The sequence below is a fragment of the Atopobium sp. ICM42b genome (assembly GCA_000564995.1).
In the GTDB taxonomy this organism is placed as follows: domain Bacteria; phylum Actinomycetota; class Coriobacteriia; order Coriobacteriales; family Atopobiaceae; genus Lancefieldella.
In genome coordinates this window covers 1-115,343 of sequence record JDFH01000012.1, presented here as the reverse complement: position 1 = coordinate 115,343, position 115,343 = coordinate 1, and the positions used below count along the sequence as shown (strand labels likewise).

Here is a 115,343-nt window from a genome sequence, read left to right as displayed (position 1 = left end):
CTGCTCACCGAGAACGCAAAAGAGTTCACTCGTGCTGCTTCTATCCTGGGCGTCTTTGTTGTTGGCTGCCTGGTTGTCTGCTACGGTGGAACCAAGCTTGGCGCTGGCGCAAATATCCCTAACGGTGAGACACACAGCGTTGTTCTTTCTCAGGTAACTCTTTCTGACGAGCAGCTTGCTTCTGGTCAGTATGACAAGGCTCTCTTTGCTAAGGGTTCCTATGCTGACTACAAGAAGGATCCTAAGTCCGTTATGTTCATCGGCGGCAAGACTGCTGACGGCAAGGACGGCACCACTGCTATTGCTCCAGTCGGCAATGGTGTTAACCTGGTAACTGTTGGCGAGGAAGTTACTTCTCCTGTCTCTATTGACATCCAGAAGATCCTCGACGGCGTTTGTCCAAAGCTTATCCCACTGGCTCTTACCCTTTGCCTGTATTACCTCATGGCAAAGCGTAACTGGACTCCAATCATGTGCATCTGCCTGCTTCTGGTAATTGCACTTCTTGGTTCTGGCTTTGGCGTTCTCCCATATATTTGGGGTTAAGTAAGTGTGACGGGTGTCCACTTAGTGGGCACCCGTCTTTTATAGGAGAGTTTTGATGACAACGTTTATGGGAAGACAGCCACTCTACGAGCAGCTAGCAAATATGCTGCGCTATCGTATTGAGAACGAGATGGATCCAGACGATCCACTTCCTTCTGAGCGTGAACTCTCTGATTCCTACGGACTTTCTCGCACCACGGTAAGACTTGCCCTGCAAGAGCTTGAACACATGGGGCTCATTTATCGTCAGCGTGGCCGCGGTACCTTTGTTGCAGACGTCTCTGAACGTGCAACAGACCTTATGGGAGGCTATAGCTTTACTGACCAGCAGCGTCAGTTAGGTCGCGTTCCTAAGACAACTATTCTGGAGTTTGACACTATTGAGGCTAATAAGTTCTTAGCCCAGCATATGCACGTTATTCTTGGCGAGAAACTCTTCCGCATCAAGCGTTTAAGAAGTGCCGATGACGTACCTATGATGCTGGAAGTAACGTATCTTCCAGTTTCACAGTTTTTCTCGCTCACTGCTCATGATGTTGAGCAAAAATCTCTCTACCAAATTTTTGAAGAAGACTACAACATAAAGATTGGCGTAGCAGAAGAGGAGTTCAAGGCTTCAATTGCTCGCTCAGATGACGCCACTTTATTGCAAATTTCTGAAGGTTCGCCTGTTTTGAGTCTCACACGCACCACGTACAATGACAGAAATATCATTGTTGAGTTCACACTAAGCGTGGCTCGTGCGGATCAGTTTAGATACAAAATTGTACATACACGCAGTTAAATAACTGTGAGAAGGGATATCAATGTTTAAGAAGAGCCAAGAAGAGCTAAAGGCATTAGGCGCTCATATTACAACTGCCGAAATTAAGCAGCAGCCTGAGCTTTGGGAATCTACCTTTGGCATTTATCAGGAGAACCTTTCTGCAATTAAAGAGTTTGTCGAGCGTGCTCTCAATCTTGGCGAGGGTCGTCGTACCCGCGTGGTCTTTACGGGTGCAGGTACCTCGGCATATGTAGGCGATACCATTACTCCGTATCTTCGTTCTCATGGCGAGAAGAGCTCTTTTGAGTTTGCGTCTGCTGCAACTACTGATATTGTTTCTGATCCTTATGGCAGTCTTGATCCAGATGATCCAACGGTCTTGGTTTCTTTTGCGCGCTCTGGTAATAGTCCAGAGAGTCTTGCTGCAGTAAATATTGCTCGCAAGATTGTTAAAAATCTTTTGCTTATCAATATTACCTGCGCTCCTGAAGGAAAACTTGCTGTTGAATCCGCAGGTAAAGACGATACATTGCTTCTTCTGATTCCTGGTGCAAATGACCAGGGCTTTGCTATGACCGGTTCTTATAGCTGTATGACACTTCTTGCAACTCTTGTATTTGATAGTGCTGATGACTCACAGAAGAAGGCTTGGATTTCTGATGCTGCTGAGCTGGGTAGGCAGGTAATTGAGCGCGAGGAAGAGATTGCTGAGTGGCTCAAGAGCGATTTCAACCGCATTACCTATCTGGGCTCTGGTCCTTTTGTGGGTCTTGCTCATGAGGCTCAGCTTAAGATTTTGGAGCTTGCAGCTGGTATTAATGCAACGTCGTGGGATTCCTCGATGGGATATCGTCACGGACCAAAGTCGTTTGTCGACGAACACACCCTAGTGTTTGATTTTGTTTCCAATAACCCTTATACGCGTCAATATGATCTGGATATTCTTGACGAGATTAAGGGAGACCAGATTGCTGCTCTGACCATTGGTATTGAGCAAGAGGGGGCAACAAACTTTACGGGAAGAACATTTAGTCTACCAGTATTTACAGAGCCTCTACCAGCACCTTATTTGGCTCTGCCTTTTGTAATGGTTGCTCAAGTCGTGGCACTCTTGAACTCAGTTCGTGTCAATAACAAACCAGACACACCTTCTCCAACTGGTCAGGTTAATCGAGTGGTTAAGGGTGTTACAATTCACTCACTATAGGAATTACTAAGAAGGACGTGCCTATGGCGCGTCCTTTTGAGAATGATTGAGGTACGTATGAGTACATTTGCAGTTAAAGCAGATAAGTTCTTTTTGCCAGGAGCAACTTCTGGTCCAGGATATTTGCTCGTAGAAGACGGTGTATTTGGTCATTTCACTAAAGAGAAGCCAGACTGCGAGATTATTGACCGCACTGGTTCTTGGGTGGCACCTGGCCTTGTTGATACACATATCCATGGCTTTCTGGACCACGATATTATGGACTGCGATCCTGATGGCGTCATTGAGATTGCCCAGGGTTTGCTCTCTAACGGTGTAACTTCTTGGCTTCCAACAACACTAACCGCAAGTGTTGAGCAAACTGGCGATGCTTGTGAGTCCGTTGCTGATGCAGCAGAGGGAATTGCGGCAAACGGTATTGACGCTGCTCGCATCCAGGGCATCTTCCTAGAGGGACCTTTCTTTACCGAGAAACACAAGGGTGCCCAGAATCCTGCGTACTTCCTTGATCCAGATGTAGAGGTCTTTGATGAGTGGCAGGAGCGCGCTGACGGCTGGATTGCCAAGATTGCTATTGCTCCAGAGCGCGATGGCGCTCCAGAGTTCTGTGCAGAGATGGCAGACCGCGGTGTTCATGTGGCACTTGGTCACTCCGATGCAACGTATGAGGAAGCTCTTGCCTGCGTAAACGCTGGCGCAGATATCTTTGTTCACACCTATAACGGCATGAGCGGTCTTCACCACCGTGAGCCAGGTATGGTTGGTGCTGCAATGACCACCCACGGTACTTATGCAGAGGCTATTTGCGACGGCCATCACCTTAATCCTATTGCAGTCCGTGCTCTGGTAAATGCAAAGGGATATGACCATACCGTTCTTATTACAGACTGCATGCGTGCAGGTGGTATGCCTAATGGACAGTACAAACTAGGCGATTTCCCTGTTGTTGTTGAAGGTGGAACTGCTCGTCTGATGGATGAGTCTCACAGCCTTGCAGGTTCAATCCTTCGTCTGTTTGAAGGCGTGAAGAACGTCTTTGACTGGGGTATTGTATCTGCTGAAGAAGCAGTTCGTATGGCTTCAGAAAACCCAGCTCGTTCCTGTGGTATTGATGATGTTTGTGGCTTCATTCGTCCTGGATATGATGCTGACTTTATTGTTGTTACAAAAGATCTTCAGCTTGAAGAGACGTTCCTTGGAGGAAAGAGCGTTTACAAGGCTTAAGCAGCAGATCTTGAGTAATGCAAACTAAAGGAAGCCTATGGAGTTCTATTCCCATAATTATTTAATTCACCATGCGACAGTATTTGACTGGACTCAGCTTGTTCTATTTGGCCTTGTTGCACTTCTAATGATCTTCTCGCTTGTGCATTACATGCGTGATAGAAAGAATTCTAAGTATCGTGAGCTGGCGCTTATTGCGCTGTTCTCATTAATCTTTCTTGGACTTCTACAGCTTGATCGTGTGCTAGAGGTCAATCAGACAAGTAAGCACTATGAGTCAATTGTTTCCTCACAAGAAAGCTTCGCTCGACGTCTTGAGGTTGATTTTGACCACGTGTACGTTGCCTTTGATAGCCAGGGAAATCCCTCGTATCTTGAGGTTGACGGTAAGTATTATCACGTTTTGAAAAATACCGAGAATGACTATGTCATTGAACAGATCAATCTCATTGGTAATGACATTAAGCATGTAGAGGAGTAGATCGATGAACTTTTATTTAGAAGTTGCCATTAAATTGTGCATCGGTCTTTTCTCGCTTGTTCTGGCAATTAACGTCAGCGGAAAAGGAAACCTAGCACCAACTGCAGCAATTGACCAGGTTCAAAACTTTGTACTTGGCGGCATTGTTGGCGGCATGATCTACAACAGTTCAATTACCATTTTGCAGTTCACCCTTGTCCTGCTTATTTGGCTCATTATTGTCATGGTTCTCAAATGGTTGAGAACAAACAATATGCTGGTCAAGCAGTTGATTGATGGACGTCCTGTTATTGTTATTGATAAGGGCAAGCTGCTTGTAGACAACTGTAGGTCTATGGGTCTCACTGCCTACGATGTGTCGCTGAAGCTTCGCCAGGCAGGAGTGAATTATATCTCAGACGTTAAGCGTGCCATTCTTGAGCAAAATGGACAGTTGATTATTGTTAAAAAAGGAGAAGAGAACGTTAGATTCCCGCTTATTACTGACGGACAAGTTCAGACGAACATTCTTGAGACGCTGGACCTGGAAGAGAATTGGCTTGAAAGAGAACTTGAGCATCAAGGTTATAAGTCTGCTTCAGAGGTTTATTTGGGTGAGTATAATAGTGGAGCTTTGATTATTACTCCGTATGCGGAGAAAGATCAGTAGCTTAGCAAGAGATAAAACAGTTAACCTGTTTATTCCAATTCCGTTTGCGGAAAAGATAAGAAATTTATCGTTGACTTGAATTGGAATATGTATACTAAGGCTAACTTTTAGAAAGCGGACTGTCGGATGACAGCCCGCTTTCGTGCTAAAGGGGAAGCATGAATGCATGTTCAGATGATGAGAAGTGAGTAGAAAGGCAAAGAAGTGAGGAGAAACATGGGTTTCTCGCCATGTTTTTATGCTTGGTAGCGAGGACAATCGCACGATTTTGTTTGAAGAATTTGGCACTACACCGTATTGGTTTTTATAGTTTTGGGAGATGTAACATGAATTTGAATCCAACCGTTTCTCGTCGTAGCGCACTTGTAGCTTCCGCTTTTGGCGTGAGTGCTATTCTTGCTGGCTGCAAGCCTGAGGCTCAAAAGCAAGAAGGAGCTTCTGATAACAAAGACCAGAAGAAGCTCAGCATTGTTGCAAGTTTTTATCCTATGTATGATTTTGCAAAGCGCATTGCTGGCGATCATGCTGAGGTAACATGCCTCGTTCCAGCAGGTACTGAGCCACATGATTGGGAGCCATCCAGCAAGGATATGAAGACTATCCAGGAAGCAGACTTCTTGATTTACAACGGTGCTGGTATGGAGCACTGGGTCAAGGACGTACTTGATGGACTTGGTTCTGGCACAAAACTTACAGCAGTTGAGACCAGCAAAGACGTTAAACTTCTTGAGCTTGAAGAGGACGATGATCACGATCATGAGGAGAAGAAAGACGACCATGATCACGATCACGATCATGGCGGAACTGACCCTCACGTTTGGCTGAGCCCTCTGAATGCAAAGATTCAGATGAAGAATATTTGTGATGCGCTTTCCGAGAAGGACTCTGAGCACAAGTCAGAGTATGCTGCCAATCTTGATAAAGCAAATGCAGACTTTGATACGCTTGATAGTGAGTTCCACAAGGGTCTGGATTCACTACCTAACAAGACCATTGTTGTTTCTCACCAGGCATTTGGTTATCTATGTGAGGCATATGGTCTTACACAGATGCCAATCGAGGGTGTTGAGGCAGATGCAGAGCCAAATGCTCAAGAAATGAAAGAGATTACTGAGTTCGTAAAAGAGCATAATGTAAAGGTTATTTTTACGGAGGAACTGGTAAGTCCTAAGGTTGCTCAAGCAATTGCTGAGGCAACAGGCGCTCGTGTTGAAGAGCTTAACCCACTTGAGGGACTTACTGATGACGAGCTCAAGGCGGGCGAGGATTACCTCTCTGTTATGCGCGAGAACCTCAAGGCTCTTGAGGGCGCTCTCGCATAGTGTGTTGCCAGCTTAGGCTGGATGTTTGGAGGACGTGTTGCAGGAAAGTCAGATAGCCGTTTCGCTTCAAGACGTGAGTTTTTCTTACAAGAAGACGCGTGTCTTAAGCGATGTAAATTTAGACGTTCATCAAGGTGAGATTTGTGCGCTTATTGGTGATAACGGAGCTGGTAAATCTACGCTCTCTCGTATTGTGGTGGGTGAGCTTGAGCCAACTAGCGGTAAGTCACTTCTTTTTGGAACGTCCTCGACTCGGTTTAAAGACTGGGAGCGTGTAGGCTATGTCCCACAGCTGCCTTCAGAATCGGTTAATCGCTTTCCTGCAAGCGTCGTCGAGCTAGTAGATGCAAGTCAGTATGCTCGTGCCAAAAAGGTAAAGATGAGCGCAAAAGAGCGTCGCGAGCGCACGCTTGAGGCACTTGACCTTGTAGGTATGACTGACTTTTCCACGCGTATTATTAGGGAACTCTCTGGAGGACAGCTCCAGAGAGTTCGCCTTGCCTGCGCGCTGGTAGGAAACCCATCACTACTTATCCTGGACGAGCCTACAACTGGTCTTGATAAAGAGAGTCGCAATCATTTCTATAGCCTAGTGCGAGAAGCCCATGCAGCTAGAGATCTTGCGGTACTTATTGTTACGCATGATCTTGCAGCTCTTGATGCGCTGGCTTGTCGAGTTGTTGAAGTTGCTGACCACAAAGCTACAGAAATTGCAGGTAGGGGTCACGGTCATGATCACTGTGCAGTTCATGGAGCTCACTGTGACCTTGACTCTCATCATGTCCACGACCACAATCGCGGAAAATTAGATGATTTTGCTTTAACGGAGTCCCTTGGTCCTGCGTCCGACGTTGTTCAAGATGCCCAAGACTCGTACGAGAGGAGGGCATAAATGTTTGAATACGTATTTATGCAGCGAGGAATTCTTGTGGGAATTCTTCTGGGAGCAATTATTCCGCTGGTAGGCGTTACGGTTGTATTGAAGCGCCTTTCTATGATTGGCGACGCTCTCTCACATACCTCTCTTGCAGGTGTTGCAGGAGGCATGATTGCGGGCATTAATCCTGTTGCCGGAGCAATTGCCGCTTGTTTGGGTGGTGCTCTTTGTGTTGAGGGAGTACGTCGTCACTTCAAAGACCAGTCAGAGCTTGCCGTTGCCATTGTGATGGCAGCTGGTATTGGTCTAGCAGGTGTTTTGTCAGGTTTTGTTCCTAACTCATCAAGCTTCAACAGCTTTATGTTTGGCTCTATCCTGACGGTAAGCGAGCAAGAAGTTCAGATGATTGTGGTCATTAGCGTACTTGCAGTCGCATTCTGCTTCTTCCTTAGAAAAGAACTTTTCTTGATGTCTTTTGATGAGCGTCATGCCCGTTGTGTTGGTGTACCCGTAAGTCTTATTAACTTTGGTTTTGTTATTGCAGTAGCTTTGGTGGTTGCCGTAGCAGCAAGAACGGTTGGCTCACTTATTGTTTCATCTATGATGGTAGTTCCTGTTGCCTGCGCTCTGCAGATTTCCCGCAGTTGGAAGCAATGTTGTCTGTATGCAAGCACGGTGGGTATGCTGACCTCACTTGGTGGACTTGTTGTCTCCTATGAGCTTGGCCTTAAACCTGGAGGAACCATCGTTCTTCTCGCGGTTGTTACGCTTTTGTTTATCTTTCTGGTAAAAAGGGTTGTGCTGCTGCTCAAAACTCGCACAGTGTGATACTCTGAACAAAGTGCGTTGACGGAGAGGTCTGCCGGAGCACGTTGTGAACAGAGAGGGTGTTCGTGGTTGAGAAACACCTGCACAGCGCTGGTAGAGTTCACTCCCGAGCTACAACTTGAACGGCGTCATTGCTTAGTAGGGAAGTCGTCCGCCTAACGAGACTAGGCTTTCAAGTGGATTGCACAGAGAGAAAACTGCGCAATCAACCGAGGTGGTACCGCGGAAATTTTCCGTCCTTGGGCATATGCTCAGGGACGGTTTTCTATTGAAAGGGTAATTACATGGGAATGTCTGAGGAACTCTCGGCAATTCGCGAGCAAGTACTTCAAGGAATTGCTAAGGCAACAAACCTTGAAGCACTTGAGAAGGTGCGCGTTGCATCAATGGGAAAGAAGGGCTCTCTTACGGCAATTATGCGTATGATGGGTCAGGTTCCCGCAGATCAGCGCCCTCAAATGGGTCAGCTTGCAAATACCGTTCGTGCTAACGTTGAGACCGCTATTCGCGAGCGTCAGCTTGCCTTAAAGCGAGAAGCCCTTGAAGCCCAGCTTAATGCTGAGGCAACTGATATTACCCTTCCAGGTCGTCGTCTGAGTCCTGGTACTCAGCACCTCATTGAGCAGGTACGTGAGGAGATGGAAGACATCTTTGTCAGCATGGGCTACACCATTGAGACAGGCCCTTATGTTGAGACTACCTACTACAACTTCACAGCTCTGAATGCTCCAGAGGACCATCCAAGCCGTTCTGGTAAGGATACGTTCTACGTGGTGGATAATGCACCAGAAGGAAAAGAGTCGCACGTACTGGGCGAGTCTGACGTGCTTCTTCGTACACAGACTTCTGGCGTTCAGGTACACACCATGGAGACAAAAGAGCCTCCTATTTACATGATTTGTCCTGGCACGGTATTCCGTCCTGACACCGCAGATGCCAACCACCTGCCTCAATTTACGCAGATGGAAGGCCTTGTTGTTGATGAGGGAATTACCTTTGGTGATCTCAAAGGTACCCTTGATCACTTTACTCGTGAGATTTTTGGTAAGGACCGCGCTACCCGCTATCGTCCTCACTTCTTCCCATTCACCGAGCCAAGCTGCGAGGTAGACGTTTCTTGTGGTGTTTGCCACGGTGAGGGCTGCCGTTTCTGCAAGAACACGGGCTGGCTTGAGATTCTTGGTTGCGGCATGGTTGATCCTAATGTCTTCAAGTACTGCGGTATTGATTCCGAGAAGTACACAGGCTTTGCCTTTGGCATTGGTGTTGAGCGTGTTGCAGCGCTCCGTTATGACCTTCCTGACCTGCGCATGCTCATCTCTGGTGACCAGAGAGTCCTGCGTCAGTTCTAATCATCGGCGTCTTATTAGAAAGGCAATCACATGCGTGTATCTTATGAATGGCTGAAGACGCTCGTTGATCTTCCTCAGGACCCAAAAGACCTTGAGCGTGAGTTTGTGCGCACCGGTACTGAGGTTGAAGCGGCAGAGCGTGTTGGCGCAAATCTTGACCATGTTGTTACTGCTCAGGTTGTAAGCAAAGAGCCTCATCCTGATTCTGATCACATGTACGTTACCCTGGTTGACGTGGGCAATAACAATGTAGATAAGGACGGAAATCCTGTTCCTCTACAGATTGTTTGCGGTGCTCAGAACTTTAATCAGGGAGACCACATTGTTACCGCAATGATCGGTGCGGTACTTCCTGGAGACTTTAAGATTAAAAAGTCCAAGCTGCGTGGTGTTGAGTCTTGCGGCATGAACTGCTCTTCTCGCGAGCTTGGTCTTGGCGATGACCAGAGCGGCATTATGATTCTTCCCGAGGATGCTCCAATTGGTGTACCTCTTACGGATTACCTGGGCATGTCTGATGTAGTTCTTGATTGCGAGATTACCCCTAACCGCCCCGACTGCCTTTCTATGACTGGTATGGCTGTTGAGGTTTCTGCAATGTATGACACTGACGCCCATATTGAGCTTCCACGTGTTACGTCTGAGTCTGGCGCAGATGCATCTGAGCAGGTTGATGTTACCATTGCTGATCCTGAGCTCTGCTCAAGGTACACTGCTCGCGTGGTTCGAAACGTCAAGATTGGCCCAAGCCCTGAGTGGCTTGCTCGTCGCGTTACGGCTTGTGGTGGCCGCTCAATCAACAACGTTGTTGATGTTACTAACTACGTGATGTACCTGACCGGCCAGCCTCTGCATGCTTTTGACCTCGGAAAACTTACCAAGGAAGATGGCAAGTACCACATTGTGGTTCGTGCTGCAGAAGACGGTGAGCACATTGTGACGCTTGACGGAGAAGACCGCGAGCTCACGTCCGATATGACGGTCATCACAGATAACGGTAAAACTCCTATTGCACTTGCAGGTGTTATGGGTGGCCTGGATTCTGAAATTACCGAGAATACCGTTGATGTCCTTTTGGAATCCGCTGTCTTTGATAACGGCCACATTAGCCGTACCAGCAGAAACCTTGATCTGATGAGCGAGGCTTCTATTCGCTACGAGCGTCTTGTGGATCCAAACGGTTGCGCATCTGTTGCAGATATTGCAGCAGCACTCTTTGAGGAGTGCTGTGGTGCTGAGGTTTGCCCTGGTATTGTTGATGTATATCCAAAGGTAAAAGAGGCAGTAACTATTACGCTTCGCCCAGAGCGCGTTTGCTCTCTTGCAGGTGCTCAAATTCCAGAAGAGTTTATGGTTTCTCGCCTTACGCGCCTTGGCTGCAAGGTTGCTCCAGCAGACAACGGAGAGCTGAGCGTTATTGCTCCTACAAACCGCCCAGATCTTACGCGCGAGGTTGACCTTATTGAGGAGATTGTTCGCCTGTGGGGTGAAGGTGATATTGAGGCTACGCTTCCTGCTGCTCGAAACCATGCAGGCGGTTTGACTTCAGATCAGCGTCAGATTAGAAAGATTGGCCGTACGCTGCGCTCCCTTGGCCTCAACGAGACAAAGTCATATTTGTTTGCAAGTCCAGATGACCTCTCTAAGCTTGGTATGAGCGAAGAGGGAAGAGGCGTCCCTGTAAAGGTTATGAGCCCACTTGTTGCTGACCAGTCTGAGATGCGTCGCTCCATTGTTCCAGGTCTTCTGCGCTCTATTGCATACAACCTTGCTCATGGTGTCTCTAATATTGCCATGTATGAGCTGGGTCGTGTGCTCTTTGGACATAAGGATAAGAGCCAGCCAGATGAGCCAAGCTATGTCTGTGGCGTATTGGTTGGTCGTCCAGCAGATGACGCTTGGAATGCTAAGTATCCAGCCTACGATTTCTTTGACGCCAAGGGTATTGTTGAGGGCCTGCTTGAGGCACTTCGCATCCCTAAGGTTCGTTTCCGTGTAGCTGAGCCAGAGCAATACGGTTGGCTGCAGCCTGGTCGCGCTGCTGAGATTCTTGCAGGTAGCGAGACAATCGGTTGGGTTGGAAACATTCATCCTTTGTCGCTCCAGAACTTTGACATTGAGGTTCCCGTCATCGCCTTTGAGATTTCTGTTGCGTCGCTTTTGCGTCTTTCTCAGAAAGACCTTCCTATTGTGGAGCCTCCAACCTACCCAGGTATCTCCATTGACCTGGCAATTGTTGTTGACGAGAGCGTCACTGCAGAGCAGCTAGTTCAGCGTTTGAAGTCTGCTGGTGGCAAGCTCCTATGCGACATCAGACTCTTTGACGTGTACCGCGATTCGCTGCGTGTTGGTGAGGGCAAGAAGTCCATGGCCTTCTCGCTTACGTATCGCGCAGACGACAGAACGCTTACTTCAGAAGAGGTCGAGAAGACCCACACAAAGCTTGTGGAGAAGGTTCTTCGTTCTACCGGCGGAGAAATTCGCGGATAAGCAGGTAATTGTAGTGCCAAGTTGGAACGTACATATTGCTCATGCTGACCGGCTCCTTGAGAAAGGAGCCGGTTGCTTGGGTGTAGATATTCACTACCCTGATGCATTTCTGCTTGGAAATGTTGCTCCTGATGTGCACGTTGGCTTTATGGTTCCAGACTATTCTCACAAGGTGAGATATGGCCGAAGCCATCAATCGTATCCAGGTAGCTTGCCTATTCCAAGTTATAAGCGGTATCAGCGAAATTTTATGGGTGGTCTTAACCCAGCCAAGTATCTGCTACAGACTGACTTTATCCAGCCAAATGTGAGTTATTGCTCAGATGAGCAGCGCAGCTTAGTAGATCAGCGCCAGCTCAGAGAGCTTATCGTGGGCATTTGGTGCCACCTTGTTTGCGACCACGTGTATAACGCTCATACACGGGCATTTTTGCGTGCTCATCATATTCCGACAGGAGAAGATGCACGTATTCGTAAGCAAGCAGATTTTGATATTTACGGGCGCTCGCTTGATATGAATTGTCTGCCAGAAGCATCTGATGAGCTCTTTGCAGTTGCCGCGGCTCATCCACAGTATGGGTTTACACATTCAGATGTTGAGCAAACACTTCAGGTTATACAGCGCATTGCAGAGGAGAATCGCCAGAATAGTGTGAGCTCCCCGCAGTATCAAATGCTTAATACAGAGTTTTTCTCGTCAGCCTATAAAGAGGCAGAGGAAACGATAGTTCAAGGATTTATGCTGCAAAAACATAACTAATTCAGTTAAAGTTATATTCTCGCTTTTCTGAGATAGGTTTTGGAGGACGCTATGGAAAAGATGGAATCTCGCGGAACATTTACGGAGTATCTGCCTTCATACACCATTGGTGTTGATGCTTATAAGTCGGTACTGCACATTGTTAAGCGATTTGGTAAAAATGCCGTAGTCATTGGTGGACCAACTGCAATGGAGAAGGCACGTCCAAAGCTTGAGGCCGCACTTGCGGGTTCTGAGGTTTCTATCTCTTCTTGGATTTCTTACGGCACTAACTCTACGCACGCAAATGCCAAGAGAATTGCAGCAATGCCTGAGGTTATTGCTGCTGATATGCTCTTCCTTGTTGGCGGCGGTCGCGCAATTGATGAGGGTAAAGAGATTGCAACTATCCTGGACAAGCCATACTTTACCTTCCCAACACTTGCTTCTAACTGCGCTCCTGTAACAAGAATTGCTGTTTTCTATAAAGAAGACGGTTCTGCAGATACGTACTTCATTCCTGCTGAGCTGCCCGTTCATACCTTTATTGATACGCAGATTATTGCAGAGAGCCCGGATGAGTACTTCTGGGCAGGAATTGGCGATGCCTTCTCTAAGGGTCCTGAGGTTGAACTTTCTTCCAGAGAAGTTGAGCTGCTCCACAGCCCTCTTATGGGACGAGCTCTTGCCGCAGGTGCCTGCATTGAGCCTCTGTTTGATAATGCAGAGCAGGCACTGGCAGATAAGCGCGCTGGTATTGTTTCTGAAGCATTTGAAAACGTTGTTCTGAACATCATTGTGACTGCTGGTATTGTTTCTAATATGACCACCAATCTTTGCGCAGAGCGCGGCGCGTATTACTTTAATTCCTCAACCGCTCACGCCTTCTACAATGCCTTTACTGCTCTGGGCGAGCGTGGCGAGAAACACCTTCATGGTGAGGTTGTTTCCTTTGGTACCTGCGTCCTTTATGCCTTTGACGGCAACCTTAAAGCACTTGAGGAGCAGGTGGCGCTTAATAGAAAGCTTGGTCTCCCAACCACCTTGGCCAATCTGGACATTACTCCAGAATCAGTTGACGCTGATCTGGACATCATTGTTGAGCGAGCTCAGAAGACCAACGAGTGGGGTCGCGCTCCTTATGGCTTTACAACTGATCGTTTCCGCCAGGCAATTCTTGATACCGATGCATACGGTAGGGTAGTTGCTTCTGGCGAGAAGGACCAAGAGACAGCAGCTCTTGATGTAATTGCTGCACATGCTCCTTCAGCTGAGACGGCTGTACCACGCAAGATGTAGTTGCAAGTAACCTGAAGAATCACTGTAGGAAGAGGACTTGTAGGAGCCAGCTTTCTTAAGTCGCTTCACGGTTATATAAAAAGTTTATGTATCAAATGGCAGTTTATTTGGATAAGCTGCCATTTCTTTTAGTTGCAATTTTTATTCACTATAATTAACAAAATTTAGCACAAACAAAAAATAACGTGTACGGTCGTTTTTTATCGGTGAAAGACATATTGAGTGTTTGTTACCGTGTTTTACCTTGCAATGGTTTATCTTAGTAACTATCAACTACGAGTCTTTATGGATAACAAATCTATAAAATGTGTAGATTTCATTGGTAAGCGCGGAGGTGAGCATGGCAGAGTTAAATGCATCGTTAGCTGTAAGTGACCAGGATGCATACTTGTTTGCACAAGGAAAATGGTTCCAGAGCCACAAGAAATTAGGTGCACACCCTGCGGTTCAAGAAGATGGAGTTGAAGGCTATCATTTTGCGGTTTGGGCACCCAATGCGGCCTCTGTCTCTGTTGTTGGAGATTTTAATAATTGGGATGATACCGTCAACGTTCTTTCTCGTTCAAAATACGGCGGAATCTGGGAAGGCTTTATTCCAGGAATCACCTCGGAAGTATTGTATAAATTCCTGATTGTATCCGCTTCTGGACAGAAGATTTTTAAGGCTGACCCCTATGGTACATATGCAGAGGTCAGGCCACATACGGCATCTATTACGTTTGACCCAGACGTGTATGTTTGGGAAGACGATGCATGGATGAAAAGGCGTGCATCGCTTAAGTTCCTGCATAGTCCTCTTAACATCTTTGAAGTTCATCTTGGAAGCTGGAAGCAGCATACTGACCTGACTGCCCAAGAGGAAGATTCTGCTGATGCAGAAGCTGCAGAGCAGGCTGAAGAACCTAAAGATTACTTTGATACCAACGTAGATGCTTTCTACACCTATGATGAATTGTCAGAAGAGCTGGTAGCTTACGTTAAAGAGATGGGCTACACCCACATCGAACTTCTCCCCGTTATGGAGCACCCTTTTGATGGATCTTGGGGTTATCAGGTAACGGGTTATTTTGCTCCCACCTCAAGGTATGGCAATCCTGCCCAGTTCAAACACTTTATTGATTGCTGCCATCAGGCTGGCATCGGTGTCATTTTAGACTGGGTCCCAGGAGGCTTCTGCAAAGACGCTCATGGTCTTGCAGAGTTTGATGGCACTAGGCTCTTTGAAGAAAAAGAGCATCCTAACTGGGGAACTCTTAAGTTTAATCTTACTCGTGGTGAGGTTAGAAGCTTCCTTGTTTCCAACCTACTCATGTGGCTGAATGAGTATCACGCTGATGGCATTCGTGTCGATGGCGTCAGTAGCATGTTGTATATGAATTTTGGTATCGACGATCCTTCTCAGAAGCGTTTTAACCATAAGGGAACTGAAGAAGATTTGGATGCAAGTGCTTTTCTGCGTCTTTGTAATGAGACTGCTCAGAAAGAGCATCCTGACGTTCTTATGATTGCAGAAGAGTCCACAGCATGGCCGCTGGTTACCTATCCTCCAGAGGTTGGAGGACTTGGCTTTAACCTTAAATGGGATATGGGCTGGATGAATGATACTCTGCACTATTGTCAGACTGATTTCCCTTATAGACCAGGCAACCACCGTCTTCTGACCTTCTCTAGCATGTACCAGTTCAACGAGAACTTTGTGCTGCCATTCAGCCATGATGAGGTTGTTCATGGTAAGTGTAGCCTTATTCAGCGTATGCCAGGGGATTGGTGGAGACAGTTTGCTGGCATGAGGGCTTTGGCACTTCATCAGATGACTCATCCGGGCGCTAAGCTCAACTTTATGGGCAACGAGATTGCGCAGTTTATTGAATGGCGCTACTACGAGGGTATTGAGTATTACTTGACTGAGGAGTATCCAACTCACGCTCATCAGCAGGCATTTATTAAGGCTCTTAATCATTTCTATAAGAATCATCCAGGACTTTGGCAGTATGCCTACGACAACCGTGGATTTGATTGGATTGACGCAGACAATAATGAACAATCAATCATCTCGTTTGTTCGTCACGGAAGAAAGCCTTCCGAGGACCTGGTTATTCTCATCAATTTTGACGTTGCAACCCATCAGAACTTCCGTTTAGGCATGCCTTCTGCAGGTGTGTGGAAAGAAGTGTTTAATTCCGACGCAAAAGAATTTGGCGGTTCGGGTATTGTGAATACTAAGAAACTTTCCACCAAGCCAGTGGCATGGAATGGAAGAGATTATTCGGTAGAGCTGTCTGTTCCTCCGCTTGGTGGCATTGTTTTAGCGTTTGAGAAAGAACTTCCAAAGAGGGGGAAGCATGGCCGTAAATAACGGACAAAACATTTTTACCGATAAACAAGACTTTGAAGAGCAGTATCGCGATAAGTTCATCAAGATTCTTGGTAAATACTATGGAGAATGCACTGATCAGGAGCGCTATAACGTTCTTGCCCACCTCATTGCAGAAAAGGCGCGAGAAATTCAGTCAACCTCCTATATTCATGCTGACAAGCAGGTCTATTACTTCTCTCTTGAGTTCCTTCTAGGACCACTACTTGAGAATTATCTACTCAATCTTGGTATCACCGACGTTGTTGCAGAGGGCCTTAAAGAGATGGGCACCTCTCTTCATGAGCTTGCCGCTCAAGAGGTAGACCCTGGCCTTGGCAATGGTGGTCTGGGTAGGCTCGCCGCGTGCTTCCTGGACTCCATGGCACACGAGGGAATGGCTGGCTTTGGTAATGGTATGAGATACCGCTACGGCCTCTTCCGCCAGGAGATTAAGGATGGACGTCAGGTAGAGCGTACCGATAACTGGCTGGCAAATGGATATCCTTGGGAAGTCAGAAAAGACGATTCTAGCGTACTGGTGCGCTTTGGTGGCACAGTTGTAAGGCATGAGGACGAGAATGGCAACTTCTGGTTCTCGCAAGAGGGTGGCCAGGTAGTAAGGGCTGTTCCATACGATGTGCCTATTGTTGGTTATGGCGCAAAAACCGTAAATAAGCTGCGTCTTTGGTCTGCAGAACCAGCAGAGGAAGACTTTGATCTTGATGCTTTTAACGCCGGCGATTATGCACGTGCTAATAAGTTCCGCTCTGACGTTGAGGCAATTTCAACCATTCTGTATCCAAATGACTCTGGTGAGCACGGACGCATTCTTCGCTTAAAGCAGGAGTACCTGTTTGTCTCCGCTGGTCTTCAGTCCATCCTCCGTGCGTATAAAGACAAGTATGGTGAGGATTGGGATCACTTTGCTGACCACGTCTGCATCCACACTAACGATACGCATCCAGCAATGTGTGGACCAGAGCTTATGCGTCTGCTTGTTGATGACCACGGCGTTGACTTTAACGAGGCATTTGATATCGCGAGAAACGCAATTTCTTATACCAACCACACCGTTATGCCTGAGGCTCTTGAGAAGTGGCCTATTAACACCTTCCGTGAGCTGCTTCCTCGCTTGTATATGTTTATCGACGAGGTTGATCGTTGCTATAAGGAGCAGCTGCTTGTTGACTCTAACGGCAACACCGAACTTCTCGCCTCAACAGCTGTGTTGTGGGATAACACCGTTCGTATGGCTAACCTCTCTATTTTGTTTAGCCACTCGGTTAACGGTGTATCTGATCTGCACACTAACATTTTGAAGCAGAGTGTTTTGAAGGACTTCTACAAGCTTCGTCCAGAAATCTTTAATAACAAGACTAACGGCATCTGCCACCGTCGCTTCTTGGCACAGGCAAATACCGCTTACGCAAAGCTTATTACTGAGGCTATTGGTACCGGCTGGCTTGATGATGCCAATGAGCTTCAGAAGCTTTCTGCTTTTGAGAACAATGCTGAGTTCTTGGACAAGATGGACGCTGCAAAGAAAGAAGAAAAAGAGCGTCTTGCTGCATACGTCAAGAAGACAACTGGTGTTGAGATGGATACCAATACCATCTTTGATACGCAGGTAAAACGCTTCCATGCATATAAGCGTCAGCTGCTTAATGTCTTTAAGATTTTGTATCTCTACAACCGTATGCTTGATGATCCAAGCTATAAGCCAGCTCCAACAACCTTTATTTTCTCGGGCAAAGCTGCTCAGAGCTATACCTTTGCAAAGGAAGTCATTCGACTTATTCACTCCGTTGCAGACGTGGTTAACAACGACGAGCGCATTGAGGGTCGTCTGAAGATTGTCTTTATTCCAAACTTTGCTGTTTCAAATGCACAGCTTATCTATGCTGCATCTGATATTTCAGAGCAGATTTCGGTTGCTGGTGCAGAGGCTTCTGGTACCTCAAACATGAAGCTTATGATGAATGCGGCTCTGACCCTTGGAACATATGACGGTTCGAATATTGAGATCTCTGAGCTTGCAGGACCAGAGAACATCAAGATTTTTGGTCTTCGTGCAGACGAGGTCCAAGAGGTATATGCTTCCGGCACCTACTTTGCACAAAACCTGCTTAACCAGAACCCAACACTGGCTCGCATTGTAAATATGCTGACCGATGGCTCGTTGAGCCGACTCTCTGGCAACTTTGAGTCAATTCGTGACTATCTGCTGATTAACAATGATCCTGACCTGGTGCTTATTGACTTTGACGCCTACGTGAAGGCATGGGAAGAACTTACTCAGTCCTATGCAGATCGTCGTAGCTGGAATGCTCGCGCACTTCACAATACTGCAAACTCTGGTTTCTTCTCGGCTGATAGAACTATCAGGGAGTACATGGAAGATATTTGGCACGTGTAAGGATCTGCATTTAGGTTCAATCGTCGTAAGACGTTGAGAATAAAGACCTCTGTTGGGGAGAGAGGAGATTTGGATATGAGCAAAAGGGAATGTCTTGCAATGCTACTTGCAGGAGGACAGGGAAGCCGCTTAGGTGCTCTGACCTCAAAAGTAGCTAAACCTGCTGTCTCGTTTGGTGGCAAGTTCCGCATTATTGACTTTGCATTATCCAACTGCGCAAATTCAGGAATTTCTACGGTAGGTGTTTTGACACAGTATCGTCCGTATTTGCTTCACTCTTACGTGGGATCAGGTAGTGCTTGGGACCTTGATGAGCGCGGTGGTGGAATTTCAATTCTGCCTCCCTTCGCAACACAGTCTGGTGGTGCATGGTATGCGGGAACCGCAGATGCCGTCACCCAGAATATTGGTTACATTGAGCAGAATAACCCTGATTACGTACTAATTCTCTCTGGCGATCAGCTTTACCGTATGGACTACGGCGAGATGCTCGCCTGCCATAAGAAGAACAACGCAGACCTTACGATTGCCGTCATGCCTGTTCCTTGGGAAGAGACCTCTCGCTTCGGCATCATGTCCATTGATGATGAGGATAGGATCACCAAGTTTTCCGAGAAACCCAAAGAGCCAGAGTCCAACCTGGCGTCCATGGGAATCTATATCTTTAGCACAGACCTGCTTCTTGAGACTTTGCGTGAGGACGCAAAGAACCCTGAATCTTCTCATGACTTTGGCGGCGATATTATTCCGACGTTGCTTGATGATGGTAAACGTCTTTTTGCTTATCGCTTTGAGGGCTTCTGGCGTGATGTAGGTACTATTGCAAGCTATCATGAGACCAGCATGGATCTGCTTGGCTCTGAGCCTAAGTTTGACATCTTCTCGGACAAGTTCCCTATCTTGTCTAATGCTTCCACCCGTCCACCAGCGTACATTGGCGCTTTTGGAGAGGTAGACGACTGTCTGGTAAGCAACGGATGCCAGATCTTTGGTTATTCTCGCCATTCAATTTTGTCTACCGATGCCGTTATTGGTGAGGGAGCACGCGTTATTGACTCCGTACTTCTTCCTGGCGCAGAAGTTAAACCTGGTGCGGTGGTTATTCGTGCAATTCTTGGCGAGAACGCTGTGGTCGAGAAGAACGTCCATATTGGCAGCTCTGATTTGAACAAGGAGATTGCTGTTGTTGGAAATGATGTAGTAGTCGAAAGAGGTGAGCAATAATGAATAGAGTAATTGGTCTTATTACCTGCAATTATGCGTCTACTAACATGGAAATCGCCAATGATGTACGCCCAATTGCATCCATGCCTTTCTTGGGAAGATATCGCCTGGTGGATTTTCCTCTTTCAAATATGGTTAATTCGGACATTAGTACCGTTGGTGTCATCATGCCATTTAACTATCGCTCACTCATTGATCACCTTGGCTCTGGTAAAGACTGGAACTTGGACCGCAAGAGCGGTGGCATGTTTATCTTGCCAGGATCCGCTTTTGGTACCTCTCACACAGGTGCTCGTTTCCTGCTCAGAGATCTGATTTCCAACAGACCTTATCTTGAGAGAACTGACGCAGAGTATGTTCTGTTGTCCACTTCAAACTTTGTTTACAACGCTGATCTTACCGAGCTGCTTGATCAGCATCTAGAGTCTGACGCGGACATTACCATGATGACCTACACCACTCGTTATAACGATAGAGATGTTGTTGGTGTTGAGCTTGAAGGTGACCGCGTAGTCAAGACACATAATGGTGTCCAGCGCGGAGATGAAGCTTCCCTTGACTGCTTTATTATCAAGCGTGACCTGCTTATTGATATGCTTGATTGGTATAGAGCTACTGATTATCTTGACCTCTTTGAGGCGCTTCATGCTGACTACAACCGTGTTAAGGTCCGTACCTTCCACTTTGAGGGCCATGTAGCATCTATCTTCTCAAAGAACTCTTATTATCAGGCTAACATGGAGCTTTTGAACCCCATGCCAGCAAATGAGCTCTTTACCCCAGAGCGTTCCATTAAGACAAAGGCTCACGATACCGCTCCTGCAAAATTTGAGATTGGCTCAAAGGTAAGTAACTCTACTATTTCTGCAGGCTGCCGTATCCGTGGATCTGTTACCGGTTCCATCCTTGGTCGTAACGTCATCATTGAGCGTGGCGCAGTAGTACGCGATTCTATTGTGATGGAAGGTTGCATTGTTAAGGAAGGTTCTGTAGTCGAGCACGCTATTGTAGACCGTTCTAACATTATTCCTGCAGGTACTGAGCTTCGTGGTACCAGCGAAGAAATTCTTCTTCAGCGTAAAAACAATAAGAGGGTGGCGTAACAATGTCCCAAGTCTCCAAGCGTCGCAAACTTCGCGTTGTCTATGCAAGTTCAGAGGTGGCGCCTTTTTCCAAGTCGGGCGGTCTTGGAGATGTCTCGGGTTCATTGCCACAAGCACTTAAAAAAGTAGGAGCTCGAGTGGCGGTTATCTCGCCACTCTACAGCTCCATTAAGCCCGAGTGGAAACAAAAGATGAAGAAGGTCTACGAGCTTCAGGTGCCTCTTTCGTGGCGCTTTGAGTATTGTGGGCTTTGGCATCTGGTTCATGAAGGCGTTGATTTTTACTTTGTAGATAACGAGTCTTACTTTGCTCGTGATGGCCTCTATGGCTACTTCGATGATGGAGAGCGCTATGCGTTCTTCTCCAAGGCTCTGTGTGAGCTGATTGCACACGTCCCAGAGCTCTCCTGCGACGTTCTACACTGCAATGACTGGCAAACGGCACCAGCACCCGTATTTTTGCGTGAGCAGTATCAGGGCGTCCCTGAGGTCCACAACGTTAAGACGGTCTTCTCCATTCATAACGTTAAGTTCCAGGGCCAGTATACTGACAAGATGCTGAGTGACGTACTTGGTCTTGCTGATATCCCTGCTGCAGTTGATCAACTGAGGTGTGACGCAAGCTCTATCAACTTTATGAAGGGTGCACTTTGCTACTCCGATTATCTGCTCACTGTTAGCCCAACGTATGCCCGTGAGCTGCAGACAGAGCACTTCGGAGAGGGAATGGATGATATCTTCCGTCGCCGTCAAAGTGTACTGCGCGGCATCCTGAATGGTATTGATATTGGTGCGTGGTCACCTGCAAGCGATCCTTATATTCCACAGAACTTCTCGGCACGTCATGTGGAGGGCAAGGCTGAGTGTAAGCGTCAATTGCAAGAAGAGCTGGGTCTTGAGGTAGATCCCGACGCACCACTTGCGGTAATGGTTACGCGCTTGACTAACCAGAAAGGCTTGGGCCTGATTCGCTATGCGATGGACCGTCTTATTTGTGCAGGTATTGAGGTTGCTGTTCTAGGAACTGGTGACGCTGAACAAGAAGATGCTATGCGCTTCTTTGATGAGCACTATGGCAACCGTATGGCTGCACGTATTGAGTTTGATATTGCGCTTTCTCACCGCATGTATGCAGGTGCGGATATGTTCTTGATGCCATCAGAGTTTGAGCCTTGCGGTCTTTCTCAGATGATTTCTATGCGTTATGGCACGCTTCCTGTTGTTCGCGAGACGGGCGGTCTGGCAGATTCTGTCAAACCGTACAACCAGTTTACGGGAGAAGGAACCGGCTTTAGTTTTGCCAATCAAAACGCAGATGAAATGGCAGATATTATTCTGTACGCCGCCGATGTTTATAGAAACGATAAACAAGCGTGGACAAATCTTGTAAAACAGGCGATGGCAGAGGACTTTAGTTGGCATAACGCTGCAAATGAATATCTTGACGTGTATCATTTACTACACCCTGAGATTATTAGGTATGTACGTCGTCGAGATTGGTAAGAATGCAGGCTTTTCACAACACCTCAAACATTGTTTGTAGAGATCCAAAAGGCGCGGTAGAACTAGGTACTTCAGCAACAATCAGAATATTTGCTTGGGACGATGATGTTCAATCAGTAACACTTCGTCTCTGGCAAGAGTATGGCCCTGAATCGTCTTCAGAGGCCCAAGTTCTGTCTGGCGAGAAACGCGTGGTGATGCAAAAGAGTGATTTTGCTGGCGCGCTTCCGACTGGTGTACCTGACTATGCGCAGTGCTTTGAGGCAATTGTTAAACCAGCTGCTACGGGCCTTATTTGGTATCGTTTTGAGCTTCAGGCTTCTGACGGAGCAGTTTGGTCATATGGTGCTCAAGAAAATAGGTGTACCGGTGTTGGTAGCTTTGCTTATGGCGAGCCTCCTTCATTTCAGATTACTTGCTATGAGCCTCGTGGTAGCTTCGCAGGTGTAGAGGATCCTAGCTGGTACAAAGTGGGAGTTGTCTACCAGATTTTCCCTGACAGGTTTGCACGAGATGCAAACTGGCAAGAACGCACCAAGCAGGCGCTGGCTGTTCCAAGAAATGGGGTTTCTCGCCAGCTGGTTGAAGACTGGGAGAAGACTCCTGAGTATCGGCGAGATGCTAACGGCCGCATAACTGAGTGGGATTTCTACGGCGGTTCTTTGGCTGGCATTGAAGAGAAGCTTCCGTATTTGGAAAACCTCGGAATAACTGCGCTTTATTTGAATCCCATTTATGCTGCTTCTAGTAATCATCGCTACGATATTGCGGATTATTTGGAAGTAGATCCCGTTTTGGGCACCGTAGAGGATTTTGAACACCTCTGCGTTAAAGCGGCTGAGCACGGTATTTCCATTATTTTGGATGGCGTTTTTAATCACTGTGGTGCTGATTCAAAATACTTTAATAAATTCTCTAACTACTCTGAACCAGGAGCAGTTCAGCAGGCTGGCTCGCCCTATGATGAGTGGTTTACGTTCCGTGAGGATGGAACGTATGAGAGCTGGTGGGGTGTAGACGCACTTCCAACTATTGTCTCCGATAACCCCGATTATCAGGAGTTTATTTGTGGCAAGGATGGCGTTATTAGAACGTGGCTGCGTCGTGGTGCCCGTGGTTGGCGCTTAGACGTTGCAGATGAGATTTCTGATTCGTTCATTCAGAAGATTCGTGCAGCAGCGCTTGCCGAACGCAGTGATGCAGTCATTATTGGAGAGGTCTGGGAGGACGCAAGCAATAAGCGTGCGTACGGAAAACTCAGGCATTATCTGGAAGGCTCTGAGCTCGACGGACCTATGAATTATCCTCTACGCAAGTCCATTCTTTCATTTTTGATGAATGAGGCTGGTGCTGAGTCAACTGCTTTAGCTCTTGAGGAGCTGTGGGAAAACTATCCTCACGAGGCGTTTTATTCTTGCCTGAATGTGTTTGGAACACATGACAAAGAGCGACTGATTAACGTAGTTGCTGGAGCTCCTGCTCCAGATTCTCTTTCTGCTCATGAACAGGTAACGTACAGACTTTCTGCTGATCAGCGCGGTCTTTCTAAGGCTCGTATGTGGCAGACAGCTGTGCTGCAGATGACACTTCCCGGCGTTCCATCAATTTACTACGGCGATGAGATGGGCGTTGAGGGATTTGTTGACCCAACAAATCGCGCAACTATGCCATGGCCAGGAAGCAGTCCTCGTGCTGACTTGGACTACTTGCACATATATCGTAATGCTATTGCGTTAAGAAAGACCCTCCCACTACTGGTAGATGGCTCGTTTGAACCATTTGTCCCAGAATGTGGATCTGATGACGTTCTGGCATTTTGGCGTAAGCCTCTTCAAAAAGATAAGCAGCAAGAGCAGCAGGGCAAAGCCGCTTCTGGCATTTGTGTTCTAGTAAACAAGAGTCGCTCAGATGCTAAAACAGTATATGTTTCTGTACCTCAAAACATGCAGGTTATTGATGTTATTAGTGGCCAAGCAGTCCCCGTTAAGGACGGCAAAGCAGAGGTCTTTTTGTGGCAGCTCGGATGCACTGTCCTAAACGTGCAGCCAGCTCACAGGCTGCAAAAGCCCCTTGAGCCCGGCATGGGAGTGCTTGCTCATATAACTTCTCTACCTGCCGATGAGGACTCCGCAATTACGCCAGGACAGAAGCCTGGTGTCATTGGTCGCGAGACTTCCGAGTTCATCGATTTTCTCGCCAAATCTGGCCAGAAGTATTGGCAGATTTTGCCTGTCAGTCCAACCGATGAATACGGTTCTCCTTACGCGGGAATTTCCGCTTTTGCAGGAAACATCAATCTGCTTGATCCAGCGGCAATGGAGAGAGTCATTTCTGAGTGCGATGATCCTCAGAGCACGCGAGCCGCTGAATACCAGGAATTCTGCGCGAGAAACTCGTATTGGCTTGATTCGTATGCAGCATTCCGCGCTATTAAAGACCTGCTGGGAGAGGAAGTATGGCAGGATTGGCCTAAGCAGTATCACAGCTGGTCGCAAGAGCTTCTTGAGCGTCCTGAGCTTGCTCAGGCAATCGAACTTCACCGAAAGCAGCAATTTGCTTTTGACGTAATTTGGAGTCAGACATTAGCGGAGGCTCGTGTTAAAGGCATTCAGATTATTGGCGATATGCCTATGTTTGTTTCAGAGGATTCCGCTGATGTTTGGGCACATCCAGAACTTTTTGCTTTAGATGATACAGGTCATACAGAGCTTCAGGCTGGAGCTCCTGCCGACGCGTTTTCTCAAGATGGTCAGCTGTGGGGTAATCCAACGTATAACTGGCAGGCTCATAAAGACGAAGGATATCGTTGGTGGATTGAACGTTTCCGCAGGTCTTTCTATCTGTATGACTATACAAGGCTAGACCATTTTATTGGCTTTACGTCTTACTATGCTATTGAGCAGGGAAAGACTGCTGCTGAGGGTTCATTCAAGTTTGGTCCTGGCAATGAGCTGTTTGATGTTGCTTATAAGCAGCTTGGCCCACTTCCTTTTATTGCAGAGGATTTAGGAGCGGTTACTCCTGCGGTCCGAGCGCTGCTTTCTCAGACGGGATTTCCGGGCATGAGCGTCATTCAGTTTGCTGATGGAGACTGTAGATATTCTTTTGCGCCAGCTCAGGAGTCTATTGTGTACAGCGGCACGCATGACACCCAAACGCTTATGGGTTTTGTGGAAACTCGCTTTACAGGCGGTCAGGCAACTGATGAATCTCAGCAGATTTTTGACCACCTTATGGAGCAGGTAGTTAGCACTTCTAATGCAGTGGTTATTTTGCCGCTACAGGACGTCTTAGGTCTTTCTGATGATGCTCGTATGAACATTCCTGGTAAAGCTGAAGGCAATTGGTCTTGGCAGGTTAAAAAGGACATGCTCACACCACAGGCTATTCAAAAGCTGCAGAGGTTTGTTGAACTGCATCAGAGCAAGCTCGACGCTTAGAAGTTAGGCCCCTTTCATACTTCAGTTACAACAAAAAGGTCCTTCTCGACTGGCGAGAAGGACCTTTTACTTTTGGATGTGCCTTTGGGTTCACTATGACATCTCTCGAGGTAAAACAATGGTAAAACGTGTGCCTACACCTTCGCGTGAAAGTACCTCAATAGAGCCGTCATGATTATCGACAATCCATTTTGCGATGGATAGTCCAAGTCCAGAACCTTCGTTGCTTTCAATTCGTGCGTTATCAGCTCTCCAGAATCTCTCAAAAATATGAGCGGCTGTTGTCTCGGACATGCCCATACCTTCATCTTCGATTGAAACTTGAACGGTTTTCTCGTCATATGAGACGTTAAAGGAAATGGTGGTTTGAGCAGCAGAATATCGAGCGGCATTTTGTACGATGATACGGATAGACTGCTTAATCATTGCGGTGTCAGCAAGCACCTGATAGCGGTCATCCTTCAATACACTTTGATCAAATTTCAGCGCATAGTGGTGAGTAGGATCAATCATTTCCGACTCTTCACAGACCTCAGAAGTTATCCGTGCAAGATTGAGCTTAGTCTTTGTGAGGGTATTTCTTCCTGCGTCTCCGCGTGCTAAGAAGAGAAGCTGCTCAACAAGGTCATGCATGTGTTCGCTCTCGGATTTGAGTGCAGCGATAGACTCATCTAGTACAGCCTCGTCTGTCTTACCCCAGCGATCCAGCATGTCAGTATAACCTCGGATAACAGCTATAGGAGTTCGAAGCTCGTGGCTGGCATCATTAACAAAGCGCATCTGTTGCAATTTTGCTTCTTGCATACGTTGAAGCAGTTTATTCAAGGCAATCTCAATACTTGCCAGGTCTTGGTCACCCGTTTGAATCTTTGGAGCGTTGATATTGGCTTCTTCAATTGCCTGTTCAAGACTCCTAATTTTCTCACTTTTGACCAGGACGTCATTTGTTGTAGCTTCGGTAGAAAGAACATCACTATTTACTAGTTGATCTGCTTTAAGTGCAAGTGTATTGAGGGGCTGAAGAGCTCTTCTGACACGGCGCATATCACCGAAGAATGACAACAGATCAATGATTTCCCAGATAAGAATTGCAATATACATGGGCCAGAAACGAGCTAAGTCTACGCCTAAATCAAATATTTTGGCGCCAAAAGTAGGGCCATGAACAATGTATTTTAGGCTTGAGAGTCCGTGTAAGAAAGTGAATCCAGTAAGAGAAATAGAGTGAGACTCAGTAGGGAAAAATCCTAGGTAAAAAGTACCTTGTGGAACATGCTGGTTATACGTATAAATAAAAATCAGAGCAATATTTACCAGTAAAAAGAGATTAAAGCCGACGTAATTCATCATCTTACGCCACCAAAATCCCCAGGTAATTACTCCAGCTGTCGACGAATCAGAGGGAGTAAAGAAAGGCTTTTTATGCTCTTGTATGGTGGACTGGTTATGCTTCTCTGATGACATATCCGACTCCACGAACAGTAGTAATTAGCTTGATGTTATAGCGGTCGTCAATTTTTGCACGTAGATGGGCAATATGTACATCCACGTTATTAGTTTCTCCGGCAAACTCATAACCCAAGGCTTCAGAAGCAATACGCTCACGGCTCATAACAACACCAGCGTGTTCCATGAGCGTACGGAGGACTTCAAATTCCTTAGTAGTAAGTTCGATTGAATCGTTCTTGACACAGACTTCTCTACGATCAACATCAAGCGAGACATCTTTAATTGTAAAGGTGCTTGTAGCAGCTGTTTGAGGAATTGTCGGGGAGTTCAAACTGTCTGCCTCATGGTGCTTGAGTGCCACGCGAATACGGGCGAGTAGTTCCTCTATCGCAAAAGGTTTGGTGAGGTAGTCGTCTGCACCCGCATCGAGACCAGCTACTTTATCCATAACCGAATCACGAGCAGTAAGCATGATGGTAGGCGTGTTTTTCTCGCGACGAATCCTTCTAAGAACTTCTAGACCGTTCAGCTGGGGGAGAAGTACATCAAGCAAGATAAGGTCGTAGTCATTTGATAGTGCTTTTTCAGCTCCGGTTCTTCCGTCAAGAGCTTTGTCTACTTCATAGCCCTCATGTTTAAGCTCGAGTTCTATAAAGCGTGCAATTTTTTCTTCATCTTCAACGATAAGAACCTTAATCATTTTCTCGCCTAAATATCGAAGTTTTCTATTTTAGGTTTGGAACTAATTGCATTTTATTTTTTGTCGATAACATCTTTTTTGATGGAACCCGCTGCATCTGCAGCCTTATCCATCGCCTCATTTACATCAACAACAATAGGATAAGCTCCCTGGATGTGATAACGCATTTCAAAGAACAGACCAATGATAAGTAGCCAGAATGTAGCACCCCAGAGGAATAGTCCAACAATTGGAATAATTACTGGCATGGCCATGAACTGCTCACCGCGACGAGTAACAATAAATTTTGTCTCTACGCTTTTATGGAACAGCTCTTTGCACTTCTCCCAGAGAGAAGACATGTTCTCTGAGAAATCTGACTTCTTGCTTGATTCTTGGTAGGCAATTTGAGCTGCTTCCATTTCTGGAGAAACGTCTGACTGTGCAGCTGACTCAGTAGTATAGTTTGCAGTCTGCTTAGTGGACTTGCCCTGCTTCTCGAGCCAAATAATTGCATCAAGAACATTATCATCACAAGCGTCAAGTGCTGCCTTTGCGTCCTCGTAGCTTACGCCGCACTTCTCGCGAATTACCTCAACCTTATCTAGCTTTTCCATGATCAGTTTCCTTTCGAGATGTTAAAGACGCCTCTCGTCTTCGTGATACATGGTCTCTTATAAAGATTAACCAATTATTGAGGTTAGATTAAGCTTTCATAAGTATTTTAATGAGATTGTTTACACGTCTCAATTACAGGTAGCGCGCTTACCACTTACCGATTACTTATAAAACTAGCTTGTTTTAGCTATTCAGCAGTTTGAAACTATTAAATAGTTATATATAGCTAACTTATGGCAGTTGAAGTCTTGCTTTCTCTGTCAAAGCCAGCCAGAATAACAGACACTACATTGTGAGTTTGTGGCAGGAGGCGGTGTGGGTATGGCAAATCGTCAGAACCAAAGTGTTCAAGCTACTGAGTGCAACCAAAATACAAAACAGGATCCTCAGCAATCTGAAGTAAATCCTGTTGCAGTATTGCTCGAGTGGTCAGACAGAAAAAGTATGTACGCGCTCTCTGTCATCCTTGCCATTATTGGTGTTTTGGGAGGAATGGTTCCCTATGTTGCCGCGGGTAACATGGTGGTTGGTATCTTTAATGGGATTCATGAATGGCCGTTTTACCTGCATTGGGGACTTATAGCAGGTTTCAGCTACTTGATAAAGATTATCTTCCACCACCTTTCAACTATCGTTTCTCATAAGGCAACGTTTGCAACAATTGCAAACATGCGCACCCGAGTGGCAAAGAAGCTAACAACTATCCCCATGGGATATGTGCTTGATACGCCTTCCGGCTCTCTCAAACGCTTGTTAGTCGAGAAGATCGATAGTATTGAAACCACACTTGCTCATGCAGTTCCTGAGCTCACTTCAAACCTTACGGCTGCTTTTGCGGTTTTTGTGTACCTCATTGTTTTAGACTGGCGACTTGCTCTTGCTGCTTTGCTCACTATTATTGTGGGACTTGCCTGTTTATCAGGCATGATGAAAGACTACGAGTATTGGTATCAGAATACTATCGTAACTGGTAAAGAGATGAATAATGCTTCAGTTGAGTATGTGTCAGGAATTGAGGTAATTAAGGCTTTTGGGCAGTCCGCTAGCTCTTACGAGAAGTTCTCAAAAGCTGTTTATGCCTCTGCCCATGCTTTTATTGATTGGATGAGCCACTGCCAAATCTGGCAGGATGCCATGCTATCAATTGCTCCTGCAACGTTAGTAACGGTATTGCCTCTGGGATGCTTGTTTGTGCTTCAGGGAACTCTTTCTCCTTCTACGTTTGTTATGTGTGCCGTGCTTTCTTTAGGAATTTTTCAGCCGCTCTTTGAAGCAATGAGCTTTATGGATTCTCTTGCGCAGGTAGGCTCTGTTGTCAAAGAAATTACTGAGGTTTTGAATTACCCAGATCAGATGAGAGCCACGGCTCCCTGCACACTTGAAGGGACTGAAATTAAGTTAAGCGATGTTCGTTTCTCGTATGGAAGTAATGAAGTAATCCATGGGATTACTTTAGATATTGAGCCAGGACAAGTTACGGCACTTGTTGGTCCAAGTGGATCAGGTAAGTCTACTGTTGCGCGGCTTATCGCAGGTTTCTGGGATCCAAATGAAGGGTCTGTTTCTATTGGAGGACAAAATATTCGTTCCTGCACTCCAACTCAACTCGCAGACCTTGTAGCTTACGTTGATCAAGATAGTTACCTTTTTGATGAAACCATTATGGAAAACATCAGGATGGGCAAAAAAGACGCTACTGATGAAGAGGTAATTGCTTGTGCAAAAGCTTCTGGATGCCACAACTTTATTCAATCGCTTCCTCATGGTTATCAAACGGTTGTAGGAGGCTCGGGAGGTCACCTTTCTGGTGGCGAGCGTCAGCGCGTAGCAATTGCTCGAGCTATGCTCAAAAATGCACCTATTATCATGCTCGATGAGGCAACAGCTTATGCGGATCCAGAATCTGAAGCAGAGGTTGAATCTGCAGTTGCAAAGCTGGTAGCTGGTAAAACGCTAGTGGTTATCGCGCACCGTCTTTCTACCGTACAAAATGCCGACAAAATTGTTGTTGTAAACGATGGCTCTATTGAAGCTGAGGGTACGCATAATCAGCTTATGGAGACATGCCCGCTCTATGCAACCATGTACCGTGCTCACATTGGCGCACTCGACGAGGCTTAAGGGGGAGTAAAAATGCTGTCTGTTCTAAAAATGTACTTTCAATTTGGAAGTTCTTATCGCCAGAAACTCCACAAGGGCCTTTTCTTTACCGTTCTTGGTTGTCTCTTTGAAGGAGTGCAAATAACAGCGCTTTGGATAGTTTTTACTGCTCTTACTACGGATACACTTTCAACTCAGACGATAGTTTCTGCACTGGGAGTTATGCTTCTGAGCATTATAGGAACGTTTGTCTGCGCTCATTTTAAGAGTGAGAATTTCTGTGACGCTAATTTCAGTATGGCTGGCGCTAAGCGTGCGGAAATTGGAGATACACTGCGCCGCTTGCCCATGGGTTATTTTAACGAGAATAGCCTTGGAGAAGTAACAGCTGTTATGACCAACCAGCTAGATGTAATGCAAAATCTTGGTGGCTTGCTCTATATGATGGTTTTTGGTGGTTTGGCCTTAACAGCAATTATTGTTGCATTCCTGTTTGTATTTTGTTGGCAGTTAGGCCTTATAACTGCAGCTACGTTTGCACTTTTCTGCATAACAATGGAGGTCTTGCAGGCCTACGTGCGTAATACATCAGATGATTATGTGGCCGCAAATACTACTTTGATTAGCTCCGTCCTTGAGTATGTTCGCGGCATTAGCGTGGTAAGGGCATTTTCCCTTATTGATGATGCTGAGGGAAAGTACGCCAAAGCAGTTGATGATTGCCGTGTCCAAGCGCTCAAACTTGAGTTTAAGGCGCTTCGTTTCTCTGTTCTGCAGATGGTTATCTCCAAGGCTACAAGCATTATTATGTGCCTGGTATCAGTTGGACTATGGCTATCTGGAACACTTGATACAGCTACGTGCTTAACCGTAGTGGTTATGTCGTTTATGTTGTTTAGCCGTCTTGAATCCGCTGGTCGTTTCTCAACTATTCTGCGTAACATTGAAATTGCAATGGAGCAAACAAACGCTATTCTCGCCACTCCTGCAATGGAAGAGGGAGAAGGTTTGGAGAAAGCGGATTCTTGTGACATAGAGCTTTCTCATGTCTCGTTTGGCTACGACGACAGGCAAATTCTTGACGATGTGAGTCTCTCGATTCCTGCAGGTACTTCTTGTGCCATTGTAGGTCCAAGTGGTTCGGGCAAGACAACGCTTGTCCGTTTGATTGAACGCTTCTGGGATGTGAATACAGGCCAGGTTACGCTTGGTGGACGCGATGTACGTGACTATAAGGTTGACGCTCTGCTCCAAAACTTCTCTACTGTTTTCCAGGGAGTTTTCCTGTTTGATGACACCATTGAGAACAACATCAAGTTTGGCAATCCAGACGCAACTCATGAGCAAGTAGTTGACGCAGCTAAGCGTGCTTGCTGTGAAGAGTTTATCCAGGCACTACCTGACGGATACGAAACACGCTTAGGAGAAGGTGGCTCAATGCTTTCTGGCGGCGAGCGCCAGCGTCTTTCTATTGCGCGCGCTATCTTAAAAGATGCGCCAATCGTAGTACTTGATGAGGCAACGGCTAATGTTGATCCAGAAAACGAGCTTGAACTTCAGCGTGCAATCGCAGAGCTCACAAACTCTAAGACCGTTATTATGATTGCCCATCGCCTAAAGACGGTGCGTAAAGCAAATCAGATACTTGTCCTGGATAAGGGCCGTATTGTTCAAAGAGGCACTCACGAGTCACTGATGGCAGAAGGCGGCATCTACGCTGATTTTGTTAACATGCGCGAGAAAACCGTCGGCTGGAAAATTGCCTAACTGCTGGTAAGACGCTAAAAATATCCCACGTAAAAATATGCACCCAAGCTTGTGCTTGGGTGCATATAACGTTAAAGCTGAAATGCGGTTTACTGAACCTGGCAAATCATAGCAACATTAGTTGAAGTGGTGTAGTCACCAAGACGTGGGCTGGTATGAGGATCGCCAGCAGTCAGAACAACAATGTCGCCGGTCTCAACGACGCCAACTTCCTTAGCAACGTTCAGTGCGTTGTACATGGTGTTAGAAAGCGTGCCCTGCTCAGAGGTCTTGAATGCATAGACACCCCAATAGAAGCAGGTACGACGAACTGCCTCATCAGATGGAGACATTGCATACAGAGGACGCTTTGGACGGAAGTTAGAAACAAGGCGAGCAGTGCGGCCAGAGTGTGTTGGGCAGATGATGCACTTAGCGTCAACACGGATTGCCATATCAACTGCAGCAAAGCCTGTAGCGCCGTTGACGTTCTTAAGACCCTCACGCTGGTGATAGACATCCTTGACTGGCAGGTACTTCTCGGTTTCCTTGCAGATGGAAGCCATAGTCTTTACTGCCTCAACAGGGTACTTACCAGCTGCGGACTCACCAGAAAGCATGACGCAGTCAGTGCCGTCGTAGATTGCGTTAGCAACGTCCGTAACCTCTGCACGGGTTGGGCGAGGGTTGCGAATCATGGAGTCAAGCATCTGAGTTGCGGTGATGACAGGCTTGTAAGCGTCGTTGCACTTCTTGATAACAGTCTTCTGGATGTGAGGAACCTCAGCTGCAGGAACCTCAACGCCAAGGTCACCACGGGCAACCATGATGCCGTTAGAAGCTGCAAGAATCTCGTCAAAGTTCTTGACGCCAAGAGCAGACTCAATCTTAGGGAAGATCTGTACGTTAGGAGTACCCATCTCACGGCAGATGTTACGAATCTCCTCAACTGCAGCGCCATCACGGATGAAGGAAGCAGCAATTGCGTCAATACCAAGCTCGCAACCAAACATGATGTCTGCGCGGTCCTGCTCAGTGACGGAAGGAAGGCCAATGTTGACGTTAGGAACGTTTACGCCCTTCTTCTCGCCAAGCTCACCGCCGTTGATAATCTTGCAGTGCATGTCAGTGCCCTCAACGTGATCAACCTCGAGGCCAATGAGACCGTCATCAATAAGGATGATAGAACCCTTCTTGACCTCTTTTGGAAGATTCTTGTAGTCAAGTGAGAAGCGCTGAGCATTGCCGATGACGTCATCATCAGTGGTGACAATAACGGAATCACCAGTAGTAAGGGTGACCTTCTTGCCATCCTCGAGAAGACCGGTGCGAACCTCAGGACCCTTTGTATCAAGCATGATAGCAATAGGAATACCAAGCTCATCAGAGATAGAACGAACGCGACCAATCATAGTGCGGTGATACTCATGGCTACCGTGCGAGAAGTTAAAACGTGCGACGTTCATACCAGCAAGAATGAGCTCACGAAGGACCTCATCACTTTCTGTAGCAGGACCCATAGTACAAACAATCTTGGTCTTTTTGCGAGCCATATCTCTCCTTTTCATAGGAATTGAAATCACATTCGGTTATCAATAGTAACCGTTTTCAGAGTGTTTGTTTCTCTGGTACTTAGCAAACCACACTTTTATCAATGTAATCAGTACCCTCAGCAAAAGCAGTTGCGTTATCTAGCGTAACCTGAGCAATCTGAGAAAGTGCCTCATGAGTAAAGAACGCCTGGTGACTTGTCATGACAACGTTAGGGAAAGAGCAAAGCGTAGAGGTAACTGAATCAAAGACCTCAGCGCCGCGGTCCTTATAGACGTTTGGATTTTCTTCTTCATAAACGTCAAGACCACAAGCACCAATTTTGCCAGAAAGAATGCCGCGAATAAGAGCATTGGTATCAATAAGTCCACCGCGACCAGTATTAACGAGGATAACGCCATCTTTCATCTTTCCGATGGTCTTATCGTTAATCATGTGGTAGCTTTCGTCATTCAAGAAAGCGTGGAGTGAAATAAAGTCCGAACGCTCCCAAAGCTCATCGTAGCTGACATACTCATCAACAACATGCTCGTCATTGACAAGGCTCATGTTTGGATACAGGTCTGCACCAAGAACATGCATACCAAAGCCTTTACAAATGCGGCAGAGTGCAGCGCCAATGCGACCAGTGCCTACAATACCTGCAGTTTTGCCGTGAAGGGTATCGCCAACAAGACCAACAAGTGAGAAGTTATTCTCGCGAATTCTGATGTAGCCACGGTGAATACGACGGTTAGCAGCAAGCGCAAGACCCATTGCGTGCTCTGCGATTGCTTCAGGGGAGTAAGCAGGTACGCGCGTAACCGTAATACCAAGGTCTTTAGCAGCGTTAACATCAACAGCATCAAAACCAGCGCAGCGCATAAGTAGAAGCTTAACGTCAAAGCCGGCAAGAATCTCAAGAGTCAGGATTGAAGCATCTGCATTAACAAAAGCGCAGACAGCGTCATAACCCTTAGCAAAGCCTGCGGTCATAGGCGTAAGGTTTGACTCGATGTAGTCAATTGAAACATCTGGATACTTTGGAAGCTCAAGGTTGAAAGAATCCTTGTCATAACTTTGAGCACCATAAAACAGGATTTTCATAACTGCCTCCTTGCCAAAACTAACGTTTGGCTTATGTTGTTATATTCTGCACTTATTGTACCCCTTGGATAACAATTATTTGCCACATAACAGGAGTTTTAAGAAATATTTATGAGGTTTGAAAAAAGAAAGAATACGGTAAAATGATAGGGCATTGTAAGGTCCTATGATAGGACGTTGTAAGGTCCTGACACGGCAACTTTGGTGAGCCCTTGCCCCTCTCCTGGGGAATTATGATCGGGCATCAATCTGTCAGGTAGAAACCCAGGAGGAACTTTGAAAGAGTATCTTTCAAGTGCGGCTGATGTTATCAGTGCGCAAAAAACTGATGCTGAAGCTGGATTGTCTGATGTAGAAGCAGCTTCTCGTCTTGAGGCTCATGGCCTCAACAAGCTCAAAGAAGCGCCAAAAGAATCAATTATTAAAAGGTTCTTTGCACAGATGGCTGACCCTATGGTCATTATGCTTCTTGTTGCTGCTGCTATTTCTGCTGCTGAAGGAATTTATACCGGAGAAGGCGGAGTTGCAGACGTTGTCATTATTCTGTTTGTTGTTGTCATTAATTCCGTTCTTGGTGTTGTTCAGGAGGGCAAAGCTGAAGAGGCTCTTGCTGCTCTGCAAGAGATGAGCGCAGCTCAGAGCAAGGTTATCAGAGACGGTCGTCTTGAGACGGTTGCCTCAACCGAGCTTGTTGTGGGCGATATTATTCTGCTTGAGGCGGGTGACTCTGTCCCAGCTGATTGCCGCATTCTTGAGAGCGCTTCTATGAAGGTAGAGGAGTCTGCGCTCACGGGTGAATCAGTTCCTGTCGAGAAACACGCTGAGACCCTCAGTCTTGCTGAAGATACCGATGATATTCCTTTGGGTGACCGAAAGAATATGTGCTACTCCGGATCTATTGTGGTCTATGGACGCGGTCGTGCAGTTGTTGTTGCAACAGGCATGGACACCGAGATGGGCAAGATTGCAGATGCAATTTCTCAGGCAGAAGAGGGGCAGACTCCACTTCAGATTGCGCTTGATAAGCTTTCACACACACTTACCATTCTTGTTGTTGTCATCTCACTGCTTGTTTTTGCAACAGGCTTTATCAAGCATGGTGCCGAGATACTTGGTAACTTTGACCTTGTCCTAAGCACGTTTATGGTTGCAGTATCTCTTGCAGTAGCTGCAATTCCTGAGGGCCTTGTTGCTGTTGTTACCATCGTTCTTTCTATGGGCGTTACTAGAATGAGCGAACGCCACGCTATTGTCCGCCGTCTTACTGCAGTTGAGACCCTTGGTTGTACTCAGGTTATCTGCTCTGATAAGACCGGTACTCTGACCCAAAACAAGATGACTGTTGTTCGTCATGAGACAGAAAATCTTGATGCACATGTACGTACCATGGCACTGTGCTCAGACGCTACCTGGGACGATGCGGAGCAGGTTGCAAAGGGTGAGCCAACCGAAGCTGCTCTTGTTGCAGACGCTGCAAAACTTGGATATACCACAAGTGATTTAGCTTCTTCTCGCCCTCGTATTGGCGAGGCGCCCTTTGATTCTTCTCGTAAGATGATGTCTGTTGTGGTACGTACCCGCTCCGGCAAGGTTGTACAGCACACCAAGGGCGCACCTGATGAGGTACTTGCTCGCTGCACCAAGATTATGACAAGCGATGGCATTATTGACTTCACCGATGAGGCTCGCTCTGAGATTTTGGCTCAGAACAAGTCTATGGCTGACCAGGCACTTCGTGTTATGGCATCTGCTCGTCGCGATTGGGGAACAGAAGCTCCTTTGAGCTATGACCCAGCCAACCTTGAGCACGACATGGTCTTTGTTGGACTTTCCGGCATGATTGACCCAGTTCGTCCTGAGGTTAAGGGTGCTGTTGCAGAGGCGCATAGCGCTGGTATGCGTACCGTTATGATTACGGGTGACCACATTGATACAGCTGTTGCTATTGCAATTGAGCTGGGTATTATTACTGATCGCTCTCAGGCAATCACCGGCGCACAGCTTGATAAGATTTCTGACGAAGAGTTTGAGCAGCGTATTGAGACTCTTGGCGTTTATGCACGCGTTCAGCCTGAGCACAAGGTTCGCATTGTTGATACCTGGCGCAAGAAGGGCATGGTCACAGCCATGACGGGTGACGGCGTTAACGACGCTCCTTCCATCAAACGTGCTGATATTGGTATTGGTATGGGCATTACTGGTACCGACGTTACCAAGGGCGTTGCAGATATGGTTCTGGCTGACGATAACTTTGCCACCATCATTAGCGCCTGCGAAGAGGGAAGACGCATCTACGACAACATTCGTAAGTGCATCCAGTTCCTCTTGAGCTCCAACCTAGCTGAGGTCATTTCCGTCTTTATTGCGTCCCTGGTTGGCTTTACTATCCTTCAGCCTACCCACCTTCTGTGGATTAACCTAATCACCGACTCTCTGCCAGCTCTTGCTATGGCTACCGAGAAGGCTGAGCCAGGCATCATGAAGCGTAAGCCTCGTAACCCTAAGGACGGCATCTTTGCAGGTGGCGTTGGTTTTGACTGCCTTGTCCAGGGCTCTATCATTGCTCTTCTCACCCTTGCCAGCTATTTTATTGGCCATTACTTTGAGTATGGAACCTTTGATATCTCACAGGTTATTACTAACCCAGAGGCTGGCGTTGAGGGTATGACCATGGCATTCTTGACGCTTTCTATGGTTGAGATGTTCCACTCCTTTAATATGCGTTCTCTGCGTGGTTCTATCTTTAAGCTAACCAGCCAAAACATTTGGCTGTGGGGTTCTTTTGTTATGTCTTTGATTCTCACCTTTGTGGTAATTGAGACACCACTTTCTCAGGCATTTGGCTTTGCTGAGATTGGTTTTGAAGAGTACGCCATGGCAATGCTTTTAGCTGCATCGATTATTCCTCTGATGGAGCTTTATAAGGCTGTTATGCGTTCTGTTCAAAAGAACAAGGCATAAGGTAGAGGAGTACTCTTGTCCGCTAAGCGTACAAAAAGTTCCAAAAAACTAGGAGCCGGCAGGACTCAAGGGTCTCTGCCGGCCCTTTCTTCATTGCTGGACGTTCCGGCGTTTGAGCAGCTGACTCCATCGTCGGATCAGACGCAAGCTTATACAGACGTCGTATCTGAGCTTGAAGCTCAAGGGGTTTCTCGCCAGACGATGACCGTGGCCTGCGTGGTCCGCTTGGATAGGGGATTTCCTGCGGTTGTGTCAGAGCAGGGAGTGTTTCGCGCCGAGTTTGCTGCGCGCGTGACCAAGGGCCAGAACTCCACGGTAGCCGTTGGCGACTGGGTGTGTGCTCGCATTCCGGACTCGCACGATATGGGCATCATCGAGGCCATTCTGCCGCGAGAGACCGATATTGCTCGCTGGAAGGGCGGCGCTCGTGGTCAAAAACAGACTTTGGCCGCAAACGTTGATCTGGTGCTTGTAGTACAGGCCTTGGACGGCGAGGTTGTCTCGGTAGATCGTATTGTGCGCTCAGCAGTTATTTCTAAAGACTGCGGCGCTGCTTGCGCTGTGGTGCTTACTAAGTCAGATGTGGCAGGTCCGGAGCTTTTGGCTCAAGAGATTTCTTCTATCACCGCAGCTCTTGGCTCTACAGTAAAAATTGTTGCAACAGCCTCAAAGCTTGAGGGCGAGAAAACCGATGCACTTGTAGATCTTGCGCGGACCGCCCAAGATCTTGGAGCTGCGTGGGGAATTGATGCTGTTCGTAGCCTTGTTCCTTACGGTTCCATAGCCATCGTGCTTGGTGAATCAGGTGCTGGTAAATCTACGCTTCTTAACGCACTTTTGGGACATGAAGCACTTGAAACGGGAGAAGTTCGTGAGTCCGATAAGGCAGGACGTCATACAACGGTTGCTCGCCGTATGGTAGCGCTTCCTGACGCTGGCGTTATTGTGGACGAACCTGGACTTAGAAGCTTGCCTATTGTGGGCCATGAGAGGGGATTACAGAAGATATTCCCACACATCTCTGAAGCTGCTCAGACGTGTAAATTTAGGGATTGCACCCATACTCACGAGCCAAGATGTAGCGTTCAAGACGCCCTGCATGAGGGCAAGATTACAGAACCCCAGTTAAAGGCCTATTTATCTCTGGCAAAAGAAATGCGAGAAAGCCAGCAATTGCTTGACCCTGATGTTGTGCTTTAAGTTTTAACAGCATAAATCCTCTAAGTACTCTGGCTTGACTAGGGTGCTTTTTTTGTCGAACCAGCAGGAAATATGCTATATTGAGACTAACGAGGGTTGGTCCTGCCCAGTAATGGGGAGGGTCAACCCTCGTTCATGAGTAAGGTAAATCACTTAGAAAATCATTCATTACAATCCTTCTAAAAATGTAGCAGTTATGACGTTCTAAAAATTTTTATATTTCAAATTAGATAAAAATTTAAATTACCTATTTTTCATTGCGTCGCTGCAGCCTGTGGATACATTACTTTGTGTCAGATTTGCGTCAGCTATCTGACATATTTGTGCAGGTAAATCTTTTGTTTTTGTCCTCCTTCTCTCAACCCGAGCGCACAATCGGTATATCGCAAATGGAGGGAGGACAAAAAGTGACTAAGAAAACAAGAATTTTGATTTCTGTATTGAGTGCACTTCTCGCTAGTTTTTGTTTCTTTGCATATGTACAAAGTGTCCGTGCAGATGCAGAGAAATCACGAGCAGAGGCAATACAAAAATACGGCGGAGAACTTACTTCAATTTTGGTGGCCACAAAACAAATAGAGCCTGGAGAAACTCTCTCATCTTCTAATACCCAGGTAAAAAGCTGGATTTCTGATCTGATTCCCGAGGGTGCAATTACTAATCCAGAAAGTGTTATGGGTCGGACGGTTTCATCTGTTATTGGAGTTGGCATGCCTGTTGTTTCTCTTCATCTGCGATCAGTCGCCTCTCAGATTTCTATTCCAGAAAATCTTGTTGGTCTCACTATTTCTCATGGCGAGAAGTACGGATTAGCTGAGAGGCTTAGCGCTGGTACAAAGCTTGCGGCGTATGAGGTCACCGATTCTCTTATTACCTGTATTGCCTCGGATATTGCGGTATTGTCAGACGACACCGAGGGCACCCTTTACACATCTTCTTCTGTAACGCTTGGATTAACTCCTGAACAGGTTCCTGCTGTGCTTTCTGCATATGCTCGAGGAACACTCCGCTTTACTCTTCCGGGGTCAAAGATTAATGCTCAGGACTTACTACACAACAATTCTTACGTTGAAGAAGAAAACCCAAAAGATTTATCTGACACAACAAATCAATCAAGCCCATCATCTGCAAGTGAAGATGTGCAGCCAGAGAACCCTGTTTCTCCAACAGCCGACCAAAACAGCAACAGTGCATCACAAGCAGATTCGTCTACTAATCCAGGAGGTGAAGCGTGATGTTAGAAAAGTGGATCTCATACGTAGGTCTTGACGCACGCGTTGAGATTGGAGCCATTCTTACTTACTTGGGAATTAGCAATAGGTGTGAATTTGCCGATTCAGCAGCATCTCTTAGATCAATTGTAGCCTCTTCAACTCCTCAAGATTATTCAGTCTTAATTGGTAATACCGGCTCCGATGTTTCGGATATAAATCTAGCGGCTGCAATTGTTAAAGATGGAAATGCTCGCTGTGTAGTGCTTGTAAGATCTGGCGCTTCTGGATCACTTCGTTCTAGAGCAGCTAAAGCAGGAGTTGATTTAGTTATTGACCCTATGGAATTGGGGGATCTGGTAAAGGTTGGAAGAGGGTATCAATCATACGGGGCTGACAGGCTTTCTCAGCCTTTACCAGAAGCTTCAGATTATGTTGCCAGTATCCAAGAGCTAAATACCTATCTACAATCTCTTATTCCTCTTGATAAGACTTTAAAAGCTCCGATTCTGACGTTCACTTCAGGAAGAGGAGGAGTGGGAAAGACCACACTTGTTTCTTCAATGGCACTGCTTGCTTCTTCTTGGGGCTTGAAGGTTGCGTTGGTTGATTTTGATCTGTCTTATGGAAATGCTTTTGAGAAGCTTGGAATTAGGCAGCCAAAAGACTTCTCTGATCTTGTTGCTGATGTACCTTCAGAAAAAGAGAGCCTTCTTGAAAAGGCAACTTGTGTCCATAGAAATTTGTATCTTTTTGGCCCTTGTGTAAAACCTGAAATGGCAGAGCTTCTCTTTCCTTGCGTGAGTCATTTTCTTCAAGCTGTTTCTGGTTTGGTTGATTTGGTGCTCGTAGACACTACGACAGCATCAACGGATTGCTATGCTCAGGCAGCACAATGTGCAGATAGGCTGGTTATTGTTTCAGAGAACCCTCTTACGTGTATTAACTCTTTAGCAAAAGTAAGTGGACTTGCAGTGCGCCTTGGAGTGGCAAGGACTCGCATTATCCGACTTGAGAACAAAGCAAATCCAAGGGTTAAACAGGACTTCTCTGTTGGAAAAGCAGAGGTTGGTCTTGAAGCTGCAAAGATGTTTAGGATTTTTGAAGGCGGACCAGGGTTTCAAGAGCTTATTCAGCAAGGAAAGCTTTCTGTGCTGTTACAAGAGGAAACTTCATTTGCACAGTCGGTCTCTTTTGTACTTGCGCATTTTCTTAACGAGTTAGGCATTCTTCCACAACTGCGCGAGGCTCAAATTGCCCTGCAAGCAACTCCTGAGAAAAAGCCATTTAGCTTATTCAATAGGAGGAAGGAGGTGGGTTAATGCTTGTCTTTGAACGCGTTGCTAAGCAAATTGAGGCTCAAGATGAGAATGACTCACTACTCCAAAAAGAAGTATTTCAGAAGGCTAGAAAAAAGTTAAAAGAAAAACTTGTTTCTCGATTAGGACTTTCTACAGTTTCTTCTCTCATTACAGGCAGTGATATCGATCGTGTAAGAGACGAACTAAGAGTTACCTGTGAAGCAATTGTTAATGAAGAGAAGGACGAGCTTTTTAGGTCAGTTGACTATGAGGAAACAATCGAACAGGTAATCAATGAAGTATGTGGTCTTGGTCCAATTCAGCCACTACTGAATGATAAAGATGTTACGGAAATCATGATTAATGGCTGCAACAATTTGTTTTACGAGAAAAACGGCGAGCTATTTGAATCAAAAACAGTCTTTGACTCTGAAGAGCAGATTTTGATTGTTATGGATCGTATCTTATCTCCATTAGGAAGAAGGCTGGATAGGGTAAGTCCTATTGTTGACGCACGACTTGAGAATGGAGACCGTGTCAATGCAGTTGCAAGCCCTGTTGCAGTGAACGGCACTTCAGTAACTATCCGAAGATTCACTGGAAAAATTACTTCTTTGGACCGGTTAGTGGAAATGAAATCGCTGCCTCAATGGCTTGCAAGATTTTTGTCTTGGGCTGTGAAGTGCAGACAGGGAATCGCGGTTGTTGGAGGAACAGGATCCGGTAAGACTACGCTTTTAAATGCACTTTCATGTGAAATTTCAAAGTCAGAAAGAATTGTCACTATTGAGGATTCAGCGGAGCTTAAGTTCGATTCGCATCCAAATGTTGTCAGGCTAGAGGCTCGTCCTGCTTCGATAGAAGGAACAGGAGAAATAACCATTAGATCATTGGTGAGAAACGCGCTCCGAATGAGGCCAGATCGCATTGTAGTAGGAGAGGTAAGAGGTGAAGAGTGCATTGATATGCTGCAGGCTATGAATACAGGTCACGACGGTTCTTTAACTACATTGCATGCCGGAACCGCTCAAGAGGCAATATTGCGCCTAGTGTTGATGGCTCGTTTTGGAATGGACTTACCTGCAGAAATCATAGAAAAGCAGATTGCCACTGCACTTGATCTGATAGTTATGTCTCAAAGATTTCCTGATGGAAAACGATATGTGACCAGCGTTTCAGAAATCTCCTTGTCTTCGTCAGGATCAATTGAAGTGCAAGAGGTGGTGTCGTTTGACGCGCAGAAAAGAAGTTGGCTTTTTGTAAAAGTTCCTTCTTTTATCAATCGCGCCATAAAAGATGGATTACTCAATAAAAAGGAGGTTACTTCATGGATGTCTTTACTTCCTCAATCACAGGAGGTGTTTTTGGAGTAATTATTTATTTTCTTGTATGCAACGGTGAGGAAAAAACTGTTTCTCAAATAAATGCACGAGTAACAGGTTATGTAGTTCAGTTTTTTCAATTTGCACGCAATAGCACTTTTGTCCAGCGCTTGCTCAAATGGGAACCTTTTTCTTATACATCAATGCAGCTACGTAATCGTTTTCTTTACAAATATGGGATTACCTTAGTCACTGATGCTTTCGTACTGTTTTTTATTAGTGGCATAGCTGGATCCATCTTGCTTGGTGTTCTATTTGAGTCTGCAATAGGTACGCTTTGCGGTGTTTTCTCGTTATTTCTCGTTCCTTATTTTCTATATGAACATGCCAAGCATCAATCTGCTTTAGAAATCGCCCATATGATGCCTTCGATTTTTAGAACAATCGCCGTTGCTCTTGGATCAGGTCTCACACTTTCACAATCTATTGAATATGTCAGTAAACACACAGAAGGTGTCGTATCAGAAAATTTTTATATTGCTGACATGCAAATCAAGTGCGGTTTTCCTATCGAAGAAGCTATTGAGGACTTGGCAGAAAGGTTGGATGCTCCAGGTGTTAATTTGCTGGCTAGCGCCTTAGTAATTTCACATAGAACAGGGTCTCCGCTTAAGAGTCTTTTACAGAAAACTGCCGAGTTAGTTGAATTACAAGAGAAGAATCAAAGGCTCATAGCAACAAAGACTGCTCAAGTTAGATTATCTGCTCGAATTGTATGTCTTCTCCCAGTTGTTTTATTGATTGTCTTGTCGCTTCTATCGCCGGACTTTCAAAAGGGTTTATTTACGCCATCGGGCGTTATATGCACATCAATTGCAATGGTCATGGATTGCGTTGCTCTTTTGATTATTCGAAGCATTATGAAAGGAGTAATGAAGTGATGGATTTACTATGCTCCGTATTATTTGCAACATGCATAGGTATTCTCGCCCTAGTTGTTCCCGTCAATTTGAATCATTTTGATGTCCATAGCTATTATCAGCAAATTATAAGAGGCATAAAAAGTCACAAGAGAATGAGCCTCCGGGCAAAGTCTGAGTTTACAAGAAAATCATGCCTACGTGAGATGCCAGAAATGATTGACATTTTGATTCTTGGGCTGTCATCAGGGCTATCTTTTGATTCAGCGCTTGATCTGTATTGTTTGCGAGAATCTGGAGAATTATCGAGAGAGCTTTCAAATGCTCATATGACTTGGAAGCTTGGTGCTACTACTCGCGAAGAAGCACTCAATCAGATGGCGGCAAAAGTAGGAGTTCCATCGCTTAAAAGCTTTGCGACTGTTGTGAATGAAGCGCTTACTTTTGGAACTCCTCTTGCAGAAATATTAGATAGACAAGCTTCAGTTCTTCGCGATGAGCAGCGTTCGCTGTTAGAAACGGAAATTGAAAAGATCCCAATTAAAATGCTCATCCCTCTAGGAACGCTGATTGTTCCAGCAATGTTACTTGCAATTTTAGGTCCCTTGCTTGGACCTGCATTTTCTTCTTAAGAGAAAGGAAAGCCGATGATGTTCTTCTATCAATTTTTTAGGTATCTACAAGGCTTAAAAGAGGATGAATCTGGACAGGGAACTACAGAGTATGCAATTTTAGTTGGCGTACTTGTAGTTATTGCGATTGTCGCAATCATTGCTTTTAAAGGTAAAATTTCTGAGCTTTGGGAAGCAATTACATCGGGAATTAATTCTCTATGAGCAGAAAGAGCACTGCTGCTTATTCTGTGTTCATTATTGTCACTGTATGTTTGCTATTTGCTGCACTTCTCGTATTACCAAGAAAACAGGACCATTCATCAAATACGAGCTCAGACTATGTGCAGACTCATGAAAATAGAGACGACAAAAAAGCCAATGAACAGCCAATCTCATATGCAGCAGCAGAAGATTTGTTTAAACAGAATTCCGTGCAAAGAGATAGTAAAGAAACTATTCAAAACGAAGCCCAGAGTATTTTAGAGGGCTATCAGCAAAGAGCTGATTGTGTGCTTGTTTATTCCGGATATTTAGACATAGCCGGCAATGTATGGGGCTGTTTAGTTAATGGTGGAAATTGGTCAGAACTTGTGACTGTTTCTGATCAAGGAGAGATAAGGAGGGTCTCAACATGTCACATATCCACTCAAGATGCGAAGAATCTATTAGAGCAATCAAACTAGGTGTTAAGAATACACAAGGACAAGCAACGCTTGAATATGCTCTAGTTTTATTTTCGTGCTTAATTGTCATTACGTCTCTTGGTGTGATATATCACTTTGTGCAAAATGGAGCAGTTGTTCAACTGGCTACTCAAGCTGCTTCACATACTATGCATGACTCTCTTTTAGATTTAGCCAAAGATGTTCTCTCGTTTTAAACAGAATGCTGGTCAAGCGTCAGTAGAAGCAGCACTTTTATTTCCCGTTATTCTGATGATTATTGCATTGCTTGTAGAACCTGTTTGCATTCTCTATACAAAGACAGTTATGGATGGAGCCTGTGCAGAAGGATTAAGAGTAGCAACAACGTCTTCTGACGCTGAGTTAATAGAGTCCTATATCAAACGCAGACTTAAGGCTATACCAGAGATACCTCTATTTCATAAGGGTGGAGATGAGGACTGGAATATCTCTATTGATAAAAAAGAAAACGATGTCTTGATTGAAATTACGGGTCATGTGGCAGCGATGCCGCCAATAGGCTGGTGTTTATTCCTTGCAGGTCAGACGGATAACCAAGGGATTGTCTTGCATTCAAGTTTATCTGCTAGTACGTATCCAGATTGGATTGAGGGTTCTTATGCGGATTGGATTGCCTTTTGGAAAGGATAAACATAAGAAAATAAAGCTTGGACTTTCCATGTTTATAGACGATAAAGGCGGTATTACGTCAATCGCTTTTGCAAGTGCGATTTTAGTATGTCTAGCGCTTGTATTCGCACTGGTATCGGTCGCTTGGGTTTCATCGAGAGCATACAAAACTCAGTCAATAGCAGATGCGGCTTCTATGGCAGGAGAAAATGTCGTAGCTAAATACACAACTATTGCGCAGGTAATTGATGCAAGCATTTTGAGTCTTGGGTTATCAGGATTGTTATGTGTTGGAGCCGGATTGGTTGCTTCATGTGTTCCAGGTTTAGCTTCAGCGGGTTCTAAATTGTGTGATGCAGGTTTTAAGACACTTGAAGCGCGTAAAAAATTTGCTACTTCAGCTTGTGAAGGCTTAGAGGAAACTGAAAAAATGCTTCCAGTTTTTGCAGCAATGGCGGCGAGCTCTTGTATACAAAAGAACTCTACTGATGCGGGTAACTTCGTGGGATCAGCTCTTTTATTTCCCGCTCAGTCACAATCTGATTTTGGACATTTAAATAGCGACGTTTCGTCAGATGAATTAAAAGAACAGAGCGAGCTATTACAGCAGATAGCAAAACAGATTGAAGAGTTACAAAGTAAAGCAGAGACATCTAAAAAGAGGGCGTGGGAGGCAGACTGCGGTGGAGGTCCGTATTCTATGCGTGAAAGAGCAGAGCATCTCGCTGGTCTTTCTGGGGATATAAATCCATCTATCCCGTCGCCAACTTCTTGGACGTTCGGTATCGCTTTAAAGCGAGCTAGAGCATATTACAGAGCTCGATATGATCAAGAAATTGTCAATGGAAGCACTGCAGAAGAATTACGTGATTCTGCTATACGAAAAGCGTTTTACAACTTTGCGTTTACGGAACTTTCTAAAGGATTTTATAAAGAAACAGCTGATGGTGAGGTCGATATGAATTTACCTCGATTGCCACATAACTTAGAGGAGACAAAGAAAACAGACCTGTATCTAAAGCCTATTTGGCCTTGCACCTATGAAAATGGCGAGAAAACCATTCATGCTCATAGGTCTTGTCCAGGAGCAACAGGAGAAAACGCGGGATTTGCATCGCTACAAGATTTAGATTCTGGAGCGGTTCATGAGTGTCAACATTGTCATTTTACGAGCAGCGATGTGGGAAGAGTGGCTTCTGCTTCGACAAATATTGATAACGGGTTTGAGTATTACTGGAAAATCGTAGTCGAAGAGTCTGAAGTTTATGAATCATCACGTCAGCAAATAAAAGATTTGCGAAAAAAGTTGTCTGAAGCTGCAGATAAATCAACTGGAATATTTCAAAAAGCACTTGATGCCCTAAAGGTTGCTAGGCCCAGATTATGTCCTCCAGGAGCTTGGGGATGTATTTCATTTGTGAGAAGAGGAGGTTCATCTCCAGAATTTCAAGGAAGTTTAGGAACACTTGAGCAGTCAGTTTTTCTCCCAGAAGGATATGCAATATCCGGAGCAACGCTTGCTCCAGACAGCTCTTCTACAAACAACGTTCTTTCAAGCTTTTTTGATCAGGTTGAAAGGAGGGGAGGGTTTATTGGACAGACCATAGATAAGGTAATGAGCTTGTGGGGATCTCTTTTAATCTCATATGGGGATGGTGTAACTTCTTGGTCTTCTAAGCTGTCGGAATTTCTTGATAACGTTGACGGAATAACAGGTGGAAGTGTCGGCTCCAAATTACAGAGTGCTTTGAAACAAATAGTTATTGACGCTGGATTAGAGCCAAGTGATTTAAGACAAATGAAGCCTGTTCTTGTTAATACAGAAAGTGTTTTGAAACAAGCTGGCTTTGAGAAAGAATCAACGATTCGTGAACTAGTTCAGAAAATACCTAATACATCAGATCCAATTGCTTTAGCTCGTTCACTTGGTGCGTTTTCTCTCCAGTATTTGCCTGACAAAATCACAATTGCAAAGCTGACCATTCCTGTCATTGATATTGAGATTCCTTTAGAAATTGATGTTAAGAAAGTTTTTGGTGGCATATGAGAAAAATGAAATTTCTTTGTTGCCAAAAAGGGCAAATGTTTGTTGAGACTGCATTGGTTCTTCCGGTTGTATTAGTGGTTGCTCTAATTGCAATCAATTTATTTAAGTTTGCAGATATGTGCTCAAAGTTTGACCGTGTTGCGGCGGATCAAATTATTGCTCATGGAATTTCTTCTAGTCATTCCACAGATGGAGGAGCACTAGAAAACTTAACTCAGAAAATAAAAGCTGCTCTTAATTGCGATGACAATTGCGACATTGTTGTCTCATTGGAGGGAGAAAGCGAGGGGATTGGGAACATGGTCTCTATTTTTCCTAAATACCAAGTAACTCTTAAGTACAAGCCTTGGCCACATACCCTGCGTCTCCCTTTAGTGTCACTAGAGTCTCCTCTATGTCTTACCCATACAACCTCAATTGTTGTTAGTCCTTATAAGTCGGGAGTTGTGATTTGAAAATGAACGTACAAGTGTCGATAGAAGAAGCCCCTAATTCTGAACAGATTTTTGAATTGTTACAAGGGGGCTTCGAAAAGTTCGTTGGGCTTTTGGGTACCGAGATAACAGCTCCTCCAGTATTACTTCTGAGGTGTTCTTCAGTTCATACTTTTGGAATGACATATCCGATTGATATTGCATTTGCAGATGATCATGGAGAAATTCTAAAAATTCGGAGACGAGTACAGCCTAAACAAATTCATAGCTGCGCAGGCGCCTATTGCACATTTGAAAGACCATCAGTTGATGATTTCCCATGGTTTGAAGTGGGACAGAAAGTGCTCATTCAAGAAATAAGTACCGAGGAAAGCAATGTTGAAAGAAGGAGTCGCTATGGCTATAGAAAACTACTCCGTCAAAATTTGCCCCAGATGCGGAGAAAAGTTATTTCAGGACATGAGAATTTGTTACGGGTGCCTTCTAGACTTCAGCGGCCCAAGCTCGCTTGTATGCAATCTCGAAACATCAAGAAATAAAAGAATTGCTAACCTTCCTCTTATAGAAACTGATGAGTATTTGCTTTCTGAGGAAGTAGGAGAGGAGTGGGATAAAGGACTGCCACCTGCTTTGTTTGAACTGGATAACTCATATTCACCAGCAGATTAATTAGTACGTGGTATCCTTTTAGGAAGAGTTGCGAAAGTAACATAAAGGAGTTTTCATGTATAAAGTTTCGCTTCGCTCTTCTAAAAAGAGCCAGTTTGTAAGGATTGCGCTTTGCGTAATGCTTTTGGCTGTTGCGTTTCTAATTGCACCGGCAAAAGCATTTGCACGTGACCTTTCAATAGATACGGTAAATATTGATGCGACGGTTCAAAAGGACGGAACGTTGCATGTCGTAGAAACTCGTACATTCTATTTCAGAGGAAGCTTTCACGGTGTCTATTGGAATCTTCCAGTTGGAAAGAATAAATATAATGGGCAGAACGTTGAAGTAAACATTACTTCAGTTACCGTTCAGGATAAGCAGGGAACGCGTCAGCTTTACAGCAAAGACTCAAATGGAAATAGTGCCAGCTCAGACGAGTATTATGTTCCCACTCTATCAGGCAATATGTTGAACTTGAAGATTTATTCAGCACATGATGATGAGTATGCACATATAACTATCGAGTATGACATTACTAATGTTGTAACAAACTGGTCTGATACTGCAGAGTTGTACTGGAAATTTGTATCTGATGGCTGGGATTCAGAGTCTCGCAATGTAACGGCTACTATTCATCTTCCTGTTCCTTCAGGACAGTCAATTGTGGCTGGAGATACAGTTCGTGCTTGGGGACATGGTCCACTAGACGCGAATGTAGAAATTACCAATAATGCGGTCGTCTACAAAGTCCCTGGCGTGGGAACTGATGAGTTTGCGGAAGCTCGTATTACGTTCCCAACCGATTGGGTTTCTGGGCTAACTCCCATTCAGCAGAATAAACTGAGCAGCATTCTGTCTGAGGAACAAGCGTGGGCTGACGAGGCAAATCACAAGCGTGATGTTGCAAAAACTCAGGTAGCTCTTATTCTTTATGCACCATTAGTACTTGCAGCTATCACCGTTGTAGCAGCAATCTTGCTGCGTATTAAATACAAAAAGGTTATGACCCCTCAGTTTAATGACCTTTACTACAGAGATGTCCCATCTAATGATCACCCAGCAGTCCTTTCCATGCTTTACAACGGTGAGTTAATTAAGGGAGACGCTCTGACAGCAACCCTTATGCACCTTTCTGATTCAAAGTACATTAGCTTGAATAAGACGGTTAGTACAAACTTCCTTGGTATGGAGAAGTCTGATTATTGTCTTACAAAGGTTCAAGACCTTTCAGAAAGCCAGCAGCCTTTCTACCCTGGCAGTTCACAGTCAAATAAGATTGATATCATGGCAATGAAGCTAATCTTTGATAAGGCTGGAGAATCTGGAGCGGTAAATACTACTGTTACCATGAAACAAATTGGTAAGTATGCTTCATCACATCCAGAAGATTTTAATAAGGCATATGAGTCTTGGGAGAGCCCCATCAAGCTTAGCTATGCTGCTAAGTATGGAACAAATAAGATTCCATTCCACGGTAAGGGAATTCTTGGTGCTCTGATTGCTGTCGATGTTCTTGTTGCCGCTGCTGCATTCATGATGGGTGTTATGGCTGATGTTTCATTTGCCAATCTACTACTACATCTGTTTATTCTTGTCATTGCCGGCCTGGTTGCACTTGTAAACATTGGCTCTTTCGATTTAATGAACAGAGAAGGTGTTGAGACGCTCGCTAAGACTCGTGCGCTAAGAAAGTGGCTTACTGAGTTCACTAACCTGCACGAAGCAATTCCAACCGATGTCATTCTCTGGAATAGGCTTCTGGTTATGGCAGTTGCGCTTGGTGTTGCGGATAAGGTTATCGAGCAGCTGAAAGTTGCAATGCCAGAGATGCTCAAAGATCCTCAGTTTATGCCTGTTTATAGCTGGTATTACTATGGAAATGGCATGCGAACCAATGCAATTGAGAGCGTAACTAAGAGCGTTACAGCTGCTCATTCCGTCTCAACAGCGGCACTTGCTTCTTCTAACTCAAGCTCCGGCGGTGGTTTTGGTGGCGGCTTCTCCGGCGGAGGAGGCGGCGGCTTCGGCGGTGGCGGTGGCGGTGGCGGTTTCTAACGCCATAAACGCTTCAATAAACACTGCAAGAAGCAACGTTTAAAGGTCTTAATTCTCCCCGTGAACTAATCGGGGAGAATTTCTTTTTTTAGAAAATATGCGATTTTGGCATATTTGAGTTGATAGTTTTACGCTGCACTTATGGAGCAGATATCTAACAGATTAGTGGGCCAGTGCCTTCGCGATTTGCGAAAGAAGCAACGTCTTACCCAAGAGGCGGTTGCTGAGCATCTTGCTGGAGATCAAGCATTTATATCAAAGGTTGAATCAGGCGAGCGTGGCGTTAAGCTCGGAGAAGTTTTTTCTTTTGCCGAAGCCTTAGGTATAGAAGCTTCCGAACTTATCGAAGCGTTGCGTACGTATCGATAGTTTTTAGTCCAATTTTTTAATGCAAGATCCCTATGAAAGATGTGCTTGTTAAAGGACGTGCTTCTTAAAAGAGGCTCGTCCTTTACTGTTTATTACTTGCCGCGTCAACATCAAAAGATAAAAGAAAACGGCTCAGAGATTTCTCTCTGAGCCGATTCAAGTCGTGGTGGCGGGGAAGGGAATCGAACCCCTGACACGGGGATTTTCAGTCCCCTGCTCTACCAACTGAGCTACCCAGCCATTGGTGCTTCGAAAAGCTTATTTACTATAACAGACTCAAGCGCTTCGTCAAGCGGGCAATTTATACAATCCAGAAATTTTTTCCGCCAGTGAGGTCAAATTCAACGGTCATGCCTTTTATTGCAAAAAACGCCTCAATTTGCTCCTTTGTTTTCTCAAGCTCTTGACCGTCGATTTTCTCGCGCTCATCGGTTTTCTCGTCAGAGGGGAGCTCTATCCAGAGAGTTTGCTTACCACATGTGTCACGCAGGTGGATTTTGCTTAAAAGTCCCTGTTGTTCGAGCCTTTCATTGAGATGAATGAGGTCAAAGAAGTTGACAACTTTTGGCATGCTAACTCGTTTCTCTAAACGCTTGCTCTTAAGCATACACGTTTGCAAATTGGTACAATAGATTGTCTAGCTTGAACTAGGTCAGCGGTCGTTGCTGCCTCCACTGAATAAACTATTCGAGGGGAAATTATGGCCTTTACGAGAAAAGAATTCTTGTCCCTTTCTGCTTTGGGAGCTGCAGGCACCTTGGCTGCATGTACTCCACAGGCAAGGACGTCTGAGGATACGAATCAGCCTGCATCTAACGTGGACCTTGAAGAGTTCAAGTCACTTAAGCTGGACATGACCCAGTGGAGTTATGACGAGGATAACGACTGCTACTATCAGCTGGGTATTCAGTACTGCACTAAGCCTGCAAGCAAGTCGGTGAATACCCTCTCGGTCTTTGTACCTGGAAAGTATTTCTCGGGAACTAAGAAGGGTTCTACCTACGAGTGCGAAGTAAGCGAGAAGGCCGTTGTGGGCAGCTTCACCGCACGTACCGCGCCAATTGTCATGCCTATTAACACGGCAACGCTGTTCCCTCAGAGCGCCCCTACAAGTTACTCATACGAAGGCCTTGCACCGTACCTTGAGGCTGGCTTTGTGTACGTATACGCAGGTTTCCGCGGTAGAAGCGCCGGCTACGATTCAACTACAGGCTCGGACGAGCTTTACGCGGGTGGATCTCCTTGGCCAGCAGTAGACTTCAAGGCAGCTATCAGGTATTTGCGCTACAACAACGAGCTGCTCCCATGCAATACATCAAAGATTTTTGTGTTTGGCTTTGCAGCTGGCGGCGGCCTCAGCGCAGTGCTTGGAACCTCGGGAGACTCTCCGCTCTATACGCCATATCTTAAGGCTGTTGGCGCTGCTACACATAGCGAGAAGGGCGAGCAGCTTTCAGACTCTATTTATGGCAGCGCTTCATGGTGTCCGGCAACCTCATATGATCTTGCAGACGCAGCGTATGAGTGGTCAGCTGGTCAGTATGCAGATGCAACAGACTCCCGTGCTGAGGGTGTATGGACCCAACCTCTCTCGCAAGATCTTGCTGGTGCATATGCTTCATTTGTCAACAACATGGATCTTCTCGACAGCAATGATTGTAAGGTCAGTCTTGATGAAACTAACTCTGGCGTCTATACCGCTGGATCATATGCAGACCTTCTTATCAACGAGCTCAAGACCTCTGCAAATAACTTTGTCAGAGACAACGCGTTCCCATATACCTCTACGCCTCAGCGACTGGAAGAGCCTACGTTCCCAGGTGATCCAAATCTCGCGACGGTTCGTGGTACAGATAATGCAGCTCCTGCTACTCAGCAGGTTCAATCTACTATCTACGATACTGCTGAGCACTATTTTGGCTCTCTGAACTCAGAATCTATTTGGGTTGTATATAACCTTCGTCGTCAGAGCGTTGAGCTTGAGAACTTGAGGGGTTTCTCGCGAGCCTTAAGAGGCGCGTCGCTTCCAGTTGGAGCTTTTGATGCTCCTGATAGAAGCACCCGCGCTAATCAGCTTTTTGGTGTTGGAGAGCAAAGTACACTGCATTTTGATGAGCAGACTGCTGACCTCATTAAAAAGAACCTTGATACGTACATGAAGCTTGCCGATTGGAAGTCCAGCTACGCTAATGATTGGACCTCTGATCTGAATAAGGCTGATACGCTGGAGAATGACATTCCAACTCGTGTTGATATGTTCAATCCACTGTACTTTACCAGCGCATCTTACAAAGGCTATCAGACAGCATCGGTTGCTCCTTATTGGCGTATTAATGAGGGCGCTCAGAATACTGATACTTCAATTTGCACCTCGTTCAATTTGGGCCTGTCTCTAAAGCATTTCTCGGGCGTGAGCAGTGTTGATTACACGCTTGTTTGGGATAAGGGCCACGTTCTTGCCGAGAGAACAGGCAATGCAACTGCCAACTTGGTGTCTTGGATTGTTTCGTGCGCGTCTGCTTAAAGAGGAGGGCATAGCGTGTTTCAAACAAAGAATCGCCGACTGTATGGTGTTGTTGTTATTGTTGTGCTTGCGCTGGGAGCAATATTCTTCTCTCTTATGAGGGGTGCTGATAAGTCTCAGCCTCAAGCAAACTCGCAATCACAGCAATCCCAACAGACGCAACAGACGCAGTCTCAGAGCTCGCAAAACAAGGGCTACATTGATTCCGTAGCAGCGGATGACCCGTATGCAAAGGGGATCCATCACGTTCGCATTGTGGTGAAGGATTACGGCACTATCGAGGCAACTCTTAACGCAAATGTTGCACCTATTACGGTCTCCAACTTTGCTCATCTTGCCGAATCAGGCTTCTATAACGGCCTTACGTTCCATCGTATTATTGACGGCTTCATGATTCAGGGCGGAGATCCTAAGGGCAACGGCTCGGGCGGATCCGAGAACAAAATCAAGGGTGAGTTCACCAAAAACGGTGTCGAGAATAACATCTCGCATACACGTGGAACTATTTCCATGGCACGCGCCCAAGATCCAAACTCTGCAAGCTCACAGTTCTTTATCATGCAGGCAGACAACTCAACTCTGAATGGAAATTACGCTGCATTTGGCACGGTAACAAGTGGAATGGACGTTGTCGATGCAATTTGTAAAGGCGTAACCCCAATCGATTCAAATGGAACTATCCCTGCTTCAGAGCAACCAGTCATTGAGTCCATCACAATGATTGATTAGATTCCTTATATAAAATATTGTTATGTTATTGAATGACCTGCGACAAGTTATAAAGTTGCAGGTCATTGGCTTAAAACACGCTTCTCATGGTATACTATTGTTATCCGAGAGGAGTGGTGTTATGCGAGCTGTTGGCGAGTTTTGCGTTCACCCAGGTCAGGGCGTATGTCTTGTTGAAAATGTAGTTTCGGAGCCTACTCCGGCCTACGTTTTGTCTCCTATTGGGCAAAAACATCCTGTTCAAATTGTATTTCCTCTTGATCAAGAGTTCAGGCTTCGTGATCTTATGACGCACGACGAGGCCATGAATCTTGTTGATACCTATCCTCAAATTGAGCTTATTACGTTCCATATTCATAATGCATCGCTTGAGGAATCTCATTTTAGACACGCTATTAGAGAAGGTTCTTGTAAAGACTCCTTTAGTATTGCTAAAACATTTAGAGCTCGTATTGATAAGGCGCGTTCGCTCAACAAAAAACCACCTGTTTCTCACGAGAGAATTTTTAAGATGGCCAGTAATCGCGGTCTTTACGAGCTTATTACGGCGCTTAATTGCACCGTTGATGAGATTCAAAAGGTGTTTAGCTCACGCTATGGCGTAGAAATTGGAAAGGCGTAGCTTATAATTAACCTATCCGTTCAAGAGATGGGAAATTATGGCTTCAGAAACATCTGCAAATCGCGCTGTTGTCACTGTTTTGGGCAGCGACGCTCCTGGAATTGTTGCAGCAATTTCTTCTACTTTGGCTGAGTCTAACGCAAATATTCTTGATATTGCTCAAACTATTTTATCTGGTATTTTTACCATGACCATGCTTGTTGAGCTGAAGGATGCTGAGTCTTTCTTGAGCCTCAAAGAGCGTCTTGATGCCGTCTCAGAAAAGCTTGGTGTACAAGTAAATATGCAGCGTGAAGAGGTCTTCACGTTTATGTATCGTCCATAAAGAGGTAGTGTTTTGTCAGAGCTTTCAACTGAAGAACTCATTGCTCAAAAGCAGTCTTGGCTCACTCAAGATGTATCAAATCTGAAAGTAGATATTGTCTTCTCCGATATGGATGAGACATTTCTCCATACCGATAAATCTCTTGATGATAACAACATGGCAATGCTGGACCGCCTGGCTGAGCTAGGTATTCCTTTTGTACCTTGTTCCGGACGCGCGTTTAACGTGCTGCCAAAAGAAGTTGTGAACCATCCTGCTTCTAAGTATGTGGTTTCTTGTGACGGTGCCGTTATCAGAGATCTTTCAACTCAGACCGTGCTTCACGAGTCCACAGTGACAAAAGAGCAGGCACTTGAGTTGTATCAAAAGCTTAAGGACTATCCTGTGACTTTTGACATCTTTGCGGACGGAGGTGTCTATCTGGAGCGCTCAAGGCACAATCTTATCTCTCAGCTGGGTATTCCTGCAGATCACGCAGCATTTATGCAGCGTTCTCGCACCCCCTTTGATCAAAGTGTTGAGGAGTTTATTGAAGGCGTTACTACCATTGAGCGTCTTGGTTCCTACTGGTCTGTTTCAGAAGGCGAGAAATACCAGGCACTTGTAGCAGATGCTGTAGCTTCGGTAAAGGGACTCAGCGGCACAGCTTCCATGAGTATGGGAATGGAAATCCTGGCCGACGGCACTTCAAAGGGTGCTGCACTTCAGTGGCTCTGCAATCATCTTGGCATTTCAACGGATAATGCTGCAGCTTTTGGCGATTCGCTTAATGACGTTGCTATGCTTTCCGCCGCAGGAATGGGTACGGCAGTTGCTAACGCTCGTCGTGAAGATTTTGAGGCAGCAACCTATATCACACTCACTAACGATGAGGCGGGTTTCTCGCGATTCCTTACGTGGGCACTGGGGGAGTAAGCACTTGGCGCTGAAGGAGTAGTGTCTCAGAGTTTTGCTTGAGACATATTGTTTAAAGAAAAAGCCGGCAGATACAATCTGTCGGCTTTTGTTATGAGAAGTAAAACTACTACGCGCTAGGTTAGTGATTACTGTCCTGCTGCTCTTCAAAGACATCTTCATCGGCCGCTTCCTCATCAAGCTTAAGAGGACGGAAGCTAGCGGTATCGCCACCAACGTAGTCTGCAACGGTAGCTGCGTTTTCAACGCGCTCCTTGTGCAGTGCCTCTGCAAAGATATCTTCATCTTCCTCAATCTCTGCAATGCGCTCTTTCATAGGAGCCTCAACAAGTGGCATAGAGCCTGTCTGAGCTGCATCGTCAAGCATGATACGGGTAAGCTTCTGCTCACGCTTGACCTTGGAGAACAAAGGAACGTACTCAAAGACAATGTTGGAGTTCTCAAGACCATACCAACGAGCAGGAGATCCGCAGATGCGACGAATAAAGTACTTAAGCTCAAGGCAGCGAGCGTCAAAACCGTTGATGTCAGTCTCTGGAGCTAGTACCTTACGCAGCAGACAGAATCTAAAGTCACCAATCTCGGAGTGCTCCTTGTAAATGGAATACTTGTGATTCTGTGGCGCAAGCTGATTGTTCTTAATCAGGTCACCAACAATCTGATACAGATAGGTGTTAATACGCTGGTTTACCCTAAAGCCAAGACGCAGAGTAATCTTGAACAGGAAGTCTGTACCAAAGTCATTGACGATAAACTCACGGGTATTTGGATCGTCTGTCAGCGAGATGTTAATAAAGTAGTAGGCCTTAGCACGCTTTGGACGCTTATCCAAGATGGAATAGAGGATGTCTCGATCCAGCTTGTCAAAGGATGAATCATTAGTAAGAAAAACCAGGTTATCGGCGAGGGTTGTATAATCTGCATCGTGACTCAAGCTACGGAGCTGGTCAATGTATTTATCTACGGGGAGATAAACGCTCTGCGTCCTCTCAACAGCGGTACCGCGGCGCCAGACAAACATGACAACAAAGATTGCGGTAGCCATAAGAACGGTAAAGTAGCCGCCGTGGAAGAACTTGGTAAGGCTTGAGAAGAAGAACATAGCCTCGATAGCACCAAAGAAAAGAATGAATGGAATGGCCGCCCATAGGCGCTTTCTGATAACGGCCAGGTAGGTGTAGAGCAAGATTGAGGTCATGAGCATGGTAACGGTAATTGCAAGACCGTACGCTGCTTCCATGTGCTCAGAGCTCTGGAAGAGAAGTACAACGCCAATGCAGCCAACCCACATGATGTTGTTTACAAGTGGAATGTAAATCTGGCCCTTAGTTGTGGAAGGGTAGCTAATCTTAATGTGAGGCATAAGATCAAGTTTAATTGCCTCAGAGACAATGGAATAAGAGCCAGTAATCAGTGCCTGAGAGGCAATAATTGCAGCAAGAGCAGAGAGAATAACGGCAAATGGTCTAAGCTGACCAGGAAGCATTTCAAAGAAAGGATTGAGGTCTTTGATAGCGTTGAAGCTCTCGTTGGTGTGGTTAGTGATGATCCATGCGCCTTGTCCAAGGTAGTTCAGAATCAAGCAGACCTTAACAAAAGGCCAGCTTACGTAAATGTTGCTCTTGCCAACGTGACCCATGTCAGAATAAAGTGCCTCTGCACCAGTGGTACAAAGGAAGACACTACCTAAAACCATGAGGCCAGCAGCATTGAGCTTGCCATCAAAGAGGAACAGAATGCCGCGGACTGGGTTAAGTGCTCGAACAATGCTAATGTCAGCAAGCATGTTCATAACACCCATGGCACCCAAGAACAAGAACCAAAGCGTCATGACAGGGCCAAAGGCCTTACCAATGGTAGAAGTACCTGCCTTCTGTAAGGCAAAGAGGGTACAGAGGATGATGATGGTAATCATGACAACAATGTGCTGATTATCACCAATAATAGCATGAGCTGCAGGAATAGTACGCAAACCCTCAATAGCGGTGGTTACTGTAACAGCTGGGGTCAAAATACCGTCAGCAAGAAGAGCTGCGCCACCAATCATGGCAGGAATAATCAGCCATTTGGCGCACTTTTTAACCAAACTGTAGAGCGCAAAGATTCCGCCCTCATTGTGGTTGTCTGCCTTCATTGCAACCATGACGTATTTAACGGTTGTAATGAGTGTCAGCGTCCAGATAATGAGGGACAGAGCACCCAAAACAACATCGGTGCTCATGGTAAGAAGTCCACCATTACCAGCGATAATTGCCTTCATGGTGTACATTGGAGAAGTGCCAATGTCACCGTAGACGATGCCAAGGGTAACAAGTACCATGCCAGCACTTAGAGGAATGCCAGTTGATTTCTTGGCTTTGTTCTTAGAGAAAAGCGCATGAAATGCAGCTTTACTTGTATTCATCTATTAATCCTCTCAACAGATGATTAGTACAGTTCGTCATCATATGTTAGTCCATATACCTAGTTATAACTAGACGAATGTACAAACGTACTTATTTTGTCTGCAAGCGGAAAAATTTACTCATTTTCCCGCGGTTTTCTCGAGATTTTATATGCATGATGGATCTTCTGATTTCTTGAGAAGTCCTCCGGAATAGTTTCACTTGTTATGTCTTCAATGATGACGCCAGCTCGCTGGATTTTCTCGACATCTGGCTTAAAGGTACGCAGGTTACATGAGAAAATGGCAACGCCGCCGCGAGTCAGAAGGCGAGAAATGCCAATGATGAGCTCAGCGTGGTCTCTCTGGACATCAAACGAGCTCTGCCTCATGCGCGATGAGTTGGAGAAGGTAGGGACATCGCAGAAGATGACATTCCAGCGGTTTTTGGTGTGTCGTGTCTCGGTAATCCAAGACAGGACGTCTGCCTGGACAAACTCGTGCTCCTCTCCGTCAAAACCGTTGCGCTTCATGTTGCGTTTGGCCCACTCAAGCGAAGGCTTGGAGAGGTCAACGGTTGTGGAGTGAAGCGCGCCACCATCTGCTGCGTAGCAGGTAGCGGTACCTGTATAGGCAAATAGGTTGAGGAAGCTCTTAGCAGGTCCGGCGCTTTTCATGAGCTCGCGAATCTCTGCGCGCGTATCGCGGTGGTCTAGGAAGATTCCACAGTCCAGTCTGGATGCAAAGTTGACCTCAAAGAGTAGGCCGCCCTCATCGATGAGCAGCATTTCTTTTCTTGAGTTGTCGGCTGCGCTGCCCTCGTCAGAGTACTGAGAGCCACCCTTTGCACGCGTTCTTGTTCGTAGATTTACGTTTGAGCTAGGTATGCCTAGAATGCGAGGAGCCAATGCTAGAACGTCTAGGAGACGGCGCTTTGCAAGGTCTGGATCAATCTCTTTAGATGCAGCGTACTCAGAGATTTGCAACCAAGTAGTTGGCTTTGTGGCACCCTTGTAGATGTCAATGCTGACGGCATAATCGGGCAGGTCAGCGTCGTATACACGGTAGCACGAGACGTCGTTTTTACGAGCCCACTTAGCGCGTTGCTTGGCCACCTTAGCAAGACGTGCGGCAAATTGATCTGATGCAGGAACCAGTACGCTTACTGGCTGGTTGTTAACCATGACAGTGGGACCTGCAGGAACCGAGGTTGACTCAGAGTTGCTTGCTGGTGCAGTGGCATCAGCTTCGCCGCCACCTGCTTCCTCTGCGATTGCAGCAGGGTAGGAGCGCATGGTGGCAATGGAGTTGCCCACGTAGACAGAAAGTGTTTGCGATGGAGTTGCTCTGAGTACCGTATCAGTATTTGTATCGCTGGTAAGAAGCGTGCTTGACTGTCCCGCAAAAAGTCCAAGCGTGGAGTAAGCAGAGCCCTGAAGTGTAGGCTCTTCTTTGGTCCACGAGAGATCGGCAACAATGCCCGTGAAGTGCTCTGCATGTTTTAGCAGCTCAGAAGCTGCCAAGAACTGCACGTCAGCCTTGAGACCGCCTGCACGAAGCGTATAAAGCACAGCCTCCTTGGCCTTTGGGCGAGGGTCCGCTGCATAGAGTGTGACCTGGCGCTCCTGGCCCTTCTCGGCACGTTCATCGGCCTCGGCAAGCAAATCCTGCCAGGCATCGTCGTTGTGGCCAGCCCAACCCGTCATGCCCCAGCGAGCGCGCAAGATGCCCGGCGCCACGTCCAGCGCCATGCCCGCTGCCTCCTGCGCAAGCGCGCCTGCTCCCGGGAACAGCAGCGCCGGCAGTGGCGCGTCTGGCGAGAAACCCGATGCACTCGCAGCAGTTTGCACCTGCAGATACAGAAGGGCAGCGGCGTAATCCAGCCTGAGCGGCGCAAACTCACGTGCCGGCCCTCGACCGCCAGTCAAACTGCGCTTAAAGAGAGCCTCACCAGCAAGGTCAATGCCAACCGTGGCACGGTTGCGTGATACGCGCACGACAATAGTTACGTCAGGCGCAAGCGTGTTGACCATAGGACGGCTTCCGCGCTTTGCTGCAAGTCGGTCTACAATAGCGTCTTTTGTTCTGACAGCAATGAAGTTGGTGTTTCTGAGCTGGTCATTTGTGCCGTGAGCGCTGACTGCAATGGTGGCATGCGGACCAATATGGTCTTCCCAAGCAATGTGGGAGAGGCCTTCGTAGAGAGCGTCTGAAGTTGCAGCGCCAACGCGATCAAGCACCAAAATGACGCGAGACGTGAGACGAGACCATAAACAGACGCGGTAAGCATCGGCAAGTGAGCCGTAAAACGCAACCTGTCCGCCAAGAGGGCGCACCTTTTTAATGCGCAGGCCGTCAAGCTCCTGTGCAAGAAGCTTCTCAAAGCCTTTTGGACACGTTGCAAAGAACTCAAGTTCTTGAGACATCGGGACACCTTTCGCCCGTAGGAATTGAATACATACTGGTGCAACATTTTCCCATGTTTTTCTCGATAAATGGTTGGGGAAAAGAAAATACATCAAGAACCCGTGGGTGCTCGGCCACGCGTGTTTCCCGGAGGCGCCTCTCGGCCTTGCGTGGCTGTGAGCAGCGCGTCTGCAGCCCGCACCACCCTCCACTCACCGAAGAGCGGAAGTTCATACATAATGTCCCAAATCATCTGTTATTTTTCGCTTAAAATACGCATAGTATCTTTTACTAAGAAATAGAGAGCTGTTTGAGGTTTGGGAGTCCTTATGGATGCAAAAGTTATGGAAACATTTGAGTCCTGGCGTGCAAACGTCACCGAAGAAGACCTGGTAAAAGAGCTCGGAGAGCTTGCAAAGCCAGAAGCAGAAGATAAGCTCTACGACGCATTTTATCGTTCGCTTGCTTTTGGTACCGCGGGCCTTCGTGGCACCATTGGTGTTGGCACTAATCGCATGAACGTCTATGTTGTTGCTCAGGCAACCCAGGGTCTTGCGGATTACCTCAACGCTCACTACCAAAATCCTACCGTGGCTCTTGCAAGGGATTCTCGCCTCAAGGGTGAGGATTTCCAGAAGGTTGCAGCTGGTGTTTTAGCAGCTAATGGCATCCGTGTGTACGTCTATCCACGCATTGAGCCTGTCCCAACGCTCTCGTTTGCCGTCCGCTACCTCAAGACTTCCGCAGGTATTGTGCTTACCGCAAGCCACAACCCTGCGCCTTATAACGGCTACAAGGTGTACAACGATAACGGCGGACAGATTACTGACGAGGCTGCAGCAGAGATTTCTGCAAACATCGCGCGCGTTAATCCTTTTGACGTCAAGCCTATGGATTTTGAAGAGGGCCTGGAGAAGGGTCTGATCATTTGGACTCCAGAAGAGGTTCTGGACAACTTTATTGAGGCTATCAAGCGTGTTTCTATTCCAGGATTTAAGGCTGCCGACGGCTACAAGGTTGTGTACACGCCGCTCAACGGTACAGGTATGGAGTGCGTCACGCGCATTCTCAAGGAGATTGGCGTCAATGACGTTGACGTTGTTCCAGAGCAGGCAGAGCCAGATGGAAACTTCCCCACATGCTCCTATCCAAATCCAGAGTTCCGTGAGGCACTTGAGCTGGGCCTCAAGCTTGCCGACAAGGTCAAGCCAAACCTTTTGGTGGCAACCGACCCAGATGCCGACCGTATGGGTACTGCAATCCCTCACAACGGCGATTACGTGCTGCTTTCCGGTAACGAGATGGGTGTCCTGCTTATGGACTGGCTCCTTACCATGGCTGAAGAGCGTGGCGAGAAACCCCAGGATAAGGTAGCCGTTTCTACTATCGTATCCTCTGCTATGCCCGACGTCTTGGCACGTGCTCGCGGCTTTGAGATGCGCCGCGTTCTCACTGGCTTCAAGTACATTGGCGACCAAATTGACCAGCTCAAGGATGCCGGTGAGGAGGATCGCTTCCTCATGGGCTTTGAGGAGTCCTACGGCTATCTTGTTGGCACACATGCTCGCGATAAGGACGCTATTGTCGCTACCATGCTTTGCGTTGAGATGGCTTCTTGGTACGCAGCTCGTAACATGGACCTCTACGAGGCAATGGATGCCCTGTACCAGCGCTATGGCTACTACCTCAATGGCGTTGTCAATGCTGCCTATCCAGGCGCTGAGGGCGCCGCTAAGATGGCTCAGATCATGAGCAGCCTGCGTAAGAATCCACTGGAAACGGTGGGCAACTACAAGGTTGTTGGCGTAACAGACTATGCTGAGTGTGCAGAAATGCCTCGCGTCTCGGGCCTGCAGAAAGAGGCTCCTCAGACGCTGCCAGCATCCAACGTTATTGAGTATAGGCTTGAGGGAGACAACAAGGTCATCTTCCGTCCATCAGGCACCGAGCCTAAGGTCAAGGCCTATCTCTTTGCCAACGGCAAAACTCGCGAAGAGGCTGAGGCTCGCGTTGCAGAGCTCAGCGAGGCCGCTCAGAAGGTGCTTTCATAGTTCGCCTTTACCTCTAAAACGTTTTCCACGCAATTTATTGGCGAGAAACCCGTCCAGCCCAGCATTCACCTTTTGTGGATGCTGGGTTTTTTACTCCGCGGCCTTTACCGTCACGGTATATAGGGTGTTTGCAGCGCTGGCAATAGTTTCTGCCGCCCATGGACGTGCGCTTACCTCAGGGGACAGAGGGTCGTGGACATTTACGGTGCCGTCATCGTTCTTGCTGGTTACCAAAATCCAGTGATCGCCATCAGAGCTCAGCTTATTGCCCTTAACCTCAACAAGCAGGAAGGTTTCGGCATCTAGAAGCGTGGTGATATTGTCGGCAGAAATGTTATAGCTATCAGCGGTAAGACCAAGGTTAGCTAAGTTCTTCTCGAGAAATGATCTGTTCATTCCAGAGTCGGTGTCCGTTGCCTTGGCGGTTTCAACAGCGCCCGCAATATCTGCTGGAGTCCAGTTGTTCTTTCCGGTGAGGCCCATGTATGCCATAGAGAGGGCAGTGGGACCTGAGCCCTTGGTAGCAATTACAGAACCAGCATATGAGACGCCACCCCACCTGGAGTCCCAGGTATAAAGCTGAGGAGCTGTGCCTTTGGTGATTGAATCGTCGTAGGTTTTGGCTTTGCCGTCAGAATCGGGATAGTTTGCAACAAAATCAATAGCCTCAGGGTGGGCAAGTGCCAGCTCAATGAGGCTTTTATCGCTGTATTTATCAGCGTGTTCTGCAATCCAGGCAAGGTTTTTGTTCTGATCTAGCTTGGCTGCCAGGGCTTTAGTCAGCTCCTCTGAAGTTCCCACAGCAACGCGAGAATCAACGGAGTTGACCTCTACCTCTGGAGTAGATTCTTTAGCGCAACCACGCACGCAGCTCGACACAATAAAGACCAGTAAGAGCGCCGCGATGACCGCTAGTCCAATGACAATATAGGTTCTCGTACGAGAATCAATGCGATGTAGTAGAGACTGTCTCTTAAAGAGAATGGCCTGCGAACCAAGGGTATTTCTCTTGCGACGTCTTGCCTGCCTATCAGAAATACCGCCATCACGAGGAGGACGGCCATTTTGTGGAGGACGGCGACGCATTGCAGGATCTCCGTAGGAGCCTTGTCTTCTATCAGGTGAATCATTCAGGGGCATGGTGGCCTCCAAGCCGTAAAAATAGTTTCACTCATGATGAATCATACGGCGAGAAGTGTATAAATACTTTTAGAAAACGGTGAATGCAATATTCCGACCGACGAGCGGGTTATTTGCACCGTTTAGCGGTTTGGCATGCGCATAAGGGTTGATTAAGTATATTCTTTTATTCACTATCATTTGTTTTCAAAGTTAGCGAGTCGTATAAGGAAAGAAGGCGTCGTGAAGCATAGAAATGCTCGACAGGACGTGATTCGTGAGCTTGTTCGCAGCGAGTCCATCCGCACACAGCGCGATCTTGTTGATATGCTCAAAAATCGTGGCTTTGCCTGTACTCAAGCAACCGTTTCTCGTGATACTGCAGAAATGGATTTGCAAAAGCTTCCTGAGGGCGCCTATGTGCTTTCTGAAGATATGCATTTGCAGAAAATGCTCTCTGAGTTTGTGGTTGGGGCTACGGCAGCAGAGAATCTTATTGTGATTCGATGCCATCCGGGCACTGCATCAGCCGTTGCGTTTGCCCTTGACGATGTTGAGCTTGACCACGTTGTTGGCACCGTTGCCGGCGACGATACCGTTTTGATGATTGTGGATAAGACTGAGCACGCTGCAGACGTGGTGCGCATCATTACGCAGCTTGGCAACGTATACAACATCTTCTAAACATAAAGCCTTTGGCGAGAAACCCGTCAAGGCACAAGTCTTACAAAAAAGGAGCCTGCATAGAGCAGACTCCTTTTTGCTGTAGATAAACCAGAGGTTTATGGAGTACCTGTTCCTGTTCCAGTACCTGTTCCAGTGCCCGTTCCTGTTCCGGTGCCCGTACCAGTACCAGTACCAGTACCAGGAGTGGCCGGAGTGGTAGGAGTGGTAGGAGTAGTAGGAGTAGTGGTTGAATCGTCCTCTTCCTCTTCCTCCTCTTCCTCTTCCTCTTCGTCGTCATCTTTCTTTTCTTGCTTGGCATTAGCAGAGCCACCAACAAACTTCCAGTAGCTATCAGGCTTGTAAGCGATAGTTTCAGTAGTTTTAGGGAACTCAGCACGAGCAACACCAGAGAGAGCTGCGTTCATGTAGTACGCCCAAACATACTGAGCAGTAACAAAGGTAGAGGACTCTCCACCGCCGATGATAACAGGGTCACGACTATCTGGATATCCGCACCAAGCTACTGTTGCAAGCTGTGGGGTATAAGCGCAGAACCAAAGGTCTTCAGAGTTATCGGAAGTACCAGTCTTACCAGCAACTGGTTGGTTGAAAGTCTTCAGGTTGTAGGCATAACGACCAGTACCAGAAGTAAGAACGCCACTCAGAACGTTTGTAGCAGCTGCAGCAACAGCTGGACTAATTGCCTGAACTGGGTTGTCTTTGTGCTCGTAGATAACGTTTCCGTTACGGTCTTCGATGCGCGTAATTGCTACAGCATCACGGCGAACACCGCCTGCAGCAAGGGTTGCAAAAGCTGTGCACTGTTCAATAGGGGTTACGCCCTGAGAACCAAGAGTGGTAGACAGGTATGGCTGTAGCTGGGTACGAATGCCCATAGCGTAGCAAGTCTGAAGGATTTTATCGATACCAATAGCTTCAGCAACCTGCGCATAAACAGTGTTGGAAGAATAAACCGTACCTTGACGCAGCGTAATTGCTCCGTAGCTGTAGTTACCAGCGTTTCTGACCAACCATGTTGGCGTAATTTGCATAGGAGAGTTGCCGTTAAGAACAATCTCTGGGTTCATGCCTTCAGAAAGGGCCGCTACCAGCGTATACATCTTAAAGCTGGAGCCCATCTGACGGTTACTACTGGTTGCGATGTTGTACTGGCTCTTAGAGTAATCCTGTCCGCCAACCATTGCCTTAATGTAGCCAGTTTGAGGATCAATAGAAACCAAAGCAGCACCAAGGCGAGGATTGCCAAGCTCAGCGATACGCCTTGTAGCAGCCTCATCAGCGTCTTTCTGAAGGTCAGGATCAAGCGTGGTGTAAACGCGCAATCCACCTTGAAGAATGGTATCGCTATCAAAGTCTTCCTGAAGCAGACTACGAATATAGTCAGTCCAGTAAGGGAACTGGCCAATGTTGTCGGTCAAAGTACCAGGATTAAGCACTAAGTCCTCAGCAACAGCCTCATCGTATTGCTCCTGCGTAATATCACCTGCGCGAAGCATACGCTCAAGAACAGTGTTGCGTCTTTCTCTTGCAGCCTCTGGATTGACGGTTGGGTCATAGGCAGAAGGTGCGTTTGGAAGACCAGCAAGTGTTGCAGCCTCAGCAAGAGTTAAGTCACTTGCATGCTTGTTGAAGTAGATAATACTTGCTGCTTCAATACCGTAAGCACCATTACCGTAGTAAATGGTGTTGAGGTACATATTAAGAATCTGGTCTTTAGTAAACTTCTTCTCCATTTGAATAGAGATGTAAGCCTCGCGGACCTTACGCTTCAAAGAACGCTCAAACTGCTCGTTGGAAAGAACAGTGTTACGAACAAGCTGCTGTGTAATAGTGGAAGCACCTTCGCCGCCACCAAACAGAGAGCCAACAGATGCTCGGACAATACCCCAGGGGTCAATACCACTGTGGGAATAAAAACGCTTGTCCTCAGTATCAATAGTGCCCTGAATAACATAAGGAGAAATCTGATCCAGGGTAACGGAACGGCGCTGCTGCAGATAGAAGTCAGCAATGTCGTTACCCTTGGAGTCATAAACGCGGGTAGGCTCTGCTACCAGGTAGGCATCAGCAGAGTTGTAATCAGGCAGGTCCTCGAGCCATGAAGAAACAGCTGCACCCAAAGAAAGAGCAAGTGCAAGCGCGAGAAGAGCCATAAAGCCAAAGAATCCAGCAACGCCAAAACCTACGGCATGTGTATTTGCGTGTGTACGTGCACGACGGGTTCTAATACCCATTGAGCCTCCTTGTCATAGCTCTCACTATTATAGTCTGATATTTATGTTTCAGTGAATAAAGAGTTACAACTCTGTTGTATTCTGATAGATAACATATTTGATTGATACTATTTGTAGCAGTAACTATATGGTTTAACAGGCTTGCGTTGAGAGGATACAGAGTGCTTTCAGTAGAAGAACAGCTCCGTGTTATTACTTCAGGAACTATGCAAATTGTTCCTTTGGACGGTCTAAAAGAGAAACTCAAGAAGGGCACTCCTCTTAACATCAAGCTTGGCGTAGATCCAACAAGTCCTGATTTGCACCTGGGCCACGCAGTTCCGCTGCGCAAGATGCGTCAGTTCCAGGACCTTGGCCATAATGTCACGTTGATTATTGGTAGTGGCACTGCGCTGATTGGTGACCCTTCTGGTCGAGATTCTACCCGTCCTCCGCTCACTGCAGAGCAGGTAGATGCTAACGCAGAGACCTATGTTAACCAGGCAATGAAGATTTTAGATCCAGAAAGAACTACCGTTGTTCATAACGGTGACTGGATTAAGCCTATGAACCTTGAGACCATGCTTGGTCTTATGAGCAAGTTCACCATTGCCCGTATTCTTGAGCGAGAAGACTTCTCTAATCGTTATTACAACCAACAGCCAATTGCCCTCCATGAGTTTATTTATCCAGTTCTTCAGGCATATGATTCTGTTGTTATCAAGGCAGACGTAGAGATGGGCGGAAACGACCAGATCTTCAACTTGCTTGCCGGCCGTGATCTTATGCGTGATATGGACATGGAGCCGCAGATTGCGCTTACCATGCCTCTACTTGTAGGTACTGATGGTACTAAGAAGATGAGTAAGTCTTATGGAAACTACATTGGACTGACCGATGAGCCAAACGATATGTTTGGCAAGGTCATGTCTATCACTGATGAGATTATTCCAATGTATTACCGTCTTTGCTCTACGCTTTCTATTGATGAGCTTGATGCTATTGATAGGAGCTTTGAGGACGGTACTGCTGATCCTTACCAGCTTAAGCGTGCTCTTGGTAGAAATATTGTTGACCTTTATCACGGTGAGGGAGAAGGTCTTAAGGCTCAGGCAGCTTTTGATGCTCAGTTTAAGAACAATGAGGTCCCTGACGATGTCAAAGAGTTTGCAATTTCCCTAGAAGCGGATGAAGACGGCCTCATTTACCTGCCAAAGATTTTGGTTGAAGTAGAGATTGCTTCAAGTAATGGTGAGGGTCGTCGTCTGATTGATGGCGGTGGTATCAAGATTAATCAGCAACCTCTTCCAGCAAAGACCTATAAGGTTGAACCATCAGTTCTTGAGAAGGCTCTTCTCCAGGCAGGTAAGAAGCGCTGGGCTAAGCTCGTCTAAAACAGAAGCACTAATTAAGGGCGCATACGCATGTGGAAACAATTTGTTCTTGTTCTTATAGTTACAACAGCAATTGTTTTTGTTCCAGGATATCTGGGCGCTCGTTTATCAGGTGGTAAACGAGCACTTTCGCTTGCCGTGGCTGGCCCGTTAAGCGTCGTTTTTTATATTGTTGCGGGCATTGCAATGTATCCTCTTGGTCTCAAGGGGCTTATCCCGCTTTTTGCTCTTACGGCATGTTTTCTCGCCCTTATTGCAGCAACTCGATTTGGCTCAGAGAGACTTTTACACAAAAAGATCTATTCTTCTTTGTCGCTTTCTTTGCCTGGAGTCTGCATTGTTATTTGTCTTGGCGCACTCGCAGCAAGTTATGTGTTTTATCGAGGTCTTGGAAATCCAAATAACTTCTTGCAATATGACGACAACTACACTCATATCTCTTACATCAATAGAATTATTCAAACAGGTGTTTTTTCGACTTTTAGAGCATCTGTTTTTGACGGTTTGCCGCTCTCTACACCACAGCCTTTCTCGGGCTCTTGGTATTATCCTTTGGCATTTCACAACTTTGCCTCAGTAGTTACATTACTTACACACTGTTCAATTGGAATGGCAGAAAATGCCGTTAATGTGGTGTGGACCGGCTTAGTGTACCCATTAGGACTTTTTGCGCTTGTTTCAAAGATTTTTGGAAAGAAAATCCAGGCGGCAGTACTTGCACCCTTTGCAGCATTTGCCAATATGGCATTTCCTGTCCGCATGCTCACAGTCCATGGCCCGTTTCCAAATATGCTTTCCTTCTGCTGTGTTCCTATAGCAGTGTATTTGTTTGTGCAACTCCTTGATTCGATTGCGCAATCGTCTTCTCATAAACATGGCGAGAAACCCCAGAAGGCTTCAGATATCTTCATGCTCATTTCGGTACTTTTGGGAATTGTTTTTTGCCATCCAAATGGTGCATTTTTCTGGGCAATTATGGTGTTCCCTTACGTGTTAGTTTCATTTATCCCACGCATGGTGACCAATAAATACGCAGATAAAAAGAATAAAGTTGCTATCTTAGTTGCTTTTGAGACGCTCTGTATTGTCCTTTGTATTGGTATGTGGACCATTGTTTTGAATAGCAGCTTTATGAAATCTGTTGTGCATTTTCTTTGGGGTTGGGATATAAACCCACTTGACTCAATTATGCATATTGCCACTCAGTCGTTCATCATGAATGTCCCAGAAGCAGTTTGTACGGTGCTTTTCTGGGTTGGCTTTATCCACGCTCTTCTCGTTAAAAAATCTCGTTGGTATGCTTGCAGCCTGCTCTTTGTTTCTATTTTCTTTGTTGTGGGACTTATGGGTAACGTAGATGTAAAGCGTTTTCTTATTGGCTTTTGGTACACAGACCCAGAGCGTATTGCTGCCATCATGTGTATCACCTCTACGCCATTAGTTTTACAAGGTGGTATTGATATTGTTTCTGCTGTTTTAGTTGTGCTTCAAAAAGTAAAACATGCAGTAAGACCTGCTCAGTTCACTACAAGCGATAAGCCACGTTTGTCGCGTAGTCGAATTTCTCTTCTTAAGAGTGCGTTTGCAGTTTTACTTTCTATTCCTGTCGTATATGCACTGTGGACCCCAGTTGATCCTTTGCAGTTTCAGACACATGAGCCAAGTCGTTTTCAGATGAGTCTACATTGGATGAGCGAGTCATATATTCCACAAGACTGGAAGACTTATTCCGCTTCTGAACAGGCGTTTGTTCAAAGAGTAAAAGAAATTGTTGGGGACTCAGTTGTACTCAATAATCCATTTGATGGATCATCTCTTGCTTATGCGATAGATGGTTTAAACGTGTACTACAAGTTTAAATACAATGATAATGAGTCACCTGAAAGCAGGTTGATTAGAGAAAAGCTAAATCGCGTGTTTTATGAAAAATCGGTTCAAGATGCCGTTCGTTCTGTTGGCGCGCAGTATTTTATTCGTTTGAATATGTATCCAGATGATCAGTACCCAACTATGCCTAAAGAAGAAGGAGTATGGTCTGGTCTCAATATTGATAATGGTGCTCCAGGATTTGAGTTGGTACTTGAAGAAGGACCGTATAAACTTTATAGAATCACAGCGATTGATGGGGAGTAATTTTGAAAGGCATTATTCTTGCAGGAGGTAGCGGTACCAGGCTTTATCCCCTGACAACCGTTACATCTAAACAGCTTCTGCCTGTGTATGACAAGCCAATGATTTACTATCCTCTATCTACGCTTATGCTGGCGGGGATTAGAGACATTCTTGTTATCTCTACTCCTCGTGACCTTCCAAATTTTGAAAAGCTTTTGGGTGACGGTTCTGATTTTGGCATCTCTATCAGCTATGCTGAACAGCCTTCACCTGATGGATTGGCTCAGGCATTTGTTATTGGTAAAGAGTTTATTGGTGATGACGCTGCAGCTCTGATTCTTGGAGACAATATCTTCTTTGGAAATGGTCTTTCAGGACTTGTCAGAAAAGCTGCCCAACAGGCACAAACGTCTGGTCGTGCTACCGTTTTTGGTTACCACGTGGATGATCCAGAGCGTTTTGGTGTTGTTGAATTTGATAAGAATTACAACGCCATTTCAATTGAAGAGAAGCCAACCCATCCAAAATCTAACTATGCCGTAACCGGTCTCTATTTCTATGATCAGCGTGTTACTGAGCTGGTAAAGCAAGTTCAGCCAAGTGCTCGTGGCGAGTACGAGATTACTGATCTTAACCGTCTGTATCTTGAGGATGGCACGCTTGACGTTGTCACACTTGGCCGCGGTTTTGCATGGCTTGATACGGGAACTATGGAGTCTCTCTTTGAGGCATCAACCTTTGTCCGTACCGTTGAAACAGCTCAGGGTCTGCCGGTAAGCGTTCCAGAAGAGATTGCTTTTGAGAATGGCTGGATTGATAGCTCAAAACTCATTGAATGTGCAGAACGCTACGGCAAATCTACGTATGGCGAGCACCTCAAGAGTGTTGCAGAAGGACGTATCCTTCCTTCTGGAAAGGGAGAGTAGTATGCACGTTCTTATTACCGGTGCGCATGGCCAGTTAGGCAACGAGCTCAAATGTCTTTTTGAGTCCGGTGTCTCTGAGATTGGCCCAATTCCAGAGGTTTTTGTTGAACCAGATGTTGATTATACTGACGCAGACGAGCTTGACATCACTAGCGCTGAGGCAGTTAATACATGGTTTGACCAGCATGAACGCTATGACGTTGTTATTAACTGTGCTGCCGCAACAAATGTAGATGGTTGCGAGAGCAATTTTGAGATGGCGTTTGCGGTAAATGCGCTTGGTCCTATGAATCTTGCACGAGCTTGCGACTCTACGCAAACAAAGTTTGTTCAGGTATCCACTGATTATGTCTTTAGCGGTAAGGAAAGCTCTCCTCGCACGGAACAAGATGCTCCTTGTCCTGTTTCTGCTTATGGTCGATCCAAATTAGCAGGAGAGGGACTTGCGCTGGCCGCAAATGCTCAAACGTTTGTGATTAGAACCGCATGGCTTTATGGTTATGTTGGCAAGAACTTTGTGGCAACCATGCGCACCCTTGGTGCAAAGTATTCAGAGATTAGTGTTGTTGATGATCAAGTAGGTAATCCTACCAGCGCAAATGATTTGGCACATACAATCTTGTGCATTGCGGCTACTGAGAACTATGGCATCTACCACGCAACCAACGAGGGAACATGCTCATGGGCTGATTTTGCCGAAGCTATTATGGCTGGCAGTAATCTTGATTGTAAGGTTGCTAGAGTAACTTCTGCTCAGTGGAAAGAGATGCACCCAGAAAGCGCTTCTCGCCCCGCATATTCATCTTTGGTAAATGGGCATCTTGAGAGTACCATTGGAAATTGTATGAGGCCTTGGCAAGAGGCTCTTGCGACATATCTTTCTAAGGTAGAAAGAGGTTAGTGTGAAGACCTATTTAGTAACAGGTGGAGCTGGATTTATTGGTTCAAACTTCATCCACTACATGCTTAGAAGAAATCAGGACATTCATATTTTGAACGTGGACGCCCTGACCTATGCTGGCAACCTTGAGAATCTTTCGGAATATGATCAAGACCCTCGCTACACCTTTGCTCACGTAGACATTAGGGATAAAGAGGCTCTTACGCAGCTGTTTGAGACCTATCATCCTGATTACGTTATTAACTTTGCAGCAGAGAGTCATGTAGATCGCTCTATTGAAGATCCGGGTGCCTTTGCTGACACTAACGTTATGGGTACTGTTGCGCTCCTGAGCGTTGCAGAGTCTTTCTGGAATGATGGCCAGGGCTCCTACGGAGACCATAAGTATTTGCAGGTTTCTACCGATGAGGTCTATGGCTCACTTCCACTTGATGATCCAGAGGCATTTTTCCGTGAGACCACACCTTTGAGTCCACATAGCCCCTACTCTGCATCTAAGGCTTCTGCTGATATGTTTGTAAAGGCCTGGCATGATACGTATGGATTCCCGGCGGTAATTACACGCTGTTCCAACAACTATGGTCCTTATCAGTTCCCCGAGAAGCTCATTCCTCTGATGATTGAGAATTGCCTGGAGCACAAGGCACTCCCAGTTTATGGTGACGGACTCAATGTTCGTGACTGGCTTTACGTTGATGACCACTGCAAGGCAATTGCTATGGTTCTTGAGGGCGGCACGCTGGGCGAGGTTTATAACGTTGGCGGTCACAACGAGCGCAACAACCTCTACATTGTTAAGCGCATCATTAGTGAAGTTGCAAGAATCACCGGTGATACTCAGATTACTGAGGATTTGATTTCTTACGTTACTGATCGTAAGGGTCATGACCGCCGTTACGGTATTGCGCCAGATAAGATTAAAGAAGAGCTTGGCTGGTATCCAGAGACTCCATTTGAAGAGGGAATTGTTGCCACTATTAACTGGTATCTGGAGAACCGCAAGTGGGTTAAGAATGTAGTTTCTGGTGATTATCAGGACTATTACAAAAAAATGTATGAAGGTCGATAATGCGCACATACGATACAGAGACGCTCAAACATCTTCAGCAAGTTGAGCTGATGATTTTAAAGGACTTCGTTGATACCTGTGAGGCCAATAATATCCGTTATTTTGGCTTTGGAGGCACTGCCATTGGCGCTCTTCGTCACAAGGGATTTATTCCTTGGGATGATGATATCGATGTCTGCCTTCCTGCAGAAGACTTCAACAAGCTTCTGGATATCTATGATAAAGAGTGGTCAGAAAAGTATTCAATCATGAATACCGAGAGGGACATCAACTATCCATTCCCAACCACGCGCATTATGCTCAAAGGTACGCAATTCTGCGAAGAGGCACTTGCTCCACTTCCGCTTGATCTTGGTATATTCCTAGATGTCTACTGCTTTGATAACGTTTCAGATGACGAGAAAGAATACCAGAAGCAGGCATTTGACGCGTGGTTCTGGTCACATATGCGCATTTTAGTTGACGTTCCTCGTCCTGTTATTTTGGCCGACGGCATCAAAGGAAAGCTCTTAAAAGCAGCAGTTACTATGGGTAGAGGAGTTTGCAAACTTCTACATCTCTCTACTCAGAAAATGTATGAGCGTGAGCAGGAAGCCCGTAACCGCTTTGCTCACGTTAAGACAAAAAGAATTGCTTATCTTCACGATACTGATAGGTTTGTAAACACCTATCCAGTTGATGAAGTTTTTCCTGTTGAAAAGCTTGATTTTGACGGAATTCAAGTAGCGTTCCCTAACCAAAATGATAAATTCCTTAGGATGCTTTACGGCGATTACATGCAGATGCCTCCAGTTGAGAAGCGTAAAAACCACTATCCAGCGCGTTTGGATTTTGGTCCTTACTAGGGTCTTCTCGCCTGTAAAGCAATACATAAAAGGTAAAACGGCATCTCAGGTGCCGTTTTTTGTTAGATTGGCAGTCTTTGACAATCCTCTGAAGGTAATATGTTCAAAATATGTTCATACTTGTATAAATTTGAACATAGGAGTATTATGACTGAAGTTAATTGGTATGGAAGTTTATTTCGCAGTTAATTGGTCTTCATTTGGAGGAACCGTGGCACTAACAAATAACGTGTTTTCTGTATTAAAAACTATTGCTCTTTCTGACGAGAAGCTCAATCAGAGACAGCTTGCAGAAAAAACTGAGCTTTCTTTGGGATCAGTTAATTCAGCAGTAAAAACGCTTGAGGACCAGGGTCTTATTGAAGAGGGACTCATTACACCAAAGGGTCTTGAAGCTCTGAAACCTTATGAGGTTAAGAATGCCATTATTATGGCAGCTGGTCTGTCTTCTCGCTTTGCACCTATTTCATATGAGAAGCCAAAGGGTGTCCTGAAGGTTCGTGGAGAAGTTCTGATCGAGCGCCAGATTCATCAGTTGCTTGAAGCTGGTATTACTGACATCACCGTTGTTGTGGGTTATAAGAAGGAGTACTTCTTCTATCTGGAGGAGAAGTATGGCGTCAAGATTGTTGTTAACCCAGATTATGCAACAAGAAATAACAACTCTACGCTTTGGTATGTGAAAGATCAGCTTGATAATACGTATATCTGCTCGTCAGATGACTACTTTACTCAGAATCCATTTGAACACTATGTCTATGAGGCTTATTACTCAGCAACGTATGTTGCAGGAGAAACTGATGAGTGGTGCCTTAAAGAGGGACGTGGTGGACGTATTACTGGCGTAGAAATTGGCGGTTCAAATTCTTGGATTATGCTTGGTCACGTCTATTTTGACAGGCAATTCTCAAAGAAGTTTGTAGATATTCTTGAGGCTGTCTACGACAAGCCAGAAACCGTTGATATGCTCTGGGAAGAGATTTACGTCCGTCATATCAAAGAGCTTTCCATGACCATTAGAAAGTATCCTGACGGTGTTATTTACGAGTTTGATTCCCTTGATGAGCTTCGTCAGTTTGACCCAGCATTTATTGAGAACATCGACTCAGAGATTTTTGACAACATTGTCTCGGTTCTTCATTGCCAGAAGAAGGATATCCACGGTTTCTATCCTCTAAAACAGGGACTTACCAATTTATCTGCTCACTTTATTGTGGGATATGGTGATGATGCTCAGGAGTATGTCTACAGGCATCCAGGTGTTGGTACCGAGAAACTCGTTGATCGTGCAGCTGAAGAGGCTGGTCTTCGACTTGCTCGTGAGCTGGGCCTAGACAACACCTTTATTTACGAGGACCAAAAAGAAGGTTGGAAGATTTCCAAGTTTGTGAAAAACGCTCAGAATCTTGATCCTCATAACCCTGAGCAGCTCAAGCGCGCAATGGAGATGGGTTATAAACTGCATCATAGCGGCGCGTCACTTGATCGTTCTTTTGACTTTGTCAACGAGGGTCTTAATTACGAGAAACTCCTGCTTGAAGAGGGTCCTATTGAGATTCCTGGCTACTACGAGCTTCGCGAGAAGGTCCTGCGCTTGAAGAAGTTTGCAGACGCAGATCAGTATCCAATTGTTATTTCACACAATGATTTCTTCTATCTGAATTTCTTGATTGATGAGGCCGGTACCTACAGCCTTATTGACTGGGAATATGCAGGCATGTCAGATGAGGCAAATGACTTTGGTACTTTTACGGTTTGCTGCGAGCTTACTGACGATGAGGCTAATGCTGCTATTGATTACTACTTTGGAAAAGAGGCAACTTTTGAGCAACGCAGACACTTCTGGAGCTATGTAGTCTTTGCCGGTTGGTGCTGGTATCTCTGGTCTCTGGTTAAGGAAGCAGAGGGCGAGAACGTAGGCGAGTGGTTCTTCATTTACTATCGCTATGCTGCAAACAATATTGATCGTGTTCTTTCTTGGTACGAAGACGCTCAGAACTAAGGGCAAAAGGAGAAACTATGTATTACGGTCTTTTAAGCGGTATTCTTTGGGCGGTTGATACCGTTATTCTTGGCGTTGCTCTTGGTATGAGTCCTTATGTTGATTCAGCTCAGGCGTCATTTGTCAGCGCATTCATGCACGATTTCTTTGCCGCTGCAGTTCTTTTAGTCATGATGGCTCAGAAAGGCAGACTTAAAGACACCCTTGAGGCAGCAAAAACAAAGAGTGGCCGTGTAGTTATGCTTGGCGCACTTCTGGGTGGACCAATTGGTATGAGTGGCTACCTAGCTGCTATTAACACCATTGGACCTGGTTACACCGCTGCAATTTCAGCTTTTTATCCAGCCGTCGGCTCGCTTTTAGCATGGCTTTTGCTCAAAGAAAAGATGAACTTAAAGCAGATTATTGCCCTTATCGTTGCTCTTGTTGGCGTCATGGTTATTGGTCTCTCAACAGCAGCAGGCGAGGGTAACGGAAATGTTCTTGTGGGTATCTTGGGCGTTGCTGCTTGTGTCTTTGGCTGGGGATCTGAGGCGGTTATTTTGGCTTGGGGTATGCAAGACGATGCTGTTGATAACGAGACTGCACTTCAGATTAGAGAAACCACCTCTGCGTTTGCATACGGTCTTCTCATCTTGCCATTGGCTGGTTCCGTTGATTTTGCTGCACAGGTTGCACTCACTCCTGCAAATGGCGTTGTCTTTATTGCAGCACTTGCTGGTACTGCCTCGTATCTCTTCTACTACAAGGCAATTGACGCCATTGGCGCTTCTCGCGGTATGGCACTGAACATTTCTTACTCTGCATGGTCGGTAATTTTTGCAGCTCTTGCAGGTATTATCCTGCCAGCAATTATGCCTGAAGCAATTCCATCTCCATTGGTTGTAATTTGCTGCATTGTCATTATTGTAGGAACGGTTCTTTCTGCAACTCCAGATTGGAGTGAGCTGCTCAAGAGAGATTAGTTTGTTTCTGCAATTCTAGATGTCTTAAAAAACGAGTCATTCTGTGGTAAGAATGACTCGTTTTTGTTTATCTAAAGCTTTTAGCTCTGTGTTTGTGAGCTATTTATCGGAAACGAGTCGCCAGTTATTTCCCGTCAAACTCCAGGTGGTAAAGTCGGTTGCGTCACCATTGATGACAAACTCTCTAAGTTCTGCATCGCGGTTATTCTCGGTAATAGTTTCAATGTAGTAACGAGGACGATTCTCTCCCTCATAAGACTCATCAAGAGGAGTGGTGTAGTTAGAGAGCATCTGAGAATCTGCTCCCATATCCTTGAGCGTTTGAGCCAAGATATCGTAGTGCCAGACAGGAGCATCTGAGATTTGCATTGGTTGCTCCGCTTCTTCTGCGCTTTGACCAGCAGGTTTATAGAAGATTGCTGGAGCAGAAGTCTCTGTAATGTCGTTTGGCGTCAGATACCAGCGACCATGGTCAGCAGTCACAATAATAGAGGTGTTTTCGTAGAGACCAAGGCGCTTAAGTTCTGCAATATAAGCATCTACGATTTTCCAAGCACCGCGTGTCTGCTCGATCTCATTTTCTTCGCTTGGATCTTTAGGGCGCTCAAGGTTCCTATTAAGAATGAAAGGACCATGGGATCCCATAAGATGGATAAAGCGGAAACTTCCCGTATCGTTTTCATCGTGAACAGACAGGCCATAGTGCTGGAGTTCTTGGTAATACTTAAGATCATCTTCGTTATAGCGCTGAGAAGACATGTCAACCTCATCATACGTAAATTTCCTCATCATACGCATGTTAAGGTCCTCGGTGTAATACCAGAAGCGAGGTTTAATTACCCAAGGCATATCTCTACAGAACGCTGTCTTGTAGAGGATGCGAAGTGCGCTAAGAACATTAAGCTGGTTTTCTGAACCGCGACCACGAAGCTCGTGATAGTTGATAGTGCGGTTGTGCATGTAGTCGGTATAAATTGAGTTGAAGTTATCGGTATACAAGCCAACGGAGTAACCAAGTTTATTGATGTCATCTAGATAATGGCTGTTGTCCGCCCAACCATTAACAAAGCCTCCAAATGATTGACCGGGTTGTAGGCGATTTTCAAAGACAAGAGAAGGAATTCCGTATCGTGTAGGAATCATTGATCCAACAGAGTTCCTGTACCAGGTAAAGCCTGTCATATGGGCGAATGTCTCGGGATACTCGTTATAGATTTGCTGTACAAAGGCTGTATCAGTGGTATCCAAAACAAAGACCACAACGTTCTTTTTGGAAGAGACGTTAAAGAGTCCATCTCTTGTGGCATAGATTTGCTGAGATTCTCTTGTGTTTACGTCGGTAAAAGCAGCTACAGCTGGTCCCCATAAACTTGCAACGCCCACTGCCTGGACAATGATAAGAGCTGTTGCGGTTACCAAAAGACCCGTTCTAAGCTGCCTTGCTTTAAGGAGCGAGAAGATCACTGCAGCTGCAATAATTGCCAGCCAAATGAGGCCAGAGACAATCATCTGATTGGTAAAGTTGGACCAAATGACCTCATGACCATCAGCAAGTGGCATGCCACCGTTCAAGAACACTGCCTGAACATATGACGCTACGCCGATGGCGCCTACGAGCGCAACTGCAACGTTAAATACGCGTTTGCGAAGTAATGAAAGCACTGCAGTAGAAATAAGCGTTAGTAAAAGACCAGCTAAAAATACAGGACCTGCTACGTCATTAAGACTAAACGATAAATCCTTTGCATTGCTGGCTACCAGCTCAAGTGGGGCTACCACCAAGATAGTAAAAACCGTGAAGAAAGAAACAAGGAATGCAGCGCCAATGCGGCCCTTAGGCTTGAGGGTGCCCTCTTTTTGTTCTTTAAGGCGAATGGCTTCTGCTGCGAGGATTTCTTTCATCTGAGCGTTTGCAGCTTCTGCACCTTTGACGTCAACCTTATGTACTTTGCCTTCGACAATCTTGTTTGCGTTCTCGTCAATCTTAAGCAGACGGAAGAGCACCTTGCGAGAGCGTCTAAATGCCACACCAAGCACGGCAGAAAGAGCAACTACCACCGCAGCCAGCGCCTGGATAGTGTAGGTCATGACGGATGGGTCAACGTACGCCTGAGCTGTTGCTGGCAGAAGTGCCCACCAGGTCAGAGTTAACACAAGTGTGTAGAGTGCCCCGTGAATAATGAGTAGTTTTTTATTGGCTGACGATGTGGTCATAGTCGAAGAAGTCCCTTGTTTAAGTGGAATAAATTTAAACAAGCTTATTTTATGTTTTCGCAAAAGCTCGTAACTAGATTGCGATAATGTGTATAAGTTGTTGACATACTCTATCATCACTAGCCGTTACTTTTTTGGCCATTCTTATAAGCCAGGTTGATAAGCTTAGCCACAGGAGCTGGCCAAAACTTCTTGAGCATCTCAAGGTCTTCTTTTTCACGACGGTTATCGTGAATAAGGTGGCTAGTTTCAGAGTCTTCATGAATGCGGTGAAGCATCAGCACGCGGGTGTCGTACAAGAAATCACCCTCACGCTTACTAATTGTTTCCCATGCTTCCCAGTCTAAATTGGAGCCAAATCCAGCTTTGAAAACAGGGACGTCAATATTGGGAAGGACCAGTGTGGTGCTTGGGCAGCAAATGGCACAACCTAGTTCAAGCGAACGGCGCTTGGCCCATGACTTGCCTGCATTTTCTGGCTTTGAGAGCGAGTATAAGAGACGACGCTTTACCTTAAGTAGACGATTCTCAAGAACCTCCTCGCCGTCACGCAACTCGCCGTAATTAGTGAAATAAATCAGCGGGCGAGAAGAACTGTTGACGCGGTCAAGCATATGCTCTGCATAGGAAGGCTTATAGAGGTCATCCTGGTGCGCAATGGTTACCAAAGGAGTTGTGCAAACGCTGACGGCAAAGTTCCAGTCGCCGGCAATACCTCCCGGTCCAGGATTGACGTACATCTGAATGTCATACTTCTCGCAAAGAGACTGAATCAGTTCATTTGGTGTTGAAGTAGCCAAAAGAATATTCGTAGATAGTGTCTGCTCCTTGAGCGAGAGAATACATTCTTCTAGATAGGGACTCTCGCCATAAGCGCAGACAGCAAACGTGTGATCCTGAGGTGTATACATTGCTACATCCAATCGATTAGCTCCGATGTCTAGTATTATAAGAATGTTATCGGACGATGGCGAATGGGAGCCTTTGTGGAGTCTGACGGATATAAGACATACGAGAACCCTGATGAGCTAAGAAAGATTCAGATTCTTTCTACGCTTTTGATGGATGAGCTTGACCGCGTCTGCACGGAGCTTGGTATTTCGTATCAGGCGTACGGCGGAACTGCTATTGGCGCTGTGAGGCACAAAGGCTTTATTCCTTGGGATGATGATGTAGATATCTCGATGTTCCGCGAGGACTATGAAATCTTTTTGGAGAAGGCACCAGCGCTTCTTCGTCCAGATTTTTGCATTCAAAACGGAAGAAAAGACAATTTTTTCCCGGCAGTTAATACAAACCTCTCTTTAAAGGGAACAGTTTGCGTCCCTGACGAGTTTATGACCTGCCCTTTTACGTACGCTATCTCAATTGGAATTTTCCCCTTTGATAAAATTCCGGCGGATCCAAAGAAGCTGGCTAAGATTAAGCGTCAAACATGGTTCTGGGGACGCTTGAACTTCCTGCTGGTTACTCCAACACCTCGTGTGCCTTTAGTTGGCTGGAAGAAAAAAGTTGCTCTTGCGGGATGTTTTGTCATTCATCACGCTTTGAAGCTTTTTAGGGTTTCATCTGCGTACATTCAATGTAAATGGGATCAGGCAGCACGTGCTGCAGAGGGTGAGAAAACCACTCATTACGCAAGCTTTGTTGAACCTGATCCAGAGAACTGGTCAATGGACAAAGAGGATGTATTTCCAATGGTTCGCGTTCCTTTTGAGGACATTACTACTACGCTTCCAAAGGAATATGACAAGCTTTTAACCAGGGGATACGGGGATTACATGCAGCTTCCTCCAGAGAAGGATCGTAAAAACCATCATCCTGGTGCGCTTGATCTTGGTAAGTGGAAAGAGGTAGACGTTACCAAAGGAAGCCGTCAGGCATTTGAAGACTTTGGTCAGAAAAGCTAACTATGACTATTGATACTTCTGCGGAACAGCTTAAGAAAAACTACTTCTGGAATACGCTTGGTTCTTTAATGAACGCTGCCTCAACAGTGCTTATGTTGATGGTGGTCACACGTACCATGGGAGCTGCTGCCGGTGGTGTTTTCTCGCTTGCGTATGCTGTGGCTCAGCAGCTTATGGTTATTGGTCACTTTGAAATTAGGACGTATCAGGTTACCGATACAGAAGAAGTGTTCTCGTTTGGTGTGTATCTTGCGGCACGAATCATCACAACTGGTTTGATGGTTGCGGGAATCATCATCTTTACCCTGCAGTCCCAGGGATTGAGCTACGAGGGAGTGCTGTATGCCCTTATTGCATCGCTTCGTTTATTTGACGTTGTAGAAGATGTTTTCCATGGCATGTTCCAACAACATGGTCGCTTAGATATTGCTGGTAGAGCATTCTTTTATCGTGTTCTTGCAACGGTTGTTGGCTTTGCAGTAGGTGTACTTCTTACAAAGAACCTGCTTGTTGGTGCAGCTCTTTCTTTTGTTGCTTCGTTGGTGGTTATGGTTGCACTTGTTGTTCCTCCCACTAAGAAGATGACATCCCTTAAGCCTACGTTTGACTTTACGCAAATTACAAAGCTGCTGGTTACTACTGCTCCTTTGTTTGCCGGCTCATTCTTGCTGACGTACGTTGTTGGTGCTCCTCGCTATGCGTTGGGCGGTCTGAGTAATCAGGAACTTCTTACCTTCTTTACCGCTCTTGCTATGCCCGCTATGGTTATCAATCTTTTAAGTAACTTTGTCTTTAAGCCGCTACTAACGCAGATGGCTGAGTATTGGAATAACCAGCAAGATAAGCAGTTTGTTGGATTGATTCTTAAAGGCTTTGCGGTAGTTGCCCTGGCAACAGCACTTTCTATGGCGCTGGCTTGGCCACTAGGCGCTCCAGTTCTTGGACTTCTCTATGGTCTTGATTTTGAACCGTATAAGCTGGAGCTTTTGATGTTGCTTTTTGGAGGCCTGCTCAATGCGCTCACGGTCATTTTGTACTACGCCGTAGTAACCATGCGTAAGCAGGTTGCCGTGTTTGTGAGCTACGCTGCAGGTGCAGGTTTTGCCGCGCTTACAGGAGGATGGTTTGTAGGCAACTTTGGCATTATGGGAGCATGTGTGCTCTATGATATCTCGCTTGCAATTCTTGCTCTGGTATTTGGAATCTTCTGCTTCTTGGGATTTAAAGACCAAAAGAAAAAGTCCGCTGCGTAAGCGGACTTTTTACGTATATTGCATGTGGGTGAGCGCATCGTTAAAGGGCTAGCATGCCTTTTACACGCGGGTTCGCTGGTTAAGATCAGTTACAAAATCAAGGTTTTTCTCGTCACGTGCGTCTTTGTCACGCAGAGCAAGCTCAGCTGAAAGCTGCTCAACCTTATAAGTGAGCTTAGAAATTGCACAAGACTGATGGAAAATCCTAATAAGCATCAGCACAATAACCAGCATCAGGACAAAGTTTGCGGGACTCATAAAACCAAACAGGCCCGAGAAGAAATAGGCAAGCTGAGGGATAAGCGCAAACAAAACGAGGATTCCTGCAGAAACAACCCAATAGACTGAGTCGGAGATGCGAATCTTTGATTTGCGGACGCTATTGATGACAATGCCCATGGCAAATAGGGCGCCAATAAGCAGCAGAATTCTCAGAACTAAAGTCATGGTGTCACCTTATCTAAACCACTGGAAGAGCAAAAGCGAGAGACACGTGCGAGCCATATACATAATTGAGTTATAGAAGCTCAAGTAGGACTCACCACCTTGACGCTCACGCATCTCAGTTTCAATCTCGACAACCTTAGCTCCTCGACGCATTAGCAGCGAGATAGTGTCTGGCTCGGGGGAGAAGTCAAAGGAGCGCGCATACGTTTCAATAAGACCACGATCGTACATACGCATGCCTGAGGTAGGGTCAGTAATGGTTTGACCAGTGCTTGTCTTGATAAGCCAAGAAATCAGCTTGGAGCCAATCTCTCGAGGAGAGTTTCCGCGAGCCTTGGTAACAAAACGAGAAGCAATAACAATGTTTGCTCCCTCGTTTACCATTGCCTGGGCCATAGGAGCGATGTACTCAGGTCTATGCTGACCATCGGAGTCAAACTGCACCACAGCGGCATAACCATGTTCTTTGGCGTAGCGCATACCAGCCCTAAAGCCTGCAGAAAGGCCTCCGTTAACAGGTAAATTGAGGTAGTTAAATCCACGCTCTTTACAGATATCCAGTGTGCGGTCAGCGGAGCCGTCGTTGATTACGATGTAATCAACTTGAGGAGCTACCTGACACAACTCTGTAATAGTTGAAGCAATGCAGGCTTCTTCGTTGTAAGCGGGAACGACTGCAAGAATTCTCACAAGCATCCTTTGAATTGCAAATTACACGTTAACTGCATGAATATCATAGCTCAAAAGATGTATTAATCTTGACTCGTATATAGTAGATTACCTAAAGAAATTGAAAGGTGAACGCTATGGAGTTTCCAAAAGAGCTTAAAAACCCTACTCAATCGGGCAATTTTACGTTTTATGACACCTCGATTGAAGGTGTAAAGGTTGTGGACGTAAAGCTGTACGGTGATGCTCGTGGTGGCTTTATGGAGACCTACCGTGAAGAAAACTTTGTTGCCGGCGGCATTGAGGCTTCATTTGTGCAGGACAATCAGTCCTCATCCGTTCAAGGTGTGCTCCGCGGTCTTCATTTCCAGATTGAGCATCCGCAGGCAAAGCTTGTGCGCGTAATCTCCGGCACTGTTTTTGACGTTGCGGTTGACCTGCGAGAGGGAAGTCCAACCTGGGGTCAGTGGGAAGGCGTTGTTTTGTCCGCGGAGAATCGCAGACAGTTCTTTGTTCCTCGCGGCTTTGCCCACGGTTTCTTGGTACTCTCCGAGACTGCAGAGTTCTGCTACAAGTGTGACGACATCTATCACCCAGGTGATGAGGGCGGCATTATGTGGAACGATCCAGAGCTTGGCGTTGAGTGGCCAGCGTTTCTTGGCGAGAAAACCTTAGATCCTGCAAAGGTTATTCTTTCCGATAAAGACAAGATTCATCCAGCACTTTCTTCACTTAAGAAGTAACAAGCGCTGAAGGCAAGTTAGGTAGTATGAACGAACGTAATCGTCGTGAGCGAGAATCCACAGCTCACGAGCTTAATCGCATGAACGAGCCAGAGTGGACAGAGGAAGCTTCTGATAAAGAACTTTCGTCTTCGCCGCTCCCTCGTGCAACCCAGATGGAACTTCTCGCCCCAGCGGGAGGTCCTGCTCCATTTACCGCAGCTCTTGCTGGTGGTGCAGATGCTATTTACTGCGGCTTGGGCAACAACTTCAACGCCCGCCGCGGTGCGGACAACTTTGACGACGAGTCGTTTGCGCGTGCGTGCAGACAGGCTCATCTAGCTGGCGCTCGCGTATACGTCACCGTGAACGTTGTTGTTAAGTGGGACGAGATGCAGCGGGTGCTGCGCTTGATTCGCCGTGCGTGGGTTCTTGGTGCAGATGCCTTTATCATTCAGGACTGGGGTCTTATGGCTCAGGTAAGAAAGACCTGGCCAGAGATTGAGTGTCACGTTTCAACGCAGGCAAATATCCACGATACGCGTGGTGTTGCTGCCTGCAAAAAGCTTGGCGTAGGCCGCGTTACCTTGTCCAGAGAGCTTACGAAAGAAGAGATTTCTACCATTTCCAAGCTTGGCGTTGAGCTGGAGTGTTTTGGTCACGGCGCCTTGTGCTTCTGCTATTCGGGCATCTGCCACATGTCGTCTATGCGAGGAGACCGCTCTGCAAACCGTGGAGCCTGTGCTCAGCCGTGCCGCCTGCCATATGAGCTGCTCAATTCTAAGCACGAAGTTGTTTCGATGGGCGGCATTGATAGGCTGCTTTGTCCCAAGGATTATTGCACTATTGATGATGTGCCCGACATGATTGAGGCGGGCGTTGGCTCGCTCAAGATTGAAGGCCGCATGAAGGCTCCCGAGTACGTGTACTCGGTAGTGTCTTCGTATCGTCAGGCAATTGACGCTGCCGAGAAGGGCGTGGACAACCAAGCTGATGTGGCTCGCCGCCACCGCTTGCTTAAACGCTCGTTTAACCGCGGTTTAACTAATGCGTACCTGCATGGCACCGCTGGCAACGAGATGATGAGCTATGAGCGCTCCAACAACCGTGGAGAGATTGTTGGTGAGGTTACCGGAGGACGTCCACTTGAAGATGCTCTTGAGCGCAAGAGTGGCCTCAATGGTGGCCGTGTTAAGCTGCGCCGCTACAAGCAAGCAGATGTTGACCTTATTGCTCACGCTCCCATTGGCAAGAACGACTTGCTAGAAATTAGGCCCTTGGATGAGCCTGACAAGTTCCTGACTGCTCTTTGTCCTGTTGACGTTGAGCCTGGTCAGACGGTCACCGTCCGCACTTCTCGCGTTATGCAGACTGGCTCCACGGTGCGCATTATTCGCTCTGAGGCAGCACGCGTGGCAGCTGAGCAGATTTCTTCGCTAGAGTATCCTCGCAAACGTGCCGTTGACGTGGCTATTATTGCCCGCATTGGCCAGCCTTTTACCGTGGCGCTCACTACCGCAGACGGTGCTGCAAGCGCGTCTGCCGAGGGCTTTGTGGTGGAGGAGGCCCGCACTAAAGCGGTAACCTCTGACGAGCTTATTGAGCACGTTGGCCGCATGGGAACCTCCCCATTTGAGGCGGTAAGCTTTGACGTCCAGATGGATGAGGCTTGCGGTATGAGCTTTAGTGCCGTTCACAAGGTCCGCGCTGCAGCATGTGAGCAGCTGGAGGCCGCGCTTCTGGAGGAGTACCAGGACCGCGAGCAGAAGATTGCTCCGCTTTCCCGTCTTGCCTATCAAAAGGAGCGAGAAGCCCAGGACAAAGAGAAGCTTTTTGCCTTTGATGAGGCTGCTGCAAAAACAAATGCGTCGCAGGCAGAGGTATGTGTTCTGGTTGAGACTCCCGAGCAGGCACGCGTTGCGCTCAAGGCAGGAGCAGATCGTCTGTACGCAACAGCCGATGCCCTCGCAGAGACTTCGTGGCCAGAGGATCTTCTCGCCAAGGTGTCGCCATGGCTTGATGAGGTATGTCGCGAGATTGACCACAATCGCCTGGACCCGTACGTTGCTGCAGGTAGGACGGTTGTCGTGGGCAACATCTCCGAGCTGGCGCTGGCTGTTGAGCGCGGAGCTACTCCAGAGGTGCGCGAGTGCATTCCGGTCCATAATGACTACTCCCTGCAGGCGCTGGCTGACATGGGGGCAGAAGGCGTTTGGCTCAACTCCGAGCTGACTCTCCAAGAGATTTGCCACCTGGCGAGAAATGCCTCGATTTCTGTGGGTTATATGGTCAGTGGCCGTATTCGTACCATGACTACTGAGCACTGTATTTTGATGTCTACGGGCAAGTGCATCCACGATTGTGATGCCTGCAAACTTCGTCTTGAGGAGCACACGCTCAGAGGCATTGACAACGATTACATGCCGGTCAGGACTGATAGGCACGGTCGCTCTAAGATTTGGAGCCCTAAGCTCTTTGATGGCGTGCCCGAGATTGCCGAGATGCTCTCTGCCGGCGTGAAGCGCTTTATGGTAGACGCAACGCTTCTGAGCACGGAGCAGACACAGGAGGCTACCTCTCGCGTAGTTGCGGCGATTGCGGCAATAGCGTCGGGTGCATCATTGCCTGCACGTCTGAAAGATGCTTCAGTTGGACATCTTTTCTCGCCAATTGGATAGTGCAGAAATAAGTTTGGAATTTTGGGTAGGATACCCATGTTGTAAGTTATGGGCGCATCCGCGCTTGAAGAGTTTGAGTAGGAGCAAACATGGCCATTAATCGTGACCTTTTGAATGCAACCCTTGATGTTATTCGCCAGAGCCTTCAGACCGACGGCGGCGACGTTGAGCTTATCGATGTAAGCGATGACGGTACTGTTACCCTTGAGATGGTCGGCTCTTGTGCTGGTTGCCCTATGTCTGCATACGATATGTCTGAGGGTATTGAGCGCATCCTGATTGAGCATGTTCCTGGCGTTAAGCGCGTTCAACCTGCAATGCTGTAAGTTGCCGCTCAGCACTAAAAAGTGAACGTTTGGCGCTTATCGGTTGTTAGTTTCATACGCATAAACGTGTTTTTTATGCAGAGAAGTTATGAAGAACCATAACTGACCTGCGTATTTACAAATTTTATATATCACGTCCCGCACATTATTGTGTAGGGCGTGATATTTTATATAAACGGATAACTAGGTTTTCTGACCATACATTTGTATGACGTAAGAAAGGTGGACGTTGTGGTTCTTTCTGATCGCGACATTAAAGCAGAGATTGCAGCTGGTCGTATCGTTATTGAGCCTTTATGCGAGAAAAACGTGCAGCCTGCATCGGTTGACGTATGTCTTGGCTCAAACTTTAGAATCTTCCGCAATTCTACGCATACCTCAATTGATCCACTTGTAGCTCAGGAGGGTCTTACTGAGTCAATTGATGTTCCTGAGGGAGAGGTTTTTGTCCTTCATCCTGGTCAGTTTGCGCTTGGCACTACGCTTGAGCGCATTGCTATTCCTGACGATATTCTTGGCAAGCTTGAAGGAAAGTCCACCCTGGGACGCCTGGGCCTTATGATTCACTCAACTGCAGGCTATGTTGATCCAGGTTGGGACGGAGAGCTCACACTGGAGCTTTCTAACGTTGCTAACCTTCCAATCATTTTGCATCCTGGCATGAGGATTGGTCAGCTTTCCTTTGAGCGCATGAGTTCTCCTGTTGAGCGTCCTTATGGCTGCGAGGATCTTGGTAGCCATTATCAGGGCCAGCGTGGTGCAACTCCTTCGCATGTTCTTTCAAAGTAGTTTTAGTAAGTAGGACGTATTGTGTGGCTTGATGCTTTTTATCATTCATTAAACCCAGTAGCGCTTTCACTGGGTCCGCTATCTATCAGGTGGTATGGTCTGGCATATCTCGTGGGCTTTGTGCTTGCTGGCGTAGTTATGTACAGAACTGCTCAGCGCTGGAAACTTAACGTTACCCTTGATGACGTGCTTAATTTGATGGTAGGCATCTCGTTTGGCGTTATTGTGGGCGCCCGTCTGTTCTACGTTATTTTCTACGGCGCTGGTTATTACGTGGCTCATCCACTTGATGCATTTGCCTTAAGTCAAGGTGGTATGAGCTTCCACGGTGGCCTTGTAGGCGCTGTTGTTGGCGGCTCTATTGTCTGTAAGGCATCAGGTCTTTCTATCCCTACCATCTGTGACCTGGGAGTTATTGGCGCACCACTTGGTCTTTTCTTTGGACGCTGCGCAAACTTCATTAACGGTGAGCTTTGGGGAAAGCCAACAGATTTGCCTTGGGGAGTTATGTTTGAGACGGGAGGAGCGGTCTATCGTCACCCTTCTCAGCTCTACGAAGCACTTCTCGAGGGTCTTGTGATGTTTGTCATTTTGTACGTCCTTTCTAGGAAGTATCCTCCTCGTCCACAAGGAACGTTCATTGGAACGTTTTTGATGCTCTATGGCATTTTTAGGTTTGTCGTGGAATTTGTCCGTGTTCCTGACGAGCAGCTTGGCTATCTCTTTGGCAGCTTTATTACCATGGGACAGCTACTCAGTCTGCCTTTAGTTGTACTTGGAATAGTGGTGCTTGTTATGGCAAGAAGGCTAAACTCACCACAAGTTGGAAGGAATTAGAAGCATGTTTAAAAAGGCGCTCAATAGCCTTTTCTCCATACTTTTAGTGCTTGCGCTCTTACCAGCTCCTGCATTTGCAGAAGCAGCGGGGGAGTTGACCACTACTGTTACAGCAACTACCTCAACAGAGACTGCTCTTGCTGCTAATGACAGCGCTTCTGGTACTGAAGCTGTTTCTGGTACCGTAGCCGCCACTTCTAGCGCAGCCACAACCTCTGAAGAGACAGGTCCTGGCGTTGCTGCAACCACTAATGAGACTGACTATCCACACAAAACACTGGACCAGGCAGTAGAAACACTGACCAATTCCTTCTATAAGCCAAAACCTCGCTATGGTGTAGACACTAACCTCAACACTATGGTTGCAGAAGAACTGCGTCGCATTGGTGCTGGAGAGGTTAACGTTAGAGTGGCATCTGTTCAGATGTCTTCGACAGCCTCATATGCTCACGCAGGCATTTCTACTGATTTTGCAACTAATGGTTCTATTGAGTACTTCTGGATGGACGCCGCTGGCTTTACTAATCAGAGAAGCACTCTTATTCTTCGCCAGGCAAAAGTTACCTTTGAACTTTCCAAGGATGGAAAGACCGTCCAATATACCTGCAATGTTTTAATCCCTTGGGATGAGGCAAAATCTCAGGCGCAACTTGCTGACGTATCTCAAAACCTTGCGCCATCATACGCGGCAGGACAGAATGAATCTTCAGTAACTTCAAACTTTACCCTTCCACATAAGCTTGTTTCTGCAGATGGAAACCAACTTTCATGGTCTAAGGTCACTTGGACTAGCTCAGATACCTCTGTCGTTCGCATTGATGGATATGGCACTGAGCCCTATAAGGCAACAGTTACCCGCGGCATTCGTGACAAGCAGGTCACGCTGACTGCAAATGTCTCTTTGAGCAGCTCCGACGCTCCTCAGACAAACTATCAGAAAACCTTTACCATAACGGTTCCAGGGGACCCTTCGGCTATTACCGATGCACAGAATAATCTGTTGAGACGCATTAACAGGCGTTTCTCGGCATCAAGCATTAAAGATGTGTATACCAATCACTCCATTAATGCTCAGGCGGTTACAGACGACCTGCAGATGCCTACGCCAAAGAACTTTGGCTTAGACGGAAAGCGCTATCAGTTTACGTACACTTCCTCCAATGCTGCTATTACGTTCAATGGCTATAGGGGAACGGTGTACCAGCCTCTGCCTTCTGCTTCCGCGCAGCAGGTAGACATCACTCTGACCGTTACCGATAAAGAAAATCCTGAGGTATCAGTCTCTAAGACTCTTACGGTTACGGTAAGCCCGCTTAATCAGGCTGATATTGATGCAGAGCTTGCTTTGATGAATGAGTCTAAGGCTCATTTCTGGGATGCACTTGCTACTCCTTCTGGTCAGCAGAATAAACAAGACAGCGTTTCTGAGTCTCTGGCCACGCCAAATAAGTTTTATCGTGCTGCTGACGGCTCTTTGACCTGGTCTTATGATGTTAACAATACCGATAAGACCGCAAGTGGTATTGTGCCTTCAGAGTTCCCAACATACGACCCCATGGGCCCTGCTGATCAGGCGCGCACGTACAGCTCTTCTCAGCCAACAATTATTCAGAACGAGAATCTTGTTCTCACACAGACTCCTGAGTACAACACGTCTGTTACGGTTTCGGCACTTCTTTCAAGTGCACGCTATTCTCGCTATGCAAGCTTGTATCCAGATAATGAGCAGTTCCAGGCCCTTACTAATCAGAAGGTCTCTGCTACCTTTACCGTGGCAGGCGAGAAGGGCGTTCGACCTGTAGAGGAAGACCCAGATCCAAGTCAGCTTGTTTCCGTCACTCTTTCTGTAGTAGGTCTTGATAAAGACGGTAAGCCTCAGCACTGGGCTCCTACTCAGACTATTGAGGTTCGTAAGGGTACCACTGCTGACAAGGTAACGTATGACTACCTGAAGAATAATGGCCTAACCTATGATGCAGCAGGCGGTTATTTGTCTTCTATTACGTCGCCTTCACAGGGACTTACGCTTGCAACAGCGCAGGTAGATGGCGCCTATAAATGGTGGCAGTTCTTTGTAAACGGTCAGCTTTCGGACAAGATGGCAAACAATGTTACCTTGGACGAAAACACTACCATTACCTGGACATATGGTGGTCAGGATAGCTCCATTCCAACTCCTCAACATGAGTTGGTCATCAATCCATTTGCTGAGCACCCTAACTACGAGGCATCTTGGAGCGGTTTTGGTAGCGGAAACGGTTCCACTACTACGCAGAGTACCCCCATTAATTCTGCAGCTCTTCGTTGGAGTGTGACTGAAGGAACTCAGAATACACCTGGATTTGTTTCTGATCAGGTCATTGTTCATGATACGGTCTATTACGTAAGCGGTTCTACTCTCAAAGCAGTTGACGCTGCAACAGGTAACCTTATTGCCGAGGCACAGATTGGCTCCAAGGTCTCGTACTTTGCACGTCCTCTGTACGTTAATGGCATGATTGTTGTTGCTACCGATGATGGATGCCTTACCGCATTCTCGGCAACAACTATGGAGTGCATCTGGAAGACAGAGCCGCTGGATACCACCAATGCGCTGCAATCTGTTTCTAGCCTGACGGTTAATAACGGCACCATCTTGGCTGAGTTTACTAAGATGAGCGGATTTGACGCAGCTGGTGGTTACATGGTTGCTGTTGACGCTACAACTGGCGCACTTCGCTGGAAGCAGAATGCACAGCCTGCAAATATTCCTGGAGCAACCTCTGGTCAGCCTTCAGGTTATTACTGGTCTGGCGCAGCGGCTTCTGGCTCTGACTTTATGATTGGCGACGAGTCCTCCTCTGTCAGGCTTATCAACGGTACAACCGGTGCCATTGAGGCTGAGCTTAACCTTGGCTCGCCAATTCGCGCAGGTATTGTTCCTGTTTCCGTTGATCAAAACGGTAATGGAACCTATCTTGCTGTAACCAGAAATGACGGTACGCTGCACCTGATTAGAAGAAACGGTTCTTCTCTTGTTGAGGAGAAGCAAGTCAAATTTGCAGCAGAGTCTACCTCTACACCAACTATCAGCGGTTCTAACGTCTTTGTTAACGGCGTTGATGCTGAGGGCTATGGAACTATCTCTGTGATTTCTCTTGACACCTTTACGGTGACTGACCAGGCTCGTGCTGGCAAGGGTAAGTCTCAGAGCACTCCTCTTGTTTCTGTTCAGCAAAACGGTACCTATGCCTATTTCACGGTAAACGGTCTACCTGGTGGCGTATGGGTATACAAGTTGGGCACCAGCAGAGCAGCTCAGATTTACACTCCAGATAAAGATCACCAGAACTACACTACATCGTCGGTCATTGCAGATTTTGAGGGCAATCTTTACTACACCAACGACTCCGGCACGCTTTTCTCGCTTATTAATCAGAAACCTTCTGGCGAGAATACCCAGCCATCTGGAGACATTTTTAGCAGGACAGATTCCACAGCTACAAACGTACCAGCTCAAGATCCTTCATCTCCAGCTGCGCATGAAACTTCCTCGACCACCGCTGCGAGTGCTGGTGAGGAGGTTACAAAGGCTCCATCTGAGAACAAGACTGCAGACACTAACTCTGACGATAAACAGCTTCCACCTACTGAATACTCAAATAAGCAAGCCGCTGCCCCACAGCAGGTGTCCTCTGCGCCTACCATTCCACTTCTGAGTGTCTTTGGTTTCTTTGCTTCTGGTGCAGTTCTTGCAGTGTTTGTAGTGTTGCTTAAGAAAGAAACTGCTGCAATTCACCATGTTTCCAATGGCCGAGGCCAGGTGAGATAGTGGTTAAGCTCACAAGAGAATCCAAACGGATTCTCTATTTGGCAGCATCAATAGTATCTTTTGTGTTCATGCTTTTCTTTGCATGGACATTAGTCCAGTATTTCTTTACGCCCGCTTCAAGCACTTCTGCTCAAGAAGCTCCTACCGCACAAGGTCAGACGGTAGCAGGTACTTCTGGCACGCAAACAGACTCTCAGACGTCACAGACGCAAGGGAGCTCTAGTTCAGACGCTCAATCAAATGCTGATGCGTCTAAAACGCAGGATTCTTCTAATCAGAAAACGTCGGAACCTTCTAACACTGGTAACTCAACAAACGCTGTAGCTGCTCCTCATAAAGAGAATAGTGCGCTTTCTGTAAGTGTTACGGTTGATGGCTCTGCAGCCAAAGGGCCTTCATTTACCGTCAACCTCCAGGTGCAAGAGGGTACGTCAGTCTATGACGCGTTGCTTGCAAGTGGAGCCGGGGTAAATGCACGTAGCACGTCGTTTGGTATATACGTTGCGGCTATTAATGGGCTTGCAGAGCGTGACCACGGTCCACAGAGCGGTTGGGTATATTCAGTTAACGGTGTTCAGCCTAACTACACATCAGATGCATATGTTCTGCATGATGGCGATTCGGTTGTTTGGACGTACGTTAACGCGGTGAACTAATGAATCCCGCACGCACAAGCTTTTCTCGACTGCACCCACTTGCTACGGTGGTGCTGTTTGGATGCGAGGTTGTGCTTGCCGCATTTTCTTTTCAACCTCTCTGTGCGCTGATTGCTTTTCTAGGAGCGCAGCTTTGTACAATCCAGTTGTTTGACACCAAACATGCTGCTAAACAGCTTGTTTGGTATGCTCCAATTATTATATTGATGGCAGTTATCAATCCGTTTTTCTCGGCATCTGGCTCTACCATTTTGTATTCTTTTGGGCACACGCAACTGTACGTAGAAAGTCTGCTGTACGGAGCTACCTCAGGTCTCGTGCTCGTAAGTACTTTGAGCTGGCTTGAGTGCCTATTTGCAGTAGTATCGCCGCTCGAGATGTTGCAGCGATCAAGTGTGCGCTTTCCAGGATTACAGCTGGTCTTGAGTCTTTCTGTGCAGCTTATGCCGCAGCTACTTTCTGATCTGTCAACAGCCCGCCAAATCCAGTCAGCAAATACCGCAGCTAGAAGGTGTGATTCTGCCGCACGGGCTTACCGGCAAAGCAACGTTTTAGGTCAAAGCCGTCTTTTGAGCGCGAGAAAAACTATTGCGCAATCAGCTACCACCATTAACGCAGTGAGCATGAGCTCGCTGGAGAAGTCGATGAGTACGTTTCAGTCTATTGTGTCTCGAGGTTGGGGGATGGCAGGGCACAGGAGCAGATGGAACACTGAAGTGCTTGACGCCTATGATACTGTAGCGCTGCTGGTATTTGTTTTCTTAAGCGTTATAGCAGCGGTTTGTTTGTATATGCTGGTACAAGCTTGGCAGTTTTATCCTACTATGCCAGAGTTCCAAGTGAGTTTTTGGTATCTGGGCGTAGTACTGTTTACCATTTTACCAGCAATTTTTGTGCGTATTGATACTGTCTTATGGGAGCAGTCTGTATGAGTGAGCATTCTTCCTATATTCAGAATTCATCTGCTACTTCAGTTAGTAAAGAAGTAGTTCTTGCTATTCAAAATCTCTCGTTTGCGTATGCTCTAACTCCAGACCGCAACGTTGTAGAAGATTTTTCCTGTGAGGTTTGTGCTGGTCAGATTAGTCTTTTACTGGGACCAACTGGTTCAGGCAAGTCCACCATTTTGAGCCTCATTAAGCCCGAGATTGCGCCTCAAGGTAGGAGAGAGGGCTCCATTATTGTTTGCGGCCAAGAGGTCTCTACGATGACGCAGGCGCAATCCGTAGACACCATTGCATTTGTGCCGCAAGCCACCTCACAAGCACTTGTGTGTGAGACACCTTTGAAAGAGCTGGCTTTTGGCCTGGAAAATCGAGGCGTTTCAGAGAAAGAAATGCGCCGTCGCATTTTTGAGACGATCAGCTTTTTTGGCATGGAATCGCTCTTGCACAAGCGCTGTAACGAGCTTTCCGGGGGAGAACAGCAGCTAGTGGCCCTTGCTGCAGCGCTTGTCTTGCGCCCAAAGCTGCTTTTGCTGGATGAGCCAACTTCGCAGCTGGACCCGTTTGCGCAGAAGAGTTTCACCGCGCTCCTGGAGCGAGTGGCGCGCGAGCTCAACGTTGCCGTGCTTGTTGCCACCCACGACGTTGCCGCGTTTGAGCACCTTGCTGACGCGCGCGTCTGCCTTGGTGGCGAGAAACCCGGTGCGCTCCAAGCAGACAGCTCTTCTCGCCAGGCGCTTTGTCCTTGTAGCTCCGTGCCAAACCAAGCATCCACCGCGGCCGACAGCACTCTCGTGCTCGAGTTCAGCGCCGTGACGTTTGCGTATCCGCAGAGTGATCAGTTGGCGCTCAGCAAGTGCTCGCTTGAGGTCACGGGGCGAGAAATTCGTGCGCTTGTAGGCGGCAACGGCTCAGGTAAGTCAACGCTGCTAAAGCTTGCAGCGGGCGTTCTCCGTCCAAGGCGCGGACATATCTACAACCAGCTCCAGCAATCTCAAGGATACATCCCACAAGATCCCGAGCTGCTCTTTACCTGCCAAAGTGTGGGCGAGGAGCTTGTCCAGTGGCAACAAAGTGACGCCTATTCTGATCAGGATGTTCAGGAGCTTCTGGAAGCTTCGGGACTTCTTGCTCGCACAACATATCAGAAGCTTATGTCTTCTCATCCATACGATTTGTCTGGTGGACAGCAGCAACTCTTAGCCCTCGTAAAAGTGCTGCTTACAAAAGCGCGTCTGCTTATTCTTGACGAGCCAACAAAAGGACTGGATGCCCCAACCAAAGATGCTGTTGTCAATTTGCTTTCTCGCGCACAGTCAGAAGGTGCAACCATAGTAATAGCAACGCACGACATGCAGTTGATATCGCGCGTTGCTGATAACGTTTCTTTAGTATTTGATGGCCAGATTTCTCTGACAGAGCCAACTTCAGAGTTCTTTGAGAACTCATGGGTGTGGTCGGCAGAGTAGGTGGCTAGAACCTTAAGAATGGCTCCTCGTCCTGGCCAAGCTCCTCAAGAAGCTCATCGTCAAGATCGTTGATGTCGCCAAACTCCTCGTGCTCATGCTCCTCTTCATCTTCCTCATGATCGTGAGTATGCTCATTGAAGCCGTAGGCGTTGGCCGTCTCATCATCAAACTCAAGTGTAGGAAGAGCGCTGGTAATGCTGCACAGACCAACTCCTGTAGGCATAATCTTTTGCCACTGAGCAATCAGAGGAGTGGTAGGAACTTCTCCCAGCTCAACAATGGAATCCAAGAAAATCTCTTTTGCACCGTCAAGCAGGTCAGATGACTTTGCAACCTCAATAAGGTGCTCCGAGAAAAGCTCAAGCGCATGATCTGTGGAATCTGCCTCAACAATGCAAGGCATAAGACAGTAGTTATCAGTAGAATCAAGCTCGTCATTGTAGCTAAAGTTTCCCAGATAGATCATGAAGACCTCCTTGTTGTAGTTTCAAATCATCTTATGCCAAAATAAGACAGACCTTCTCGATATTTTTATTTTGACGGTAAGCGTGAGGTTCTTGTGGATAATCGGCACATGTTATCAATAGTCTTAGAGGTTGTGGCACTCTTTGCTACACCTATTATTCTTGCTGTTGAAATGATATATTTTCCCGATTTTACCGCCGTATCTTCAATTATTTTAGCGATCATTTCAGTTGCATTATTTATGTTAAGTTTTGAGGCAAAGAAGCCCTCAGTTGCCAATTTGGTACCTACTGCCGTCTTTAGCGCCTTAGGTGCTGCGGGAAGAATTGCCTTTGCGCCACTCGCGTACGTAAAGCCTGTTTCCGCAGTTGCTATTTTCGCGGGAGCGTTTCTTGGCAGGCATGCGGGCTTTTTGGTAGGTGCCTTATCTGCGCTTCTTTCAAACGTTTTCTTTGGTCAGGGCTCGTGGACACCATGGCAGATGTATGCGTGGGGGCTTGTTGGCTATCTGGGAGGTCTTCTTGCAACTTTTACCTCAGCTCGCCCTGCATCTTATAAATGCACATCCGTCCAACATGGCGAGAAACCCCACAAGCTTCCTCCTTTCTTGCTTATGATCTGGGCGTTTATCTCTGGACCATTCTTTGGCCTTGTAATGAACGTGTACTTTGTTATTGGATTTGTACATCCCTTAACGCTTGAATCCGCTCTTCTCGCATTTGCGGCTTCAATTCCGCTTGATCTAACGCACGGCGTAGCAACGCTTGTTTTTTTGATTTTGTTATGGCTTCCGTGGCAAACATCCGTTAGCCGAATCCTCACAAAATATAATCTCACTGGTAGGAGCTTTAGATAAGCCATCTTTTTCCGTTTACCTAAAATACCTTCCATTTTGCGACCTTTGTTCTAGACTGTATTCACTGTCAGCCCCCAGATTTTGGGGGTAAAAATGCAACCTACATCTATCCTTACCGCAACGGCAAACTCAACACTTGAGCTGCTTGCTCCTACACGCTGCGTCGTGTGCGAGAAACCCGGCCAGCTCCTCTGCGATGAGTGTCGGGCAAAGCTGCCATGGATCTCTCAGCAGTGGGCATGTCCTAATTGCGGCGCTCCATACGGGAAGCTTGTTTGTTCAGAGTGTGCAGATAAAAAGAAACGACCTGTTCAGTGGGAGAGTAGAGCGGTCATTTGTGCCATGGGATTTAAGGGTCCTCCTGCGCGGTTGATCTTGACGCTTAAGGATGGACACGAGCTTCGACTGGCGCCGGTAATTGCTGCAGCTCTATTGTGTGCGCTTGAAGAAGCCTCAGCATGGAAAGCTCGTGACGGTACCTCTCGCTTTGATAGTTCAAAAATTGATGGCGTTTCCTTTATTCCAGCAACTGCAGAAGCGTACGCGCGCAGAGGTTTTGATCATATGGAACTTGTAGCTCAATCGTTTTGCCAGCTTACAGGATTGCCTTTGTATGACGTGCTTATACGTCCTCATGCAAAGGACCAAAGAACACTCTCATCCGCTCAAAGACAAATCAATTTGAAAGGAAGTATTGCTTGTACCGTACCAGTTAACCAATCAAATATTTTACTTTTAGATGATGTCGTAACTACTGGAGCATCAATTAGAGAAGCCACAAGAGTACTTTGTGCCGCAGGCGTGCAATCTGTTACCGTAGGCGCATTAGCTCGCGTATGGTGAGTTACCTATGGTTGCAAACGGCTATACTTGATAAGTCTTTTCAGGTCTGTGGTTGCGAAGTTCTCCGTGAGCTTTTAGTCCATGACAGACGAGGTCAAAGGGATCCACGTAAGTTTGCGTGTGCGCACGTAAACGATCATGGCTCGTCCTAGAAGTAAGCCATACCGCCTGTTATATCAATGAGACAAAGGGTCTCGCAGGCGAGAGAGCTAGTAGTGGAGCTGCTGCGGTAGCAAAGCAAACGTTCCAGTATGCGAGTGTGGGGTCAAATACCAGGTCAGCTGAAAAGACACCTGTTTAGAAGAAGGAGTTCTGATGACGCGCGTTAAAAGCTCTCTTAAGGTGTTACTTCTTATAGCACTAGCTGTTGTTTTAACAGGATGCTCCATTGGTCCTATCAACATTGATTTGGACAAATGGTTCCACGTCAAGTCGGTGCAAGAGGCAATTCAAGAGAAGCGAGAAGCCCGTCAGCAGAAGATTCCTGATTCCTCACTACACACAGCTGGCACCTTGACCGTTGGCCTACGTACTCAGTCAGTAACAGCTCCAATGGTTGTGGCCTCAGAAGCTGGAACATTGCAGGGAATTGACGTTGAAATAGCTTCTGCAATTGCAGATCAGCTAGGTGTAGACGTTAAGTTTGTATCAGTTAACGGACCAGTAGATGGCCTACAAGCAGGTTGCGACATTGTCATGGATGTCAGAAGTGGTGAAGACTCAACAAGTACGCTCATTTCTGGTTATGCTGAGTATGCAACAGCTCTTTTCCACAAGGGTTCAGAGACAAACATTACTGCTGATAGTTTGAGTGGAAAGTCAGTTGGCGTTCAAACGGGTTCTTTGTCTGAGCGTGCAATGGGTCAGGTACTCACGGGCATGTCTGTTCAGGGTTTTTCTAACCTAAATGATGCTTTTGAAGCACTTGAAAATGGTTCCATCGATTATGTGGCCTGTGATGCATATGCTGGTGCTTATTTAGCAGCAAACAAAGATATTTCTATGGTTGGTGTCGTTGACGTTCCATCCACGATTGGTATTTCTGTTGCAACTAGTAACAAAGCTCTCGCTACACAAATTCAGCAAGCTCTTTCAGCTATTCAATCTAACGGTGTCGAGGGAGTTATCAGAAATAAATGGGTTGGCACCTTGCCACACCTCTCAACTACCAATAAGATTTCTGGTCTTGTGGAAGTTTCTACGCAATCTACCAGCGCCGATTCAGCTACATCTTCCTCTGAGCAAAATTAATTGCACATAAAGAGAAATAGTCTCTAACCGTTTACCGCTCAATTCAACTTTTTATGGAATGATTGACCGACAAATGGGTATTGTTGTTATACAGACATCAGATAGAAGATGTCTCGTGTATCCGATAGGAGGCTCCCATGGTGGACATCAAGATTTCGGGACGCAAGGTAAGCATTTCTGAGGCTTTGCGCGCACACGTAGACCAGAAAATCGGTGATGCTCTTAAAGTATTTGACATCACTCCTATGTCTTGCGATGTAGTTCTCAGAGTAGACAAAAACCCTTCAAATCCAGATAGAAAGACAGCTGAGGTTACGGTATTTGTTCGTAACAATGTTGTTCGTGTCACTGCTAGCTCTGATGATATGTATGTGGCTATTGATGAAGCAGCAGAAAAAGTCTCCAGACAGCTACGCAAGTACAAGACAAAAGTTGTTGAGCGCCGTCATCATGTAAAGTCTGAGCGCGGAGTTGCTCTTACACAAGAAGATCTTGCCAATCTCATTGAGATTCCAGCTGAAGATCTTGATGACCAGCTTGTTCGCGAGAAATACATTGATCTTGAGCCCATGACAGAAGAGGAGGCGCTTGTCCAAACTGACCTTCTCGGCCATGATTTTTATGTCTTTGTTAATTCTTCTACTGGTTTGACTAATGTCATCTACCATCGTAAAAATGGTGGTTATGGAATTATCAAACCTAAGATTGAGGAACCAGATGTTCAATAAAAAAGATAAGGCCGAAGAAGAAATCAGCGAGGTCGCCTTTGAGGATCTTGAGCCTACTGAGCTTTCAGCTGCATATCATAAGCCCAGTAACGTTCGAATCATCATGGACTCCTGCGCAGACTTTGCTCCAGGAATTGCTGAACAGCTAGGTGTTGATATCATCCAGTTCCCTTATGTGGGACCAGATGGAGAGCACTATGACGATGGCTGGAAGAGCATTAGTGCACATGAGTTCTTTGAGGGCATGCGCAAAGACAAAAAGCTGCACTACACCACCTCTGCAATTACTCCTGGTCATTATCTTGAGGTCTTTGAGCGTGCTGCAAAACAGGGCACACCAACGGTGTATCTGTGCTTTACCTCGGCTCTCTCTTCATCCTACTATGCAGCTGAGCAAGCAGCAGATATGGTAAGAGAGAAATACCCAGACTTTGAGATTTATGTAGTCGACAACGGTGCACCTTCGTCCGCAGCTCAGCTTTTGGGTCTTGAAGCAGTACATCAGGCCAATAAGGGTCTCTCGGCAAAAGAGATTGCCGAGTGGGCAGAAGATGCTCGTAACTACATTCATGGCTATTTAACACTTGAGACCTTGGATGCTCTTGCTGCGGGCGGTCGTATTCCTGCAGCTGCAGCAAATATTGGTGGCAAGCTTGATGTAAAGCCAGAGCTTACCTATGACTCAACAGGAGCTCTTACCGTCAAGACTGTGTGCAGAGGCCGTAAGAAGGCACTCAAGTCTCTTATCCAGGACTTTAGAGATAGCTATTCTCATGACACCTCGCTTCCTGTTGGCATCATTTCTGCAGACGCACAGAAGGACGCCAATTGGCTAGAGGCTCAGATTCGTAAAGAGAAGGGCTGCGAGGGACTTACCATTATTCACAGTCAGGTGGGACCAGTTATTGGCGCTCACGTTGGCCCAGGCATGGTAGCTATTGTCTTCTGGGGCACTGACCGCCGCGAGAAGCTTTCGCTTTCTGACCGAATTGCTAACAGGGTTCGTAAATCTAATTAACGGGTACAAGGTATGGGGTCGCTCTTTGGAGCGGCCCCAGTTTGTATATTTATTTCAGTCTGAAAGGACTCATACATGGCACTGAGCAAGAATGCAAAGGTTGCTTTTATTGGAACAGGCATTATGGGCGCTCCTATCGCAGAGCACCTTATTTCTGCTGGCTATGACGTTACTGTTTACAACAGAACACCAGAGAAAGCACAAAAGCTTGTCTCGTTTGGCGCTCATGCTGCAGAGAGTGTGGCAGATGCTGCAAAAGACGCTGACGTTGTCTTTACCATGGTTGGTTATCCAACTGACGTTGAAGACGTTTACTTGGCAACAGATGGTCTTATCCGCGTTGCTAAGAAGGGTGCATACCTTATTGATCTGACCACTTCTTCATCTCAGCTTGCTCGTGATATTCACGATGCTGCTGAAATTGAGGGAAAACATGCCTTTGACTGTCCAGTTACGGGCGGCCAGAAGGGTGCTCAGGACGGTACTCTTACGCTGATTGTCGGCGCAACTGAGAATGATGTTGAGCCTGTACGAGCTCTTCTCGAGACCTTCTCTGCAAAGATTTTCTGCATGGGTGGTGCTGGTAAGGGTCAGACCGCAAAGCTTTGTAATCAGGTATCTCTTGCATCATGCATGATTGGCTATGCAGACGCAATGGCCTTGGCAGAGCAGGGTGGACTTGACGTTGAGCAGATGCTTGAGGTTGTTGCTAGTGGCATGGGTTCTTCTCGCGCACTTAAAGAGCTTGCTCCTAAGTCGCTTGAGGGAGACTTCCAACCAGGATTTTTGGCTGAGCACTTCCGCAAGGATATTGCGCTTGCTCTTGCTCAGTCTGAGGACCTTGAGATTACGCTTCCTGGTGCAGAGACCGCCTTTACCCTGTATGACATGCTCTGCCAGATTGGTGGCGCTCGTAAGGGTACTCAGGCAATCTCACTGCTTTATGCTGATGAGGCTACGAGCACTGCAGCTGGTCTTGACTGGTCGCTTCTTGAGAGCCAGGAAGATGAGGGTGAGCATGAGTGCTGCTGTGGTCACGACCATGAAGATGGCAATCACGAGTGCGAGTGCCACGGCCATGGACATCATCATGAGCATGAAGGTCACGAGCACGGTCATGACGGCCACTGCTGCCACTAAGTGCTAGCCGCAAAGGAACCCCGATTATGAGTGATATTTCTACTCCTCAGAGCTCTATTGCGGTTTTCATCGATTATGAAAATTTGGCACTAGGAACAGGTAAAAGAAAGCGCAACGGCCATCAAGAGCCAGGCCATCTTCCAGAGATAAAGCTCATTATGGAGAGGCTGGTTGATAAGGGACGCATTACTGCTAAGCGTGCATATTGCGATTGGCAGCGCTTTCCAAATGCTATTACGCCCCTGCATGAGCTTGGTATTGAGCTCATCGAGATTCCAGATAGGGCCTATACCGGCAAGAACTCTGCCGATATTAGACTTGCGGTAGATGCTGTTGAGATGTGTCTTACTAAAGACCACATTGACACATTCGCTGTGCTTTCTGGTGACTCGGACTTCTCGCCACTTGTGGCAAAGCTTAAAGAGGCTGGTAAAACAGTCATTGGCGTTGGTATGAAGGAGTCTACCAGCTCGCTTCTTGCTGAAGTTTGTGACGAGTTTATCTTCTACGAGGATATTTTGAGTTCTGGCAGAATTCCAGACTTTAAAGAGAAGGTACCTGTCGAGAAACACGACTGCTATCAGCTCTTATTTGAGACCATTGAGTCCTTGGAACGCGAAAGCGAAACATTTATTTATGCATCTCGTTTAAAGGAGACTATGCGAAGGAAGCGTCCACAGTTTGCTGAGGCAACTTATGGATATCGTTCGTTTACTTCTCTTTTACGTGAAGCATCGAGCCTTGGATTTATTAAAATTCATGAGGATCAAAAAAGCGGCACCGTTGTCGTAGACGGATTTAGAGAATAAAGGGTGTTTTAGAGAGGATTTAGGTTTCATGGCAGAAAAGAAAGAAACTGCTCAGAAGCCAAAAAAGGCTTCAACTAAGGCAACCGCAAAAGCGGGCTCTACAAAGGCGCCAAAAGAAGAAAAGCAACCTGCTAAGAAGGCTACTAAAAAGCCAACTATGGCACAGATGAAAAAAGTGAATGCACTGGTCATCGCTTTGTCTGATGCTAGTAGGCGCGTTCGTCAAGACGCATCTCATGAGCTTGCGGAGCTGGCCCATATTGCTCCTCTTGCCTTTGAAGAGCACATTGATTCTCTTATTGATGCACTATATAGGCCAGAAGCACAGACTCGTTGGGAAGTGCTTGATGCGCTTGCCAATCTGAGTGCTCACTTTGGTGACCAGGTCTTTAAGGCATTTGATGCTGCTGAGGCTTCTCTGTTTGACGATGACTCAGCAACGGTGCGTCTCGCAGCATTTTTGTTCCTCTGTCAGTACGGCGCAACTTCTTCAAAGCATTCTAATGAGGCGTGGCCACTTCTGGATGAGGCGGTTCAGTGCTATCACGGAGATGCTGAGTACCATGATATGCTCCAGGGTCTTCTCGCCTTAGCACACGGAACTATTTCTAAGGACGTGAAGAAAGCACTGTCTCAGCGCATGAAGTTTGATGCAGAAAATGCCACTGGATACATCAAACAGTATTCGGAAGAGATTGTTGCAGCTACCAAGTAGTTTGTTTTGCATGTAAACGACTGTGTACAAACGGGGGAGTTTACTGGTTGTATGTTTTATGCATGCTAATAAGAGTAAACTACAGATTTGTATTAGTGTACGCATAGTTGCATTAAGCGATGAAAGGCAAGGATATGCCATCTATTGATGTAAAAAAGAACTCAAAGATCTTTATCGGAGTAGGCGCAGTTGTACTGTTTGCTCTTGGTATTGTCATCGGTCGCTTCCTTCTGGGCGGTGGCGGAGCTACTGGTTCTTTGAACGGTCGCACCACACTTTCTGAGGGTGAGCTCAACACTCCTATTGCTTCTTATACCTATAACGGTCAGACCAAAGAAGTAACTGCTCGTGAGGTTATTGAGAACACTTCCGGTCTTGACGCAGCAAAGCAGTCTGACGGCACCTATGCTGTTCCAGCAGCCGATAAGATCATTGGCTATGTTCGCAATGCTCTTGTTGTTGCTGAGGCTCAGAGCAAGGGTATTACCGTCACCGATGACGAAGTCAACAATTACATGCAGACCAACTTCAAGACTACTGATGTTAGCCAGGTTGCTTCTGCATACAAGCTCTCTGAAGACGTTGCAAAGAAGCTCATCCATGATGCTGTCATCATGAAGAAGTATCGTGATAGCGTTCTGACTACAACCCTTCCAGATGCTCCACAGGCACCAACTGCACCTGAGGACGGCAACTCCGAGACTACAAGCCAGGAGTACGCTCAGTACATCATTGGTCTTGCTGGTGATGAGTGGGACGCTAAGAACAACACTTGGGCTTCCCAGGATGGCGATTACTACAAGCAGCTCTCTGCTTACTCAATCTCCAACGATTCCGCCTCTTATGCAGCTGCCCAGACCGCTTATCAGGTTGCAATGAGCAAGTACTCTGCTGTTGCAAGCAAGGCATCTCAGGAGTGGTCACAGAAGATCAACGAGATTCTTGGTAAGGCATCTATTGCTGTTTACTCTCTTGCTCTCTAGGATCTGAAAAGCAATGAAAGTTGCTATTAGCGCTTGTTTACTTGGCCTCCCCGTCAGATATGACGGAGGGGCCAAGCCTGTTTCTGCAGTACAAAAGCTGGCAGAAAAAGTAAACGTCACAAAGATCTGTCCTGAGACTTCCTCAGGTCTTCCTGTGCCTCGTCCGCCCGCGGAACAGCGAGAAGGACGTGTTTGGCTCAAGGATGGCTCGGATGTTACAGAAGATTTTGAACGTGGATCTAAGATTGCTCTTAGTGCTGTTACGTCTTCTGACATCACGCTCGCCGTTTTGAAGGCAAAGAGCCCGTCTTGTGGTGTGCATGAGATTTATGATGGTACGTACTCAGGAAAGCTTGTTTCTGGCGAGGGAACACTTACTCGTCACCTCTTAGAGGAGGGGATTTGCGTGGTTACCGAGAAAACCATTGAGAATGTAAGCCCATCTGTTGAGCATCCTGTTGCTCTTATTTTGGGAACCGGACTTGGTCATCTTGCCGATCTGGTAAAGCCAGTTCGTCGTATTGATTATCGTGACATTCCAGGTTTCCCTGTTGACGCTTCTCCTATGGCAGGTCACAGCTTTGAGGCAACCATTGGTACTATCGATGGCGTGCCTGTAGTTGTCTATCCTGGCCGCGTTCACCTCTATCAGGGCTATTCTGCAGCTGAGGTAACCTCTCTTGTTCAGCATGCTCATCACTTGGGCTGCAAAGACATTATTTTTGCAGGTGCAACGGGTGCTGTTTCTGGAAACGCAAAGACTGGCCTTGGCGTTATTACTGATCAGATTAACCTCACTGGAACCAATCCGCTTGCAGAGTGGGCAGGCCTTCGCGATGTTGAGACCCCATTTGTAGATATGAATGATGCCTTCTCGCCTTATCTAAGAACGCTTGCGCGTGGCGTAGCGGACGACCTTAAGATTGAGCTCAGCGAGGGTGTTTTTGCTGGTCTTTTGGGACCAAACTTTGAGACTCCAGCAGAGGTTGCTATGCTTCGTAGCTTTGGCGTCTCATACGTTGGTGTTTCTACAGCTCTTGAGGTTATTATGGCCCGAGCTCTTGATATGAATGTGTTGGCTCTGACGCTTGCTGCAAATCCAGCTGGTGCTCATGGAACTACGCATAAGAGTGTTCAAGAGGCATCCGAGAAGTACGCAGATGATCTTGAGCGTCTTGTTCGTGGTGTTCTCGGGCTTCTTTAGTATTTCTGCTTGAATAATACAGGGCTTCCCCGTATAGTTGTTAGCGCGCTTTTGCACGCCAGCATAGCTCAGTTGGTAGAGCACCGCTCTCGTAAAGCGGGGGTCATCAGTTCGATCCTGGTTGCTGGCACCATCAACTATTAATAGCCGCCTTGTGCGGCTATTTTTATGCCTATCTAAATCCATGTGAAACAACTGCACTGTGGTGGGTATAGACAAAGTAGTAGTAATTACTAACAAAAGGAGTTTTTATGGCTACTCAGAATCTTGAGCTTTTCTATAAGCCAACCTGCCCATACTGCCACAAGGTAATGTCCTTCATGGAGCAGAACAACATTGAGCTTCCTATGCATGATATTGTTGCTGATGACGCAGCTCGCGAGCGTCTCATTGAGGTTGGCGGCAAGCGCCAGGTTCCATGTCTGTTCATTGACGGCAAGGCAATGTATGAGTCCGGCGACATCATTAACTACCTCTCCGAAGTCTTCCATGTTTCTGGTTCAAACGATGATTCAGACGACGGTTCTTCAGCAGCTGCTTGCACTATCGGCGGCGCTTGTTCCTTCTAAGTTCATTGTCGAGAAACCCTTCTAGCAGACGGGTTTCTCGCTATATGCATTAAAACCCCTCTGTTCCAACGTATGGAGCAGAGGGGTTTTACGTTTGAGCATCAATTGTTTTGCTAGTTTTTTATGCGTGCTACAGCGTATTCGCTGATGAGCAGCAAGAAGAGGATAAGGATAGAGGAGAAGCTGCCAATAACTGCGCCGTTAAGGCCCGTAAAGCTGACCATCATCCAGATAATGGGGATGGATACAGCAAATGAAATGAGGTACGCGCGCGTAACTGCCTTTTGAGCTCGCATGATAGTGACCAGCTGATACAAAAAGTCGATAGCAGCGCAAAGTCCGCCCGTGGCCACCATAATGCGTGCGAGTCCACGATATTGCTCAAAGTCAACTCCATACAAGAAGCCGTTAAGAGGAATGCCAATAAACTCGACAAAAGCTGCAGTACCTGCGGTGACAACGGCAATGGCTCCAAACAGAGCAAGTACCATTACGCCAAAGCGTTTCTTATTAGCGGGATTATGAATTGAGGTTTCTAGCAAACTAGCAAGTTTGAAAAGCTGTGGCCTGTAGATGAGTGTAGAGATCATCAAAATAGTGTGAGCTGGGAAATAAAGTGCGTTGAAGTACAACTGATTGCTGTAAGAAAGCGTGCCTTCCATGGCAAACTTTGGCAGCGAGTCAATAAGGTTGTAGAGGAAAAGTGCTAAAAAGAGAGGCCAGCACTGTACGAAGATATCTTTGATGTTTGCAAGTTTGATGCGCACGCTTTTATCGGTCTCAAGAATGGCTAGGGGAGCAGAAACAAATAGCAGGGTGATAAGAGCACAAATGCCCATGCTCCAGCTTGCCCATACAAGATTTCTGGTAACAAACAACACAACAGTAAAGAGAATAAAACTGGCACTACACCTAAGAGCCTGACTGAGTCCTGCGAGGTAGAGCTTGTCTTTTTGCTGAAGACGACCTTCGTAGACATCAGCCATACCGTCAACCGCCCTAAAGAGCAAAGCTCCCGTGCAGATAGAAAACATGGGCTCGGTATATCCTTTAAAGAAGCACCAAATAAGACCTGCTAGTACCATGACAATAACGGTAGCTGCGCGTTGAATCTGGTAATCAGAAAAACTACGTTGTTCAGCTATGTCGGAAACTTGATACGTGCGAACACCGTATTGGGCAATAAATAACAAAAGCGTTGCCACAACAAATGCCATGGAGAAAAGTCCTGCTTGTTCAATGCCAACAAGCTGGGAGCAAACAACAGTTAAAAGCGGGAAAAGTGCGCCCCAGGCGCCTTGTCCAAGTGCGTTGAAGAGATAATCCTGGGACGTTTGATGTGCCAAGTATTGCTCGTCTTGATTAGCAATATCGCCAGAGACCACGGCAGAGAGAAGCCTGGTCCACCATGTAACCACAATGCCAGGTTGACCCCCGTTTGTGCGCGAGTCATCAAGCTCATAGCGAGGTGTGCGAAGACGCTCTACCTGCTTATGTACGGAAGAATTGTTGTACGCAGTACGACTTTTCTTGAATGGATTGAGCATGTAAAACCTAAGATCTTCTTTAGCGCGGTCAGAAACTTTGATATATCAATTTTTATTTGTTATATAGATTGTAGTCCACGATGTACATTAGGTAACAGATTGACAAACAATCGTGCGAAGATTGTTACAAAAGGGTATGGTAGATAGTACGTATTCTGAGTCATGTGACGAAAGGATGAGCATGGCAGGCAATCCTCAAGATTCAAATCTAGAGTCCAGCAATGCTTCTTTTGACGAGAAACCCATCGATGGTGCAACAACTTCTGAAGTAGCTCAGTCGCTTCTTGAACGACGCGGGAATGAGATTGCTGCTGCTCGTACCCTTATTCAGGCGCTTAAAGCGCCAGCTCCTCTGCGCGATAACCTTACCTTCTTTTTGCGTTTGGTAAGAAAAGTGCTTGCTGAGTACAATCCAGATCTTCTTACTAGTTTTGACACGTTGTTGGTTGAGGCAATTAAAGCTGGACCAGATGATTTGTCTACAACTCGCGCACCTTTGCTGCTTGAGGCAATCAATGCGGTACTCAAAGTAGATTCAGAGAAGGAATCGCTTAATGCTTTTCTGCGTTTTGCTTCTACCATTGACAACCTAAGCATGGAAGACTCCGTGCTTCTCATGCGTGCATTTGTAACTTTCTTCCACTTAGCAAATCTTTGTGAAGAGAATTATCGCGTTACCAGCCTGCGCTCTCGTGAGGCTTCTGTTGATCCATCTTCTGCAGAAGACCCTATCAATGAGATAACCGTTGCATATAGACAGCTTATTGACGAGTGCGGTGAAGAAGAGGCAAAAGCACGTCTTAATCGTCTTGAGTTCCACCCCGTCTTTACCGCGCACCCAACTGAGGCTCGTCGTAAAAACGTTGAGCGCCGAATCCGTACCATTTCAGAGCTTCTTGATGAACGTCAGAGGCTTGGTGGTCCTGCTCGTGTGGAAAACGAGCGTCGCATGCTGCAAGAGATTGACGGCCTATTCCGTACGTCTCCTATCGGTCATAAAAAGCCAACTCCTTTGGAGGAGGCTGATACTGTCCTCAACATTTTTGATACCACCCTTTTTGAGATGGTTCCTTCGGTATATCGCCGCTTTGATAACTGGGTGCTGGGAGAAAACGCTGGTTGTGTGCCGCCTGTCTGCCCACCATTTTTCCGTCCAGGTAGCTGGATTGGCTCCGACCGCGACGGTAACCCTAATGTTACCGCTCTGGTTTCTCGCCAAGTTGCCGAGAAGTACCGTGTACACGTACTGCAGGCACTGGCTCGGGCTACCAAGGAAGTCAGTCGAGGCCTGACGCTTGATGGTATTTCTACTCCAGCTTCGCCTGCGCTTGTCAATCTTTGGGCACAGCAGGTAGAAATGAGCCAGGCCCTGACCTCTAGGGCTATTGATAAGGCTGGGTCTGAGTTGCACCGTGCGGCAATGCGCGTCATTTCTGGCCGACTCAGCGCCACCATTGAGCGCAATGCTGACCTGATGTATCAAAACGCTGAAGAGTTTATTGCTGATCTGCGCGTTATTCAGGATTCACTGGCTCAAGCAGGGGCTTTCCGTATTGCCTACGGTCCTGTTCAGAAGCTTATCTGGCAGGCTCAAACTTTTGGCTTCCATTTGGTAGAGATGGAGTTCCGTCAGCACTCTTTGGTGCACAAGCGTGCACTTACAGATATTGAGGCACACCCATCAACTGCCGAGAAACCCGCCAAACTTGATGCTATGACGCAGGAGGTGCTAGATACCTTCCGCTCCATTGGATCAATTCAAAAGAAGAACGGCATTAATGCTGCTCGTCGCTATATTATTTCGTTTACGCAGTCTGCTCAGGATGTTGAGAATGTCTATAAGCTTGCACGTCTAGCGTTTGCAAATGAAGAAGACGTTCCTGTACTAGACGTTATTCCACTCTTTGAGCAAATTGAAGACCTTGAGAACGCTGTTGCTATACTTGACCAGGTAATTCAGATTTCTGAGGTGCAGTCGCGTCTTGCTCAGACAGGCCGCAAGCTTGAGGTCATGCTGGGCTATTCCGATTCCTCAAAGGACGAAGGACCAACTACGGCAACGTTGGTGCTGCATAAGACCCAGGCTGCTTTGGCAGAGTGGGCAGAGAAGAACTCCATTGACCTCATCTTGATGCATGGCCGTGGCGGTGCAGTTGGTCGTGGCGGTGGTCCTGCAAACCGTGCTGTTCTGTCTCAGCCTAAGGGATCGGTAAACGGTCGCTTTAAACTTACTGAGCAGGGAGAAGTTATTTTTGCTCGCTATGGTGACCCAACACTTGCTCGTCGTCACGTAGAGTCTGTTGCTGGAGCAACACTGCTTCAGATGGCACCTTCTATTGAGCAGAAGAACACCCAGACAGACGTGAAGTTTGCTTCGCTGGCTTCTGAGCTTGATAAAGCCTCCAAGCAGCGCTTCTTGGAGCTCATTCACTCCGATGGCTTTGCTGAGTGGTTCTCGGTTGTTACCCCTTTGACAGAGATTGGTCTTCTTCCCATTGGTTCAAGACCTGCAAAACGCGGTCTGGGCGCTAAGTCTCTTGATGACTTGCGTGCTATCCCCTGGATTTTCTCGTGGTCACAGGCTCGTATCAACCTGGCTGCTTGGTACGGACTGGGCAGTGCCTGCGAGGCAGTAGGGGATATCGAACGTCTCCGTGAGGCATATAGAGAGTGGCCGCTGTTCACTACGTTTATCGACAACATTGAGATGTCAATCTCCAAAATTGATGCTCGTATTGCAAGACTTTATCTGGCTCTGGGTGATCGCCCTGAACTTTCGGAGATGGTTCTCTCCGAGATGTCGTTGACGCGCAAGTGGGTCCTTGCTATCACTGGGAACAAGTGGCCATTGGAGAACCGTCGTGTGCTTGGTCCTGTTATCCGCCTGCGTCTTCCATTTGTTAATATTCTCTCGGTTACGCAGGTGCATGCCCTGTCTGAGCTTCGTATAAGGGATGACATGCTTACTCCAGAGGAACGTGCAAACATTACGTATTTGATTTTGTGCACCGTGTCTGGTGTTGCCGCAGGTCTGCAGAATACGGGCTGATGTCACACAGCTTGCCGTAAGCTTGAGCAAACAATCGTTTATGTTTACGTAAAACTAGGATTACCTGAAATAAAGTTGCAATATTTACAAGGCGAGAAACCACTGGTAGACAGAGTTTCTCGCCTTATTTTTATTTTAATTATTAAATGAAAGTTGAATTACCTTAACTTTTAGTTGATACTAATGAAGTAAAAGTTCGAAAGAGCAAACTTAGTTTGCCTACGTTATTTTGGGGGATGCATGGATACAGAAAAGACCTCACAGGGTCCTGCGAATTCTGGTCCAGTTCTTCCTCTTGCCATGCTTGGTGAGGGAGAGACTGCGCTGATCGTAACGGTTAAGGGTGCTTCTGATCTTCGCCAGCACCTCTCAACACTTGGTTTTGTTGAGGGCGCCGAGGTAAAGGTTATTTCACGAGTCAACGGCGACGTTATTGTTAGTGTTAAGGGTGCACGACTTGGATTGAACCGTCAGATGTCGTCGCACATCATGGTTTCTCCGCTCTAAACACTTTGTTGTATTGCGCTGCTGGTAAAACCCGCGGCTTTTAATACGTGTTTCGATGAAAGGAAGGTTATGGCAACTCTGAAAGAAGTTAAGGTGGGGGAGAGTTGCACGGTTGCTGCGCTAAAGGGTGTAGGCGCCGTGAAACGTCGCATCATGGACATGGGCCTTACTAAGGGCACTGAGGTTCATGTCAAAAAAGTAGCTCCACTGGGAGATCCAATTGAGCTCACAGTTCGTGGCTACGAGCTTTCTATCCGCAAGGATGAAGCTGCAAGCATTGAAGTAGTAGACGTTCACAAGGTAGAGGAAGCCTAATGGCACAAAAGACTATTATTGGTCTTGCAGGTAACCCAAACTGCGGTAAGACCACCCTATTCAATGAGCTTACGGGCTCAAACGGCTACGTCGGCAACTGGCCAGGCGTTACCGTTGAGAAGAAGCAGGCAAATTGGCGTGCCGATAAGGACGTCACCTTTGTCGACCTTCCTGGTATTTACTCTCTGTCTCCATATTCACCAGAGGAGCAGGTATCTCGTGACTACCTCATTAATGAGCGTCCAGACGCCATTATTGACCTTCTCGATGTTACCAACCTGGAGCGAAATCTCTATCTGACAACTCAGATTCTTGAGGCTGGCCGCCCTGTTGTTCTTGGTCTTAACATGGTTGACCTGCTCAAGGAGTCCGGTGACGTCATTGATACCAAGGAGCTTTCCAAGCAGCTTGGTGTTGAGGTTGTTGAGGTTTCTGCACTTCGTAACAAGAACATTGACACTCTGGTAAAGACTGCAATTAAGGCTGGCCAGGAGGGAACTCCTGCTGAGGGCGTTAAGTGCTTCTCCCCAGAGGTAGAAGAGGCTCTTGGCAAGATTGCTGCTGCAATCGAGGGTCTTGCTCCTGCAACTCTTTCTCGTTGGTACTCCATTAAGGTCTTTGAGCGCGATGCAAATGCAATTGCTCCCCTTAACCTTTCTGCCGAGAAGACCGCAGAGCTTGAGCAGATTATTGTTGCAGTTGAGCAGTCCCGCGACGATGATGCTGAGTCCATCATTACGTCTGACCGTTATGAGTGGATTGCTGGCGTAATGGCAGCTTGCGTCAAGAAAGCACCTAAAAAACTGAGTACTTCCGAGAAGATTGACCGTGTTGTTACTAACCGTATTCTGGGTCTTCCAATTTTTGTTATTGTAATGTCCCTGGTGTATTTTATCTCTATTTCTACAGTTGGTATCAATGCTACCAACTGGGTCAACGACAATCTGTTTGACAAAGGTTTTCACGTATTGGGCATCGGAGATGCAGAGTATAGTCAGGCAAAAGATGATTTTGACTCTCACCACTATGGCGACCAGATTGACGCATATCTCAATGCAGCAGACGAGGCCGGTATTGATACCACTGAGGTTCGTGCTGCAATCGCGGCTAAACAGTGGGATTCTGACGCTATTACTAATTTTGAGAACGAAGCTTCTAAAAAGAGCGTCGTTGCTCTGAGCGCACCAGTTCATGATGAGGATGGCAACTTCGTTGATACTGACGACAATCCTCTTCAGCTTGACGCAAACGGCAACCCAATTCTTGCTGAAGGTCAAGAACTTCAGACTCTGGGCGGCGTAACTGCTGCGGGCTTCAAGACCGCTGTTGAAGGCGCTGCTACTGAGCCAGAGGCATCTGAGTACGGCATGTATGTCCCTGGTATTCCTACGCTTGCTCGCGGCGCTCTTGAGGGTGCTGGCGCAAGCCCCGTCATCACCAGTCTTGTAGTTGACGGTATTATCGGCGGCGTAGGTGCTGTTCTTGGCTTTATTCCACAGATGTTTGTCTTGTTTGTTATGTTGTGTTTCTTGGAAGACTGCGGATATATGAGCCGCGTTGCTTTTGTTATGGACCGTGTCTTCCGTCGTTTTGGTCTATCAGGTAAGTCTTTTATTCCACTTCTTATCTCCTCTGGTTGTGGTGTTCCTGGCGTTCTTTCTACTCGTACTATTGAAAATGAGAAAGATCGTCGCATGACGATTATGCTTACCACTATGATTCCATGTTCGGCAAAACAGCCTATTATTGCCTTGATTATGGGTGTTCTTATTGGAGGAACTACTGCTTGGTGGATTGCCCCAGCCTTTTATTTCTTGGGTGTAGCTATGATTGTTATTTCTGCAATCATGCTAAAGAAGACTAAGGCTTTTGAGGGAGAGCCAGCACCATTTGTCATGGAACTTCCTGATTATCACATGCCTTCTCTTAAGTCTTGGGCAATGCATGTTTGGGAGCGTATTTCTGCGTATATTATTAAAGCTGGTACCATTATTTTTGCTGCAGCAATTGGAATTTGGGTTTTATCCAATTTTGGCTGGGCTAACTGGGACGGCGCAAATGGAGTATTCGGCTATCTCCCAGGTATTCAGGGTGCTCCTGATAATGTTATGGACTTTTCTTTGCTTGCTGCTATTGGCGGTTCTATTGGATTTATCTTCTCTCCACTTGGATTTGGAAATTGGCAGGCAACTGTAGCTTCTATTTCTGCTTTGATTGCAAAAGAGAATCTTGTTTCCACCTTTGGCGTTCTTTATGGCCTTGGCGATGCAAGTGAGAAGTCTGTCACTATGTGGTCTGGCTTTGCTGGTATGTTTACTGATGCTGGTGGTATCCTCCACGTTGGTGCAATGTGTGCATTTGTTGCATTCAATATGCTTGACGCACCTTGCTTCGCTGCAGTAGGTTCTATTCGTCGACAAATGAACGACTCTAAGTGGTTCTGGTTTGCTATTGGCTATCAGTGCGTATTTGCATGGATTGTTGGCCTGATGATCAATCAGTTCTGGGAGTTCTTTGTCCTTGGTTCCTTTGGTGTGTGGACTGTTATTGCCTTCATCTTCTTGGCAGCAATTCTCTTCCAGCTCTTCCGTCCTGCTCCAAAGTGGGATAAGAAGGACGACAAGATCCTTACCAACCTTACCGAGGTTGCAAAGGCATAAGCTACTACTAGCTGAGTACGCTGACCTGATCCCCCGCACCAATTCGGTGCGGGGGATTTTGTTTATGTTTATCTCGGACTTTCTTGATATAAGATAAAAATCCATAGACATGTAAACTTAGTCTAACTTTTTGTAGAGTTTACGAAATTAGATAAAAAAACTGAAAAAATTCTTGTAAGTTTCCCTCGGTTAACTTACTATGTTTTTAAGCAATTTAGTTGCTTGCTTTATTCAGGTTCCCGTAGCTCGGAGAAAGACCCTCTCCCTTTCTTGCGAGCGTAGAACACGAGCCGCTGACTCTGGGTGTCAGCGGCTCGCCCCT

92 protein-coding genes, 2 tRNA genes and 1 pseudogene (1 of these 95 running past the window's edge) are annotated in these 115,343 nt (G+C 46.6%); 78 read left to right on the top strand and 17 right to left on the bottom strand.

Features of this window, described 5'->3' with window-relative positions; genetic code table 11:
• The 19 genes from HMPREF1493_RS03750 to HMPREF1493_RS03660 all read left to right on the top strand — a co-directional run.
• Positions 1-546, top strand: the 3' portion of a protein-coding gene (locus HMPREF1493_RS03750; RefSeq protein ID WP_035427930.1) for a PTS system mannose/fructose/sorbose family transporter subunit IID. It extends 534 nt beyond the left edge of the window; 546 of the gene's 1,080 nt are visible here — the last part of the coding sequence; its start codon lies beyond the left edge, outside the window; the stop codon is at positions 544-546.
• A gap of 55 nt (positions 547-601) precedes the next feature.
• Positions 602-1,330 carry a GntR family transcriptional regulator gene (locus tag HMPREF1493_RS03745; RefSeq protein ID WP_035427929.1) on the top strand — a complete coding sequence of 243 codons (729 nt, stop codon included), beginning with the start codon at positions 602-604 and terminating at the stop codon, positions 1,328-1,330.
• Between the two features lie 22 nt (positions 1,331-1,352).
• Entirely contained in the window at positions 1,353-2,519 is a 1,167-nt protein-coding gene (locus HMPREF1493_RS03740) for an SIS domain-containing protein (protein ID WP_035427928.1), read from the top strand.
• Between the two features lie 57 nt (positions 2,520-2,576).
• Entirely contained in the window at positions 2,577-3,743 is a 1,167-nt protein-coding gene (gene nagA / locus HMPREF1493_RS03735; RefSeq protein ID WP_035427958.1) for an N-acetylglucosamine-6-phosphate deacetylase, read from the top strand.
• 37 nt (positions 3,744-3,780) lie between these two features.
• Positions 3,781-4,224, top strand: a complete 444-nt coding sequence (locus HMPREF1493_RS03730; protein WP_035427927.1) for a DUF3290 domain-containing protein — start codon at positions 3,781-3,783, stop codon at positions 4,222-4,224.
• 4 nt (positions 4,225-4,228) lie between these two features.
• Complete coding sequence (locus HMPREF1493_RS03725) at positions 4,229-4,873, top strand: DUF421 domain-containing protein (protein WP_035427926.1); 645 nt, start codon at positions 4,229-4,231, stop codon at positions 4,871-4,873.
• A 326-nt stretch (positions 4,874-5,199) separates the two neighbouring features.
• Complete coding sequence (locus HMPREF1493_RS03720) at positions 5,200-6,195, top strand: metal ABC transporter substrate-binding protein (protein ID WP_035427924.1); 996 nt, start codon at positions 5,200-5,202, stop codon at positions 6,193-6,195.
• Positions 6,196-6,229: 34 nt separating this feature from the next.
• Positions 6,230-7,087, top strand: coding sequence for a metal ABC transporter ATP-binding protein (locus HMPREF1493_RS03715; protein WP_232215502.1), 858 nt, complete (start codon positions 6,230-6,232; stop codon positions 7,085-7,087).
• Entirely contained in the window at positions 7,088-7,900 is an 813-nt protein-coding gene (locus HMPREF1493_RS03710) for a metal ABC transporter permease (RefSeq protein ID WP_035427920.1), read from the top strand.
• 284 nt (positions 7,901-8,184) lie between these two features.
• Entirely contained in the window at positions 8,185-9,252 is a 1,068-nt protein-coding gene (pheS, locus tag HMPREF1493_RS03705; protein ID WP_035427919.1) for a phenylalanine--tRNA ligase subunit alpha, read from the top strand.
• A gap of 30 nt (positions 9,253-9,282) precedes the next feature.
• Positions 9,283-11,742 (top strand): phenylalanine--tRNA ligase subunit beta, encoded by a 2,460-nt coding sequence (gene pheT, locus HMPREF1493_RS03700; protein ID WP_035427918.1) that lies wholly within the window; start codon positions 9,283-9,285, stop codon positions 11,740-11,742.
• Positions 11,743-11,755: 13 nt separating this feature from the next.
• Complete coding sequence (locus HMPREF1493_RS03695; RefSeq protein WP_035427917.1) at positions 11,756-12,502, top strand: zinc dependent phospholipase C family protein; 747 nt, start codon at positions 11,756-11,758, stop codon at positions 12,500-12,502.
• 51 nt (positions 12,503-12,553) lie between these two features.
• A complete protein-coding gene (locus HMPREF1493_RS03690; protein WP_035427916.1) occupies positions 12,554-13,780 on the top strand; it encodes an iron-containing alcohol dehydrogenase family protein in 1,227 nt (408 codons plus the stop codon).
• 340 nt (positions 13,781-14,120) lie between these two features.
• On the top strand, positions 14,121-16,136 hold the full coding sequence (gene glgB / locus HMPREF1493_RS03685; protein WP_035427915.1) for a 1,4-alpha-glucan branching protein GlgB: 2,016 nt from the start codon (positions 14,121-14,123) through the stop codon (positions 16,134-16,136).
• The gene (locus tag HMPREF1493_RS03680) at positions 16,123-18,552 is read left to right on the top strand and encodes a glycogen/starch/alpha-glucan phosphorylase (RefSeq protein WP_035427913.1); all 2,430 of its coding nucleotides are present in this window, start codon (positions 16,123-16,125) and stop codon (positions 18,550-18,552) included. The genes glgB and HMPREF1493_RS03680 overlap by 14 nt, the downstream gene beginning before the upstream one ends.
• Positions 18,553-18,627: 75 nt before the next feature.
• Positions 18,628-19,776 (top strand): glucose-1-phosphate adenylyltransferase, encoded by a 1,149-nt coding sequence (locus HMPREF1493_RS03675; RefSeq protein WP_035427911.1) that lies wholly within the window; start codon positions 18,628-18,630, stop codon positions 19,774-19,776.
• Positions 19,776-20,879 (top strand): glucose-1-phosphate adenylyltransferase subunit GlgD, encoded by a 1,104-nt coding sequence (glgD, locus tag HMPREF1493_RS03670; protein ID WP_035427909.1) that lies wholly within the window; start codon positions 19,776-19,778, stop codon positions 20,877-20,879. The genes HMPREF1493_RS03675 and glgD overlap by 1 nt, the downstream gene beginning before the upstream one ends.
• Before the next feature lie 2 nt (positions 20,880-20,881).
• The gene (gene glgA / locus HMPREF1493_RS03665; protein WP_035427907.1) at positions 20,882-22,381 is read left to right on the top strand and encodes a glycogen synthase GlgA; all 1,500 of its coding nucleotides are present in this window, start codon (positions 20,882-20,884) and stop codon (positions 22,379-22,381) included.
• A gap of 2 nt (positions 22,382-22,383) precedes the next feature.
• The gene (locus HMPREF1493_RS03660; RefSeq protein WP_035427905.1) at positions 22,384-25,821 is read left to right on the top strand and encodes a 4-alpha-glucanotransferase; all 3,438 of its coding nucleotides are present in this window, start codon (positions 22,384-22,386) and stop codon (positions 25,819-25,821) included.
• 93 nt (positions 25,822-25,914) lie between these two features.
• Here HMPREF1493_RS03660 and HMPREF1493_RS03655 read toward each other — a convergent pair whose 3' ends face one another.
• Genes HMPREF1493_RS03655 through HMPREF1493_RS03645 form a run of 3 tightly spaced genes read right to left on the bottom strand, consistent with a single transcriptional unit; the run spans position 25,915 to position 28,566 of the window.
• Positions 25,915-27,285 (bottom strand): sensor histidine kinase, encoded by a 1,371-nt coding sequence (locus tag HMPREF1493_RS03655; protein WP_035427903.1) that lies wholly within the window; start codon positions 27,283-27,285, stop codon positions 25,915-25,917.
• The gene (locus HMPREF1493_RS03650) at positions 27,266-27,970 is read right to left on the bottom strand and encodes a response regulator transcription factor (RefSeq protein ID WP_035427902.1); all 705 of its coding nucleotides are present in this window, start codon (positions 27,968-27,970) and stop codon (positions 27,266-27,268) included. The genes HMPREF1493_RS03655 and HMPREF1493_RS03650 overlap by 20 nt, the downstream gene beginning before the upstream one ends.
• 53 nt (positions 27,971-28,023) lie before the next feature.
• Positions 28,024-28,566, bottom strand: coding sequence for a DUF4342 domain-containing protein (locus HMPREF1493_RS03645; protein WP_035427900.1), 543 nt, complete (start codon positions 28,564-28,566; stop codon positions 28,024-28,026).
• Between the two features lie 322 nt (positions 28,567-28,888).
• On the opposite strand from HMPREF1493_RS03645, the gene HMPREF1493_RS03640 reads away from it, so the two are divergent.
• Complete coding sequence (locus HMPREF1493_RS03640; RefSeq protein ID WP_035427957.1) at positions 28,889-30,688, top strand: ABC transporter ATP-binding protein; 1,800 nt, start codon at positions 28,889-28,891, stop codon at positions 30,686-30,688.
• A gap of 12 nt (positions 30,689-30,700) precedes the next feature.
• The gene (locus HMPREF1493_RS03635; RefSeq protein WP_035427898.1) at positions 30,701-32,434 is read left to right on the top strand and encodes an ABC transporter ATP-binding protein; all 1,734 of its coding nucleotides are present in this window, start codon (positions 30,701-30,703) and stop codon (positions 32,432-32,434) included.
• An 89-nt stretch (positions 32,435-32,523) separates the two neighbouring features.
• On the opposite strand, the gene pyk is transcribed toward HMPREF1493_RS03635, so the two are convergent.
• Together pyk and HMPREF1493_RS03625 are read right to left on the bottom strand one after the other, a co-directional pair.
• A complete protein-coding gene (pyk, locus tag HMPREF1493_RS03630; RefSeq protein WP_035427896.1) occupies positions 32,524-33,966 on the bottom strand; it encodes a pyruvate kinase in 1,443 nt (480 codons plus the stop codon).
• Positions 33,967-34,045: 79 nt separating this feature from the next.
• Entirely contained in the window at positions 34,046-35,050 is a 1,005-nt protein-coding gene (locus HMPREF1493_RS03625; protein ID WP_035427894.1) for a 2-hydroxyacid dehydrogenase, read from the bottom strand.
• A gap of 276 nt (positions 35,051-35,326) precedes the next feature.
• On the opposite strand from HMPREF1493_RS03625, the gene HMPREF1493_RS03620 reads away from it, so the two are divergent.
• From HMPREF1493_RS03620 to HMPREF1493_RS03550, 15 genes are all read left to right on the top strand, one after another.
• On the top strand, positions 35,327-38,011 hold the full coding sequence (locus tag HMPREF1493_RS03620) for a cation-translocating P-type ATPase (protein ID WP_035427892.1): 2,685 nt from the start codon (positions 35,327-35,329) through the stop codon (positions 38,009-38,011).
• A gap of 15 nt (positions 38,012-38,026) precedes the next feature.
• Positions 38,027-39,211 carry a ribosome small subunit-dependent GTPase A gene (gene rsgA, locus HMPREF1493_RS03615; protein ID WP_035427890.1) on the top strand — a complete coding sequence of 395 codons (1,185 nt, stop codon included), beginning with the start codon at positions 38,027-38,029 and terminating at the stop codon, positions 39,209-39,211.
• Between the two features lie 407 nt (positions 39,212-39,618).
• Positions 39,619-40,446, top strand: coding sequence for a Flp pilus assembly protein CpaB (gene cpaB, locus HMPREF1493_RS03610; protein ID WP_051485257.1), 828 nt, complete (start codon positions 39,619-39,621; stop codon positions 40,444-40,446).
• Complete coding sequence (locus HMPREF1493_RS03605) at positions 40,446-41,744, top strand: CpaE/TadZ family protein (RefSeq protein ID WP_035427888.1); 1,299 nt, start codon at positions 40,446-40,448, stop codon at positions 41,742-41,744. Before cpaB ends, HMPREF1493_RS03605 begins: the two co-directional genes overlap by 1 nt.
• Positions 41,744-43,096, top strand: coding sequence for a TadA family conjugal transfer-associated ATPase (locus HMPREF1493_RS03600; RefSeq protein WP_035427886.1), 1,353 nt, complete (start codon positions 41,744-41,746; stop codon positions 43,094-43,096). The genes HMPREF1493_RS03605 and HMPREF1493_RS03600 overlap by 1 nt, the downstream gene beginning before the upstream one ends.
• Positions 43,051-43,986 carry a type II secretion system F family protein gene (locus tag HMPREF1493_RS03595; RefSeq protein ID WP_232215500.1) on the top strand — a complete coding sequence of 312 codons (936 nt, stop codon included), beginning with the start codon at positions 43,051-43,053 and terminating at the stop codon, positions 43,984-43,986. The genes HMPREF1493_RS03600 and HMPREF1493_RS03595 overlap by 46 nt, the downstream gene beginning before the upstream one ends.
• Entirely contained in the window at positions 43,986-44,597 is a 612-nt protein-coding gene (locus HMPREF1493_RS06955) for a type II secretion system F family protein (protein WP_051479301.1), read from the top strand. Before HMPREF1493_RS03595 ends, HMPREF1493_RS06955 begins: the two co-directional genes overlap by 1 nt.
• A 15-nt stretch (positions 44,598-44,612) precedes the next feature.
• A complete protein-coding gene (locus HMPREF1493_RS03585) occupies positions 44,613-44,801 on the top strand; it encodes a Flp family type IVb pilin (protein ID WP_051485255.1) in 189 nt (62 codons plus the stop codon).
• A complete protein-coding gene (locus HMPREF1493_RS03580; protein ID WP_035427884.1) occupies positions 44,798-45,262 on the top strand; it encodes a hypothetical protein in 465 nt (154 codons plus the stop codon). The genes HMPREF1493_RS03585 and HMPREF1493_RS03580 overlap by 4 nt, the downstream gene beginning before the upstream one ends.
• A 180-nt stretch (positions 45,263-45,442) precedes the next feature.
• Positions 45,443-45,913 carry a TadE/TadG family type IV pilus assembly protein gene (locus HMPREF1493_RS03575; RefSeq protein WP_035427882.1) on the top strand — a complete coding sequence of 157 codons (471 nt, stop codon included), beginning with the start codon at positions 45,443-45,445 and terminating at the stop codon, positions 45,911-45,913.
• Positions 45,882-47,939 carry a hypothetical protein gene (locus HMPREF1493_RS03570; RefSeq protein ID WP_035427880.1) on the top strand — a complete coding sequence of 686 codons (2,058 nt, stop codon included), beginning with the start codon at positions 45,882-45,884 and terminating at the stop codon, positions 47,937-47,939. Before HMPREF1493_RS03575 ends, HMPREF1493_RS03570 begins: the two co-directional genes overlap by 32 nt.
• Before the next feature lie 35 nt (positions 47,940-47,974).
• A complete protein-coding gene (locus HMPREF1493_RS03565; RefSeq protein WP_051485254.1) occupies positions 47,975-48,394 on the top strand; it encodes a hypothetical protein in 420 nt (139 codons plus the stop codon).
• 354 nt (positions 48,395-48,748) lie between these two features.
• On the top strand, positions 48,749-49,042 hold the full coding sequence (locus HMPREF1493_RS06950; RefSeq protein ID WP_353573414.1) for a YgiT-type zinc finger protein: 294 nt from the start codon (positions 48,749-48,751) through the stop codon (positions 49,040-49,042).
• Positions 49,043-49,097: 55 nt separating this feature from the next.
• Positions 49,098-51,080 (top strand): DUF2207 domain-containing protein, encoded by a 1,983-nt coding sequence (locus tag HMPREF1493_RS03555; RefSeq protein ID WP_035427878.1) that lies wholly within the window; start codon positions 49,098-49,100, stop codon positions 51,078-51,080.
• Between the two features lie 141 nt (positions 51,081-51,221).
• A complete protein-coding gene (locus HMPREF1493_RS03550) occupies positions 51,222-51,449 on the top strand; it encodes a helix-turn-helix domain-containing protein (RefSeq protein ID WP_035427876.1) in 228 nt (75 codons plus the stop codon).
• 164 nt (positions 51,450-51,613) lie between these two features.
• On the opposite strand, the gene HMPREF1493_RS03545 is transcribed toward HMPREF1493_RS03550, so the two are convergent.
• Together HMPREF1493_RS03545 and HMPREF1493_RS03540 are read right to left on the bottom strand one after the other, a co-directional pair.
• Positions 51,614-51,689 (bottom strand) — tRNA-Phe (locus HMPREF1493_RS03545).
• A gap of 61 nt (positions 51,690-51,750) precedes the next feature.
• Positions 51,751-52,020: an RDAC family protein gene (locus HMPREF1493_RS03540; RefSeq protein ID WP_035427874.1), complete on the bottom strand. Its 270-nt coding sequence runs from the start codon at positions 52,018-52,020 to the stop codon at positions 51,751-51,753.
• A 129-nt stretch (positions 52,021-52,149) separates the two neighbouring features.
• On the opposite strand from HMPREF1493_RS03540, the gene HMPREF1493_RS03535 reads away from it, so the two are divergent.
• The 5 genes from HMPREF1493_RS03535 to HMPREF1493_RS03515 all read left to right on the top strand — a co-directional run bounded on the left by HMPREF1493_RS03535 (position 52,150) and on the right by HMPREF1493_RS03515 (position 56,564).
• A complete protein-coding gene (locus tag HMPREF1493_RS03535) occupies positions 52,150-53,973 on the top strand; it encodes a subtype A tannase (protein ID WP_035427871.1) in 1,824 nt (607 codons plus the stop codon).
• A gap of 15 nt (positions 53,974-53,988) precedes the next feature.
• On the top strand, positions 53,989-54,702 hold the full coding sequence (locus HMPREF1493_RS03530; protein WP_035427869.1) for a peptidylprolyl isomerase: 714 nt from the start codon (positions 53,989-53,991) through the stop codon (positions 54,700-54,702).
• Between the two features lie 121 nt (positions 54,703-54,823).
• Complete coding sequence (locus HMPREF1493_RS03525) at positions 54,824-55,324, top strand: CarD family transcriptional regulator (protein WP_035427867.1); 501 nt, start codon at positions 54,824-54,826, stop codon at positions 55,322-55,324.
• A gap of 37 nt (positions 55,325-55,361) precedes the next feature.
• Entirely contained in the window at positions 55,362-55,649 is a 288-nt protein-coding gene (locus HMPREF1493_RS03520) for an ACT domain-containing protein (RefSeq protein ID WP_035427865.1), read from the top strand.
• A gap of 12 nt (positions 55,650-55,661) precedes the next feature.
• Positions 55,662-56,564, top strand: a complete 903-nt coding sequence (locus HMPREF1493_RS03515) for an HAD family hydrolase (RefSeq protein ID WP_051485252.1) — start codon at positions 55,662-55,664, stop codon at positions 56,562-56,564.
• Positions 56,565-56,685: 121 nt separating this feature from the next.
• Here the strand turns inward: HMPREF1493_RS03515 and HMPREF1493_RS03510 are convergent, their stop codons facing one another.
• Together HMPREF1493_RS03510 and rlmKL are read right to left on the bottom strand one after the other, a co-directional pair.
• Complete coding sequence (locus HMPREF1493_RS03510) at positions 56,686-58,968, bottom strand: KUP/HAK/KT family potassium transporter (RefSeq protein WP_035427863.1); 2,283 nt, start codon at positions 58,966-58,968, stop codon at positions 56,686-56,688.
• Between the two features lie 116 nt (positions 58,969-59,084).
• Positions 59,085-61,373 carry a bifunctional 23S rRNA (guanine(2069)-N(7))-methyltransferase RlmK/23S rRNA (guanine(2445)-N(2))-methyltransferase RlmL gene (gene rlmKL, locus HMPREF1493_RS03505; protein ID WP_035427862.1) on the bottom strand — a complete coding sequence of 763 codons (2,289 nt, stop codon included), beginning with the start codon at positions 61,371-61,373 and terminating at the stop codon, positions 59,085-59,087.
• A 309-nt stretch (positions 61,374-61,682) separates the two neighbouring features.
• On the opposite strand from rlmKL, the gene HMPREF1493_RS03500 reads away from it, so the two are divergent.
• Entirely contained in the window at positions 61,683-63,404 is a 1,722-nt protein-coding gene (locus tag HMPREF1493_RS03500; RefSeq protein ID WP_035427861.1) for a phospho-sugar mutase, read from the top strand.
• 90 nt (positions 63,405-63,494) lie between these two features.
• Here HMPREF1493_RS03500 and HMPREF1493_RS03495 read toward each other — a convergent pair whose 3' ends face one another.
• Positions 63,495-64,544: a papain-like cysteine protease family protein gene (locus HMPREF1493_RS03495; RefSeq protein WP_035427859.1), complete on the bottom strand. Its 1,050-nt coding sequence runs from the start codon at positions 64,542-64,544 to the stop codon at positions 63,495-63,497.
• A gap of 222 nt (positions 64,545-64,766) precedes the next feature.
• On the opposite strand from HMPREF1493_RS03495, the gene HMPREF1493_RS03490 reads away from it, so the two are divergent.
• Positions 64,767-65,207 (top strand): arginine repressor, encoded by a 441-nt coding sequence (locus HMPREF1493_RS03490; protein WP_084058314.1) that lies wholly within the window; start codon positions 64,767-64,769, stop codon positions 65,205-65,207.
• Positions 65,208-65,305: 98 nt separating this feature from the next.
• Here HMPREF1493_RS03490 and HMPREF1493_RS03485 read toward each other — a convergent pair whose 3' ends face one another.
• Positions 65,306-67,444 (bottom strand): transglycosylase domain-containing protein, encoded by a 2,139-nt coding sequence (locus tag HMPREF1493_RS03485; protein ID WP_035427858.1) that lies wholly within the window; start codon positions 67,442-67,444, stop codon positions 65,306-65,308.
• 161 nt (positions 67,445-67,605) lie between these two features.
• Between HMPREF1493_RS03485 and tyrS the strand changes: the two genes are divergently transcribed.
• From tyrS to HMPREF1493_RS03445, 8 genes and pseudogenes are all read left to right on the top strand, one after another.
• On the top strand, positions 67,606-68,817 hold the full coding sequence (tyrS, locus tag HMPREF1493_RS03480; RefSeq protein ID WP_035427857.1) for a tyrosine--tRNA ligase: 1,212 nt from the start codon (positions 67,606-67,608) through the stop codon (positions 68,815-68,817).
• A gap of 30 nt (positions 68,818-68,847) precedes the next feature.
• On the top strand, positions 68,848-70,950 hold the full coding sequence (locus tag HMPREF1493_RS03475; RefSeq protein ID WP_035427855.1) for a DUF6541 family protein: 2,103 nt from the start codon (positions 68,848-68,850) through the stop codon (positions 70,948-70,950).
• Positions 70,951-70,952: 2 nt separating this feature from the next.
• Positions 70,953-71,855 carry a glucose-1-phosphate thymidylyltransferase RfbA gene (rfbA, locus tag HMPREF1493_RS03470; RefSeq protein WP_035427854.1) on the top strand — a complete coding sequence of 301 codons (903 nt, stop codon included), beginning with the start codon at positions 70,953-70,955 and terminating at the stop codon, positions 71,853-71,855.
• Between the two features lie 61 nt (positions 71,856-71,916).
• Positions 71,917-72,756, top strand: a pseudogene (gene rfbD / locus HMPREF1493_RS03465) (dTDP-4-dehydrorhamnose reductase); the annotation flags it as partial.
• A 1-nt stretch (position 72,757) separates the two neighbouring features.
• Entirely contained in the window at positions 72,758-73,825 is a 1,068-nt protein-coding gene (gene rfbB, locus HMPREF1493_RS03460) for a dTDP-glucose 4,6-dehydratase (RefSeq protein ID WP_035427851.1), read from the top strand.
• Positions 73,825-74,670: a LicD family protein gene (locus tag HMPREF1493_RS03455; RefSeq protein ID WP_035427850.1), complete on the top strand. Its 846-nt coding sequence runs from the start codon at positions 73,825-73,827 to the stop codon at positions 74,668-74,670. Before rfbB ends, HMPREF1493_RS03455 begins: the two co-directional genes overlap by 1 nt.
• A gap of 211 nt (positions 74,671-74,881) precedes the next feature.
• A complete protein-coding gene (locus HMPREF1493_RS03450) occupies positions 74,882-76,672 on the top strand; it encodes an NTP transferase domain-containing protein (RefSeq protein ID WP_035427945.1) in 1,791 nt (596 codons plus the stop codon).
• 17 nt (positions 76,673-76,689) lie between these two features.
• On the top strand, positions 76,690-77,637 hold the full coding sequence (locus HMPREF1493_RS03445; protein ID WP_035427849.1) for a DMT family transporter: 948 nt from the start codon (positions 76,690-76,692) through the stop codon (positions 77,635-77,637).
• Positions 77,638-77,736: 99 nt separating this feature from the next.
• Here HMPREF1493_RS03445 and HMPREF1493_RS03440 read toward each other — a convergent pair whose 3' ends face one another.
• Both HMPREF1493_RS03440 and HMPREF1493_RS03435 read right to left on the bottom strand, forming a co-directional pair.
• Positions 77,737-79,851 carry an LTA synthase family protein gene (locus tag HMPREF1493_RS03440; RefSeq protein ID WP_035427847.1) on the bottom strand — a complete coding sequence of 705 codons (2,115 nt, stop codon included), beginning with the start codon at positions 79,849-79,851 and terminating at the stop codon, positions 77,737-77,739.
• Between the two features lie 119 nt (positions 79,852-79,970).
• The gene (locus HMPREF1493_RS03435) at positions 79,971-80,762 is read right to left on the bottom strand and encodes a glycosyltransferase (RefSeq protein WP_035427845.1); all 792 of its coding nucleotides are present in this window, start codon (positions 80,760-80,762) and stop codon (positions 79,971-79,973) included.
• Positions 80,763-80,837: 75 nt separating this feature from the next.
• On the opposite strand from HMPREF1493_RS03435, the gene HMPREF1493_RS03430 reads away from it, so the two are divergent.
• The gene (locus HMPREF1493_RS03430) at positions 80,838-81,761 is read left to right on the top strand and encodes a LicD family protein (RefSeq protein WP_084058311.1); all 924 of its coding nucleotides are present in this window, start codon (positions 80,838-80,840) and stop codon (positions 81,759-81,761) included.
• A 2-nt stretch (positions 81,762-81,763) separates the two neighbouring features.
• The gene (locus HMPREF1493_RS03425; RefSeq protein WP_035427841.1) at positions 81,764-83,014 is read left to right on the top strand and encodes a lipopolysaccharide biosynthesis protein; all 1,251 of its coding nucleotides are present in this window, start codon (positions 81,764-81,766) and stop codon (positions 83,012-83,014) included.
• A 60-nt stretch (positions 83,015-83,074) separates the two neighbouring features.
• On the opposite strand, the gene HMPREF1493_RS03420 is transcribed toward HMPREF1493_RS03425, so the two are convergent.
• Together HMPREF1493_RS03420 and HMPREF1493_RS03415 are read right to left on the bottom strand one after the other, a co-directional pair.
• Positions 83,075-83,461, bottom strand: coding sequence for a DUF2304 domain-containing protein (locus tag HMPREF1493_RS03420; RefSeq protein WP_035427840.1), 387 nt, complete (start codon positions 83,459-83,461; stop codon positions 83,075-83,077).
• A 9-nt stretch (positions 83,462-83,470) separates the two neighbouring features.
• On the bottom strand, positions 83,471-84,151 hold the full coding sequence (locus HMPREF1493_RS03415; protein WP_035427839.1) for a glycosyltransferase family 2 protein: 681 nt from the start codon (positions 84,149-84,151) through the stop codon (positions 83,471-83,473).
• A gap of 116 nt (positions 84,152-84,267) precedes the next feature.
• Between HMPREF1493_RS03415 and rfbC the strand changes: the two genes are divergently transcribed.
• From rfbC to HMPREF1493_RS03370, 9 genes are all read left to right on the top strand, one after another.
• Positions 84,268-84,873, top strand: coding sequence for a dTDP-4-dehydrorhamnose 3,5-epimerase (gene rfbC, locus HMPREF1493_RS03410; protein WP_035427837.1), 606 nt, complete (start codon positions 84,268-84,270; stop codon positions 84,871-84,873).
• A gap of 26 nt (positions 84,874-84,899) precedes the next feature.
• Positions 84,900-87,530: a U32 family peptidase gene (locus tag HMPREF1493_RS03405; protein ID WP_035427836.1), complete on the top strand. Its 2,631-nt coding sequence runs from the start codon at positions 84,900-84,902 to the stop codon at positions 87,528-87,530.
• 89 nt (positions 87,531-87,619) lie between these two features.
• On the top strand, positions 87,620-87,856 hold the full coding sequence (locus HMPREF1493_RS03400; protein WP_012809080.1) for a NifU family protein: 237 nt from the start codon (positions 87,620-87,622) through the stop codon (positions 87,854-87,856).
• 231 nt (positions 87,857-88,087) lie between these two features.
• Complete coding sequence (gene dcd, locus HMPREF1493_RS03395; protein ID WP_035427834.1) at positions 88,088-88,645, top strand: dCTP deaminase; 558 nt, start codon at positions 88,088-88,090, stop codon at positions 88,643-88,645.
• 21 nt (positions 88,646-88,666) lie between these two features.
• Positions 88,667-89,482 carry a prolipoprotein diacylglyceryl transferase gene (gene lgt / locus HMPREF1493_RS03390; RefSeq protein WP_035427833.1) on the top strand — a complete coding sequence of 272 codons (816 nt, stop codon included), beginning with the start codon at positions 88,667-88,669 and terminating at the stop codon, positions 89,480-89,482.
• Positions 89,483-89,486: 4 nt separating this feature from the next.
• On the top strand, positions 89,487-93,293 hold the full coding sequence (locus HMPREF1493_RS03385; RefSeq protein ID WP_035427831.1) for an outer membrane protein assembly factor BamB family protein: 3,807 nt from the start codon (positions 89,487-89,489) through the stop codon (positions 93,291-93,293).
• Between the two features lie 38 nt (positions 93,294-93,331).
• The gene (locus HMPREF1493_RS06850) at positions 93,332-93,949 is read left to right on the top strand and encodes a DUF4430 domain-containing protein (RefSeq protein WP_198013754.1); all 618 of its coding nucleotides are present in this window, start codon (positions 93,332-93,334) and stop codon (positions 93,947-93,949) included.
• Positions 93,949-94,881: an energy-coupling factor transporter transmembrane component T gene (locus HMPREF1493_RS03375; RefSeq protein ID WP_035427829.1), complete on the top strand. Its 933-nt coding sequence runs from the start codon at positions 93,949-93,951 to the stop codon at positions 94,879-94,881. Before HMPREF1493_RS06850 ends, HMPREF1493_RS03375 begins: the two co-directional genes overlap by 1 nt.
• Positions 94,878-96,362, top strand: a complete 1,485-nt coding sequence (locus HMPREF1493_RS03370; RefSeq protein ID WP_051485250.1) for an ABC transporter ATP-binding protein — start codon at positions 94,878-94,880, stop codon at positions 96,360-96,362. Before HMPREF1493_RS03375 ends, HMPREF1493_RS03370 begins: the two co-directional genes overlap by 4 nt.
• A 4-nt stretch (positions 96,363-96,366) precedes the next feature.
• Here the strand turns inward: HMPREF1493_RS03370 and HMPREF1493_RS03365 are convergent, their stop codons facing one another.
• Entirely contained in the window at positions 96,367-96,828 is a 462-nt protein-coding gene (locus HMPREF1493_RS03365) for a hypothetical protein (RefSeq protein WP_035427828.1), read from the bottom strand.
• Between the two features lie 240 nt (positions 96,829-97,068).
• On the opposite strand from HMPREF1493_RS03365, the gene HMPREF1493_RS03360 reads away from it, so the two are divergent.
• The 12 genes from HMPREF1493_RS03360 to HMPREF1493_RS03305 all read left to right on the top strand — a co-directional run bounded on the left by HMPREF1493_RS03360 (position 97,069) and on the right by HMPREF1493_RS03305 (position 106,943).
• Positions 97,069-97,683, top strand: a complete 615-nt coding sequence (locus tag HMPREF1493_RS03360) for an ECF transporter S component (RefSeq protein WP_232215498.1) — start codon at positions 97,069-97,071, stop codon at positions 97,681-97,683.
• Between the two features lie 93 nt (positions 97,684-97,776).
• Positions 97,777-98,526: a ComF family protein gene (locus HMPREF1493_RS03355; protein WP_035427826.1), complete on the top strand. Its 750-nt coding sequence runs from the start codon at positions 97,777-97,779 to the stop codon at positions 98,524-98,526.
• Positions 98,527-98,841: 315 nt separating this feature from the next.
• On the top strand, positions 98,842-99,777 hold the full coding sequence (locus HMPREF1493_RS03350) for a substrate-binding periplasmic protein (RefSeq protein WP_035427825.1): 936 nt from the start codon (positions 98,842-98,844) through the stop codon (positions 99,775-99,777).
• Between the two features lie 137 nt (positions 99,778-99,914).
• Positions 99,915-100,505 (top strand): ribosome hibernation-promoting factor, HPF/YfiA family, encoded by a 591-nt coding sequence (gene hpf / locus HMPREF1493_RS03345; RefSeq protein WP_035427824.1) that lies wholly within the window; start codon positions 99,915-99,917, stop codon positions 100,503-100,505.
• Positions 100,495-101,523 carry a DegV family protein gene (locus tag HMPREF1493_RS03340; RefSeq protein ID WP_035427823.1) on the top strand — a complete coding sequence of 343 codons (1,029 nt, stop codon included), beginning with the start codon at positions 100,495-100,497 and terminating at the stop codon, positions 101,521-101,523. The genes hpf and HMPREF1493_RS03340 overlap by 11 nt, the downstream gene beginning before the upstream one ends.
• A gap of 75 nt (positions 101,524-101,598) precedes the next feature.
• Positions 101,599-102,663: an NAD(P)-dependent oxidoreductase gene (locus HMPREF1493_RS03335; RefSeq protein ID WP_035427822.1), complete on the top strand. Its 1,065-nt coding sequence runs from the start codon at positions 101,599-101,601 to the stop codon at positions 102,661-102,663.
• A 26-nt stretch (positions 102,664-102,689) separates the two neighbouring features.
• Positions 102,690-103,472: an NYN domain-containing protein gene (locus HMPREF1493_RS03330; protein WP_035427821.1), complete on the top strand. Its 783-nt coding sequence runs from the start codon at positions 102,690-102,692 to the stop codon at positions 103,470-103,472.
• Positions 103,473-103,500: 28 nt separating this feature from the next.
• Positions 103,501-104,187 (top strand): HEAT repeat domain-containing protein, encoded by a 687-nt coding sequence (locus tag HMPREF1493_RS03325; protein ID WP_051485248.1) that lies wholly within the window; start codon positions 103,501-103,503, stop codon positions 104,185-104,187.
• Between the two features lie 134 nt (positions 104,188-104,321).
• Entirely contained in the window at positions 104,322-105,170 is an 849-nt protein-coding gene (locus tag HMPREF1493_RS03320; protein ID WP_035427820.1) for a SurA N-terminal domain-containing protein, read from the top strand.
• Positions 105,171-105,183: 13 nt separating this feature from the next.
• Entirely contained in the window at positions 105,184-106,374 is a 1,191-nt protein-coding gene (locus tag HMPREF1493_RS03315) for a purine-nucleoside phosphorylase (RefSeq protein ID WP_035427819.1), read from the top strand.
• Positions 106,375-106,431: 57 nt separating this feature from the next.
• Positions 106,432-106,507 (top strand) — tRNA-Thr (locus tag HMPREF1493_RS03310).
• A 118-nt stretch (positions 106,508-106,625) separates the two neighbouring features.
• Positions 106,626-106,943, top strand: coding sequence for a glutaredoxin family protein (locus HMPREF1493_RS03305; protein WP_035427818.1), 318 nt, complete (start codon positions 106,626-106,628; stop codon positions 106,941-106,943).
• A 113-nt stretch (positions 106,944-107,056) separates the two neighbouring features.
• On the opposite strand, the gene HMPREF1493_RS03300 is transcribed toward HMPREF1493_RS03305, so the two are convergent.
• A complete protein-coding gene (locus HMPREF1493_RS03300) occupies positions 107,057-108,490 on the bottom strand; it encodes a lipopolysaccharide biosynthesis protein (RefSeq protein WP_232215497.1) in 1,434 nt (477 codons plus the stop codon).
• A 181-nt stretch (positions 108,491-108,671) separates the two neighbouring features.
• Here HMPREF1493_RS03300 and HMPREF1493_RS03295 point away from each other — a divergent pair, with 181 nt between their 5' ends.
• The 4 genes from HMPREF1493_RS03295 (at position 108,672) to feoB (ending at position 115,021) form a co-directional block, all read left to right on the top strand.
• Positions 108,672-111,539: a phosphoenolpyruvate carboxylase gene (locus HMPREF1493_RS03295; protein ID WP_035427817.1), complete on the top strand. Its 2,868-nt coding sequence runs from the start codon at positions 108,672-108,674 to the stop codon at positions 111,537-111,539.
• 240 nt (positions 111,540-111,779) lie between these two features.
• Positions 111,780-112,046, top strand: a complete 267-nt coding sequence (locus tag HMPREF1493_RS03290; RefSeq protein WP_051479314.1) for a FeoA family protein — start codon at positions 111,780-111,782, stop codon at positions 112,044-112,046.
• 69 nt (positions 112,047-112,115) lie between these two features.
• Entirely contained in the window at positions 112,116-112,361 is a 246-nt protein-coding gene (locus HMPREF1493_RS03285) for a FeoA family protein (RefSeq protein WP_035427815.1), read from the top strand.
• Positions 112,361-115,021, top strand: coding sequence for a ferrous iron transporter B (gene feoB / locus HMPREF1493_RS03280; protein ID WP_035427814.1), 2,661 nt, complete (start codon positions 112,361-112,363; stop codon positions 115,019-115,021). The genes HMPREF1493_RS03285 and feoB overlap by 1 nt, the downstream gene beginning before the upstream one ends.
• Positions 115,022-115,343: the final 322 nt, after the last annotated feature.

Coding starts and splice junctions, on each gene's coding strand:
- rlmKL (WP_035427862.1), bottom strand. CDS start 61,373: ATGTCTCAAGAACTTGAGTTCTTTGCAACGTGTCCAAAAGGCTTTGAG.
- HMPREF1493_RS03385 (WP_035427831.1), top strand. CDS start 89,487: ATGTTTAAAAAGGCGCTCAATAGCCTTTTCTCCATACTTTTAGTGCTT.
- HMPREF1493_RS03655 (WP_035427903.1), bottom strand. CDS start 27,285: ATGTCATCAGAGAAGCATAACCAGTCCACCATACAAGAGCATAAAAAG.
- HMPREF1493_RS03595 (WP_232215500.1), top strand. CDS start 43,051: ATGGATGTCTTTACTTCCTCAATCACAGGAGGTGTTTTTGGAGTAATT.
- HMPREF1493_RS03600 (WP_035427886.1), top strand. CDS start 41,744: ATGCTTGTCTTTGAACGCGTTGCTAAGCAAATTGAGGCTCAAGATGAG.
- HMPREF1493_RS03605 (WP_035427888.1), top strand. CDS start 40,446: ATGTTAGAAAAGTGGATCTCATACGTAGGTCTTGACGCACGCGTTGAG.
- pheT (WP_035427918.1), top strand. CDS start 9,283: ATGCGTGTATCTTATGAATGGCTGAAGACGCTCGTTGATCTTCCTCAG.
- HMPREF1493_RS03720 (WP_035427924.1), top strand. CDS start 5,200: ATGAATTTGAATCCAACCGTTTCTCGTCGTAGCGCACTTGTAGCTTCC.
- HMPREF1493_RS03405 (WP_035427836.1), top strand. CDS start 84,900: ATGAACGAACGTAATCGTCGTGAGCGAGAATCCACAGCTCACGAGCTT.
- pyk (WP_035427896.1), bottom strand. CDS start 33,966: ATGGCTCGCAAAAAGACCAAGATTGTTTGTACTATGGGTCCTGCTACA.
- HMPREF1493_RS03440 (WP_035427847.1), bottom strand. CDS start 79,851: ATGACCACATCGTCAGCCAATAAAAAACTACTCATTATTCACGGGGCA.
- HMPREF1493_RS03365 (WP_035427828.1), bottom strand. CDS start 96,828: ATGATCTATCTGGGAAACTTTAGCTACAATGACGAGCTTGATTCTACT.
- HMPREF1493_RS03525 (WP_035427867.1), top strand. CDS start 54,824: ATGCGAGCTGTTGGCGAGTTTTGCGTTCACCCAGGTCAGGGCGTATGT.
- HMPREF1493_RS03740 (WP_035427928.1), top strand. CDS start 1,353: ATGTTTAAGAAGAGCCAAGAAGAGCTAAAGGCATTAGGCGCTCATATT.
- HMPREF1493_RS03520 (WP_035427865.1), top strand. CDS start 55,362: ATGGCTTCAGAAACATCTGCAAATCGCGCTGTTGTCACTGTTTTGGGC.
- HMPREF1493_RS03350 (WP_035427825.1), top strand. CDS start 98,842: ATGACGCGCGTTAAAAGCTCTCTTAAGGTGTTACTTCTTATAGCACTA.
- HMPREF1493_RS03535 (WP_035427871.1), top strand. CDS start 52,150: ATGGCCTTTACGAGAAAAGAATTCTTGTCCCTTTCTGCTTTGGGAGCT.
- HMPREF1493_RS03485 (WP_035427858.1), bottom strand. CDS start 67,444: ATGGGTATTAGAACCCGTCGTGCACGTACACACGCAAATACACATGCC.
- HMPREF1493_RS03340 (WP_035427823.1), top strand. CDS start 100,495: ATGTTCAATAAAAAAGATAAGGCCGAAGAAGAAATCAGCGAGGTCGCC.
- hpf (WP_035427824.1), top strand. CDS start 99,915: ATGGTGGACATCAAGATTTCGGGACGCAAGGTAAGCATTTCTGAGGCT.
- HMPREF1493_RS03650 (WP_035427902.1), bottom strand. CDS start 27,970: ATGATTAAGGTTCTTATCGTTGAAGATGAAGAAAAAATTGCACGCTTT.
- HMPREF1493_RS03360 (WP_232215498.1), top strand. CDS start 97,069: ATGTTAAGTTTTGAGGCAAAGAAGCCCTCAGTTGCCAATTTGGTACCT.
- HMPREF1493_RS06950 (WP_353573414.1), top strand. CDS start 48,749: ATGTTGAAAGAAGGAGTCGCTATGGCTATAGAAAACTACTCCGTCAAA.
- HMPREF1493_RS03475 (WP_035427855.1), top strand. CDS start 68,848: ATGTGGAAACAATTTGTTCTTGTTCTTATAGTTACAACAGCAATTGTT.
- HMPREF1493_RS03725 (WP_035427926.1), top strand. CDS start 4,229: ATGAACTTTTATTTAGAAGTTGCCATTAAATTGTGCATCGGTCTTTTC.
- HMPREF1493_RS03690 (WP_035427916.1), top strand. CDS start 12,554: ATGGAAAAGATGGAATCTCGCGGAACATTTACGGAGTATCTGCCTTCA.
- HMPREF1493_RS03425 (WP_035427841.1), top strand. CDS start 81,764: ATGACTATTGATACTTCTGCGGAACAGCTTAAGAAAAACTACTTCTGG.
- HMPREF1493_RS03745 (WP_035427929.1), top strand. CDS start 602: ATGACAACGTTTATGGGAAGACAGCCACTCTACGAGCAGCTAGCAAAT.
- HMPREF1493_RS06955 (WP_051479301.1), top strand. CDS start 43,986: ATGGATTTACTATGCTCCGTATTATTTGCAACATGCATAGGTATTCTC.
- HMPREF1493_RS03435 (WP_035427845.1), bottom strand. CDS start 80,762: ATGTATACACCTCAGGATCACACGTTTGCTGTCTGCGCTTATGGCGAG.
- HMPREF1493_RS03640 (WP_035427957.1), top strand. CDS start 28,889: ATGGCAAATCGTCAGAACCAAAGTGTTCAAGCTACTGAGTGCAACCAA.
- glgA (WP_035427907.1), top strand. CDS start 20,882: ATGTCCCAAGTCTCCAAGCGTCGCAAACTTCGCGTTGTCTATGCAAGT.
- HMPREF1493_RS03555 (WP_035427878.1), top strand. CDS start 49,098: ATGTATAAAGTTTCGCTTCGCTCTTCTAAAAAGAGCCAGTTTGTAAGG.
- HMPREF1493_RS03315 (WP_035427819.1), top strand. CDS start 105,184: ATGAAAGTTGCTATTAGCGCTTGTTTACTTGGCCTCCCCGTCAGATAT.
- pheS (WP_035427919.1), top strand. CDS start 8,185: ATGGGAATGTCTGAGGAACTCTCGGCAATTCGCGAGCAAGTACTTCAA.
- HMPREF1493_RS03400 (WP_012809080.1), top strand. CDS start 87,620: ATGGCCATTAATCGTGACCTTTTGAATGCAACCCTTGATGTTATTCGC.
- HMPREF1493_RS03320 (WP_035427820.1), top strand. CDS start 104,322: ATGCCATCTATTGATGTAAAAAAGAACTCAAAGATCTTTATCGGAGTA.
- glgD (WP_035427909.1), top strand. CDS start 19,776: ATGAATAGAGTAATTGGTCTTATTACCTGCAATTATGCGTCTACTAAC.
- HMPREF1493_RS03540 (WP_035427874.1), bottom strand. CDS start 52,020: ATGCCAAAAGTTGTCAACTTCTTTGACCTCATTCATCTCAATGAAAGG.
- HMPREF1493_RS03730 (WP_035427927.1), top strand. CDS start 3,781: ATGGAGTTCTATTCCCATAATTATTTAATTCACCATGCGACAGTATTT.
- HMPREF1493_RS03495 (WP_035427859.1), bottom strand. CDS start 64,544: ATGCCCCTGAATGATTCACCTGATAGAAGACAAGGCTCCTACGGAGAT.
- HMPREF1493_RS03580 (WP_035427884.1), top strand. CDS start 44,798: ATGAGCAGAAAGAGCACTGCTGCTTATTCTGTGTTCATTATTGTCACT.
- HMPREF1493_RS03585 (WP_051485255.1), top strand. CDS start 44,613: ATGATGTTCTTCTATCAATTTTTTAGGTATCTACAAGGCTTAAAAGAG.
- HMPREF1493_RS03300 (WP_232215497.1), bottom strand. CDS start 108,490: ATGCTCAATCCATTCAAGAAAAGTCGTACTGCGTACAACAATTCTTCC.
- HMPREF1493_RS03420 (WP_035427840.1), bottom strand. CDS start 83,461: ATGACTTTAGTTCTGAGAATTCTGCTGCTTATTGGCGCCCTATTTGCC.
- HMPREF1493_RS03570 (WP_035427880.1), top strand. CDS start 45,882: ATGCGGATTGGATTGCCTTTTGGAAAGGATAAACATAAGAAAATAAAG.
- HMPREF1493_RS03680 (WP_035427913.1), top strand. CDS start 16,123: ATGGCCGTAAATAACGGACAAAACATTTTTACCGATAAACAAGACTTT.
- HMPREF1493_RS03285 (WP_035427815.1), top strand. CDS start 112,116: ATGGCAACTCTGAAAGAAGTTAAGGTGGGGGAGAGTTGCACGGTTGCT.
- HMPREF1493_RS03290 (WP_051479314.1), top strand. CDS start 111,780: ATGGATACAGAAAAGACCTCACAGGGTCCTGCGAATTCTGGTCCAGTT.
- HMPREF1493_RS03500 (WP_035427861.1), top strand. CDS start 61,683: ATGGATGCAAAAGTTATGGAAACATTTGAGTCCTGGCGTGCAAACGTC.
- HMPREF1493_RS03550 (WP_035427876.1), top strand. CDS start 51,222: ATGGAGCAGATATCTAACAGATTAGTGGGCCAGTGCCTTCGCGATTTG.
- HMPREF1493_RS03330 (WP_035427821.1), top strand. CDS start 102,690: ATGAGTGATATTTCTACTCCTCAGAGCTCTATTGCGGTTTTCATCGAT.
- HMPREF1493_RS03675 (WP_035427911.1), top strand. CDS start 18,628: ATGAGCAAAAGGGAATGTCTTGCAATGCTACTTGCAGGAGGACAGGGA.
- HMPREF1493_RS03355 (WP_035427826.1), top strand. CDS start 97,777: ATGCAACCTACATCTATCCTTACCGCAACGGCAAACTCAACACTTGAG.
- HMPREF1493_RS03335 (WP_035427822.1), top strand. CDS start 101,599: ATGGCACTGAGCAAGAATGCAAAGGTTGCTTTTATTGGAACAGGCATT.
- glgB (WP_035427915.1), top strand. CDS start 14,121: ATGGCAGAGTTAAATGCATCGTTAGCTGTAAGTGACCAGGATGCATAC.
- HMPREF1493_RS03295 (WP_035427817.1), top strand. CDS start 108,672: ATGGCAGGCAATCCTCAAGATTCAAATCTAGAGTCCAGCAATGCTTCT.
- HMPREF1493_RS03635 (WP_035427898.1), top strand. CDS start 30,701: ATGCTGTCTGTTCTAAAAATGTACTTTCAATTTGGAAGTTCTTATCGC.
- HMPREF1493_RS03305 (WP_035427818.1), top strand. CDS start 106,626: ATGGCTACTCAGAATCTTGAGCTTTTCTATAAGCCAACCTGCCCATAC.
- nagA (WP_035427958.1), top strand. CDS start 2,577: ATGAGTACATTTGCAGTTAAAGCAGATAAGTTCTTTTTGCCAGGAGCA.
- HMPREF1493_RS03510 (WP_035427863.1), bottom strand. CDS start 58,968: ATGAATACAAGTAAAGCTGCATTTCATGCGCTTTTCTCTAAGAACAAA.
- HMPREF1493_RS03710 (WP_035427920.1), top strand. CDS start 7,088: ATGTTTGAATACGTATTTATGCAGCGAGGAATTCTTGTGGGAATTCTT.
- feoB (WP_035427814.1), top strand. CDS start 112,361: ATGGCACAAAAGACTATTATTGGTCTTGCAGGTAACCCAAACTGCGGT.
- HMPREF1493_RS03575 (WP_035427882.1), top strand. CDS start 45,443: ATGTTCTCTCGTTTTAAACAGAATGCTGGTCAAGCGTCAGTAGAAGCA.
- HMPREF1493_RS03645 (WP_035427900.1), bottom strand. CDS start 28,566: ATGGAAAAGCTAGATAAGGTTGAGGTAATTCGCGAGAAGTGCGGCGTA.
- HMPREF1493_RS03445 (WP_035427849.1), top strand. CDS start 76,690: ATGTATTACGGTCTTTTAAGCGGTATTCTTTGGGCGGTTGATACCGTT.
- HMPREF1493_RS03370 (WP_051485250.1), top strand. CDS start 94,878: ATGAGTGAGCATTCTTCCTATATTCAGAATTCATCTGCTACTTCAGTT.
- HMPREF1493_RS03625 (WP_035427894.1), bottom strand. CDS start 35,050: ATGAAAATCCTGTTTTATGGTGCTCAAAGTTATGACAAGGATTCTTTC.
- HMPREF1493_RS03455 (WP_035427850.1), top strand. CDS start 73,825: ATGCGCACATACGATACAGAGACGCTCAAACATCTTCAGCAAGTTGAG.
- HMPREF1493_RS03375 (WP_035427829.1), top strand. CDS start 93,949: ATGAATCCCGCACGCACAAGCTTTTCTCGACTGCACCCACTTGCTACG.
- HMPREF1493_RS03325 (WP_051485248.1), top strand. CDS start 103,501: ATGGCAGAAAAGAAAGAAACTGCTCAGAAGCCAAAAAAGGCTTCAACT.
- rfbC (WP_035427837.1), top strand. CDS start 84,268: ATGGAGTTTCCAAAAGAGCTTAAAAACCCTACTCAATCGGGCAATTTT.
- HMPREF1493_RS03565 (WP_051485254.1), top strand. CDS start 47,975: ATGTTTGTTGAGACTGCATTGGTTCTTCCGGTTGTATTAGTGGTTGCT.
- HMPREF1493_RS03660 (WP_035427905.1), top strand. CDS start 22,384: ATGCAGGCTTTTCACAACACCTCAAACATTGTTTGTAGAGATCCAAAA.